This window comes from Serratia sp. AKBS12 (assembly GCF_024793895.1).
GTDB lineage: Bacteria > Pseudomonadota > Gammaproteobacteria > Enterobacterales > Enterobacteriaceae > Serratia_F.
This window is the reverse complement of sequence record NZ_JANUSB010000005.1, coordinates 1-111,023: the sequence shown is the minus strand read 5'-3', so window position 1 is coordinate 111,023 and position 111,023 is coordinate 1. Positions and strand designations below refer to the sequence as shown.

The 111,023-nt window shown below is 55.7% G+C and carries 123 protein-coding genes, 1 tRNA gene and 2 rRNA genes (1 of these 126 running past the window's edge); 91 read left to right on the top strand and 35 right to left on the bottom strand.

The annotated features are described in order from the left end of the window. From feoB to greB, 4 genes are all read right to left on the bottom strand, one after another. A protein-coding gene (gene feoB / locus NYE85_RS03550; RefSeq protein WP_259002974.1) for a Fe(2+) transporter permease subunit FeoB crosses the window boundary here: on the bottom strand, positions 1-334 show its 5' end (the start). The gene continues 1,982 nt to the left of window position 1, outside the view; 334 of the gene's 2,316 nt are visible here — the first part of the coding sequence; the start codon lies at positions 332-334; the stop codon falls past the left edge of the window. A gap of 78 nt (positions 335-412) precedes the next feature. Beyond that, a complete protein-coding gene (gene feoA, locus NYE85_RS03545; RefSeq protein WP_259002973.1) occupies positions 413-637 on the bottom strand; it encodes a ferrous iron transporter A in 225 nt (74 codons plus the stop codon). A 567-nt stretch (positions 638-1,204) separates the two neighbouring features. Next, a complete protein-coding gene (locus tag NYE85_RS03540) occupies positions 1,205-3,529 on the bottom strand; it encodes a Tex family protein (protein ID WP_259002972.1) in 2,325 nt (774 codons plus the stop codon). 155 nt (positions 3,530-3,684) lie between these two features. Next, the gene (gene greB / locus NYE85_RS03535) at positions 3,685-4,158 is read right to left on the bottom strand and encodes a transcription elongation factor GreB (protein ID WP_259002971.1); all 474 of its coding nucleotides are present in this window, start codon (positions 4,156-4,158) and stop codon (positions 3,685-3,687) included. 254 nt (positions 4,159-4,412) lie between these two features. On the opposite strand from greB, the gene cbpA reads away from it, so the two are divergent. From cbpA to envZ, 4 genes are all read left to right on the top strand, one after another. Then, entirely contained in the window at positions 4,413-5,360 is a 948-nt protein-coding gene (cbpA, locus tag NYE85_RS03530) for a curved DNA-binding protein (protein ID WP_259002970.1), read from the top strand. A 5-nt stretch (positions 5,361-5,365) separates the two neighbouring features. Beyond that, a complete protein-coding gene (locus tag NYE85_RS03525) occupies positions 5,366-5,671 on the top strand; it encodes a chaperone modulator CbpM (protein WP_259002969.1) in 306 nt (101 codons plus the stop codon). A 257-nt stretch (positions 5,672-5,928) separates the two neighbouring features. Further along, positions 5,929-6,648 carry a two-component system response regulator OmpR gene (ompR, locus tag NYE85_RS03520; protein ID WP_004709363.1) on the top strand — a complete coding sequence of 240 codons (720 nt, stop codon included), beginning with the start codon at positions 5,929-5,931 and terminating at the stop codon, positions 6,646-6,648. Beyond that, positions 6,645-8,015 (top strand): two-component system sensor histidine kinase EnvZ, encoded by a 1,371-nt coding sequence (gene envZ / locus NYE85_RS03515; RefSeq protein WP_259002967.1) that lies wholly within the window; start codon positions 6,645-6,647, stop codon positions 8,013-8,015. Before ompR ends, envZ begins: the two co-directional genes overlap by 4 nt. Positions 8,016-8,080: 65 nt before the next feature. Here envZ and NYE85_RS03510 read toward each other — a convergent pair whose 3' ends face one another. From NYE85_RS03510 to NYE85_RS03480, 7 genes are all read right to left on the bottom strand, one after another. Beyond that, the gene (locus NYE85_RS03510) at positions 8,081-8,560 is read right to left on the bottom strand and encodes a type II toxin-antitoxin system VapC family toxin (RefSeq protein ID WP_259002966.1); all 480 of its coding nucleotides are present in this window, start codon (positions 8,558-8,560) and stop codon (positions 8,081-8,083) included. Beyond that, positions 8,557-8,817: a FitA-like ribbon-helix-helix domain-containing protein gene (locus tag NYE85_RS03505; protein ID WP_259002965.1), complete on the bottom strand. Its 261-nt coding sequence runs from the start codon at positions 8,815-8,817 to the stop codon at positions 8,557-8,559. The genes NYE85_RS03510 and NYE85_RS03505 overlap by 4 nt, the downstream gene beginning before the upstream one ends. Before the next feature lie 125 nt (positions 8,818-8,942). After that, positions 8,943-10,562, bottom strand: a complete 1,620-nt coding sequence (gene pckA / locus NYE85_RS03500; protein WP_259002964.1) for a phosphoenolpyruvate carboxykinase (ATP) — start codon at positions 10,560-10,562, stop codon at positions 8,943-8,945. A 197-nt stretch (positions 10,563-10,759) separates the two neighbouring features. After that, positions 10,760-11,641 (bottom strand): Hsp33 family molecular chaperone HslO, encoded by an 882-nt coding sequence (gene hslO, locus NYE85_RS03495; RefSeq protein ID WP_259002963.1) that lies wholly within the window; start codon positions 11,639-11,641, stop codon positions 10,760-10,762. A gap of 25 nt (positions 11,642-11,666) precedes the next feature. Beyond that, entirely contained in the window at positions 11,667-12,074 is a 408-nt protein-coding gene (gene hslR, locus NYE85_RS03490; RefSeq protein ID WP_259002961.1) for a ribosome-associated heat shock protein Hsp15, read from the bottom strand. After that, the gene (yrfG, locus tag NYE85_RS03485; RefSeq protein ID WP_259002960.1) at positions 12,071-12,751 is read right to left on the bottom strand and encodes a GMP/IMP nucleotidase; all 681 of its coding nucleotides are present in this window, start codon (positions 12,749-12,751) and stop codon (positions 12,071-12,073) included. The genes hslR and yrfG overlap by 4 nt, the downstream gene beginning before the upstream one ends. A 121-nt stretch (positions 12,752-12,872) precedes the next feature. Continuing rightward, positions 12,873-15,005 (bottom strand): intracellular growth attenuator family protein, encoded by a 2,133-nt coding sequence (locus NYE85_RS03480; RefSeq protein WP_259002959.1) that lies wholly within the window; start codon positions 15,003-15,005, stop codon positions 12,873-12,875. Between the two features lie 427 nt (positions 15,006-15,432). On the opposite strand from NYE85_RS03480, the gene nudE reads away from it, so the two are divergent. Beyond that, positions 15,433-15,987, top strand: coding sequence for an ADP compounds hydrolase NudE (gene nudE, locus NYE85_RS03475; protein WP_259002958.1), 555 nt, complete (start codon positions 15,433-15,435; stop codon positions 15,985-15,987). 75 nt (positions 15,988-16,062) lie between these two features. On the opposite strand, the gene mrcA is transcribed toward nudE, so the two are convergent. Continuing rightward, on the bottom strand, positions 16,063-18,621 hold the full coding sequence (gene mrcA / locus NYE85_RS03470) for a peptidoglycan glycosyltransferase/peptidoglycan DD-transpeptidase MrcA (RefSeq protein ID WP_259002957.1): 2,559 nt from the start codon (positions 18,619-18,621) through the stop codon (positions 16,063-16,065). 122 nt (positions 18,622-18,743) lie between these two features. On the opposite strand from mrcA, the gene pilM reads away from it, so the two are divergent. The 12 genes from pilM (at position 18,744) to trpS (ending at position 29,071) form a co-directional block, all read left to right on the top strand. Beyond that, the gene (gene pilM / locus NYE85_RS03465; RefSeq protein WP_259002956.1) at positions 18,744-19,586 is read left to right on the top strand and encodes a type IV pilus biogenesis protein PilM; all 843 of its coding nucleotides are present in this window, start codon (positions 18,744-18,746) and stop codon (positions 19,584-19,586) included. Further along, entirely contained in the window at positions 19,586-20,122 is a 537-nt protein-coding gene (locus tag NYE85_RS03460; protein ID WP_259002955.1) for a PilN domain-containing protein, read from the top strand. The genes pilM and NYE85_RS03460 overlap by 1 nt, the downstream gene beginning before the upstream one ends. Then, positions 20,115-20,621 (top strand): hypothetical protein, encoded by a 507-nt coding sequence (locus tag NYE85_RS03455; RefSeq protein WP_259002954.1) that lies wholly within the window; start codon positions 20,115-20,117, stop codon positions 20,619-20,621. The genes NYE85_RS03460 and NYE85_RS03455 overlap by 8 nt, the downstream gene beginning before the upstream one ends. Continuing rightward, entirely contained in the window at positions 20,605-20,970 is a 366-nt protein-coding gene (locus tag NYE85_RS03450) for a DUF2531 family protein (protein ID WP_259002953.1), read from the top strand. Before NYE85_RS03455 ends, NYE85_RS03450 begins: the two co-directional genes overlap by 17 nt. Next, positions 20,967-22,202 (top strand): DNA uptake porin HofQ, encoded by a 1,236-nt coding sequence (hofQ, locus tag NYE85_RS03445; protein WP_259002952.1) that lies wholly within the window; start codon positions 20,967-20,969, stop codon positions 22,200-22,202. The genes NYE85_RS03450 and hofQ overlap by 4 nt, the downstream gene beginning before the upstream one ends. 457 nt (positions 22,203-22,659) lie before the next feature. Continuing rightward, complete coding sequence (aroK, locus tag NYE85_RS03440) at positions 22,660-23,181, top strand: shikimate kinase AroK (RefSeq protein ID WP_004391482.1); 522 nt, start codon at positions 22,660-22,662, stop codon at positions 23,179-23,181. A 99-nt stretch (positions 23,182-23,280) separates the two neighbouring features. Further along, the gene (aroB, locus tag NYE85_RS03435) at positions 23,281-24,369 is read left to right on the top strand and encodes a 3-dehydroquinate synthase (RefSeq protein WP_259002949.1); all 1,089 of its coding nucleotides are present in this window, start codon (positions 23,281-23,283) and stop codon (positions 24,367-24,369) included. A gap of 139 nt (positions 24,370-24,508) precedes the next feature. Next, positions 24,509-25,507 carry an SPOR domain-containing protein gene (locus NYE85_RS03430; protein ID WP_259002948.1) on the top strand — a complete coding sequence of 333 codons (999 nt, stop codon included), beginning with the start codon at positions 24,509-24,511 and terminating at the stop codon, positions 25,505-25,507. Between the two features lie 317 nt (positions 25,508-25,824). Further along, complete coding sequence (dam, locus tag NYE85_RS03425; protein ID WP_004956327.1) at positions 25,825-26,637, top strand: adenine-specific DNA-methyltransferase; 813 nt, start codon at positions 25,825-25,827, stop codon at positions 26,635-26,637. A 58-nt stretch (positions 26,638-26,695) separates the two neighbouring features. Continuing rightward, the gene (rpe, locus tag NYE85_RS03420) at positions 26,696-27,373 is read left to right on the top strand and encodes a ribulose-phosphate 3-epimerase (RefSeq protein ID WP_259002946.1); all 678 of its coding nucleotides are present in this window, start codon (positions 26,696-26,698) and stop codon (positions 27,371-27,373) included. Beyond that, complete coding sequence (locus NYE85_RS03415) at positions 27,366-28,064, top strand: phosphoglycolate phosphatase (RefSeq protein ID WP_259002945.1); 699 nt, start codon at positions 27,366-27,368, stop codon at positions 28,062-28,064. Before rpe ends, NYE85_RS03415 begins: the two co-directional genes overlap by 8 nt. Before the next feature lie 2 nt (positions 28,065-28,066). Continuing rightward, complete coding sequence (gene trpS / locus NYE85_RS03410) at positions 28,067-29,071, top strand: tryptophan--tRNA ligase (protein ID WP_259002944.1); 1,005 nt, start codon at positions 28,067-28,069, stop codon at positions 29,069-29,071. 69 nt (positions 29,072-29,140) lie between these two features. On the opposite strand, the gene cysG is transcribed toward trpS, so the two are convergent. From cysG to nirB, 4 genes are read right to left on the bottom strand one after another with little or no spacing between them, the layout of a single operon-like run. After that, positions 29,141-30,544 (bottom strand): siroheme synthase CysG, encoded by a 1,404-nt coding sequence (gene cysG / locus NYE85_RS03405; RefSeq protein ID WP_259002942.1) that lies wholly within the window; start codon positions 30,542-30,544, stop codon positions 29,141-29,143. Between the two features lie 49 nt (positions 30,545-30,593). Continuing rightward, positions 30,594-31,394 (bottom strand): nitrite transporter NirC, encoded by an 801-nt coding sequence (nirC, locus tag NYE85_RS03400; RefSeq protein ID WP_259002940.1) that lies wholly within the window; start codon positions 31,392-31,394, stop codon positions 30,594-30,596. A gap of 42 nt (positions 31,395-31,436) precedes the next feature. Continuing rightward, positions 31,437-31,772 (bottom strand): nitrite reductase small subunit NirD, encoded by a 336-nt coding sequence (gene nirD / locus NYE85_RS03395; RefSeq protein ID WP_259002938.1) that lies wholly within the window; start codon positions 31,770-31,772, stop codon positions 31,437-31,439. Beyond that, complete coding sequence (gene nirB / locus NYE85_RS03390) at positions 31,769-34,318, bottom strand: nitrite reductase large subunit NirB (RefSeq protein ID WP_259002936.1); 2,550 nt, start codon at positions 34,316-34,318, stop codon at positions 31,769-31,771. Before nirB ends, nirD begins: the two co-directional genes overlap by 4 nt. Before the next feature lie 324 nt (positions 34,319-34,642). On the opposite strand from nirB, the gene codB reads away from it, so the two are divergent. Further along, complete coding sequence (gene codB, locus NYE85_RS03385; RefSeq protein WP_259002935.1) at positions 34,643-35,896, top strand: cytosine permease; 1,254 nt, start codon at positions 34,643-34,645, stop codon at positions 35,894-35,896. After that, on the top strand, positions 35,883-37,166 hold the full coding sequence (locus NYE85_RS03380) for a cytosine deaminase (RefSeq protein ID WP_259002928.1): 1,284 nt from the start codon (positions 35,883-35,885) through the stop codon (positions 37,164-37,166). Before codB ends, NYE85_RS03380 begins: the two co-directional genes overlap by 14 nt. A gap of 118 nt (positions 37,167-37,284) precedes the next feature. Here NYE85_RS03380 and tsgA read toward each other — a convergent pair whose 3' ends face one another. The 6 genes from tsgA to NYE85_RS03350 all read right to left on the bottom strand — a co-directional run bounded on the left by tsgA (position 37,285) and on the right by NYE85_RS03350 (position 43,450). Next, on the bottom strand, positions 37,285-38,469 hold the full coding sequence (tsgA, locus tag NYE85_RS03375; RefSeq protein WP_259002927.1) for an MFS transporter TsgA: 1,185 nt from the start codon (positions 38,467-38,469) through the stop codon (positions 37,285-37,287). A gap of 186 nt (positions 38,470-38,655) precedes the next feature. After that, the gene (locus NYE85_RS03370) at positions 38,656-39,636 is read right to left on the bottom strand and encodes a LacI family DNA-binding transcriptional regulator (RefSeq protein ID WP_259003090.1); all 981 of its coding nucleotides are present in this window, start codon (positions 39,634-39,636) and stop codon (positions 38,656-38,658) included. Between the two features lie 493 nt (positions 39,637-40,129). Continuing rightward, positions 40,130-41,440: a 6-phospho-beta-glucosidase gene (locus tag NYE85_RS03365; RefSeq protein WP_259002926.1), complete on the bottom strand. Its 1,311-nt coding sequence runs from the start codon at positions 41,438-41,440 to the stop codon at positions 40,130-40,132. After that, entirely contained in the window at positions 41,437-41,775 is a 339-nt protein-coding gene (locus NYE85_RS03360; protein WP_259003089.1) for a PTS lactose/cellobiose transporter subunit IIA, read from the bottom strand. Before NYE85_RS03360 ends, NYE85_RS03365 begins: the two co-directional genes overlap by 4 nt. A gap of 24 nt (positions 41,776-41,799) precedes the next feature. Next, the gene (locus NYE85_RS03355; protein WP_259002925.1) at positions 41,800-43,125 is read right to left on the bottom strand and encodes a PTS sugar transporter subunit IIC; all 1,326 of its coding nucleotides are present in this window, start codon (positions 43,123-43,125) and stop codon (positions 41,800-41,802) included. 19 nt (positions 43,126-43,144) lie between these two features. Then, a complete protein-coding gene (locus NYE85_RS03350) occupies positions 43,145-43,450 on the bottom strand; it encodes a PTS sugar transporter subunit IIB (RefSeq protein ID WP_259003088.1) in 306 nt (101 codons plus the stop codon). 321 nt (positions 43,451-43,771) lie between these two features. Between NYE85_RS03350 and ppiA the strand changes: the two genes are divergently transcribed. The 6 genes from ppiA to NYE85_RS03320 all read left to right on the top strand — a co-directional run bounded on the left by ppiA (position 43,772) and on the right by NYE85_RS03320 (position 50,562). Then, positions 43,772-44,341 (top strand): peptidylprolyl isomerase A, encoded by a 570-nt coding sequence (gene ppiA / locus NYE85_RS03345; RefSeq protein ID WP_259002924.1) that lies wholly within the window; start codon positions 43,772-43,774, stop codon positions 44,339-44,341. A gap of 168 nt (positions 44,342-44,509) precedes the next feature. Beyond that, complete coding sequence (locus NYE85_RS03340) at positions 44,510-46,195, top strand: sensor histidine kinase (RefSeq protein WP_259002922.1); 1,686 nt, start codon at positions 44,510-44,512, stop codon at positions 46,193-46,195. Continuing rightward, entirely contained in the window at positions 46,195-46,920 is a 726-nt protein-coding gene (btsR, locus tag NYE85_RS03335; RefSeq protein ID WP_259002921.1) for a two-component system response regulator BtsR, read from the top strand. Before NYE85_RS03340 ends, btsR begins: the two co-directional genes overlap by 1 nt. Positions 46,921-47,050: 130 nt before the next feature. Further along, on the top strand, positions 47,051-48,574 hold the full coding sequence (locus tag NYE85_RS03330) for a DUF853 domain-containing protein (RefSeq protein ID WP_259002920.1): 1,524 nt from the start codon (positions 47,051-47,053) through the stop codon (positions 48,572-48,574). A gap of 58 nt (positions 48,575-48,632) precedes the next feature. Continuing rightward, positions 48,633-49,208, top strand: coding sequence for an aminodeoxychorismate synthase component II (locus NYE85_RS03325; protein ID WP_259002919.1), 576 nt, complete (start codon positions 48,633-48,635; stop codon positions 49,206-49,208). 133 nt (positions 49,209-49,341) lie between these two features. Then, positions 49,342-50,562, top strand: coding sequence for an aspartate aminotransferase family protein (locus NYE85_RS03320; RefSeq protein ID WP_259002918.1), 1,221 nt, complete (start codon positions 49,342-49,344; stop codon positions 50,560-50,562). Positions 50,563-50,648: 86 nt separating this feature from the next. Here NYE85_RS03320 and crp read toward each other — a convergent pair whose 3' ends face one another. Beyond that, complete coding sequence (gene crp / locus NYE85_RS03315) at positions 50,649-51,281, bottom strand: cAMP-activated global transcriptional regulator CRP (RefSeq protein WP_004090925.1); 633 nt, start codon at positions 51,279-51,281, stop codon at positions 50,649-50,651. A 374-nt stretch (positions 51,282-51,655) separates the two neighbouring features. Between crp and NYE85_RS03310 the strand changes: the two genes are divergently transcribed. Then, on the top strand, positions 51,656-52,063 hold the full coding sequence (locus NYE85_RS03310) for an OsmC family protein (RefSeq protein WP_259002905.1): 408 nt from the start codon (positions 51,656-51,658) through the stop codon (positions 52,061-52,063). A gap of 52 nt (positions 52,064-52,115) precedes the next feature. On the opposite strand, the gene NYE85_RS03305 is transcribed toward NYE85_RS03310, so the two are convergent. From NYE85_RS03305 to NYE85_RS03295, 3 genes are all read right to left on the bottom strand, one after another. Beyond that, positions 52,116-52,985, bottom strand: a complete 870-nt coding sequence (locus tag NYE85_RS03305; RefSeq protein WP_259002904.1) for a phosphoribulokinase — start codon at positions 52,983-52,985, stop codon at positions 52,116-52,118. A gap of 143 nt (positions 52,986-53,128) precedes the next feature. Then, positions 53,129-53,362: a YheU family protein gene (locus NYE85_RS03300; protein ID WP_259002903.1), complete on the bottom strand. Its 234-nt coding sequence runs from the start codon at positions 53,360-53,362 to the stop codon at positions 53,129-53,131. Next, a complete protein-coding gene (locus tag NYE85_RS03295; RefSeq protein ID WP_259002901.1) occupies positions 53,359-54,339 on the bottom strand; it encodes a hydrolase in 981 nt (326 codons plus the stop codon). The genes NYE85_RS03300 and NYE85_RS03295 overlap by 4 nt, the downstream gene beginning before the upstream one ends. Before the next feature lie 325 nt (positions 54,340-54,664). Here NYE85_RS03295 and NYE85_RS03290 point away from each other — a divergent pair, with 325 nt between their 5' ends. Together NYE85_RS03290 and NYE85_RS03285 are read left to right on the top strand one after the other, a co-directional pair. Next, on the top strand, positions 54,665-55,267 hold the full coding sequence (locus tag NYE85_RS03290; RefSeq protein WP_259002900.1) for a LysE family translocator: 603 nt from the start codon (positions 54,665-54,667) through the stop codon (positions 55,265-55,267). A gap of 10 nt (positions 55,268-55,277) precedes the next feature. Then, the gene (locus NYE85_RS03285; protein ID WP_259002899.1) at positions 55,278-56,060 is read left to right on the top strand and encodes a PhzF family phenazine biosynthesis protein; all 783 of its coding nucleotides are present in this window, start codon (positions 55,278-55,280) and stop codon (positions 56,058-56,060) included. On the opposite strand, the gene NYE85_RS03280 is transcribed toward NYE85_RS03285, so the two are convergent. Then, positions 56,061-57,041: a LacI family DNA-binding transcriptional regulator gene (locus NYE85_RS03280; RefSeq protein ID WP_259002898.1), complete on the bottom strand. Its 981-nt coding sequence runs from the start codon at positions 57,039-57,041 to the stop codon at positions 56,061-56,063. Positions 57,042-57,283: 242 nt separating this feature from the next. Here NYE85_RS03280 and NYE85_RS03275 point away from each other — a divergent pair, with 242 nt between their 5' ends. The 9 genes from NYE85_RS03275 to tauD all read left to right on the top strand — a co-directional run bounded on the left by NYE85_RS03275 (position 57,284) and on the right by tauD (position 66,309). After that, positions 57,284-58,201 carry a GNAT family N-acetyltransferase gene (locus NYE85_RS03275; RefSeq protein ID WP_259002897.1) on the top strand — a complete coding sequence of 306 codons (918 nt, stop codon included), beginning with the start codon at positions 57,284-57,286 and terminating at the stop codon, positions 58,199-58,201. 44 nt (positions 58,202-58,245) lie between these two features. After that, positions 58,246-59,505, top strand: coding sequence for an MFS transporter (locus tag NYE85_RS03270; protein WP_259002896.1), 1,260 nt, complete (start codon positions 58,246-58,248; stop codon positions 59,503-59,505). Next, complete coding sequence (locus NYE85_RS03265; RefSeq protein ID WP_259002895.1) at positions 59,498-60,580, top strand: Gfo/Idh/MocA family protein; 1,083 nt, start codon at positions 59,498-59,500, stop codon at positions 60,578-60,580. Before NYE85_RS03270 ends, NYE85_RS03265 begins: the two co-directional genes overlap by 8 nt. Beyond that, the gene (locus tag NYE85_RS03260) at positions 60,577-61,641 is read left to right on the top strand and encodes a sugar phosphate isomerase/epimerase (protein WP_259002893.1); all 1,065 of its coding nucleotides are present in this window, start codon (positions 60,577-60,579) and stop codon (positions 61,639-61,641) included. Before NYE85_RS03265 ends, NYE85_RS03260 begins: the two co-directional genes overlap by 4 nt. Beyond that, on the top strand, positions 61,638-62,765 hold the full coding sequence (locus tag NYE85_RS03255; RefSeq protein ID WP_259002891.1) for a Gfo/Idh/MocA family protein: 1,128 nt from the start codon (positions 61,638-61,640) through the stop codon (positions 62,763-62,765). Before NYE85_RS03260 ends, NYE85_RS03255 begins: the two co-directional genes overlap by 4 nt. A gap of 92 nt (positions 62,766-62,857) precedes the next feature. Continuing rightward, positions 62,858-63,853: a taurine ABC transporter substrate-binding protein gene (tauA, locus tag NYE85_RS03250; protein ID WP_259002890.1), complete on the top strand. Its 996-nt coding sequence runs from the start codon at positions 62,858-62,860 to the stop codon at positions 63,851-63,853. Positions 63,854-63,863: 10 nt separating this feature from the next. Next, positions 63,864-64,628 carry a taurine ABC transporter ATP-binding subunit gene (gene tauB, locus NYE85_RS03245; protein WP_259002888.1) on the top strand — a complete coding sequence of 255 codons (765 nt, stop codon included), beginning with the start codon at positions 63,864-63,866 and terminating at the stop codon, positions 64,626-64,628. Further along, positions 64,625-65,464, top strand: coding sequence for a taurine ABC transporter permease TauC (gene tauC / locus NYE85_RS03240; protein WP_259002887.1), 840 nt, complete (start codon positions 64,625-64,627; stop codon positions 65,462-65,464). Before tauB ends, tauC begins: the two co-directional genes overlap by 4 nt. Further along, positions 65,461-66,309 (top strand): taurine dioxygenase, encoded by an 849-nt coding sequence (gene tauD, locus NYE85_RS03235; RefSeq protein WP_259002886.1) that lies wholly within the window; start codon positions 65,461-65,463, stop codon positions 66,307-66,309. Before tauC ends, tauD begins: the two co-directional genes overlap by 4 nt. A gap of 370 nt (positions 66,310-66,679) precedes the next feature. Here tauD and NYE85_RS03230 read toward each other — a convergent pair whose 3' ends face one another. Then, positions 66,680-68,599, bottom strand: a complete 1,920-nt coding sequence (locus NYE85_RS03230; RefSeq protein WP_259002884.1) for an ABC transporter ATP-binding protein — start codon at positions 68,597-68,599, stop codon at positions 66,680-66,682. 129 nt (positions 68,600-68,728) lie between these two features. Between NYE85_RS03230 and kefG the strand changes: the two genes are divergently transcribed. From kefG to slyD, 4 genes are all read left to right on the top strand, one after another. Next, the gene (gene kefG / locus NYE85_RS03225) at positions 68,729-69,280 is read left to right on the top strand and encodes a glutathione-regulated potassium-efflux system ancillary protein KefG (protein WP_259002882.1); all 552 of its coding nucleotides are present in this window, start codon (positions 68,729-68,731) and stop codon (positions 69,278-69,280) included. Positions 69,281-69,282: 2 nt separating this feature from the next. Beyond that, positions 69,283-71,091, top strand: coding sequence for a glutathione-regulated potassium-efflux system protein KefB (kefB, locus tag NYE85_RS03220; protein ID WP_259002880.1), 1,809 nt, complete (start codon positions 69,283-69,285; stop codon positions 71,089-71,091). Positions 71,092-71,101: 10 nt separating this feature from the next. Next, the gene (locus NYE85_RS03215) at positions 71,102-71,305 is read left to right on the top strand and encodes a YheV family putative zinc ribbon protein (protein WP_037376686.1); all 204 of its coding nucleotides are present in this window, start codon (positions 71,102-71,104) and stop codon (positions 71,303-71,305) included. Between the two features lie 139 nt (positions 71,306-71,444). Beyond that, entirely contained in the window at positions 71,445-72,041 is a 597-nt protein-coding gene (slyD, locus tag NYE85_RS03210) for a peptidylprolyl isomerase (RefSeq protein WP_259002878.1), read from the top strand. A 71-nt stretch (positions 72,042-72,112) separates the two neighbouring features. Here slyD and NYE85_RS03205 read toward each other — a convergent pair whose 3' ends face one another. Then, positions 72,113-72,340 carry a protein SlyX gene (locus NYE85_RS03205; protein ID WP_004956223.1) on the bottom strand — a complete coding sequence of 76 codons (228 nt, stop codon included), beginning with the start codon at positions 72,338-72,340 and terminating at the stop codon, positions 72,113-72,115. Positions 72,341-72,710: 370 nt separating this feature from the next. Between NYE85_RS03205 and fkpA the strand changes: the two genes are divergently transcribed. From fkpA to NYE85_RS02995, 42 genes are all read left to right on the top strand, one after another. Next, the gene (gene fkpA, locus NYE85_RS03200) at positions 72,711-73,547 is read left to right on the top strand and encodes an FKBP-type peptidyl-prolyl cis-trans isomerase (RefSeq protein ID WP_259002877.1); all 837 of its coding nucleotides are present in this window, start codon (positions 72,711-72,713) and stop codon (positions 73,545-73,547) included. Between the two features lie 306 nt (positions 73,548-73,853). Continuing rightward, complete coding sequence (locus NYE85_RS03195; protein WP_259002876.1) at positions 73,854-74,576, top strand: transcriptional regulator; 723 nt, start codon at positions 73,854-73,856, stop codon at positions 74,574-74,576. Then, positions 74,573-74,965: a sulfurtransferase complex subunit TusD gene (tusD, locus tag NYE85_RS03190; protein WP_259002875.1), complete on the top strand. Its 393-nt coding sequence runs from the start codon at positions 74,573-74,575 to the stop codon at positions 74,963-74,965. Before NYE85_RS03195 ends, tusD begins: the two co-directional genes overlap by 4 nt. Before the next feature lie 9 nt (positions 74,966-74,974). Next, entirely contained in the window at positions 74,975-75,334 is a 360-nt protein-coding gene (gene tusC, locus NYE85_RS03185; protein ID WP_259003087.1) for a sulfurtransferase complex subunit TusC, read from the top strand. Positions 75,335-75,342: 8 nt separating this feature from the next. Beyond that, positions 75,343-75,630: a sulfurtransferase complex subunit TusB gene (tusB, locus tag NYE85_RS03180; RefSeq protein ID WP_259002874.1), complete on the top strand. Its 288-nt coding sequence runs from the start codon at positions 75,343-75,345 to the stop codon at positions 75,628-75,630. A gap of 144 nt (positions 75,631-75,774) precedes the next feature. After that, entirely contained in the window at positions 75,775-76,149 is a 375-nt protein-coding gene (gene rpsL, locus NYE85_RS03175) for a 30S ribosomal protein S12 (RefSeq protein ID WP_004930426.1), read from the top strand. A gap of 96 nt (positions 76,150-76,245) precedes the next feature. Beyond that, positions 76,246-76,716 carry a 30S ribosomal protein S7 gene (gene rpsG / locus NYE85_RS03170; RefSeq protein ID WP_004956203.1) on the top strand — a complete coding sequence of 157 codons (471 nt, stop codon included), beginning with the start codon at positions 76,246-76,248 and terminating at the stop codon, positions 76,714-76,716. Between the two features lie 94 nt (positions 76,717-76,810). Continuing rightward, entirely contained in the window at positions 76,811-78,925 is a 2,115-nt protein-coding gene (gene fusA, locus NYE85_RS03165) for an elongation factor G (protein WP_259002869.1), read from the top strand. 70 nt (positions 78,926-78,995) lie between these two features. Continuing rightward, positions 78,996-80,180 carry an elongation factor Tu gene (gene tuf, locus NYE85_RS03160; protein ID WP_259002868.1) on the top strand — a complete coding sequence of 395 codons (1,185 nt, stop codon included), beginning with the start codon at positions 78,996-78,998 and terminating at the stop codon, positions 80,178-80,180. 133 nt (positions 80,181-80,313) lie between these two features. Next, on the top strand, positions 80,314-80,508 hold the full coding sequence (gene bfd, locus NYE85_RS03155) for a bacterioferritin-associated ferredoxin (protein WP_004956197.1): 195 nt from the start codon (positions 80,314-80,316) through the stop codon (positions 80,506-80,508). A 74-nt stretch (positions 80,509-80,582) separates the two neighbouring features. After that, on the top strand, positions 80,583-81,062 hold the full coding sequence (bfr, locus tag NYE85_RS03150; protein WP_259002867.1) for a bacterioferritin: 480 nt from the start codon (positions 80,583-80,585) through the stop codon (positions 81,060-81,062). Between the two features lie 376 nt (positions 81,063-81,438). Next, a complete protein-coding gene (rpsJ, locus tag NYE85_RS03145; protein WP_001181005.1) occupies positions 81,439-81,750 on the top strand; it encodes a 30S ribosomal protein S10 in 312 nt (103 codons plus the stop codon). A gap of 32 nt (positions 81,751-81,782) precedes the next feature. Next, positions 81,783-82,412: a 50S ribosomal protein L3 gene (gene rplC / locus NYE85_RS03140; protein ID WP_004956193.1), complete on the top strand. Its 630-nt coding sequence runs from the start codon at positions 81,783-81,785 to the stop codon at positions 82,410-82,412. 10 nt (positions 82,413-82,422) lie between these two features. Next, entirely contained in the window at positions 82,423-83,028 is a 606-nt protein-coding gene (gene rplD / locus NYE85_RS03135) for a 50S ribosomal protein L4 (protein WP_004956192.1), read from the top strand. Next, complete coding sequence (rplW, locus tag NYE85_RS03130; protein ID WP_004929776.1) at positions 83,025-83,327, top strand: 50S ribosomal protein L23; 303 nt, start codon at positions 83,025-83,027, stop codon at positions 83,325-83,327. The genes rplD and rplW overlap by 4 nt, the downstream gene beginning before the upstream one ends. An 18-nt stretch (positions 83,328-83,345) precedes the next feature. After that, positions 83,346-84,170: a 50S ribosomal protein L2 gene (gene rplB, locus NYE85_RS03125; protein WP_039991329.1), complete on the top strand. Its 825-nt coding sequence runs from the start codon at positions 83,346-83,348 to the stop codon at positions 84,168-84,170. A gap of 14 nt (positions 84,171-84,184) precedes the next feature. Next, positions 84,185-84,463 (top strand): 30S ribosomal protein S19, encoded by a 279-nt coding sequence (rpsS, locus tag NYE85_RS03120; RefSeq protein ID WP_004929772.1) that lies wholly within the window; start codon positions 84,185-84,187, stop codon positions 84,461-84,463. Positions 84,464-84,477: 14 nt separating this feature from the next. Next, positions 84,478-84,810 carry a 50S ribosomal protein L22 gene (gene rplV / locus NYE85_RS03115; protein ID WP_002223844.1) on the top strand — a complete coding sequence of 111 codons (333 nt, stop codon included), beginning with the start codon at positions 84,478-84,480 and terminating at the stop codon, positions 84,808-84,810. 17 nt (positions 84,811-84,827) lie between these two features. Further along, a complete protein-coding gene (gene rpsC, locus NYE85_RS03110) occupies positions 84,828-85,526 on the top strand; it encodes a 30S ribosomal protein S3 (protein ID WP_004956187.1) in 699 nt (232 codons plus the stop codon). 12 nt (positions 85,527-85,538) lie between these two features. Continuing rightward, a complete protein-coding gene (rplP, locus tag NYE85_RS03105; RefSeq protein ID WP_004956184.1) occupies positions 85,539-85,949 on the top strand; it encodes a 50S ribosomal protein L16 in 411 nt (136 codons plus the stop codon). Beyond that, positions 85,949-86,140 carry a 50S ribosomal protein L29 gene (gene rpmC, locus NYE85_RS03100; protein ID WP_004956182.1) on the top strand — a complete coding sequence of 64 codons (192 nt, stop codon included), beginning with the start codon at positions 85,949-85,951 and terminating at the stop codon, positions 86,138-86,140. The genes rplP and rpmC overlap by 1 nt, the downstream gene beginning before the upstream one ends. After that, positions 86,141-86,395 carry a 30S ribosomal protein S17 gene (gene rpsQ, locus NYE85_RS03095; RefSeq protein WP_004956179.1) on the top strand — a complete coding sequence of 85 codons (255 nt, stop codon included), beginning with the start codon at positions 86,141-86,143 and terminating at the stop codon, positions 86,393-86,395. A gap of 171 nt (positions 86,396-86,566) precedes the next feature. Further along, complete coding sequence (gene rplN, locus NYE85_RS03090; RefSeq protein ID WP_000613954.1) at positions 86,567-86,938, top strand: 50S ribosomal protein L14; 372 nt, start codon at positions 86,567-86,569, stop codon at positions 86,936-86,938. A gap of 10 nt (positions 86,939-86,948) precedes the next feature. After that, entirely contained in the window at positions 86,949-87,263 is a 315-nt protein-coding gene (gene rplX, locus NYE85_RS03085) for a 50S ribosomal protein L24 (protein ID WP_004956177.1), read from the top strand. 14 nt (positions 87,264-87,277) lie between these two features. Beyond that, on the top strand, positions 87,278-87,817 hold the full coding sequence (rplE, locus tag NYE85_RS03080) for a 50S ribosomal protein L5 (RefSeq protein ID WP_004956175.1): 540 nt from the start codon (positions 87,278-87,280) through the stop codon (positions 87,815-87,817). Positions 87,818-87,830: 13 nt separating this feature from the next. Further along, positions 87,831-88,136: a 30S ribosomal protein S14 gene (rpsN, locus tag NYE85_RS03075; RefSeq protein ID WP_004956173.1), complete on the top strand. Its 306-nt coding sequence runs from the start codon at positions 87,831-87,833 to the stop codon at positions 88,134-88,136. Positions 88,137-88,169: 33 nt separating this feature from the next. Continuing rightward, positions 88,170-88,562 (top strand): 30S ribosomal protein S8, encoded by a 393-nt coding sequence (rpsH, locus tag NYE85_RS03070; RefSeq protein ID WP_004956170.1) that lies wholly within the window; start codon positions 88,170-88,172, stop codon positions 88,560-88,562. A gap of 14 nt (positions 88,563-88,576) precedes the next feature. Beyond that, positions 88,577-89,110 (top strand): 50S ribosomal protein L6, encoded by a 534-nt coding sequence (gene rplF / locus NYE85_RS03065; RefSeq protein ID WP_259002864.1) that lies wholly within the window; start codon positions 88,577-88,579, stop codon positions 89,108-89,110. A gap of 9 nt (positions 89,111-89,119) precedes the next feature. After that, positions 89,120-89,473: a 50S ribosomal protein L18 gene (gene rplR, locus NYE85_RS03060; RefSeq protein WP_004956165.1), complete on the top strand. Its 354-nt coding sequence runs from the start codon at positions 89,120-89,122 to the stop codon at positions 89,471-89,473. 14 nt (positions 89,474-89,487) lie between these two features. After that, entirely contained in the window at positions 89,488-89,988 is a 501-nt protein-coding gene (rpsE, locus tag NYE85_RS03055; protein ID WP_004956164.1) for a 30S ribosomal protein S5, read from the top strand. A 6-nt stretch (positions 89,989-89,994) separates the two neighbouring features. Next, complete coding sequence (rpmD, locus tag NYE85_RS03050; protein ID WP_004956161.1) at positions 89,995-90,174, top strand: 50S ribosomal protein L30; 180 nt, start codon at positions 89,995-89,997, stop codon at positions 90,172-90,174. 3 nt (positions 90,175-90,177) lie between these two features. Further along, the gene (gene rplO / locus NYE85_RS03045; protein ID WP_039991315.1) at positions 90,178-90,612 is read left to right on the top strand and encodes a 50S ribosomal protein L15; all 435 of its coding nucleotides are present in this window, start codon (positions 90,178-90,180) and stop codon (positions 90,610-90,612) included. A 7-nt stretch (positions 90,613-90,619) separates the two neighbouring features. Then, positions 90,620-91,951: a preprotein translocase subunit SecY gene (gene secY / locus NYE85_RS03040; protein WP_004956156.1), complete on the top strand. Its 1,332-nt coding sequence runs from the start codon at positions 90,620-90,622 to the stop codon at positions 91,949-91,951. 34 nt (positions 91,952-91,985) lie between these two features. Continuing rightward, entirely contained in the window at positions 91,986-92,102 is a 117-nt protein-coding gene (gene rpmJ, locus NYE85_RS03035; RefSeq protein WP_002227352.1) for a 50S ribosomal protein L36, read from the top strand. 146 nt (positions 92,103-92,248) lie between these two features. Further along, positions 92,249-92,605 carry a 30S ribosomal protein S13 gene (gene rpsM, locus NYE85_RS03030; protein ID WP_039991313.1) on the top strand — a complete coding sequence of 119 codons (357 nt, stop codon included), beginning with the start codon at positions 92,249-92,251 and terminating at the stop codon, positions 92,603-92,605. A 16-nt stretch (positions 92,606-92,621) separates the two neighbouring features. Continuing rightward, positions 92,622-93,011 (top strand): 30S ribosomal protein S11, encoded by a 390-nt coding sequence (rpsK, locus tag NYE85_RS03025; protein ID WP_004956154.1) that lies wholly within the window; start codon positions 92,622-92,624, stop codon positions 93,009-93,011. 30 nt (positions 93,012-93,041) lie between these two features. Then, entirely contained in the window at positions 93,042-93,662 is a 621-nt protein-coding gene (rpsD, locus tag NYE85_RS03020; protein ID WP_004956152.1) for a 30S ribosomal protein S4, read from the top strand. Positions 93,663-93,687: 25 nt separating this feature from the next. Beyond that, on the top strand, positions 93,688-94,677 hold the full coding sequence (locus tag NYE85_RS03015) for a DNA-directed RNA polymerase subunit alpha (RefSeq protein WP_002919219.1): 990 nt from the start codon (positions 93,688-93,690) through the stop codon (positions 94,675-94,677). 40 nt (positions 94,678-94,717) lie between these two features. Beyond that, positions 94,718-95,107 carry a 50S ribosomal protein L17 gene (rplQ, locus tag NYE85_RS03010; protein ID WP_004929726.1) on the top strand — a complete coding sequence of 130 codons (390 nt, stop codon included), beginning with the start codon at positions 94,718-94,720 and terminating at the stop codon, positions 95,105-95,107. A 147-nt stretch (positions 95,108-95,254) separates the two neighbouring features. Beyond that, on the top strand, positions 95,255-95,629 hold the full coding sequence (locus NYE85_RS03005; protein WP_259002857.1) for a DUF1992 domain-containing protein: 375 nt from the start codon (positions 95,255-95,257) through the stop codon (positions 95,627-95,629). Next, the gene (gene zntR / locus NYE85_RS03000; RefSeq protein ID WP_259002855.1) at positions 95,629-96,069 is read left to right on the top strand and encodes a Zn(2+)-responsive transcriptional regulator; all 441 of its coding nucleotides are present in this window, start codon (positions 95,629-95,631) and stop codon (positions 96,067-96,069) included. Before NYE85_RS03005 ends, zntR begins: the two co-directional genes overlap by 1 nt. A gap of 73 nt (positions 96,070-96,142) precedes the next feature. Next, positions 96,143-96,349: an alternative ribosome-rescue factor A gene (locus NYE85_RS02995; RefSeq protein ID WP_259002853.1), complete on the top strand. Its 207-nt coding sequence runs from the start codon at positions 96,143-96,145 to the stop codon at positions 96,347-96,349. A gap of 53 nt (positions 96,350-96,402) precedes the next feature. Here the strand turns inward: NYE85_RS02995 and mscL are convergent, their stop codons facing one another. The 5 genes from mscL to def form a co-directional block, all read right to left on the bottom strand. Continuing rightward, positions 96,403-96,819 carry a large-conductance mechanosensitive channel protein MscL gene (gene mscL / locus NYE85_RS02990; RefSeq protein WP_004956137.1) on the bottom strand — a complete coding sequence of 139 codons (417 nt, stop codon included), beginning with the start codon at positions 96,817-96,819 and terminating at the stop codon, positions 96,403-96,405. Positions 96,820-96,960: 141 nt separating this feature from the next. Next, complete coding sequence (gene trkA / locus NYE85_RS02985) at positions 96,961-98,337, bottom strand: Trk system potassium transporter TrkA (protein ID WP_004956135.1); 1,377 nt, start codon at positions 98,335-98,337, stop codon at positions 96,961-96,963. A gap of 55 nt (positions 98,338-98,392) precedes the next feature. Continuing rightward, positions 98,393-99,682, bottom strand: coding sequence for a 16S rRNA (cytosine(967)-C(5))-methyltransferase RsmB (gene rsmB / locus NYE85_RS02980; RefSeq protein WP_259002852.1), 1,290 nt, complete (start codon positions 99,680-99,682; stop codon positions 98,393-98,395). Between the two features lie 74 nt (positions 99,683-99,756). Then, complete coding sequence (fmt, locus tag NYE85_RS02975; RefSeq protein ID WP_259002850.1) at positions 99,757-100,701, bottom strand: methionyl-tRNA formyltransferase; 945 nt, start codon at positions 100,699-100,701, stop codon at positions 99,757-99,759. 17 nt (positions 100,702-100,718) lie between these two features. Beyond that, positions 100,719-101,228 (bottom strand): peptide deformylase, encoded by a 510-nt coding sequence (gene def / locus NYE85_RS02970; protein ID WP_259002848.1) that lies wholly within the window; start codon positions 101,226-101,228, stop codon positions 100,719-100,721. Between the two features lie 132 nt (positions 101,229-101,360). Between def and dprA the strand changes: the two genes are divergently transcribed. The 5 genes from dprA to aroE all read left to right on the top strand — a co-directional run bounded on the left by dprA (position 101,361) and on the right by aroE (position 105,016). After that, entirely contained in the window at positions 101,361-102,482 is a 1,122-nt protein-coding gene (dprA, locus tag NYE85_RS02965; RefSeq protein WP_259002847.1) for a DNA-protecting protein DprA, read from the top strand. Further along, entirely contained in the window at positions 102,454-102,927 is a 474-nt protein-coding gene (gene smg, locus NYE85_RS02960; protein ID WP_198774136.1) for a DUF494 family protein Smg, read from the top strand. Before dprA ends, smg begins: the two co-directional genes overlap by 29 nt. Before the next feature lie 148 nt (positions 102,928-103,075). Continuing rightward, positions 103,076-103,621: a type I DNA topoisomerase gene (locus NYE85_RS02955; protein ID WP_259002845.1), complete on the top strand. Its 546-nt coding sequence runs from the start codon at positions 103,076-103,078 to the stop codon at positions 103,619-103,621. A 7-nt stretch (positions 103,622-103,628) separates the two neighbouring features. Continuing rightward, positions 103,629-104,186 carry an L-threonylcarbamoyladenylate synthase type 1 TsaC gene (tsaC, locus tag NYE85_RS02950; RefSeq protein WP_259002844.1) on the top strand — a complete coding sequence of 186 codons (558 nt, stop codon included), beginning with the start codon at positions 103,629-103,631 and terminating at the stop codon, positions 104,184-104,186. Between the two features lie 11 nt (positions 104,187-104,197). Continuing rightward, positions 104,198-105,016, top strand: coding sequence for a shikimate dehydrogenase (aroE, locus tag NYE85_RS02945; protein WP_259002843.1), 819 nt, complete (start codon positions 104,198-104,200; stop codon positions 105,014-105,016). 35 nt (positions 105,017-105,051) lie between these two features. On the opposite strand, the gene NYE85_RS02940 is transcribed toward aroE, so the two are convergent. Continuing rightward, a complete protein-coding gene (locus tag NYE85_RS02940; RefSeq protein WP_259002842.1) occupies positions 105,052-105,594 on the bottom strand; it encodes a gamma carbonic anhydrase family protein in 543 nt (180 codons plus the stop codon). Between the two features lie 509 nt (positions 105,595-106,103). Here NYE85_RS02940 and NYE85_RS02935 point away from each other — a divergent pair. The 3 genes from NYE85_RS02935 to NYE85_RS02925 all read left to right on the top strand — a co-directional run bounded on the left by NYE85_RS02935 (position 106,104) and on the right by NYE85_RS02925 (position 110,877). Then, a 16S ribosomal RNA gene (locus tag NYE85_RS02935) occupies positions 106,104-107,644 on the top strand. An 85-nt stretch (positions 107,645-107,729) separates the two neighbouring features. After that, positions 107,730-107,805, top strand: a tRNA-Glu gene (locus NYE85_RS02930). Positions 107,806-108,048: 243 nt separating this feature from the next. Then, positions 108,049-110,877 (top strand): 23S ribosomal RNA (locus tag NYE85_RS02925). The 16S and 23S rRNA genes sit together here with 1 tRNA gene alongside, the layout of an rRNA operon. Positions 110,878-111,023: the final 146 nt, after the last annotated feature.

The window sequence follows — 111,023 nt, the reverse complement described above, 5'->3', positions numbered from 1 at the left end:
CGAGCTCGAGTAGCTGCAGCGTCAGGTAGAGGTTGCGTTCAAGGTTCGAAGCGTCGATCACGTTGATCAACATATCGGCATCGCCGCTGAGGATATAATGGCAGGCGATTTGTTCGTCTAGCGAGGTTTGTTCTGAAATGGTGGTCAAGGAATAGGTGCCGGGCAGATCCACCAGCGTGACCTGCGCCTGCGGCGTAGTGAAATGCCCCTCTTTACGTTCAACCGTGACGCCTGCCCAGTTGCCGACGCGCTGACGTGCCCCGGTGAGCTGATTGAACAGGGTGGTTTTCCCCGAATTTGGATTACCTATTAAGCCAATCGTTAATTTTTTCATAATTCAACATGAGTTCAATAGAGTACATCGGCACCACGCAACGCAGCGCGGCAAAGGCCCTGGGTGGACGGCGCAGGTTTACGGCTGGCCTTCCAACGCGATCAGGGCGATATCTTTTTTACGCAGCACCAGACTGACGCGCTGGGTTTTTATTTCTATCGGGTCGCCGAATGGAGCTATGCGTATGACTTCAAACGACGCTCCCGGCAGCATGCCAAGCGACAGCAGTTTCTGGCGATAGGCAGGGCTGATATCTCTGGCGAAGCCGGTAATTTTATAAGACTGTTTAGGCAGAAGATGCATATTACCTTCCTAGAGCCCATCCCATCAGGCTATTGACGTGCGTTGCCCCCATTGCGGCAGGCGATGATTCCGTTGAATACGTAAGGGAATAATAGTGAGAATAATTATCGTATTCAATACAAAAAATAGGGGTATTGGTAACTATTGGTAAATATCGACACATATTCCTACGGAAATAGCGCTGGTATTATTATTACCACTTAGCCCGTTGCGCTGCAAATGCGTGATTTAGGTTAAATGGGTTAATGGATTGTGGCCATTTTTTTGTTTAGAAATCATTTAATAAAATTGTTCGCCTTAATTTTCCATGCTGTTAACAATAGATATTTTCAGCTAACAAACTCTGCGTAAAATAACGCTGCCAACCAATTGTGTTGACTGCCAAAAAATAGTCATGGGCATTAAATGTTAACGAATATGTTAACGCGGTAATTTAATTAATATATCTAATGATAAGATCGTGAGGGGTATTTATAAACGCAGGCTGAAATAAAAATGGCAAATAATTGCGATAAATCAAAAAACGCCGGTGAAAAACGGGCGAAGCCGATGCCTCGCCCGCAGAAATTAACGTTTTTTGCCGAACGCTGCGGCCAACGCATCGCCCATGGCGCTGTTGCCAGCCGGCGCACTGGTGCGTGCCTTCGGCTTGCCGGCGGCTGGACGGGCTGCGTTATCTCGGGCAGGAGGGGGGCCACTGCGGCGCGCCGATCCTTCGCCCGGTTGCTCGTCAAGACGCATGGTCAATGCAATGCGCTTGCGCTGCAGATCCACTTCCATCACTTTCACTTTAACGATATCACCGGCTTTCACCACGCTGTGCGGATCTTCAACGAATTTATCCGCCAGTGAGGAGATGTGCACCAGACCGTCCTGGTGGACGCCGATGTCAACGAACGCCCCGAAATTGGTGACGTTGGTGACGGCGCCTTCCAGAATCATGCCCGGTTGCAGGTCGTTGAGCGTTTCCACCCCGTCGGCGAAGGTAGCGGTCTTGAATTCCGGACGTGGATCGCGGCCCGGCTTTTCCAGTTCCTTAAGGATGTCGGTAACCGTCGGTATGCCGAATTGCTGGTCGGTGAAATCGCTGGCCTTCAGGCTGCGTACCATGCTCGGGTTGCCCATCAGATCCTGCAATGCCTGCCGGGTGGCGGCCAGAATACGCTCCACCACCGGGTAGGTTTCCGGGTGAACGGTTGAGGCATCCAGCGGGTTATCGCCATGGTTGATGCGCAGGAAGCCGGCGCACTGTTCAAAGGCTTTCGGTCCCAGGCGGCTGACCTTCAACAACTGTTCGCGGTTGCTGAAACGGCCGTTTTCGTCGCGCCAGTTCACGATGTTTTGCGCCATCATGCGCGTCAGGCCGGCTACGCGGGTCAGCAACGGTACCGATGCGGTGTTCAGATCGACGCCGACGGCGTTCACACAGTCTTCGACTACCGAATCCAGTTTCTTCGCCAGTTGGCTCTGGCTGACGTCATGCTGATACTGGCCGACGCCGATGGATTTGGGATCAATCTTCACCAATTCGGCCAGCGGATCCTGCAGACGACGTGCGATCGACACCGCGCCACGCAGTGAAACGTCAAGGTTCGGGAACTCTTGCGCCGCCAGTTCCGAGGCAGAATACACCGAAGCGCCGGCTTCGCTGACGATCACTTTCTGCGCCTTGACCTCCGGGAACTGCTTTTGCAGATCGATAAAGAAGCGTTCGGTTTCGCGGGATGCGGTCCCGTTGCCGATCGCCACCAGTTCCACGTTGTGCCTGATGCACAGCGCGGCGACCAGGGCGGCGGCCTTGGCGGCCTGTCCGGTGTGTGGATACACGGTGTCGGTCGCTACCAGTTTGCCGGTAGCGTCTACCACCGCCACTTTTACCCCGGTGCGCAGACCCGGATCGAGACCCATGGTAGCGCGCATGCCGGCCGGTGCAGCCATCAGCAGATCGTGCAGATTGCGGGCGAATACGTTGATCGCTTCATCTTCGGCGCGCTCGCGCACCGTGCCCATTAGTTCGGTTTCCAGATGCAGCAGTACCTTGATGCGCCAGGTCCAGTTGACTACCGCTTTACGCCAGGCGTCCGCCGGCGCGTTGTTCAGCCGCAGCCCGAGGTGATGGATAATAATCTGTTCGCCCTGGCTTTCGCGAGGTGCTTCCTCAAATTGCGGGTCGGGGTTCAGGGCCAGTTGCAGTACCCCTTCGTTGCGGCCGCGGAACATCGCCAGCGCGCGATGTGAAGGAACCTGGGAAATCGGCTCGTGGTGATCGAAGTAATCGCGGAACTTGGCGCCTTCCTGCTCTTTGCCTTCCACGACTTTGGACACCAGATGCGCATGTTTCCATAAATAGTCACGCACTTTGGCCAGCAGGCCGGCATCTTCGGCAAAACGTTCCATCAGGATATAGCGCGCGCCGTCCAGCGCTGCCTTGACGTCCGCCACGCCCTTGTCGGCATTAACAAAGCGTTCGGCCAGCGACTCGGGCTGCTGCTGCGGATCGGTCCACAGGGTGTCGGCCAGCGGTTCCAGACCGGCTTCGATAGCTATCTGACCACGGGTGCGGCGTTTGGGTTTGTAAGGGAGATACAGGTCTTCGAGTTCGGTCTTGCTGAGAGTGCCGTTGATGGCGCCGGCCAATTGCTCGGTGAGTTTTCCCTGTTCCTCAATCGACTTGAGGATGGTCTGACGACGGTCTTCCAGTTCACGCAGATAACCCAGGCGGGTTTCCAGCTGGCGCAGTTGGGTATCGTCCAGGCCCCCGGTGACTTCCTTGCGATAGCGTGCGATAAACGGCACGGTATTACCTTCATCCAGCAGGCGGATGGCGGAGTCAACTTGCTCCGGCCGGGCCTGCAATTCTGTTGCAATAATGCGGCTCAGTGGGTCATTCATATGTCTGGTATCTGTTAGGAACGGTAAATAATCAGGGGAACAGTTATACGTATTGCCCCGGGAAATTGCCAGTACGGCTGGCCAGGGTTGTGCGGGGCAAACGCCGCAAGCGCCGTGTTGCCCGGGAATCCTCGCCGTTCGGAATAAGCTGAAACTTATTTAACGTATTCAATCTGGTTGACGTACCACAGCGCTTCGCCTGACGGTGTGTTGACAATGGCGGTATCGCCGACCTGCTTTTTCAGCAGGGCACGGGCCATCGGCGAGTCGATGGAGATGTAATCCCTGCGGCCAAAGATCTCGTCGTAGCCAACAATGCGAAAACGCTTGAGATCGCCATCGTCATTTTCTACCTCGACCCAGGCACCGAAGAATACCTTGCCTTCCTGCTGGGGCGAATAATCGACGATTTTCAGCTGTTCCAGGCACTTGGTGAGGTAGCGAACCCGACGATCGATTTCGCGCAGACGCTTTTTATTATACTGGTAGTCGGCATTTTCACTGCGATCGCCGAGGCTGGCGGCCCAGGTGACTTTCTTGGTGACCTCCGGGCGTTCTTCGCGCCACAGGTAATCCAGTTCCTGCTTGAGCTTGTCATACCCTTCACGGGTTATCAGTTGAGTTCTCATGGTGATTTATCTTGTAGGGAGCCACCGGCACAGTGTACGTGAATGCAAGGGGCTTTAAAAATGGCCGCCCGCCTGCGTGTTGTCTCAGCGTTTTTATCAGCCTGCGCAGCTTTTAACAATCGGGAGTATGCTTAGCATAGCGGTACGCCGCTAACCTCAATACCGGAGACGGAAGGTGACGAAAAGGAGGGATTATCTGGCAACTGAAAGAAGGATTTTTGGCGCACAACCCATCACATTGAAGGTATTACCGCATGGAATTTAAAGATTATTACGCGACGATGGGCGTCGAGCCCAGCGCCGATCTGAAAACCATCAAAACCGCTTATCGCCGGCTGGCGCGTAAATATCACCCTGACGTCAGCAGTGAAGCCGACGCCGAGAGCAGGTTCAAGGCGCTGGCCGAAGCCTATGAAGTGCTGAAAGACGAACAGCGCCGTGCCGAGTACGATCGGATCCGACTGCATCGCAATGACCCGAACTTTGGCCAGCGTGCGCGTGGCGGAGCTGGCGAGCGTCAGCAGAACGCGGCATGGCAGGACGGAGCACAAGACTTTTCCGAGTTTTTCGAGAGCATGTTCGGCGGGCGAACCGCCGCGGGGCAGCGTTCCTCGTCGCGTGGTGGCCATGGCTTGCGTGGTCAGGATCTCGAAATGGAGGTACCGCTGTTCCTTGAAGAGACGTTGCACGATCAGAGCCGAGAGATTTCCTATACGTTGCCGGTCTACGACGAACTGGGACGTCAGGTCAGTGAAGCTGGCAAAACGTTGAACGTGAAAATTCCGGCGGGCATGAGCGACGGCGAACGTATTCGTCTCAAGGGGCAGGGGGTTGCCGGCGTCGGCGGCGGCCAGAACGGCGATCTGTATCTGATTATCCGCCTCGCGCCGCATCCGCTGTTTGAGGTTGACGGTCATAACCTGCACATCGTGGCGCCGTTGGCCCCCTGGGAAGCTGCGTTGGGCGCCAGTATCGAAGTGCCAACGTTAACCGGTAAAATCGCGCTGACCGTTCCCGCCGGCAGCCAGAGTGGCAAACGGCTGCGGGTTAAAGGCAAGGGGTTGGTCGGCAAGAAACAGACTGGCGATCTGTATGTCATTCTCAAGGTAGTGATGCCGCCGAAACCGAATGACCGGGCCAGCGCCCTGTGGCGTGAACTGGCCGAGCAGGCGGCGTTCAACCCTCGCACGGAATGGGAGTAAGTACCATGATGAGACAAGAAATTACGTTTACCGTGGTAGAACTGTGCCAGCAGGTGGATATTTCTCAGGATGAGCTGATCGAGATCGTCGAACTTGGCGTGATAGTCCCCCTGGAGTCGGCGCAGTCGAGCTGGCTGTTTGATTACCCGGCGCTGAGTCATCTGCAGCGAGCGCGGCGACTGCGAGCAGAGCTGGATCTGGACTGGCCGGGGATAGCCATGGCGCTGACGCTGCTGGACCGGGTCGACGCACTGCAAAAAGAGAACCAGCGGCTGCGCCGCCAGTTGGCGCGTTTCCTGCAGACCTCATAGCTGGCACTACACTGCCACCGTGCGGCATCGCCGGTGGCGGAAGGACACAAAATTGGGCCATTGCCGCCCCTGACGCCGAGAAACGACGAAATATCGACGAGTTGCCATCGACATTCGCTGAAAATTATTGATAAATGGGCAAAAGCATAAGCTTTGTAACAATTTCGTCTAGAATATATACCAATAATCGCTGTCCGAAATGACAGGGTTTTTTAACAATATTGGCGTCAGGCAATACAGCCTTTGGGAGTAATACAATGCAAGAGAATCATAAGATTCTGGTCGTCGATGACGATATGCGTCTGCGTGCGCTATTAGAACGCTATTTAACCGAACAGGGTTTTCAAGTTCGCAGCGTGGCCAACGCTGAGCAAATGGATCGCTTGCTGACACGGGAATCCTTCCATTTAATGGTGCTGGACCTGATGCTGCCTGGCGAAGACGGCCTGTCGATCTGCCGCCGCCTGCGCAGCCAGAGCAATCCGATGCCAATTATCATGGTGACCGCCAAAGGTGAAGAGGTCGATCGTATCGTCGGGCTGGAAATTGGCGCCGATGACTACATCCCCAAACCGTTTAACCCGCGTGAGCTGTTAGCGCGTATCCGTGCGGTACTGCGCCGTCAGGCAAACGAGCTACCGGGCGCACCTTCGCAGGAAGAAGCGGTGATCGCCTTCGGCAAGTTCAAGCTCAATCTCGGTACGCGCGAAATGTTCCGTGAAGATGAGCCAATGCCATTGACCAGCGGCGAGTTTGCGGTGCTGAAAGCACTGGTGAGCCACCCGCGTGAGCCGCTGTCGCGCGATAAGCTGATGAATCTGGCGCGCGGGCGGGAATATAGCGCGATGGAGCGCTCTATCGACGTGCAGATATCCCGCTTGCGGCGCATGGTCGAAGAAGATCCGGCGCATCCCCGTTATATTCAGACCGTTTGGGGTCTGGGCTACGTCTTTGTGCCGGACGGCAGTAAGGCATGAGGCGATTGCGCTTTTCACCGCGTAGCTCGTTTGCCCGAACCCTGTTGTTGATCGTCACCTTGCTGTTTGTCAGCCTGGTGACCACCTATCTGGTGGTGCTCAACTTCGCCATCTTGCCCAGTTTGCAGCAGTTTAATAAGGTGTTGGCGTACGAAGTGCGTATGCTGATGACGGACCGGCTGCAATTGGAAGATGGTACGTTGCTGGAAGTACCGCCGGCGTTTCGGCGGGAAATCTATCGCGAACTGGGCATTTCGCTGTATACCAATGCGGCGGCGGAAGAGAGTGGTCTGCGCTGGGCGCAGCACTACGAGTTTCTGAGTCAGCAGATGGCGCAACAGTTGGGCGGCCCGACCGACGTGCGTGTAGAAGTGAACAAGAATTCTCCGGTGGTGTGGCTGAAAACGTGGCTGTCACCGGATATCTGGGTGCGGGTACCGCTGACCGAAATCCATCAGGGCGATTTTTCGCCGCTGTTCCGCTATACGCTGGCGATTATGCTATTGGCAATAGGCGGCGCCTGGCTGTTCATTCGCATTCAGAACCGCCCGTTGGTGGAGCTGGAACACGCTGCACTGCAGGTGGGCAAGGGCAATATCCCACCGCCGCTGCGTGAGTATGGCGCTTCTGAGGTGCGTTCGGTAACGCGGGCGTTTAACCAGATGGCGTCCGGCGTCAAGCAGTTGGCTGACGATCGTACGCTGCTGATGGCCGGCGTGAGCCATGATTTGCGTACCCCGCTGACGCGCATTCGACTGGCAACGGAAATGATGAATGCCGAAGATGGCTATCTGGCGGAATCGATCAATAAAGATATCGAGGAATGTAACGCCATCATCGAACAGTTTATTGATTATTTGCGTACCGGGCAGGAAATGCAGACCGAATTTTGCGATCTGAATTCCATTCTGGGTGAGGTAGTGGCGGCGGAAAGTGGCTACGAACGCGTGATTGATTCAGAACTGCTGGCGGGTGAATTGATGATGAACGTCAACCCATTGTCGATCAAACGCGCGGCAGTGAATATGGTGATCAACGCGGCTCGCTATGGTAACGGCTGGATCAAGGTTAGCAGCGGGCGCGAACTGCAACGCGGCTGGTTCCAGGTCGAGGACGACGGTCCTGGCATCAAGCCGGAAGAGCTGAAGCATCTGCTGCAACCGTTTGTCCGTGGCGACAGCGCACGCAGCACCAGTGGCACTGGCCTGGGCCTGGCTATCGTGCAGCGCATTATCGATGGACATGCCGGGGCGCTGGAGTTCGGCTCAAGCGAACGCGGTGGTTTGCGTATCCGTGCTTATATTCCATTGCCGATCGAAAAGCGCGAAACCGCCAACGGCCATACCGCGACGAAAGAAAAAGCCTGACTGCGACGGCCGCAGTAGCGCAGCTTTGCGGACTGCGGCGCCGTTTCCTCCAGCGTTACTCCTGCTCAGGTTTTGCGGCTCATGACGTAGTATTCCGCCGCCTCTTCATGCAGGCGGCGGCCGGTTGTAGCCTGCCAGGGATCGATCAATTCGATGCCGCAATGGGCAAAGACTTTGGTATTGCGCGTGGCCAGAGTGGCGCCATACTGCAGGCAGATGGCGGCAATCTGGCTGTCCGCCATGCTCATCGCCTTGCCCTGTTGGCGGTTGTTCGCGGTCAGTTGCGCGTACTGCATCGCACACAGCGCATCAAACGGCAAAATTTGCCCATCAAATCTTATCTGCAACGCCTCGGCCAATTTAAGCTGTAAGGCGCGCTGGCGTTTGCCGTCAGGCTGGCAGGCGACGCCGCTGAACAGCTCGGCCAGGACAATGGCGCATAAGTAGAGCTCATCATTGTCTTTTTCATTTAGCCAATTGATCACGTTATAGTGCGGATTAGGGCGCAGCGTCTCTGAAATGACGTTGATATCGAGAATAATCATGCTTTGCCGTCTTCATCGCCAAAGATAGCTATGCGCGGCGGCTCGGCAGCGCGCGGCGTGTCCAGCTCAACGCCACCGAATTCGGCAAATTGCTGGTGCATCCAGGTGCCCAACCCATAGCGCGGCTGATTTTTCACCAGCGCCTGCTTCAGGATCATGCGTGCTTCTTCTTCCATGGAATGGCCGTTTTTGGCCGCGGAGATACGTAGCAGCTCTTTGACTTCATCATCCAGATTCCTGACGGTGATCGTTGCCATTGAAACCTCCTTTGCTAGCAATGATTGCATTGCCGCATTGTCTCGCCTCGACGGTTAAAGAGCAAATAACTCCAATAAAAAAGGCGCGGGATCCGCGCCTTGATTGAAGAGGTAATGTGAGAGAATTACAGCTTGGGACCGGCGCCAATCAGCGCTTCACCGGCTGGGGTATCGGTATATTTGTCGAAATTGGTGATAAAGCGCTGCGCCAGATCTTTGGCTTTGTCTTCCCATTGCGCTTCGCTCTGATAGGTGGCGCGTGGGTCGAGGATGGCCGGGTTGACGCCTGGCAGTGCGGTCGGTACTGCCAAATCAAAGATCGGCAAGGTAATGGTTTCGGCGTTATCGATTTCGCCGCTAAGAATGGCGTCGATAATGCCGCGCGTGTCCTTGATCGAAATACGCTTGCCGCTGCCGTTCCAGCCAGTGTTGACCAGATAGGCCTGGGCGCCGGCGGCCTGCATGCGCTTGACCAGAACCTCGGCGTACTGGGTTGGGTGCAGCGACAGGAACGCCGCGCCGAAACAGGCAGAGAAGGTCGGCGTTGGTTCGGTTACGCCGCGTTCGGTGCCCGCCAGCTTGGCGGTGAAGCCGGACAGGAAGTGATACTGCGTCTGGTCGGCGGTCAGGCGTGATACCGGCGGCAGTACGCCGAAGGCGTCAGCGGTCAGGAAGATCACCTTGGTGGCATGACCGGCTTTGGATACCGGCTTGACGATGTTCTGAATGTGGTAGATCGGATAGGAAACGCGGGTGTTTTCGGTTTTCGAACCGTCGTTGAAATCCACGCTGCCGTCGGCCAGCACGGTGACGTTTTCCAGCAGCGCATCGCGTTTGATGGCGCGGTAAATGTCCGGCTCCGCCTCTTCAGACAGTTTGATGGTCTTGGCGTAGCAGCCGCCTTCGAAGTTGAACACCCCGTCGTCATCCCAACCGTGTTCGTCATCGCCGATCAACTGGCGTTTCGGATCGGTAGACAGCGTGGTCTTGCCGGTGCCGGACAGCCCGAAGAAGATCGCCACGTCGCCTTGCTCGCCGACGTTGGCCGAGCAGTGCATCGAGGCGATGCCCTTCAGCGGCAGCAGGTAGTTCATGATCGAGAACATGCCTTTCTTCATTTCGCCGCCGTACCAGGTGCCGCCGATCAGCTGCATGCGTTCGGTCAGGTTGAACGCCACGAAGTTTTCCGAGTTCAGTCCCTGCTGCTGCCAGTCGGGGTTGGTGCATTTGGCGCCATTCATCACCACAAAGTCCGGTTCAAATTCTGCCAGCTCGTCGTCGCTTGGGCGAATGAACATGTTTTTGACGAAATGTGCCTGCCAGGCGACTTCGGTAATGAAACGGACTTTCAGGCGGGAATCTGCGTTGGCGCCACAGAAGGTATCTACCACAAACAGGCGTTTACCGGAAAGCTGTTCGGTAACGAGGGTTTTCAGCGAAGCCCACACTTCCGGGCTCATCGGTTTGTTGTCGTTTTTGCCTTTGCCCTGATCGGCCCACCACACGGTGTCACGGGTGGTGTCGTCACGAACAATGTATTTATCCTTCGGGGAACGGCCGGTAAAAATCCCGGTGTCGACGGCTACCGCGCCCAGTTTGGTCACGACCCCACGCTCATAGCCTGTCAGGGAAGGATCGGTTTCTTCCTCGAACAGCAGGTCATAACTGGGGTTGTGGATAATTTCGCCGATGTCATGAATTCCATAAGCGGCGAGATCCTGGTGGGTGATACCTTTAGCACGCATGTCACTACTCCTTGGTCACAGAATTTCTGGGCGCCAATTGTAGGGATTCGCAGCGCGTTAACCGCGATAGGTATCAAATATTTAACGATTTACGCTGATTTTCGTTACGAACTGAGATATAGCACACGGAAAAAAGCAAGCGTGCAAACGGCGCGGCTTGGCGGGCACCGGACGGGCCCGCCAGTCAGGGGTGCAACTTAGTGCAACCGATCGCCTTCATCGGTATTGCCTGTATAGAGCGCGGCAACGTCCGTAGGCGTGAACAGGTAGTGGCTACCGCAGTAATCGCAGTGCATGTCGATGTTGCCATCCTGTTCCAGCATCTCGGCCACTTCCTCTGCCGGCAGGGTCAGCAGCGCGTCGGCGCAGCGTTGGCGCGAGCAGGTGCAGCGGAACATCACCGGCTGTGGCTCATACAGCGTCACCTCTTCCTGATGGTACAGGCGATACAGCACCTCGTTGGCCGGCAGGGTGAACAACTCTTCGCTCTTGATGGTGTGAGTCAATTGCACCAGATGGTCGAAGTCGTCCGCATTTTTATCGTCCTGCGCCGGCAGAACCTGCAGTAACATACCGCCCGCTGCCGGTTGGCCCGCGGCTTCGCCGGTGCGGATGAACAGGCGGGTTGGCAGCTGTTCGGACTGCTGGAAATAGTTTTCCAGGCAGGCGGCCAGCGTTGCGCCTTCCAGCGCTACAATGCCCTGATAGCGTTCGCCTTCGGCCGGCGTAATGGTAATCACCATCACCCCGTTGCCGATCATCTGATGCAGCGTGCTGTCGTCGGCTATTTCGCCCTGCAGGCGCGCAACGCCGCGCATTTCCTGCTGGTTGTTACCGTTGATCACTGCCAGCTTCAGCGGACCGTCACCCTGCAGTTGCACGGTGATGTCGCCATCGAACTTCAGCGTGGCGGTCAGCAGACTGGTGGCCACCAGCATTTCGCCCAGCAGGGTTTGCACCGGTACCGGGTAGTCATGATTGGCCAGGATTTGCCGATAGGTTTCGCTGATCGTAACCAGCTCACCGCGCACCGCGTAGTTTTCGAACAGGTAACGGTGTAATTGGTCATGGTTGGACATAATTTTCTCTCATCGAGGCGAGGGATTATTCCGGCTCGCCAAATTTAAATTTAATCAGATCGCGCCGCTCTTTTTTGTCCGGGCGGCGATCCGGATGCGGCATGGTCAGGGCATTCATTTTGCGCGCCTGCGCCATTTTTTCACGGTTGGCGATGCTGGCTTCGGTTTCCTGATACAGCTGCTGCGCTTCGCTGGCGCCGCGGCGTTGGCTGGTTACCGCCAGTACCGTCACCGTGCGCTCTTCATTGCCCTGTCGCAGTTTAATCTCCGCATTGACCTCGACGATTTTGCTGGGCTTGCTGCGCTGACCGTTATAGTGCACCTTGCCGCCGTCGATCATTTCGCGTGCCAGTGCGCGGGTTTTGTAAAAGCGTGCGGCCCACAGCCATTTGTCTAGCCGGACCGCGTCGTCTGCGGTGTCTTTTGCCTTCATGAAAGCTCCCGTTCCAGCGCCGGTAGCAAATGACGGTAATCGCGCATCGACGGATGGCGCTGGAAGGTTTTCTCCGCCGTGCTGGAATCCGGATTCTGCACGCCCAGGCAATAGCGGATGCCAAAGCGGCTGGCGGCATCAAGGATCGGCTCGCCGTCATCAACGAACAGCGTACGCTGCGCGTCGAAGCCGGTCTGTTGTTGAACCGCCTGCCACAGACGCTGATCTTCCTTCGGATAACCAAATGTGTGGGTGGAAAGTAATAAATCAAGGTGCCGATCCAACCCGGTGTGAGCTATTTTTACCGCCAGACTGTGAGGGTGCGCATTGGTCAACAGAATGGTTTGGCGGCCGCTGCTGCGCAGCGCCTGCAAAAACGGCTCGGTATCGTCGCGCAGGCGGGCACGATAGCCTACCTCGCTGGTCATGGCATAAATATCCAGATCCAGTCGTTCGCTCCAGTAATCAAAGCAGTACCAGTTCATGGTGTGCTGCACCGCGAGATACTCCGCTTCAATCAGCTGGCGCGCCCGTTCAAGGGGGATTGCGCGTTGTGCGCTTAACGCCTGCGGCACCAGCGTTAGCCAGAAATGGCTGTCGAACTCCAGATCGAGCAGGGTGCCGTCCATATCCAGCAGAACGGTATCAATATTGCGCCAGTCAATGTCCGGGCTCATCGGTTCTCCAGGGGCAAGCCGTCACGGCTCGCTGAGGGTAAACAGGGTATAGGCTTAGGGTAGCATAACCGGATGGCAGGAGGTGATAACGGGCCGTGCTCTGCCGGCCCGTTGCTGTGCGTTACGCTATCGGATGCAATGACATTGGCGTCAATTGCGGGTTGAAGCAGCTTTCGTAATAACGCTGGATATCGACCAGGCGGCGCCGGTTCATGCGCTGGCGTTGCACGGCCCGCCAGGCGTTATACCCAAGGCTGACCACCACGCCAATCAACAGCAGGCTAGTGCCCAGGTAGCGCCATAGGGTTATCATGTCGGGTTCGCTGTGCAGCGCAATATGCCGGGTACCGTTGGCGTCCACGCTGATATTGGTGATTACGCCATGGGCCTGAAAAGGCGTATGCAGCAGGATGCTGGCCAGGCGCTGCAGTTCGTTCCACTGCTCCAGGGCGTTAAAGTCATTCAGCGGCGTGGTCGGCAGCGGGTGGTTGACCAGCTGTTTGCCTTCGTCGCTGGTAATCAGGAAACCGCCCGGCGGCGGGCTGTTGAGTGCCGCAGCGGCCTGGCGTGTTTCCTGATAGACGAATGACGAGGTTGCCGATTTGGTCAGGTTTTCCAGCGATTCGGCGCTGACCGGCCGCAGCAGGACGTTAACGCCGTTCAGCGTGCCGGAGCGTGCGCGTTTCACCAGACTGTTCCAGTTCTTGGCGTTGCCCAGGTTTACCAGCGCGTTCTTCAAGCGGCCACATTCGTTGCTTCCTGAGCATAAGTCCTGAGTTTTCAAAACAATATCAGAAAAATCATCCAATAGAATCATGCCGGACTTTTCGATGGCGCTGGCCAGTTGCGGGTTGATTTTCTGGTCGGTACCGCTCGGGTGTAGCTGGCTATTGACCGTTGCCAGCAGCGCCGAGGCTTTATCGATAATGTCAGATTCCGGCTGAGGCAGGGGGGCCGCGGTGTTCCAGTAAATGCCCGAGCAGTCGAACGGCATAAAGCCGGTGGACGGTGTGTTGATCGGCGTGGGGGGGACATAGCACATGCCGTTGCCCTGAATACGCAGGGTATCGCCGATGTGCAACGGTATGGCCTCCAAGGCCTGGACGGTGCTGACATCGGTTTTCTGCGCGCCTTGCAGCCACGCCACGCTCAGTTTCAGCGGCAGGCTGAGCGGAACATAAGTGATCAGCAGCAGCAATACCAGCAGCGAACTGGCCATCAGCATGGCGTTCTTGCCCCATTGTTGCAGCGGGAAGTGTTTTACTTCATCGTGCAGCGACAGGTAACGTCCCTGGCGTACCACCTGACGGTTCAAATAAATGTCGACGTCAGTGGTCTTGCCCAGATCGGCACTAATGAACGGCTGCCAGTGCGGCGGATAAATCAGGTCAATGATGCCGAGAGAAATATTGCTGATCTGGCCCTGATTGGATTCACCAAACAACCCCCAACGCTTTGGCGTGCCGCGCAGGCTGTGCACTTCGTTCAGCTCGTGATCGGCGGGGCGTCGTAACAGGTTCCAGCATCCCCAGGCAATCATCAGCGCCGCGACAAAAACCATCCACGGGATCACCAGTACCGGGCTTATCAGGCTAAAGAACAGCAGCAGCAGGGCGGCAGAAATGATACCGGCTTCCTTGATGCCGTTCGGTCGGTGCAGCATGTGCTCTTCGGGCGTTTCCTTGCGGATGTTGAGCAGTTCGACGTGTTCGCTTTCTTCCTTGCGGATCGAAGCGTTACGTGCCGGCGCCGCGCCCACCGTCGGCGGCTGTGGCCGATCGTGGATATGGTCAAGCAGCGAATGGCCGTTGAGTGAGATTATCAGCGGCAGGGTTTGCGTCTTGATGATTTCAACATGGTTGTCGGCGCTGATGTACTGTTCCCAGAACGGCGGCAAATGCACCTCTTCGGAATCCAGGTAATAACGCCACTTGTTCGGTTCATCGCTGGCGAGACCATAGCGGGTAATGGCATGGGTGATCGGGTAAACGTTATCGCTTTGCGGCGTCAGCGCCAGCTTGGCGGAGGACAACGCCGGACTGCTGGGCAATAATTTATTGCCCAGGCGATTTTGCTGGCTGAGATAGTGTTCGACTGCCGCGCGCTCTTCCGCCGTCAGTTTACGGTGCGTGGGCTTGATAAATGGCAGTGAACGCGCCAATACCGGACGGTTGCGTGCTCTGAACCAAAAATACAGGCCGGCGGCAATCAGGCAGGCAAGCACTAAGGCCAATATCAACACTATTGTGCTCATGCTATCCCCATTTTACGCCGTGAACCTCACCAACCAGACTAAAAGTTGCATATTATAGGCAATAATTATCCGCGAAGCAGCCAATACATCGGCAGGCGTTGAAATCGCGATGAAAAAAATACCAGCCTCCCATAATGCTAGCAATCGGCATGCAGGGCTAATATCGGGATTATCCTATTTTATCATGCTTTGTTTACTGAATTAGCCCAAAAAAACGGCTGGCGCTGGCGGCGCTTGTTAAAAAAAAGTAAATTACAGACGGTGCGCGTTGCGGCCAAGGTTCTCATTAACGCACAATGCGATCAAGAGCGAATCGGGTGAGCGTTTAAACCGGCCGAAGCGGCCCGCGGCGCCCATCATTATCCTGGTTGACTACGGGTTGTGCCAAGGTAATTGGGCTAGCCGTGTTAACCAATTTGAGGCCATCATGGATAAACACCTGCAAAAACCCAACATCCTGAAAGTAGAAACGGTCGCGCGTTCGCGTTTATTTCACGTAGAGTCGGTCGATCTGGAGTTCAGTAACGGTGTGCGGCGGGTGTATGAGCGCATGCGGCCCTCCGATCGCGAAGCGGTGATGATTGTACCGGTCATTGGCGACGATCTGTTGCTGATCCGTGAATACGCCGTGGGCACCGAATCTTACGAACTGGGATTTCCGAAGGGGCTTATCGACCCGGGTGAGGGCGTGTTGGCAGCAGCCAACCGAGAACTGATGGAAGAGGTGGGCTATGGCGCCGAACGCTTTGATTTTCTCAGCAAACTGACGATGGCGCCGTCGTACTTTTCCAGCAAAATGAACATCGTGCTGGCGCACGATCTTTACCCGCAAAGTCTGGAAGGCGACGAGCCGGAGCCATTGCCGCAGGTGCGCTGGCCGATTGCCAATATGATGGCGCTGCTGGCGGAGCCTGATTTCCGCGAGGCGCGTAATGTCAGTGCGCTGTTCCTGACAGAGGCGTTTTTGCGCAGCTCACGCTGAGGCGGGTATTCAGCGCGCGGGCACCACGTCCGCCGAGGCAAAGAAAAAGGGCCAGATGATTCTGGCCCTTTTGATTTAGAACAGTTCGTGGCTCTCGCCGCCGGCATCCATTAGCGTGGTGCCTGCGTCGTATGTTGGATACTCGGTCGGCTGGGTACCTTCAATGAAGTACTCGGACCGGCTGCCGCCACCGCCTTTCGACAATTTGCCGGTGGCCTTGTCGATGGTGACGCTGATAATGCCCGGCGGCGGAGTAACTTTCTGCTCCGGGATGCCGTCCAGCGCCACTTTCATAAACTCGTCCCAGGCCGGCTGTGCGCTTTTCGCGCCGCCTTCGCCGCCGGAGACCTGATCCTCAATCGCGCCAGACGCCGTGGAACGGCCAAGATCGCGGCGATGATCGTCAAAGCCAATCCATACGGTGGTCACGGTGTCCGGGCCGTAGCCGGAGAACCAGGCGTCTTTCGAGCTGTTGGTAGTACCTGTTTTGCCGCCGATATCATGGCGTTTCAGATCGCGGCCGGCACGCCAGCCGGTGCCCATCCAGCCCGGTTCGCCATAGATGTTGCTGTTCAGCGCATCGTGGATCAGGAACGCCAGCGGGGTGCTGATGACGTGTGGCGCATACTGCTGGTCGCCGTCCTGCAATACCTGCGCCGGGGTCACCTGCTCCAGTTTCGGCATTGGTACGCCGGCATTGTTGCCTTCCTGCGATACCGCCACGTTCTCGACGTTATCGTCTGACAATACCGCCGAACGATGGGTATCGCCATAAATTACCGGTAGATTGCAACTGTTGCACACCACCTTCGGTTTGGTTTCGAAGATGGTATTGCCGGTTTCGTCGTCAATGCGCGTGATAAAATACGGGTCCACCAGATAACCGCCGTTGGCCAGTACCGCATAGCCGCGAACCAGCTGCATTGGGGTGAACGACGCCGAACCGAGCGCCAGCGATTCCGAATGCACGATATTCTGCGCCGGGAAGCCGAAGCGTTGCAGATATTCCGCGGCGTAATCGACGCCCATGGCACGCATGGCGCGTACCATGACCACGTTCTTCGATTGCCCCAGGCCTTGGCGCAGGCGGATTGGCCCGGCGTAGGTCGGCGGTGAGTTCTTCGGACGCCATTCGGTACCGGAACCGGCGTCCCAACGGGTGACCGGCAGATCGTTAAGAATGGTGGCCAGCGTCAGGCCTTTGTCCATCGCCGCGGTATACAGGAACGGCTTGATATTGGAGCCTACCTGACGCAGCGCCTGGGTGGCTCGGTTGAACTTGCTCTGATTGAAGTCAAAACCGCCTACCAGTGCTTTCACTGCGCCGTCATGCGGATTGAGCGAAACCAGTGACGAGTTGACGTCTGGTACCTGCGACAGCCACCAGGCATCGTCCACTTTACGCACCCACACTTGCTGGCCGGCCTGAACCACATCGGTAACGCGTTTCGGCGTCGGTCCCTGCTGCGTGTCGGACTTGTACGGGCGTGCCCAGCGCATACCGGCCATCGGCAAGGCGATACTGCTGCCGTCGGCCAGCATGGCGGTCGCCTGCTCGGCATCGGCCTGGGTGATCACCGCCGGTGCCAGCGGGCCATAGTTCGGCAGGTTCTTCAGCGAATCAACGATCTGCTTTTGCTCCCAGGCGGCTTCGCCCACTTTCCACAGCACGTTGGACGGGCCGCGATAACCGTGGCGCATATCGTAAGCCAGCACGTTGTCGCGTACCGATTTCTGCGCGGCCAACTGCAATTTTTTGGTAATGGTGGTGTAAACCTTATAGCCGTCGGTATAGGCGTTTTCACCGTAACGCTTGATCATCTCCTGACGTACCATTTCGGCCAGATACGGCGCGGAGAAGCTGATCTGCGGCGCATGGTAATTGGCAACCAGCGTTTCGCTGCGCGCCTGATCGTATTGCGCCTGGGTGATGTAATGCTCGTCCAGCATGCGTGACAGCACGACATTACGGCGCGCGACGGCGCGATCGTGCGAATACAGTGGATTAAAGGTAGACGGCGCCTTGGGCAGGCCGGCAATGGTGGCCATTTCACTTAGGCTGAGCTGGCTGACGTCTTTGCCAAAATAGACCTGTGCGGCGGCGCCCACGCCATAGGCACGATAACCCAGATAAATCTTGTTCAGATACAACTCAAGAATTTCATCTTTCGACAGCATCTGCTCGATGCGCACCGCCAGGAAGGCTTCCTTGATTTTGCGCGTCAGGGTGCGCTCCGGGCTCAAGAAAAAGTTTCTCGCCAACTGCTGGGTGATGGTACTCGCACCCTGTGAAGCATGGCCGGAAACCAGAGCAATGGAGGCCGCTCGGAAGATGCCCACCGGATCGACGCCATGGTGCTCATAGAAGCGGCTGTCTTCGGTGGCGATAAACGCATGCACCATCACCGGCGGGATTTGCGCCAGTTTAAGCGGGATACGGCGTTTTTCACCGTATTGGGCGATCAGTTCGCCATCGGCACTGTAAACCTGCATCGGGATTTGCAGCCGAACATCTTTCAGCGTTGCTACGTCGGGCAGCTGTGGCTCGACATATTTGTACAAGCCAAAAATCGAGGCTGCTCCCAGCACGATGCAACACACTGCAAGGATTAAAAAATACTTTACGAACTTCACCTGAGATTTCCCATTTTCATGTCATTTGGGCAGTTTATAAACAACCGCGCGGTAGTATAAAGGCAAGCCTGCGACATGGATATGTTCTTTTATCATCTTGCTCTATGGAGGCTGGTCAAAATATGTTCTCACAAGCATGGACGGTGGGGCTAGATATACAAAGCAACAGCGTGCGCGCACTGGCGGCACAGCGGCGTCGGGGCGGTTGGCAACTGCGTCATTGGTGGCAACAAAGCTTGCCATGTCCGATCTTGCGCGACGGTTATCTGGATCAATCCGAAAGTTTGATTCCGCTGCTGCGGCAATGGCGAACGCGTTTGCCGAGACATATTTCCTTACGCATTGCCTTGCCTGTGCAACGTGTTTTGCAACAGCACATCCCCATCCCCGATCGCCGTTTACATGAGCCGGCACGCAGCGGTTATATCACCAGTCAGGGACTGAAGCAGTTCCCGCTCGACAGCCAGACGCTGGTGCTCGACTACCGTGCGCCGTTGGCACAGTCGGCAACGTTGCTGTTGACCGCCGCGCGTCAACAGGAGCTGCAGCAGTGGTTGCACTGTCTGCAACAGGCCGATCTGCATCCCCAGGTGGTGGACATTACTCCCTGCGCCCTGTTATCGATGGCGGCACACGCCGGGCTGGCACCGGAAGGCGCGTTGCTGCATCGACTGGAGGATCAATGGCTATGGGCGGCGCCACGCAGCGAGGAGTTTGCCTGCGGTTCGCTGCCGGCGGAGGGCATGACCGACGTGGCGCAGGCGTTGCGAGCAGTGCGCACCGCCTGTCCGTCGCTCGGTGACAAGGAAATCTATTACAGCAGCGTGTTGGAAGAGCCATTGCCGGACGGCGCTCTGTGGTGGTCGCCGCTGAGCGCCTTCAGCCACTTGCAGCCGCCGCTGCCAGCCTGGCCACAGGCTTTTGTCCTGGCCGGCGGGCTCGCGTTACGTGCGGAGGACGGCTGATGTATCAAGTGAATCTGTTGCCCTGGCGTGAGCGAGCGCTGCGGCGGCGCGGCATGTTCTGGTTGCGCCTGTTGGTGCTTCAACTGATGGTGGCATTGATCATCCCGGCGCTGATGTTGGGGGGGCTGCGTTATCAGCAGCAGCAACTGCGCGACACGCTGCAAGGTCGGGAGCGACAGCATGACGAGCTGGCGCAGCGCTACCGGCAAACCCAGGCGGCGCTTGCGCAATGGGTACGGTTGACCACGCAGGATGCACTGCGTCGGCGCAATCAAACGCATAACCAACGCTATCCCCGGCTGTTACGGCAGTTGGCGGAGGCGTTGCCGCAACCGCTGTGGCTGGTGGCGTTGGAGGAACAGCGCCAGCGTGTGACCTTGCGCGGCCTTAGCCCACATTACCCGGCGATAGTCGAACTGACGCGCAATTTAACGGCGCAGGGGGTATTGCCGGGTCATCGGCTGGCTGAAGTAAACCAGCGGCAGGACGGCCTGCTGACCTTTGTCCTGACGGCACCGTGGGGGGAGGATGAATAAATCCCTGCCAACCTGGCTGACGCCGTGGCTGAGTCGTCCGTCCTGGCAACTGCTGGTCGGACAGTGGCTGTTGCTGATGGGGTTGACTGCGTTGCCAAGCGCGCTGTGGGTGAACGCCGAATGGCAACAGCACGTACGGCTGCAGGCCGAGATGCGGCAGCAGGCGGTACGCATCGGCCAACTGCAACAGCAGTTATCGCAGCAGCCTGCGCTGTATGAACTGCAACGGCGGCTAGCAGTACGGGCGGCGCAACCAGTCGATACCGATCTGTCCTCCAGCCTGCAACAGGCCGGGGTTGTGCTACTGCGTTGGCAGCAGCAGGAAGCGTCATTGCGGCAGACGCTGAACATGCGGGTGGATTACGCTGGCCTGCTGCGCGTATTAAACGCATTGCCCACGACGTTGCGCATTGAACGCCTGGGGATAGACGCGCGGGCGGAGGGGCTGATCGCCGAGTTGGTACTGCGAGCGGGAGGTGGCGATGAGGACGCGAACTGACTGGCTGTGGTTGTTGCTGTCGCTGTCGCCTGCGTTATCGGCTGAACCGGCACGTAATCCCTTTCAGCCGTTGCTGCTTGCGCCGTGCAGCGCGTCCTCGGTATCGCCGGCCGGCTGGCAGTTGAAGGGCATCGTTGGGCAGCCGGCGCGTCGCCATGGCTGGGTATTAACGGCGAACGGGCAGTGGCTGCGGCTGATTGCACAGCAAACGGTGCTGGCTGACGGTTGGCGGGTGGTGCAGATTGCGCCGTACTCGCTGGAACTGCGCGCCATTGCCAACGACCCGCTTTGCCCTCCGGCAGCCGACAGCTTCAGGCTGATGCTGGATAACCATAAGGAAGGGAAATGAACGCAAGCAAAGCTACGGCGCTGCTGCTGTGGGCCATTGCTACAGCGGCGAGCGCCACAACACAGGATGACAAACCGGTTTCACTGGTGTTCCACGATACGCCCGCCACGGTGGTATTGCAGGCGCTGGCAGATTATCAGGGGTTGAACCTGGTTGCGGCGGCGGGCATTGGCGGCAATGTAACGCTGCAGTTGGACAACGTGCCCTGGCGGCAGGCGCTGGCAGTGGTCTTGCGTATCGGCAAACTGTCGATGACTCAGGACGGTTCGGTGATGATGGTGGTTGCACAGCCGGATGAACAGCAACGGCAGGCATTGGCGCGTCAACAACCGTTGCAGGCGTTGACGCTGGCATTGCAGCATGCGGATGCCGACACCATCGCTCAAAGTCTGCTGGCCCAGCGCGGCACCTTGTTGAGCGAGCGTGGCAGCGTCGTAGTGGATAAACGTACCAATACATTGATGATCCGCGATACTGCACCGGCGCTGTCGGTGCTGCAAGGCTGGGTGCAGGAACTGGATAAGCCGCTGGAACAGGTGCAGCTGGCGGCCCATATCGTCACCATCGGTCGTGAAGACTTACGCGAGCTTGGTGTTCGCTGGGGGTTGGCGGCGGATGAAAAGGCGGCCAAAAGCCTGCGTATCGACAATTTTAGCGTCGGTCTGCCACTGGAGCGCAGTGCGATGAGCGTCGGTTTTCACCTGGCACGGGTCAGTGGGCGTCTGCTGGATTTGGAGCTGATGGCATTGGAACAGGAAAACGCGGTGGATATCATTGCCAGTCCGCGTTTGCTGACGGCCAATCAGCAGACTGCCAGCATCAAGCAGGGGACGGAAATTCCGTATGAAGTATCCAGTGGCGCCAATGGGGCGACGTCGGTGGAATTTAGAGAGGCGGTGCTGGGCATGGAGGTGACCCCCAGAATTTTGCCCAACGGCCGTATCACGCTGACGTTACACATCAGTCAGAACACGCCTGGCCGCGCCATTCAACAGGGCAGTGGTGAAGCGCTGGCGATCGACAAGCAGGAAATTAAAACCCAGGTAACGGTGAAAAACGGCGAAACTGTCGTGCTGGGCGGGATATTCCAGCAACAACGCGGTTACGGAGCCGGAAAGGTGCCGGGGTTGGGGGATGTGCCGCTGTTGGGATCGTTATTCAAACAAAGCAGCAAACAGCACAAAAAGCGTGAGTTAGTGATATTCATCACACCAACCCTGATTAAGGTCTGAACAGGCGGACGCTAGCCGGACGAAAATCTGCTGAAGTTGATGAGCAGATGCACTTTTTTGTCATCTTGAGGGCATCTGCGTTTGACGCTGCGGCCGATTTAGCTTACAAGGGTTACCGAATTGAGCTCCGAGGTTTTTTTGTTAACGCCAAGACGCCGCTAAAAACGTATGGTTTCCCTCCTGCGGCGTAGATATACCCAATAGATTTCAAGTTGCATCACGGCGGCAACTGAACGAATCCCGCGTAAACCGGGGTGAGTAAGGCAGTCAACGGCAGGCTTGTTTGAAAGATACGGGGTAGGGCGATTTATTCGGTTGCCAAACTACCAAGAGTGTTGAGATAATTTTTTGTCTGATCTCGCACTATCGCTCATGAGGTTTCAGTTTAGGTCCCGCCGCTGATTTGATTGGCGGGGCGGGTTAACATTAACGAATAGTCTTAGTAATACCGAAAAACATGGCAGAGAAACGCAATATCTTTCTGGTTGGGCCTATGGGTGCCGGCAAAAGCACTATTGGCCGTCAGTTAGCTCAGCAACTCAATATGGAGTTTTTCGACTCCGATCAAGAAATTGAGCGACGTACCGGAGCTGACGTGGGCTGGGTATTCGACGTGGAAGGCGAAGAAGGTTTCCGCGATCGTGAAGAAAAAGTCATTAATGAACTGACGGAAAAGCAAGGGATCGTGCTGGCTACCGGCGGTGGATCGGTGAAATCGCGTGAAACGCGTAACCGTCTGTCGGCGCGTGGCGTCGTTGTCTACTTGGAAACTACCATCGAGAAGCAATTGGCCCGTACCCAGCGTGATAAAAAGCGTCCGCTGCTACAGGTTGATTCGCCTCCGCGCGAAGTGCTGGAAGCACTGGCCAAAGAACGTAACCCGTTGTACGAAGAAATTGCCGATGTGACTATCCGCACCGACGATCAAAGCGCTAAAGTAGTTGCCAACCAGATCATCAACATGCTGGAAAGCAACTGATTGCGGTTTCCGTGTTCGGCTTTGGGCAGAGGCGGAAGACTGATTGTGTTCCCCCTAACGTGGGGATAAACCACCACCACAATGAGAACTGAGCGCGACATGGAGAGAATTACTGTAACGCTTGGGGAGCGAAGCTACCCGATTACCATTGCTGCCGGATTGTTTGACGATCCGGCTTCTTTTATGCCGCTGAAGGCGGGTGAACAGGTGATGCTGGTCACCAACCAAACGCTGGCACCGCTGTATCTGGACGCCGTTCGGAAGGTGCTGGAGCAAGGCGGCGTGATGGTGGATCAGGTGATTTTGCCTGATGGCGAACAGTATAAATCTCTGGCGGTGCTGGATCAGGTGTTCTCGGCGCTGCTCGAAAAGCCACACGGCCGTGATACTACGCTGATCGCCCTGGGCGGCGGCGTGATCGGTGACCTGACTGGATTTGCTGCCGCGTGCTACCAACGCGGCGTGCGGTTCATTCAGGTGCCTACCACCCTGCTTTCGCAGGTGGATTCTTCCGTTGGCGGCAAAACCGCCGTCAATCATCCGCTCGGCAAAAACATGATCGGCGCATTCTATCAACCCGCTTCGGTGGTGATTGATCTGGACTGCCTGAAGACGCTGCCGGCGCGTGAGCTCTCCTCCGGTCTGGCCGAAGTAATCAAATACGGCATTATTCTCGACGCGGATTTCTTTGCCTGGCTGGAAAACAACATCGACAAGCTGGTGGCGCTGGATATGCAGGCGCTGGCGTACTGCATCCGTCGCTGCTGTGAGCTGAAAGCCGAGGTGGTCGCCGCTGATGAACGGGAAAGCGGGCTGCGCGCTTTGCTGAATCTGGGCCATACTTACGGCCATGCCATTGAGGCTGAAATGGGCTATGGCGTCTGGCTGCATGGCGAAGCCGTTGCCGCCGGCATGATGATGGCGGCGCATACCGCACATCGTCTCGGCCAGTTTTCCGCCGACGATATCGCACGCGTTCGCCAACTGCTGCTGCGCGCCGGCCTGCCGGTGAACGGGCCGCAGGAAATGGCGTCGGCCGCCTATTTACCGCATATGATGCGTGATAAAAAAGTACTGGCCGGCGAACTGCGACTGGTATTGCCGACGGCGATCGGCGCAGCGGAAGTTCGCAGCGGCGTGTCGCACGAGCAGGTACTGGCGTCGATCGCCGACTGCCTGCCTGGCTAACCGGCGAGGCAGTCGCCAGGTAACGGCTATATTAATAACGAGCGAACGGGGTCGCCCCGTGAGTCATGATTTGGGTTAATCGGTTTGCCTCACCGCAGATGACGGTGGCAGGCCTTTGCCTCTAGTGGGAGGGTTTCAGATGGATGAGTTTAAACCGGAAGACGATCTCAGACCTGACAGCAGCGATCGTCGTCCTGCACGTTCGCGCAAGCCAGCTCCGGGGCCGCGTTTTGCCGTTTCACGTCAGCACATGATGATCGGCATCGGCATTTTGGTGCTGCTGTTATTGATCATCGGTATTGGTTCGGCGCTGAAGGCGCCCACCAAGCATGAGGCTGCCCAGCAGGGCGCCCAGCCGGGAGCGGCACGTGATATCAATCTGGCGGGCTCTTCGTCACTGACGGCGAATAACCAGGGCGTGCCGGGTGGCACCAATGACGCCAACGATGCCAACGGCGTCAGCCTGTCAACGCCGCCGCAGCAAACGCAGCAGCCGCAAAATATCAGCGTTCCGCCGATTTCCGCTACGCCGACCGAAGCACAGCAGCAACCACCGCAGGGGGGTGCCCAGCAGCGTGTAGAGCTACCGGGCAACATGGCTGATGCCCTGTCCTCGCAGCAAGGTCAGGTCGATGCTGCCACCCAGGGGGCCAACGGTGCGGTTTCCAGCTTGCCTACGGCGCCGGCAACGGTGATGGGTGGCGCAGCGCCGGGTGAAACCACCCGTCCGGTACAAGGCCACGCGCCGGCACCAACGCATAAAGCGCCGGCGAAAACCGCCAGCAAACCGGCAACCGTCAGCCAGCACAAAACAACGCCACCGACCTCGAGCAAACCTGCTGCGACCAGCGGCAACGGTGGTGCCATCGCCTCTGCGCCGGGCAGTCACTATACGCTGCAACTGAGCAGTGCTTCCCGCTCCGATACGTTGAACGCCTATGCCAAGCAGCAAAAACTGCCGCATTATTTCGTCTACGAAACCACGCGTAACGGCAAGCAGTGGTTTGTGTTGGTCAGCGGCAACTATGCGTCTTCCGCTGAGGCAAAACGGGCGATAGCCACGCTGCCGGCAGACGTGCAGGCGAAAAAACCCTGGGTCCGCTCGGTTCGCCAGGTACAGCAGGATCTGAAAAAGTAACCCGGGATTTCAAGTGACGGCTAGGCAGCCGGACGAGAGCGATAGGGGCGTGGCGTGCTGCGCCCCTGACGACTCGCCGCGCCAGCCGCTTGAAATCGGCGGGGTGTAGGCCCTGAATGACTGGCCATGGCATCAAGACGGCAGCTAAACGCATTCCGATGAGCTTACGCGCTAAAGGATTCGAGCAGTGTGTGCAGCCAGCCCAGATGCGGCTTCAGGTATGACGGGCATAAATCATTTTAATTTGTGCGCTGATGTGCTGTCTGAAACAGAGTACAATCCGCCGCTCTGAATTGTATAAGTAGCTAACTGACGGCATGAAGAAAAACCGCGCTTTTTTAAAATGGGCTGGTGGAAAATACCCGCTGGTTGACGAGATCCGTCGTCATCTGCCGGCGGGCGACTGCTTAATCGAGCCCTTCGTGGGTGCGGGTTCAGTCTTTCTGAACACGGAATACGACGCCTATATTCTCGCCGACATCAACAGCGATCTTATCAACCTGTATAATATCGTTAAACTGCGTACGGATGACTTCGTGCGCGATGCCCGCACTCTGTTCACCGATGAATTCAATAACTCAGACCAGTTTTACCTACTGCGCGAAGAGTTCAATACTAGCCAGGACGCTTACCGTCGGGCGCTGCTGTTTCTTTATCTGAATCGCCACTGTTACAACGGCCTGTGCCGTTACAATCTGCGTGGTGAGTTCAATGTGCCGTTTGGCCGTTACAAAAAGCCTTACTTCCCAGAGGAAGAGCTGTACTGGTTCGCTGAAAAATCACGCAATGCCACTTTTGTCTGTGAGCATTACCGCGATACCATGTTGAAAGCGTCCAGCGGCGCGGTGGTGTACTGCGATCCGCCGTATGCGCCGCTGTCGGCTACGGCGAACTTTACCGCCTATCACACCAACAGTTTCAGCCTTGCCGATCAGCAGGGACTGGCGCAGATTGCGCATCAGCTGTCGGTGGAAAGCCGGGTGCCGGTATTGATCTCCAATCACGACACTGAATTGACCCGTGACTGGTATCAGCATGCCTCACTGTATGTGGTGAAGGCGCGTCGTACCATCAGCCGCAATATTTTGGGCCGCAGCAAGGTCAACGAGCTTTTGGCGCTGTATCGCTAAGCCGGGAACAGGCAGGCACCCCGGCGTATAATAATTACCCCTACGTTTGGAGAAGCGGATGAAAAAGTTTTTGATTGCCCCGTCCATTCTGTCGGCAGATTTTGCCCGGTTAGGCGAGGACACGGCCAACGTGCTGGCAGCAGGAGCCGACGTGGTGCATTTTGACGTGATGGACAACCATTACGTGCCCAACCTGACCATCGGCCCGATGGTGTGCCAGGCGCTGCGCAATTACGGTATCACCGCGCCGATTGACGTACACCTGATGGTGAAGCCGGTTGACCGTATCATCCCGGACTTTGCCAACGCAGGCGCCAGTTATATCTCTTTCCATCCTGAAGCCTCCGAACATGTCGATCGCACCATTCAATTGATCAAAGAGCACGGCTGCAAGGCCGGGCTGGTCTTCAACCCGGCCACTCCGTTGAGCTATCTGGATTACGTGATGGATAAAATTGACGTGATCCTGCTGATGTCGGTCAATCCTGGCTTCGGCGGCCAATCGTTCATTCACGGCACGCTCGACAAGCTGCGACAGGTACGTAAGCTGATCGACGACAGCGGTCGTGATATCCGTCTGGAAGTCGACGGCGGGGTCAAGGTGGACAATATCGCGGAAATCGCCGCCGCAGGGGCTGACATGTTTGTCGCCGGTTCGGCGATTTTCGGCAAGCCCGATTACCGCACGGTGATCGACGAGATGCGCAGTGAATTGGCGAAGGTGACGCATGGCTGATTTTTCGGCCATTCGCGGTCTGGCCTTTGATCTCGATGGTACGCTGGTGGATAGCGCACCGGGCCTGGCAGCCGCCATTGACATGGCGTTGATGGAACTGGGCTGTTCACCGGCCGGCGAGGCTCGCGTGGGGACCTGGATCGGCAACGGCGCCGATGTGCTGGTGCAACGCGCCCTGCGCTGGGCCGAACGTGACGCCAACCCGGAGCTCGGTCAACAAATGCGCGCCCGCTTCGATCACTTTTATGCACAAACCGTCAGCAGCGGCAGTCGCCTGTTCCCGCAGGTGCGGTCCACGCTAGCGCAGTTGGCGGCCGCAGGTTACCCGATGGCGTTGGTGACCAACAAGCCGACGCCGTTTGTTGCCCCGCTGTTGCAGACACTGGGGATCTTCGACTATTTCTCGCTGATCATCGGTGGCGATGATGTCATCGAGAAAAAACCGCACCCGGCGCCGCTGTATCTGGTGCTCGGCAAGCTAGGCCTGCATGCCAGTCAACTGCTGTTCGTCGGCGATTCGCGCAATGATATCCAGGCGGCGCAGGCGGCAGGTTGCCCGAGCGTTGGCCTGACATATGGTTATAACTACGGTGAAGCGATTGCTCTGAGTCATCCGGATCGGGTGCTGGAACGCTTTGCCGATTTGCTGCCCGCCCTTGGGCTGTCATCTTTAGAGAATCAGGAAATGTAAACATGAGTAAGCCCATCGTATTTAGCGGCGCACAGCCGTCCGGCGAACTGACCATTGGCAACTACATGGGTGCACTGCGTCAGTGGGTACATTTGCAGGACGATTACGACTGCATCTACTGCATCGTTGATTTACATGCGATTACCGTGCGTCAGGACGCGGAAACCCTGCGCAAGGCCACGCTGGATACGCTGGCGCTGTATCTGGCCTGCGGTATCGATCCGAACAAGAGCACCATCTTCGTGCAGTCGCACGTGCCGGAACACACCCAGTTGAGCTGGGCGCTGAACTGCTACACCTATTTCGGCGAACTGAGCCGCATGACCCAGTTCAAGGACAAGTCCAGCCGTTATGCAGAGAACATCAACGCCGGCCTGTTCAGCTATCCGGTACTGATGGCGGCGGACATTCTGCTGTATCAAACCAATCAGGTTCCGGTGGGTGAGGATCAGAAACAGCATCTGGAGCTGAGCCGCGACGTGGCCTCCCGCTTCAACGCACTGTACGGCGAGATCTTTAAAGTACCTGAGCCGTTTATTCCCAAGTCCGGCGCGCGCGTGATGTCGTTGCAGGAACCAACCAAGAAAATGTCCAAGTCGGACGATAACCGTAACAACGTGATCGGCCTGCTGGAAGATCCGAAAGCGGTGACCAAAAAGATCAAACGTGCGATGACCGACTCCGACGAACCACCGGTTATTCGTTATGATGTGGCGAACAAGGCCGGGGTGTCCAACCTGCTGGATATTCTGTCGGGCGTCACTGGCAAGCCTATCGCGGAGCTGGAAGCCGAATTTGAAGGGCAAATGTACGGCCACCTGAAAGGTGCGGTTGCCGATGCGGTCTCCGGCATGCTGAGCGAGTTGCAGGTGCGTTACCATCAGTTCCGTAACGACGAAGCCTATTTGCAGCAGGTGATGCGTGAGGGTGCGGCCAAAGCCCGTGCTCGCGCGCAGGAAACGCTGAGCAAGGTCTATCAGGCCATCGGGTTTGTGACACAGCCGTAAGTGTGACGCTAGCCACAGGGCGCGACATATCTCGCCCCGTGTATCAGGCCGGGCTTGCCCGGCCTTTTGCTAGGCCATTTTTGCCAAATCCGGCACGGCGCTGTGGCTGGCAAACCAGTTCAATTTGCTGCGCAGGCTCACCACGCTGCCGACGATAATCAGGCTTGGACTGGCGGCCTGCTTTGCCAATGATGCCAACTGGGCCAGTTCCCCTTCGATAACCCGCTGGCGGCAAGACGTGCCGTTTTCCACCAGCGCCACCGGCGTAGTACCGGCCATGCCGTGCGCCTGCAATTGTCGTTGGATTTCAGCCGCCTGCGTCAGTCCCATGTAGAACACCAGCGTCTGCCGGTCTGCGGCCAGCGTTGCCCAGTCCAGGTCGCCATCGGCCTTGGCGTGGCCGGTAACCAGCCGGACGCTCTGCGCATGATCGCGGTGGGTGAGGGGGATCCCGCTATAGGCCGAACAGCCCGATGCAGCGGTAATGCCGGGCACCACCGAGAACGGAATATCGCCATCGGCCAAGGTTTCCAACTCCTCGCCGCCGCGGCCGAAGATAAACGGATCGCCGCCTTTCAGCCGGACCACGCGTTTGCCTTGCTGCGCCTGTTCGAGCAGGATGTGGTTGATCTGCTCCTGCGGTACGCAATGCTGTCCGGCGCGCTTGCCAACAAAAATGCGTTCGGCGTCGCGCCGTACCAATGCCATCACCTCGTCGGACACCAGTCGGTCGTACATCACTACATCGGCCTGCTGCATCTGTTGCAGGCCTTTTAGCGTCAGCAGGCCGGCATCACCAGGCCCGGCACCCACCAGCACCACTTCCCCGCGCGTTTGCCGCGGCGTGTCGAATAGTTCTTCGGTCTGGCGTGCCGCCAGTGCGGCATCGTTATTGGCCAGCGATTGTGCCAGGCGATGGTGGCTGAACAGTTTTTCCCAAAAGCGACGGCGATCGGCCGGATTGGCGAAGTGCTGTTTCACACGCTGGCGCAGGGTTCCGCCCCAATGGGCCAGGCGACCGAGATGCTGTGGCAGCATCGCCTCCAGCTTTTCTCGCAGCAGGCGTGCCAGCACCGGCGCTTTACCGCCGGAAGAAACGGCTACCATGATTGGTGAGCGGTCGATAATCGACGGCATAATGAAACTGGCGCGTTTCGGATCGTCCACCACATTGCAGAATACCCGTTGCTGATTGGCGCACTGATAGACCAGGGCGTTGACTTCCACGCGGTCAGTGGCGGCGATCGCCAGCCATTTTTCCGCCAGCAAATCAGCGCTGAATTCACCGGCCACCAGCGTCAGTCGGCCTTCGGTGGCCCATTGCTGAAATTGCAGATTGAATTCGCAGGCGTTGACGGTCAGTGCCGCCCCGGCATCCAGCAACAGACGCGCTTTGCGTTCGGCGACTTCCCCGCCGCCCACCAGCAGGCAAGCCTTGTGTTGCAGTTGGCAAAATATAGGTAGGTAATCCATCAGCAATCCTCAGGGAAGGCGGCAAAAGGGGGCGTCAAGCCCCCCGATATTACGCGGTTTGACGTGTATTGGCGCGCTCGGCCTGCGGACGCTGGGCGCGCGGCGTGGCGTACCAATAGCCGAGGCCCATGAACACGGCGCCGGAAACCATATTGCCCAGTGTTACCCACAGCAGGTTATGGCCGATGCCACCCAGCGTATAGGCATCGCCGTGCTGACCGAACCAGGAAAGGGCGAACAGCGTCATGTTGGCGACCGAGTGCTCATAGCCGGAGGCGATGAAGGCCAGCAGGCACCACCAGATTGCGATGAATTTTGCGGCGCCTTCAACGCGCAGCGCCATCCAGATCGCCAGGCAGACCAGCCAGTTACACAGCACGCCCTTGAAGAACAGCACGCTCGCAGGCGCGGTGGTTTTCGCCAGCGCTACGCCATGAACCAGGCTGGTATCTACCGGCAGCAGGCTGCCGCCGCCGTAATAATACATCAATGCCACCAGCACCGAGCCAATCAGATTACCCAGCCAGGTCTGCGGTAGCACTGCCCACATTTGGCTATGGCTGATGGTGCCGGCCTTGACGCCGAGCGTCAGAAACATGGTGTGGCCGGTGAACAGCTCTGAACCGGCAATGATCACCAGCGTCAGCGCGATGCCGAAGGTAGCACCCATCACCAGCGGCCGAATCGACGGATCCACCAGATTGCCCAGGGTAAAAATCAGAATGATACCAAGGCCGACGTAGGCGCCGGCCATTGCCGAACCGATCCAGAATCCGAGCGGGCTCTCTTTCGCCAGTTTGACGATGCGCGCCGCGTTGGCGGCACATTTATTGATGGTGTCGGTAAACATGGTTTTTCCCTAAAGTTTAAATGATTCTTGCCTGGCCGGCGCTTACCGGCCTGCGCTGGCTACCTGTACCACGCCGTCGACTACGCGGCAGGCGAACGGCATTACCGAGCGGCTTTCATCTTCCATGCAGAAGCCGTCGTGCAGGCGGAAGTGCTGTTTTTTCAGCGGGCTGGCCACCCATAACTCACCCTGATGTTCGGCGATCAGGCCGCGCGACAGCACGCTCGACTGGGCAAAGGGGTCGATGTTGCTGATGGCGAACACCTGCTCGTCGGCGTAGGGGCGGAACACCGCCACCTGCTGTTCGCCAATCAGGGCGCACACGCCGGTAGCGGGCAGGATATCGGCGATTGGGCAAACGTTAATCCACTGGCTCATGCAATCTTCTCCTCGGTTTCAAGCAGCGTGACAGGGATGCGTTCGTCAGGGCGTGCCGGACGGTGCTGTTCGCGCTCGGCGACCATTTGTACGTTCGGGTCGCGCTGGCTGCTGTTGATAAAGTGGGCAAAACGTACCTGTGATTCAGGGTGCTGTACGGTTTCGTTCCACTCGCAGATCACCGCTTCGCGCAGGCGGGCAATTTCCGCTTCCAGTTGTGCGTTGATACCCAGCTTGTCGTCGACGATCACCTTGCGCAGATAATCGATGCCGCCGTCGAGGCTTTCCAGCCATACCGAAGTACGTTGCAGCTTATCGGCGGTGCGAATATAGAACATCATGAAACGGTCGAGGTAACGCACCAGCGTTTCGCGATCGAGATCGGCCGCCAGCAAATCGGCATGGCGTGGTTTCATGCCGCCGTTGCCGCAGACGTACAGGTTCCAGCCGTTTTCGGTGGCGATGATGCCGACGTCCTTACCCTGCGCTTCAGCGCACTCGCGGGTACAGCCGGAAACGCCGAACTTCATTTTGTGCGGGGTACGAATACCTTTGTAGCGGTGTTCAAGCGTTACGCCAAAGCCGACGCTGTCGCCGACGCCGTAGCGGCACCAGGTGCTGCCAACGCAGGTTTTCGCCATCCGCAGCGCTTTGGCATAGGCGTGGCCGGTTTCAAAGCCGGCGTCAATCAGCTTGGCCCAGATGGCCGGCAGATCGTTTTTCTGTGCGCCGAACATGCCGATGCGCTGCGAGCCGGTCATTTTGGTGTAGAGGTTGTACTCCTTGGCAATCTTGCCAATGGCCACCAGGCCATCCGGCGTGATCTCGCCACCGGCGGAGCGTGGGATCACCGAATAGGTGCCGTCCTTCTGAATATTGCCGAGGAAGTTGTCGTTGGTATCCTGTAGCGGCGTATGCTGCGGTTTGAGAATGTACTCGTTCCAGCAGGAGGCCAGCAGCGAGCCGATGGTCGGCTTGCAGACTTCACAACCGTAGCCTTTGCCGTATTTTGCCAGCAATGCGTCGTAGGACTTGATGCCCTCGACGCGGATCAGGTGGTACAGCTCCTGGCGCGAATAGGCGAAGTGTTCGCACAGGTGGTTGTTGACCTCAATGCCCTGCTTGCTCAGCTCGGCATTCAGCACTTGGGTAATCAACGGGATACAGCCGCCACAGCCGGTACCGGCCTTGGTTTCGGCCTTGATGGCTGCCACGGTATGACAGCCCATGGCCACAGCGTTGATGATGTCACCTTTGCTGACGTCGAAACAGGAGCAAATTTGCGCGCTTTCCGGCAATGAGTCGACGCCGATGGCCGGTTTGCTGCCAGCGTGCGCAGGCAGGATCAGGCTGTCAGGGTTTTCCGGCAGTTCGATGCGATTCAACGCCAGTTGCAGCAGATTGCCGTAGTCGCTGGTGTCGCCAACCAGTACCGCGCCGATCAGCGTTTTGTTATCGGCGCTGACCACGATACGTTTGTAGACTTCTTGGTTTTCATCCAGATAGACGTAGCTGTGTGCGCCTTCGGTGCGGCCATGTGCGTCGCCGATGCCGCCGACGTCGACGCCCAGTAGCTTCAGCTTGGCACTCATGTCGGCGCCACTGAAGGTATTTTCACGGTTCAGCAGGTGATCGGCCGCCACCTGGGCCATTTTGTAACCTGGTGCCACCAGGCCAAAAGTGCGTTCCTGCCATGAGGCGCATTCGCCGATGGCGTACACGTCGGGATCGGACGTCTGACAACTGTCGTTGATAACGATGCCGCCGCGGCGCGCGGTCGCCAACCCGCACTGGTGCGCCAGCTTGTCCTGGGCGCGGATGCCGGTGGAGAACACGATAAAATCGACTTCCAGCGAGCTGCCGTCGGCGAACTGCATGGTTTTGCGTGCGTTCTGGCCGCTGTGGACGATCTCCTGAGTGTTTTTGCCAGTGTGGACTTTGACCCCCATGCGTTCAATCTTGCGACGCAGTTGATCGCCACCCATCGGATCGAGCTGTTCGGCCATCAGCACTGGAGCGAACTCGATCACGTGGGTTTCGACGCCCAGGCTTTTCAGCGCGCCGGCGGCCTCCAGACCGAGCAACCCACCACCGACTACGGCCCCGCGCTTGCTGCGGCGCGCGCAGGCTTCGATGGCGTTGAGATCTTCAATAGTGCGGTAAACGAAACAGTCCTGGCCTTCAGCGCCTTTGATTGGCGGGATCCAGGGGTAGGAGCCGGTGGCCATGATCAGTTTGTCATAGTACACCGTGCGACCGGTATTGGAATGGATCACCTTTTCGCCACGGTTGATGGTGATGGCGCGTTCGCCCACCAGCACGCTGACGTTATGCTTTTCGTAAAATCCCTCGCGCACCAGTGAAAGCTCTTCGGCGGTATGGTGAGAGAAATAGGACGACAGGTGTACGCGATCGTAAGCGATGCGCGGTTCTTCGCAAAAAACGGTGATGTCGAAGTGGTCAGGGCCTGCTTTATCCAGCAGATCTTCGATGAATCGGTGGCCGACCATGCCATTCCCGATGACAGCAAGTTTGACTCTGCTCATTATTGCCTCAAAATTCTGATTTCCTAGCGTTACCTTATTCCTCCCGGTCGGCGACTTATTGATGTAAATCAAGAGTAGTTTCATATACCTCTAAGGTGTTATATCAATGATTTTTATCGATAATTGATAAGTTGCGGTTTTTATTCAACTTTGGCTGAATCGTGACAGTTAAAGATAATTCTACTTATTCTGGAGTAACGCTGAAGTATTTCCCTCTAACGCCGAAGCTGGCACAGCCATTGCTTGACGAAAACGATTGCTTTCGACGCGTCGCGTTATAAACTGCGGCGGTTTTTTTATCAGCACAGGGGAGGAACACCACGCATGACACCGGATAACAATTTCAGTCAGCAGCAAGTGCCGGCAACGGCGCGTAAAGGGGCAATGGCATTGACGTTTGTGATGCTGGGGCTGACTTTTTTCTCTGCCAGTATGTGGACCGGTGGTGCGCTGGGCACCGGGCTGAACTATCACGATTTCTTTTTGGCGGTGCTGATCGGCAACCTGCTGCTGGGCGTCTACACTGCCTGTCTGGGCTATATTGGTGCAAAAACCGGGCTGACCACCCATCTGTTGGCGCGTTTTTCTTTTGGCGTGCGTGGTTCGTGGCTGCCTTCGCTGTTACTGGGTGGGACGCAGGTCGGCTGGTTTGGCGTTGGCGTGGCGATGTTTGCCATCCCGGTTGGCAAGGCCACCGGCTGGGATGTCAACTGGCTGATTGCGCTGTCCGGCGTGCTGATGACCATCACGGTGCTGTTCGGCATTTCCGCGTTGACCCTTCTTTCTGCCATTGCGGTGCCGGCTATTGCGTTGCTCGGCAGTTATTCGGTGTGGCTGGCGGTGCAGCACGCTGGCGGTATGGATGCGGTGCGCCACATCATACCGGCACAGCCGCTGGATTTTAACGCTGCGCTGGCGATGGTGATCGGTTCGTTTATCAGCGCTGGCACTTTGACCGCAGACTTCGTGCGTTTTGGCCGCAGCGCCAAAATGGCGGTATTGGTGGCGTTGGTGGCCTTCTTCCTCGGTAATTCGCTGATGTTCATTTTTGGTGCAGCCGGCGCCGCGACGCTCGGTATGGCCGATATTTCCGATGTGATGTTTGCGCAGGGCTTATTGTTGCCGGCGATCGTGGTGCTGGGGCTGAATATCTGGACCACCAACGACAACGCGCTGTACGCTTCCGGTTTGGGATTCGCCAATATTACCGGCTGGTCGAGCAAAACCCTGTCGATGATCAACGGTGCCATCGGCACACTCAGCGCGCTGTGGCTGTATAATAACTTCGTTGGCTGGCTGACGTTTCTGTCGGCGGCCATTCCACCGATCGGCGGGGTGATCATTGTCGACTATCTGGCTAACCGGCAGCGTTATCTGGCGTTTGCGCAGGCGCAGATGATGAACGTTAACTGGGTGGCGATTCTGGCGGTGGCGATTGGCGTTGCGGCAGGGCACTGGTTGCCGGGCATCGTGCCGATCAATGCAGTGCTGGGCGCGGCGTTGAGCTATGCCGTACTGAACCCGCTGGCAAACCGCCAGTTCATACAACATATCAAGGAGCAGCATGCCGGTGAATAAATTGAAATATATCGATAACCTGCGCCTCGGCGGGCACGAAGGGCTGTGGCAGCTGGCGATCGAGCAGGGGCGCATCGCCCATATCATTCCGCAGCCGGAAGGGCAGGAGTGGCGCAGCGATACGCTGGATGCCGAAGGCGGGCTGGCGTTGCCGGCATTTGTCGAGCCGCATATCCATCTGGACACCACCCAGACCGCCGGGCAGCCGGCCTGGAACCAGTCCGGCACGCTGTTTGAAGGTATTGAGCGTTGGGCGGAGCGCAAGGCGTTGCTGAGTCATGAAGACGTCAAACAGCGCGCCTGGCAAACGCTGAAATGGCAAATCGCCAATGGCATCCAGTATGTGCGCACCCACGTCGACGTGTCGGATCCTACGCTGACCGCGTTGCGAGCCATGCTGGAAGTGAAACAGGAGGTCGCGCCGTGGGTCACGCTGCAAATCGTTGCCTTCCCGCAGGAAGGCATTCTTTCCTATCCCAACGGCGAAGCGTTGCTGGAAGAGGCGTTACGCCTCGGCGCGGACGTGGTTGGCGCCATCCCGCACTTTGAATTCACTCGCGAATACGGCGTTGAGTCGCTGCATAAAGCCTTCGCACTGGCGCAAAAATACGATCGGCTGGTGGATGTGCACTGCGACGAAATTGACGACGAGCAGTCACGCTTTGTGGAAACCGTTGCGGCGCTGGCGCTGAAGCTGGATATGGGCGACAAGGTCACCGCCAGCCATACCACGGCGATGCACTCTTACAACGGTGCCTATACCTCGCGGTTGTTTCGCCTGCTGAAGCTGTCTGGCATCAACTTCGTTGCCAACCCGCTGGTTAATATTCATCTGCAGGGGCGTTTCGACAGTTATCCCAAACGTCGCGGTATCACGCGGGTAAAAGAGATGCTGGAAGCAGATATTAATGTCTGCTTCGGCCACGATGACGTATTCGATCCGTGGTATCCGCTGGGCACCGCCAATATGTTGCAGGTGCTGCATATGGGGCTGCACGTGTGTCAATTGATGGGCTACGGGCAGATTGATGACGGGCTGAAGCTGATTACCAGCCACAGCGCCCGTACGCTGCACCTGCAGGATTACGGTCTGACGGCGGGTAACAGTGCCAACCTGGTGATTTTGCCGGCGGAAAGCGGCTTTGACGCGGTACGTCGCCAGACACCGGTACGCTATTCCGTTCGTCAGGGCGCGGTGATAGCCGAAACGCGTCCAGCAGAAACCACACTCTATCTGGCCTGCGAAGAGAAGGTTGATTTCCGTCGCTAACCGGTGATTACCGGTCCAAAAGGGCGCGGTAAGCGCCCTTTTGGCTGGTGATAATGGCAGGGCATGGGCAGAGCCTGCCGGTGGAGCGGTTTTCTGTCCCACCGGCTTTACGGGGTTATCAGTGGGTGACGTGGCCGTGGCTGCGGTGTTTGGTCACAAAGCCCAACAGCAGACACATCACGAACACTGCCAGATACAGACCGTTGGCGGTCGTCAGTGCGGCATGCGCGCCGCCCTTGGCCACGATTGGACCGGTGACGACAAAGGTCAGCATGGTGCCGATGGTGCCGCAGGTCAGGATAAAGTTGACCAGTTTCGGCGAAGATACCTTGGTCTGCAGTGAACCGAGGGTGATAAGCGTGGTGTAGATTGCGCTGGAAACGAAGCCCAGAGCCATGATGTAGTATGCCAGATGCTGCGGGTTATCGCTGCTGACAAACAGGTACATGGCACCGGTGGCCAATGCCGCCAGCACGGTGACGATGCGTTGCAGGTCAAAGAAGCGCAGCACAAAGCTGAACACCCACATGCCAATCATGTAAGACGTCCAGAAGTCGCTGACCAATTTACCGGCCTGGTTGATGTCCATGCCGAAAGATTTGGTGGCATATTCCGGCACCCATTGAATGAAGCCCAGTTGGCCGAGGATATAGCACAGCGCGGCGACCGACAGAAACAGCACGCCAATTCCCCACTTTTCTTTGGTGGCCGGGGCGCCGCTCTTGTCACCCTTATGGCCCAGAACCGGGAAGTCAGAGCACAGGGTCAGCACGAAAATTGCCACGTACAGCAGGCCGATGCAGGCATATACCCAATACCAACCGATGTGACGCGCCAACAGCATGGCGGCAACAATGGGGAAAATCATCCCGGCCATGCTGAAGAAGGAGTCGGTAAACAGCAGGCGTGAGCCGCGCTGGCGACCGGAGTAAATATGGGTGATCAGGAAGGTACCGATCGACATGGTGATGCCGCTGACCACGCCAAGAATGAACATGCAGATGGAAAACATGGTCAGGCTTTTGCCGACCATCAGGCCGATTACCGCCAGTACCATCAGCAGAAAACCAAAGATCAACTGACGCTTGAGCGGGATGATTTCCATTAGCCAGGCGTTAAGGAAAATAGAGATCAAAATGCCTGCGTTCAGGAAGGTGAAGGTATTGCTCATGCTGGAAACCGGCAGGTTAAAATATTCTGCAATGTTTCCCATCACCATCCCTGTGACGATCACTAAAGCACCGGTCAGCGCATAGGAAAAAAAGCTGATCCAGGTAAGCCGGATACGGTTGCTGTCATTCATTGAATAAGCCTGATTGGTATGTGGATTGGTCTGTGGGCAGCGGAATGCCGCTTTTTCTGGGTAGACGCAGTAAACGTGTCGATCCGGCTGCCAAGTGGCGGATCCTAGCATAGCTCAGGCCGTTTTATGTGATGCTCGTTATATTTTCTATGCAATGCGTGTAATCGCTACCGATAATTTCGTGACTTATACCGTCGGTGGTTCAACCGAGTCACGTGGAATCACGATGGGGGTGAATGTCACCGCCGGCGTTTCCGGCGCGATCAGCAAACGGGTGGCGAACTGCGCCATTTCGGCAATCGGGAAGTGCACGCTGGTCAACGCCGGACGCATAAATTGCGCCCGTTCGCCGCTGTCATAGCTGATCAGCGCAATATCCTGTGGCACGCTCAGGCGATGCTCGTTAATCGCCAGCAGCGCGCCAATGGCCATTTCTTCGTTGCAGCAATATATCGCCGTTGGCAGGGTGGTACCGCATAACAGCCGATCGGCACAACGATAGCCGCTTTCCAGGTCGTACGCGCCCTCCAGACAGGCCAACGGCGTCAGCATCGCCGCTTGCATTGCCTGCTCAAATCCCAGTATGCGCAACCGGCTGGAGGCACGCTGGCGCGGCCCACTGATGCAGGCGATGCGCCGGTGTCCTGCATCAATCAACTGCTGAGTCGCCATGCGACTGGCACGCATATGGTCAAAGGTCACACAGCGGTCCTCCAGGCCGGGCACGAGACGGTCGAGCAATACAAAGCGATGCCGCTCCTCCGCCAACTGGCGTAAGCGCCGATCGCTGAGGTAACGCACGTGCAAAATCACCCCGTCGCAGCGCAGACTGAATAAGCGCTGGATGGCGTGCAGCTCGTTTTCCGCACTGTTGCGCCCCTGTGTCACCAATAGCTGTTTGCCGTGGGTTTCTGCTTCTCCCTGCACAAAATCCATCAGCATGCCAAAGAAACCGCCACGATAAGAGGTGGTCACCAAGCCCAGCGTATTGCTGTGGCTGGACGCCAGCGCGCGCGCGGCGGGATTGGGGGTATACCCCAGTTGCGCGATCGCCTGTTCAACTTTTTCGCGCGTTGGCGCCTTGACGTTGCTGTCGCCATTGACCACGCGCGATACCGTGGCGCGGGATACGCCCGCCAGAGCGGCTACATCTTCCAGTGTCACCATATACCCTTCGTCTTTCGAGCTGCCTCGTTGTTGGCTGCGCACGCGAACCCCGGTCACTTGGTATGGCCAAGCTCCCGGGGCTTCTTATGCTTGCCGCCTAGACGCAACTCGAAATCCATTGGGTATCCTCCGGTTTTCCTCGAGCTGCCTCGTTGTTGGTTGCGTACGTGAAACCCGGTCGCTGGGTACGGCCAAGCTCCCGGGGCTTCTTATGCTTGCCGCCTAGACGCAACTCGAAATTCATTGGGTATCCTCCGGTTTTCTTCGAGCTGCCTCGTTGTTGGTTGCGTACGTGAACCCCGGTCACTGGATACGGCCAAGCTCCCGGGGCTTCTTATGCTTGCCGCCTAGACGCAACTCGAAATCCATTGGGTATCCTCCGGTTTTCCTCGAGCTGCCTCGTTGTTGGCTGCGCACGCGAACTCGTTGTTGGTTGCGCACGCGAACCCCGGTCACTGGGTATGGCCAGGCCTTGTGCCATTATGATGACCATTTAACCATCAAACTGCGGCAAATACGCCTTATTGGCGGCCAATACGTCGTCCAGCAGCGGCTGTGCGATCCTGGCGCTGGCAATCAGCGGGTGTGTCACCAGTGCCAGCAGCCCGCTACGGCGATCGCCATGCACCGCGGCCTCGATGGTCAGTCGCTCGTAGGACTTCACCTGCTGGGTTAGCGCCTGCATGGTATCCGGCAGCGGGCCGAAGGCCAGCGGATGGGCGCCTTGCGCATCAATCACGCAGTTGGTTTCTATCACGGCGTCGTCCGGCAAACCGCGAATGGCGCCACGGTTTGCGGTATTGACCACCAATTGCGTGCCAAGATTATTGTGGATCGCACGAATCAGTTCCAGCGCCACTTCGGAATAAAAGGCGCCACCGCGGAAGCTGAGCTGCTCCGGTTTACTATCGAGATGCGGATCGGCATACAGCTCAAACAGCTCTTTTTCCACCTGCATCACCTGTTCGGCGCGGGTGCCGCGGTCGGCGGCGGCGGCGATCTCTTCATCCAGCATCTCCTGCGTCTGGTAGAAATAGCGGTGATACGGACAGGGAATTGCCTGGAGGGCCCGCAGGAACTCTGGCGGCCAGGGTTCCTCCTTGATGTTGTTCATGGTCAGCGCCGCGCCGTCGCACAGCATATCAATCACTTTGCCGGTCATGTCGCGACCGTTTTGCAGCACCTGATGCACCCAGACCATATGATTCAACCCGGCGAAGCGCAGGTGAAGATCTTGAGACGGCGCCTGCAGCATGTTGGCAATCATGTGGTGCATGCTGATGGGCACATTGCACAAGCCAATGATTTTTGCCTTGGTATAACGGGAAACGGCTTCGGTTACCATGCCTGCCGGATTGGTAAAATTGATGATCCAGGCATCCGGTGCCAATTGTTCGACCTTGCGTGCAATGTCCAGCATCACTGGAATTGTACGCAGCGCCTTGGCGAAGCCGCCAACGCCGGTGGTTTCCTGGCCGATCAGGTGATATTTAAGCCCCAGGCGTTCATCGGCGGCGCGTGCGGGCAACTGGCCAACGCGGAACTGGGTCAGTACGAACCGTGCGCCGCGAATCGCCTCGTCCAGCGAAAAATGCACGCTGACTTTCACCTGTTCCAAGCCGTGGCGCGCCAGCATGCGTTTGGTCAATGCGGCGATGATTGCCACTTTTTCACGACCCGGCTCGACGTCAACCAGCGCCAGTTCGCTGACCGGCAGTTGATCAATACGCTGGATCAGGCCTTCAACCAGCTCCGGCGTGTAACTGCTACCGCCACCGATAATGGCGATTTTCAGCGAATTCATAAAGCAGTCTCCCGTTGCGCCTGACGGCGATAGAGTTCAATCATGTCGTCGGCCAGATCCTGAATCACCATGGCATTCATCAGGTGGTCCTGGGCGTGGACGGTTATCAGATTTATCGCCAGCTTGCCGCAGCCCTCATCCAGGCCAATAAGCCGGGTCTGAATGCGATGAGCTTGTTTTACCGCCTCTTTCGAGTCGGCCATGTGTGCGGCGCAAGCGTTGAATTCACCGGCCCGCGCCTGTTGCAGCGCCATCAGTGCGCTACTGCGTGCGCTACCGGCGAACACCAGCAGCTCCATAATCGTGCTTTCAAAATCAGGGCTGTCTATGGTCATGGCTCCACTCACACTATTCTCCTGTTATTGTGCGGACGCCGCATCGGACGCGGTGCGCTCGGTTTCGATCTGTTGCCGTTCCTGCGCCAGCAACTGCTTTTCATAGACTTTGAAGAATGGCAGCCAAATGGCGAAATCGATCGTCATCAGCAGTACGACCAGCAGCGCGGCGCGGATATCCCATGATGCGGAGATCATGGCACCGAGCGGTGCAGGCGCAGTCCACGGCGCCATGGCGACCATTTTTTCCACCAAATCCCAGTGCAGGGCAAAATAGGCCAGCGTGGCGTTGATCATCGGGACTACGATCAGCGGGATAAACAGCGTTGGGTTCATCACCACCGGCGAACCAAACAGCAGCGGTTCGTTGATGTTGAACACCGCCGGTACCACGCTCAGTTTGCCGATGGTGCGTAAATGGATGGAGCGGCTGCGGAGATACAGTAAGGCCAGCACCAGCGTGGATCCCGAGCCGCCGATGCAAACGTAAAACGACCAGAAGGGGGCGGTCAGCGTCTGAGTGGTGGCGGCACCGTGCGCCACCAGCGCGGCGTTGGTGGCCAGGTTGGCCATAAAAATCGGGTTGAGCAGGCCGGTGACGATATTGTCGCCATGTATGCCGGCGAACCACAGCAGATTGGCGATCAACACCGCCAGCAGAATGGCTGGCAGCGTATCGCCGACGGCGATCAGCGGCTGGAACAGTTGCATGATTGCCGCTGGCAGTAACAACTGGAATTCGCTCTGCATCAGAATGCTTAGCGGGTATACCGTCAATAAAATGCCGACCACCGGATACAGCAGCTCAAACGAACGGGCAATTGCGGGTGGCACCTGTTCCGGCATACGCAGGGTGATATTGTATTTCTTCAACAAACGGATCAATTCCACCGACCAGATGGCGCACAGCAGGGCGGTGAACACCCCCTGGCCGCCCAGAAAGTCGAGCGACATCTTGTTGTCGACCTGCGGCGCCGCGGCCAGCAGGAACGCCATCAGCGACAGCAGGCCTGCGGTCAGCGCGTCCAGACCATAGTGCTTTGCCAGACTGTAGGCGGTGCCAACGGCAACAAACACGCTCATCAGGCCCATGGTCATAAAGAACGGTAAGGTGATGGTGTTCCAGTGGTTTTTGGCAAAGCCGAGCCAGGCGCGGCCGAAGCTGGAGGAGGTATTGGCGTCAAACGGCGGGTTGGCGACGATCAGCATGATGCTGCCGACAATCAGAAACGGCATGGCGCAGATAAAACCGTCGCGAATGGCAATGATATGGCGCTGGCTGCCGATCCTGCCGGCCAGCGGCGCGATATGGCTTTCCACCACGCGCATAAGGGAAGCATACAGGCTCATGATGTTCTCCGCCGCCGCGTCAGGCGATCAGGTTGAGGGCGTGATCCAGCACCTTGTCGCCGCGCATGGTGCCGTAATCCATCATGTCGATCACCGCGACGGGCAAACCGTACGGTTCGGCGATTTTGTTAAAACGCGCCAGTTCATATTTTACCTGCGGCCCCAGCAACACCACGTCGGCATTGGGCAGTTCAGCCTCAAATTCGGCAGCGGGCACCGCTTTGATCTCAATGACCAGTTGCCGTTTCGCCGCTTCGTCCTGCATGCGTTTGACCAGCATGCTGGTGGACATTCCCGCCGCGCAGCACAGCACTATTCTTTTCATCATTACTCTCCGTTGAAATCGTTATTTTTATTGGCATTTGCCAAATGAGAGCGCTCTCATTTCTGCTAAGGGTAGCGGGAATGTAAAATCAAAACGGGAGATGGCTCGCAAAAATCACCGAAGCTGCCAATCAGGCAAATAATGCGTGACCGGCTTGGCAAAAACGGATGAGACGATCATACTTTTGGCAAGAAAAACGGGACGGTGTCAGAAAGGTCCCACATTTGAGTAAATATAAGTAAATGGCTGGCACTCACCGGTACAGCTCTTTAGAATCAATGCGCTTTTCCGTTGTTTGTCTCTCAGAGAAAGGACCCGTTCATGTTCAAACGTACTTTAGTGACCTTCGTTGCGCTGTGTTCCCTGACAGCAATGGCACCGGCCGCCTTCGCCGCTGGTGAAACCCACGTCATGCTGACCACCTCGGCCGGGAATATAGAATTGGCGCTCGACAGTCAGAAAGCACCGGTATCAACCCAGAACTTCGTTGATTACGTGAACAGCGGTTTTTACAACAACACCGTTTTCCACCGTGTCATCCCTGGTTTTATGGTGCAGGGTGGCGGCTTCACGGCGGATATGCAGCAGAAAACGCCAAAGGCACCGATCAAGAATGAGGCGGATAACGGCCTTCGCAACCTGCGTGGCACTATCTCCATGGCGCGTACTGCAGATAAAGACAGCGCCACCAGCCAGTTCTTCCTCAACGTGGCGGATAACGCTTTCCTCGATCACGGCCAGCGTGATTTTGGCTACGCGGTATTTGGCAAAGTGGTGAAGGGCATGGAAGTGGTGGACAAGATTTCCCAGGTGCCTACGGGCAACGTCGGCCCTTATCAGAATGTACCTACCAAACCGGTAGTGATTTTGTCGGCCAAAGTACTGCCTTAAGCTTTTTGTGCCGGTTCCCGCCTGGGAACCGGCGTGCGTTGCCCTTCCCGTTCGAAGCTTTGCCTGCATCACTGTTTTATTCATTCGTACATGCTTTAATCGCCATCCTATAACCAGACCGGATACCCGGCGTCTATCTGCTGTTCTTGTTCAGGATGAGCCGTTGTTATGTTTGAATTCAACCAGGTTCTGCTGCTATTGCAGCAAATGTGCGTCTACCTCGTTATTGCCTATTTGTTAAGCAAGACCCCGCTGTTTATCCCGTTGATGCAGGTGACGATCCGCTTGCCGCACAAGCTGCTGTGCTACGTCATCTTTTCGGTATTTTGCATCATGGGCACCTATTTCGGTTTGCATATCCAAGACTCGATCGCCAACACGCGAGCCATTGGCGCGGTGCTGGGCGGTTTGTTGGGCGGGCCTTCGGTCGGTTTTCTGGTGGGATTGACCGGTGGGCTGCACCGTTACACGCTGGGAGGCATGACCGATGTTGCCTGCGCGGTATCCACCATTGCCGAAGGCCTGGTGGGAGGGCTGGTGCATAGTGCGGCAATGCGACGCGGCCGGATCGATTTACTGTTCAACCCGCTGTTTGTCGCCGGCGTCACCTTTGCCACCGAAGTGCTGCAAATGGCGATTATTCTGGCCATCGCCCGGCCATTTGGCGAAGCGCTGCGGTTGGTGGAGCACATTGCCTTGCCGATGTTGATCGCCAATACCGTGGGGGCGGCGATGTTCATGCAAATTCTGCTGGATCGGCGCGCCATGTTCGAAAAATACACCAGCGCCTTTTCCTCCAAGGCGCTGAAGCTGGCTGAACGTACCGAGGGCATTCTGCGCCAGGGCTTTGATCGGGAAAACAGCATGAAAGTGGCGCGAATTATCTACCAGGAACTGGGCATCGGCGCAGTGGCGATTACCGATCGTGACCAGTTGCTGGCGTTCATCGGCATTGGCGACGATCACCATCTGCCAGGGACGCCGATCTCTTCCGCGCATTCTCACCGCGCCATCGACAATAACGAAGTGGTGTATGCCGATGGCAACGAGCTGTCGTACAGTTGTTCGATCAGCAACAATTGCAAACTGGGCTCTACGCTGGTGATCCCGCTGCGCGGCGAAAATCAGCGGGTAATCGGCACCATCAAGCTGTATGAGCCGAAAAGCAGGTTATTCAGCACCATCAACCGGACGCTGGGTGAAGGCATCGCCAGCCTGCTCTCGGCGCAGATCATGGCCGGCCAGTACGAGCGCCACAAGCAGCTGCTGGCGCAGTCGGAAATCAAGCTGCTGCATGCGCAGGTGAACCCGCACTTTTTGTTTAACGCGCTCAATACGCTGGTAGCGGTGATTCGCCGTGACGGCGATCGCGCCTGTGAACTGGTACAGTACCTCTCTACGTTTTTCCGCAAGAATCTCAAGCGCTCGGACGACGAGGTGACGTTGGCGGATGAAATTGAACATGTGAATGCCTATCTGCAAATTGAAAAGGCGCGTTTTGCCGATCGGCTGGAAATAGCCGTGTCGTTGCCGGAACAGTTGCTGGCGGTGCGTCTGCCGGCCTTTTCGTTGCAGCCGATCGTGGAAAACGCCATCAAACATGGCACATCGCAACTGCTGGGGGTCGGCAGGATCGACATCGGCGCCCGTTGTGAGGGAGAGCAGCTGTTATTGCAGATCACCGATAACGCCGGTTTGTTTCAGGCGAAAACGCCCGGTAACGGCCTGGGGATGAATCTGGTGGATAAACGCATTCGCGTGCGTTATGGCGAGGGTTATGGCGTACAGGTGTGTTGCGAGCCGGAAGCCTATACCTGCATCACGCTTAACCTACCGATGGCGAGGGTGGCCTGATGCTGAATGTATTGATTGTCGACGATGAACCCTCGGCCCGTGACAACTTGCGCCATTTGCTGGAGGCGGAGGAGGGCGTGGCCATCGTCGGCGAAAGCGCCAACGCGATAGAAGCCATCAGCCAGATCCACCGCCTGCAACCGGACGTGGTGTTCCTGGATATTCAGATGCCGCGTATCAGCGGGCTGGAGTTGGTCGGTATGCTCGACCCTAACCGGATGCCGTACATCGTGTTTCTCACCGCCTATGATGAATACGCGCTGCAGGCGTTTGAACAGCATGCCTTTGACTACCTGCTAAAACCGGCCGAGCCGCAACGCTTGAACAAAACCCTGCAACGGCTGCAACAGCGCCGTGTACCGCAGGATATTGCAGCACTGCCGGAAAGCGAGGGTTATCTGAAATACATCCCCTGCACCGGCCATAGCCGCATTTACCTGCTGCGTTTCGAGGAGGTGGTCGCCATCCGTTCGCGCTCAAGCGGCGTCTACGTGGTGCGCAATGACGGCATGGAGTGCTTTACCGAACTGACGCTGCGCACGCTGGAGAACCGCACGCCGCTGGTGCGTTGCCATCGGCAGTATCTGGTCAATCTGGAGCTGGTGCGGGAAATCCGCTTTGACGACAGCGGCGCGGCAGAAATGATAATGCCGGTCGGCGATCCGGTGCCGGTCAGCCGCCGCTATCTTAAATCTCTGAAAGAGGAGCTGGGGCTGCGGGGATAGGCGTGGGCAGGCGTCACGCCGCGCTTGGTGACACATCGTTTCGTTTGCCCTTGACGCGATCGGGCCGCGCTTATAGCTTTATGGCATCCACAGGTGCGTTTGCGCCGCGTCAGCGTCAAAGGAAAAGAAAATGAGTGAAGCACGGATTATCGCCAAAGCGATGAAAGACGGAAAACCAGTGCAGGATCTGGTGATTTTACCGGCCTTGGCCAATCGCCACGGCCTGATCACCGGCGCCACCGGCACAGGTAAAACCGTGACGCTGCAAAAAATGGCCGAGCAGTTCTCCCGCCTTGGCGTGCCGGTCTTTTTATCGGACGTTAAAGGCGACCTGTCGGGCATCGGCACCGAGGCGGTGCCAAATGAAAAACTGCAGGCGCGGCTGGCGGCGATCGGCGTGACCGATTGGCAACCGCAAGCCTGCACGATTATTCCGTGGGACATATACGGTGAGAAAGGCCACCCGATCCGCGCCACCGTGTCCGATCTTGGCCCACTGTTGCTGGCGCGTCTGCTGGATCTGAACGAGGTGCAAAGCGGTGTGCTGCAGTTGGTGTTCAAGATCGCCGACGACAACGCCTTGCTGCTGCTGGATATGAAAGACCTGCGCGCCATGGTGCAGTACGTCGGCGACAACGCCAAGCAGTTCCAGACCCAATACGGCAATATTTCTGCCGCCTCGGTCGGTGCCATTCAGCGCGGGCTGTTGACGCTGGAAGAGCAGGGTGCCAATCAGTTCTTTGGCGAACCGATGCTCGACATCAACGATCTGATGAAAACCGATGCCAAAGGCCACGGTAATATCAACCTGCTGGCGGCAGACAAGCTGATTAACCAGCCAAAACTCTACTCGGTCTTTCTGCTGTGGCTGCTGGCCGAGCTGTTTGAACATTTGCCGGAAGTGGGCGATCCGCAACAGCCGAAACTGGTCTTTTTCTTTGATGAAGCGCATCTGTTGTTCAACGACGCGCCGCCGGCGCTGCTGACCAAGATTGAGCAGGTGGTACGCCTGATCCGCTCAAAAGGCGTCGGCATCTATTTTGTTACGCAAAACCCGCTGGATATTCCCGACAGCGTGCTGGGCCAGTTGGGCAACCGTGTGCAACACGCGCTGCGTGCCTTTACGCCACGCGATCAGAAAGCGGTAAAAGCGGCGGCGCAGACCATGCGCGCCAACCCCGATTTTGATGCGGAAACGGCGATTACCGAACTTGGGGTTGGTGAAGCGCTGGTATCGTTCCTGGATGAAAAAGGGCGACCCAACGTGGTGGAGCGGGCAATGGTGATCGCGCCGGAGTCGAAAATGGGCATGCTGGGCGCCGACGGGTTGAACAGCGCGATCAATAAATCGCCGCTGTATGGTCGCTATGAAGATATGGTCGATCGCGAGTCTGCCTATGAAAAACTGTCCTCGGAAGGGTTTGCCACCATAGGCACGCCGCAACCGGGGCAACCGGCGCAGAAACCGGCACCGGATGCGGCCGGTGGTGGCCTGATGGGCGGTTTGAACGATCTTCTGTTCGGCTCTACCGGTCCGCGTGGCGGCAAGCGCGACGGTATTGTCCAGACGGCGGCCAAGAGTATGGCACGCGACCTCGGCAGGCAGATTTTGCGTGGCGTGTTGGGGTCGATTATGGGTGGCCGTAAAAAGTAAGCGGAAAATTTCGTCAGCAGCAGTAAACTAGCGCAGCTTTTTTTTGCCTGGACATGTCATGCTGCTGCTGATCGATAACTACGACTCTTTCACCTACAACCTGTACCAATACTTCTGCCAGTTGGGCGCCGAAGTGTTGGTCAGACGCAACGATGAATTGCAACTGGCCGATATTGAACGGCTTGCGCCACAGCGGCTGGTGATTTCACCCGGCCCGTGCACGCCGAATGAGGCGGGCATTTCTCTCGCCGCCATTCGCCACTTTGCCGGGAGGCTGCCAATTCTGGGCGTGTGCCTCGGCCATCAGGCATTAGGACAGGCTTTTGGTGCCACGGTGGTACGCGCCCGTCAGGTAATGCATGGCAAGACCTCAGCCATTCGACACGGCAACAGCGGCGTTTTCGCTGGGCTGAACAATCCGTTGACCGTGACCCGTTATCACTCGCTGGTGCTGGAAGCCGCCACGTTGCCGGACTGTTTTGAGGTGACCGCCTGGAGTGAGCGCGGCGGCGAACGTGACGAAATCATGGGGATTCGCCATCGTCAACTGGCGCTGGAAGGGGTGCAGTTCCACCCGGAAAGCATTCTCAGCGAACAGGGGCACCAATTGCTGGATAATTTCCTTAAAAGTTAGCAGGTTATGATTTTTTTCCCTTTTCTGGTGATTTAGGTTTGCCCTTGTTTGGTTTTTTATGCATATTTTGTGATTATATTTTCACTTAATGGCAACATTAAAAAATCCGACTACGTTCAGGGTGGACCCAATAATGACCGAAAAATACCCAGTCAGCCGCAATACGTTCGATCAGGTTATTCTGCCTGTTTATGCACCCGCTCAGTTTGTTCCCGTCAAGGGTAAGGGCAGCCGGGTATGGGACAGCAACGGCAAGGAGTATATTGATTTCTCCGGGGGTATTGCGGTGACTGCCCTGGGGCATTGCCACCCGGCATTGGTGGCGGCGCTGAAGCAGCAGGGTGAAACCCTGTGGCACACCAGCAATGTATTTACCAACGAGCCGGCGCTGCGCCTGGCCAGCAAGCTGATCGATGCGACTTTCGCCGATCGGGTGTTCTTCGCCAATTCCGGCGCCGAAGCCAACGAAGCGGCATTCAAGCTGGCGCGCCACTATGCCATCACTCGCCGCAGCCCGTATAAAACCAAAATCATCGCGTTTTATAACGCCTTCCATGGCCGCACGCTGTTTACCGTCTCGGTTGGCGGCCAGGCGAAGTATTCCGACGGCTTCGGGCCAAAGCCGGCCGACATCGTGCATGTGCCGTTCAACGATCTGGCGGCGGTCAAGGCGGTGATGGACGATCACACCTGTGCGGTGGTAATGGAGCCGATTCAGGGCGAAGGCGGTATCACGCCGGTGGACGCGCAGTTCCTGCAAGGCGTGCGTGAACTGTGCGATCGCCATCAGGCGCTGTTGGTATTTGATGAAGTGCAAAGCGGCATGGGGCGCAGCGGCAAGCTGTTTGCCTATATGCACTACGGTGTGACGCCGGATATTCTGACCACGGCCAAGGCGCTGGGGGGCGGTTTCCCGATCAGCGCCATGCTGACCAGCGAGGAGGTTGCTTCGGTGATGCAGGTGGGCACCCATGGCACCACCTATGGTGGCAATCCGTTGGCCTGTGCGGTGGCGGAGGCGGCGTTGGACGTGATCAATACGCCTGAGGTGCTGAACGGCGTCGAACAGCGTCGTGCGCTGTATGTCGCCGCGTTGCAGGCAATTGGCGAAAAATACCGTATTTTCAGCGATATTCGCGGCATGGGGCTATTGATCGGCGCCGAGCTGACAGCACCCTACCACGGCAAGGCGCGTGATTTTCTCTCCGCGGCCGCCGCGCGCGGCCTGATGATTTTAAATGCCGGGCCGAACGTAATCCGCTTTGCACCGTCGCTGGTGGTTGAGCCACAAGATATTGCCGACGGTATGGCGCTGTTTGAGCAGGCCGTCCAGGACGTGATTAACGCCGCGTAGTGGCCGGCCCTGCGGTAAACGGCGCATAAAAATGCCGGTCAGCGTTCACTGACCGGCATTTTTTGAAACGTGCCGTTTTTAAGGGATTAACGGGTACCGTAGACGACAATGGTTTTGCCGTGTGCGGAAATCAGGTTTTGATCTTCGAGCATTTTCAGAATACGGCCAACCGTTTCGCGTGAACAACCGACGATTTGACCGATTTCCTGACGGGTAATTTTAATCTGCATGCCGTCCGGGTGAGTCATGGCATCCGGCTGCTTGGCCAGGTTGAGCAGGGTTTGCGCAATGCGGCCGGTAACGTCTAGGAAGGCGAGGTTACCCACTTTCTCTGAGGTGACCTGCAGGCGGCTTGCCATCTGCGCCGACAGGCGCATCAGAATATCAGGGTTCACCTGGATCAACTGACGGAATTTCTTATAGGAAATTTCAGCCACTTCACAGGCGGTTTTAGCCCTAACCCAGGCGCTGCGTTCCTGGCCTTCTTCAAATAATCCAAGTTCGCCGATGAAGTCGCCCTGATTGAGATAGGACAGGATCATCTCTTTACCTTCTTCATCCTTAATCAGCACCGCAACGGAGCCTTTCACGATGTAGTAAAGCGTTTCGGCCTTTTCACCTTGGTGAATCAGCGTACTTTTCGATGGATATTTGTGGATATGGCAATGAGACAGGAACCATTCGAGAGTAGGGTCTGTTTGCGGTTTGCCGAGAACCATTCGCTGTTATCCTCTGTTGTAATCTGCCTGTATCACAGGGGTCAGAGTTCCCTGTCAAACGTGTTATGGCGGTCCATGAGTGGCGGCCATTAACCGTTTTTGAGGCGTGACGTAAAAATACGCTATTGCCCTAGCATATTAACTTGCAGTGAGAGCTGCAAGCTACATTCTGTTAACATACACATTAAGGTGCCTTTCCGTGGGCATTTCCCTGAAAGCGCTGTCCAGAAAGCGTTATTGCGGCTCTGTTTGTAGCACAGAGTGACGCGGGTGTCTTGTGTTGTCTCGCTCACACATGACCAGTATCAGGTTCCGTTGCCAGTTTTGCTGCGAACGCGTAGTCTGGTGACAAAGAATCAATCGGAGTCATTGGAATGCAGGCAAGAGTCAAATGGGTTGAAGGGTTAACGTTTCTTGGCGAATCGGCGTCTGGCCATCAGGTTTTGATGGACGGCAATGCCGGTGACAAGGCGCCGAGCCCGATGGAAATGGTGTTGATGTCGGTGGGAGGGTGCAGCGCGATTGACGTGGTGTCGATTTTGCAAAAAGGCCGTCACGACGTGCGCGACTGTGAGGTAAAACTGACCTCCGAACGTCGCGAAGAGGCGCCACGGGTATTTACCCATATCAACCTGCATTTTATCGTCAGCGGTAAAGGTCTTGGCGACAAGGCGGTAGAGCGCGCGGTGAATCTATCGGCCGACAAATACTGTTCGGTAGCGCTGATGCTTGGCAAGGCCGCCAGCGTTACCCACAGCTTCGAAGTCCGAGAAGTGGCCTAAGGCATGTGGCGCGGCGGTTTAATGCTCCCCGCGCACATCCCGTACCGCCTGGCTACTCAATCTTTTTGCCTTCCAGCAGCCGCTGTACCAGCGGTGCCATGATCAACTCCATCGCCAGCCCCATTTTGCCGCCCGGCACCACCAGCGTATTGATGTGTGAAATAAACGAGCCTTGCAGCATCGCCAGCAGATAAGGGAAGTCAATTTGATCCAACCCACGGAAGTGGATCACCACAAAGCTTTCGTCCAGTGACGGAATGGCCTTGGCGGCAAACGGGTTGGAGGTATCCACCGTCGGCACGCGCTGGAAGTTGATGTGGGTGCGTGAAAACTGCGGCGTGATGTAGTTGATGTAGTCTTCCATCGAACGTACTACCGAATCCATCACCGCCTCGCGAGAGTGACCGCGTTCGCCAGTATCGCGGATCAGCTTCTGGATCCACTCCAGGTTGACAATCGGCACCACGCCGACCAGCAAGTCGACCTGTTGCGCCACGTCATGCTGATCGGTGACGACGCCGCCGTGCAGCCCTTCGTAGAATAGTACGTCGGTGGGTTCCGGCAGGGCTTCCCAAGGCGTAAAGGTGCCAGGGACCTGGTTATACGGCACGGCTTCGTCATAGGTGTGCAGATATTTACGTGAACGGCCGCTGCCGCTGTTACCGTATTCGCGAAAGCTCTGTTCCAGCAGGCCGAAGTCGTTGGCTTCGGGGCCAAAATAGCTGATGTGGCGGCCAAGATCGCGCGCCTTGCGGATCGCCGCGTCCATTTCCGGCCGGGTATAGCGGTGGAAGCTGTCGCCTTCCAACTGTGCGGCGCGAATATTCAACTGCTGGAATATTTTGCGGAACGCCACGCTGGTAGTGGTGGTGCCGGCTCCGCTGGAGCCGGTTACCGCGATAACGGGATGTTTGGCAGACATACGATATGTTACTCCGTCTAAAATGCGTGTTTTTTTATCCGTCTTACCTCAAGCAGCTTCGCTGTAGGCCGCCTCGATGCAACTCGAATGCTGTAGGGTATGGCTCATTGATACCTGATTTTTCCCGTCAGTCATAGGGCGGATTACATTTCTTCCTGACCGGCACGGAACTGGCCGCGTGGCATGATATTGACGGTTTCATGCAGTTCCGACCACACCAGCAGCACTTCGCCGCTTTGCAATTGGCGGCGAACGTCCTCCACTTTCTGCGCCAGCGAACGTTCATGCTCGCCGTAGTCGGTGCCTTCGCGCAGCACGAAGGATTCGATCAGATTATTCAGCGTTTCGCTGTCCAGTTCTTTCCAGGGGATTATCACGGGTTCTGTTCCAGATAAGGGGTAAGCCAGGAGGGAATACGGTATTCCAGCCACATATACGGTTTTTTTAGCGAGCCGCCGACGAAGCCGACGTGACCACCGCATTCCGTCAGTTGATATTCGATATTGTGCGGCAGGCTGGCTAGATCCGGGATCACCTCGTCGGTCATGAACGGGTCGTCCTTGGCATGGATGATCAGCAACGGTGTCTGGATCTTTGGCAGCAGCGGCAGGGCGCTGCAACGGCGGTAATAATCTGTGGCATCACTGAAGCCGTGAATGCGTGAGGTAATCAGATCGTCGAAGTCGCGTATGCGGCGCAAGCCCTGCAACTGCGGCAATTTCAGCGGCAGGGTGCCCGGATAATGCAGCAGTTTTCGCGTGGCATTCTGCTTCAACTGACCCAGCAGGTAACGCTGATAGACGCGAGAGAAGCCCTGGTCCATACGCCACGAGCAGGGTTCGAGCATTAACGGTGCCGAGACTACCACCGCCGCGTCCAGCAGGCTATTGTCTTCCTGCTGCGCCAGATAGCAGGCGAGCATATTGCCGCCGAGCGATACGCCGACCGCCGCGGTCGGCGCTACGCCATAGCTGTCGCGCAGCCATTGCAGGAAGAAACGGGCGTCTTCGGTTTCACCGGAATGGTAAATGCGTTGCTGGCGGTTTGGCACGCCGCTGCAACCGCGAAAATGCATCACCACCCCGAGCCAGCCCTTTTGCTGCCAGGCATGCAGCAGGCCGTGGGCATACGGGCTGTAGAAGTTGCCTTCCAGCCCGTGAAACAGCACCACCCGCGGTTTGTCGCGCGCCAGGCGCGGGTCTTCACTCCAGGCGAGATCGACAAAATCGCCGTCAGGCAGGTTCAACCGTTGCCAATGCGGTTTCAGCCGTACGCGACGACGCACCAGGCGTGGCAGCAGCGTTTGCAGGTGCGGATTACTGGCCCCGGTAAGAGGGCGGAAGGTTTCATACATAACGTGAATAAAATTCTTATTGGCGGCTATTGTCTGATCGGTAGAGCACTGTTAGCTTCATTACCACTATTTCCTTATTCGTTGTAGCGGCAGCGCCGGTCAATGCCTGGTATGTCCACGCGTGCTGGCTGACTGCCATATCAACGATGCGGGATATGATTAATAATATACCCCAAATAATTCGAGTTGCATCGAGGCGGCAAGTGAATGCATCCCGATGCGCCTACGCAACCTGCTGCTTCGGCTCAGGATGCCTGGCCAGCCAGCAGCTTGCAGCATGACGGGTATAGTGCAAATACGCATTTGGGTGGGGAGCACCCGTTTCATGGAATCAAGTTTATTTCTTTCAATGCTCGGCTTCCTGTTTGTTGCCGCTATTACGCCTGGTCCGAATAACCTGTTGTTAACCACCTCCGGCGCCAACTTTGGCTTTATGCGTTCGCTGTGGCTGATGCTGGGCATTATACTCGGTATGCAAAGCATTTTATTGCTGGTGGCGTTCGGCGTCGGCAGCCTGATCGTGGTGTATCCCTCGCTGCATCTGGCGCTGAAAATCCTTGGCAGTCTGTATCTGCTGTGGCTGGCGTGGAAGGTGGCGACCGCCCGCTATGAAAAGCTGGACACCGATACCGCGCCGCCCCGGCCGATTCGTCTGTATCAGGGCTGGCTGTTGCAGTTTCTCAACCCCAAGGCCTGGCTGATGGCGCTGGGCGCTGTGGCCAGCTTCAGCCTGAATGGAGCAGGATATAATCACTCGATTCTGGCGATCTCGGCAGGGCTTTCCGGCATGAATCTGGCCACCGGCATCGTCTGGCTCGGTTTCGGCAGCGTGATTGGCCGTTTGCTGCGCAGCAGGAAAGCCTGGGTTATCTTTAACGTTTCTATGGGGTTGCTGACCGCGGCCTGCGTGTTGTTGATTTGGCACTAAGGGATTGCAGATGACCGAAGATTATTTCCACGTTGACGCCTTTGTTGGCCAGGGACTGCGCGGCAATCCGGCGGGCGTGTGTTTGTTGAAAGCGCCAGCGGACGCCGTGCAGATGCAGGCGATCGCCAATGAACTGAACCTGCCGGAAACCAGTTTTGTCTGGCAGGACGGCGATATGGCCGCCATCCGCTGGTTCACGCCGTACCGCGAAGTGGACTTGTGCGGCCACGGCACACTGGCGGCGGCGCATGTGATGCTCAACGTGGTCAACCCGGGGCTGAACGATGTGCGCCTGCGTTCCGCCAGCGGAGAACTGTATGTCAAACGTGACGCGGCGGACGGCCAGCGCCTGATTCTGGATTTCCCGACACGCGCCCCGCAGCCGGTCGCCGAACCGGCAGGCTTGGCCGCGCTGTTGGGCGCGCAGCCGCAGGCGGTGTGGCAAGCCAACGCGCTATTGGTGGTGTTGGACAACGAGGCGCAGGTCAGGGCGTTGCAACCGGCGATACCGGCGCTAATCGCGGCGGTAGGCCGTGGCGTGATTGTCACCGCACCGGGTGACGAGGTGGATTTCGTCTCTCGTTACTTTACGCTGGACGGCGGAGAGGATCCGGTGACCGGTTCGGCCCACTGCAGCTTGATGCCGTACTGGAGCGCCAGGCTGGGCCGTAGCGCATTGCATGCCCGGCAGATCTCGCCACGCGGTGGCGAGCTGTTTTGTCAATTGCAGGACGATCGTACGTTGCTCGGCGGCTATGCCAACATATTCCTGCGCGGAACAATTACTGCCTAATCAGGTGGTGCCGCGCTCTACCAGCCGCCAGTTCAGCACTTCATTGCTGGGTGCCAGCTGCGGATCCTTGATTTTTGCCAACAGCAGTTGCACGCTGCGGATACCGAACTGGTGCATCGGCTGCTCGATGGTCGACAGCGGAGGGGTGGTGATGGCGCCGAACGGCACGCCGTCAAAGCCGATGATCGCCACGTCCTGCGGAATACGCAACCCGCGCTGATGCAGGGTACTCATCGCTCCACCGGCAACCACGTCGGAAATGGCAAATACCGCATCCGGCGGCTGTTCGTCAGTCAGCAGGCGGGCCATCGCCTGCGCACCGGCGGCATACTCCAACCCGTCAACGTATTCCACCCGGTGGTAGCCCAGGCCAAAATCCGCCAGCGCCCGGTGATAGCCCTGCTCACGCTGTTGCGAATAAAGATAGCGCATGTCGCTATTAATCAAGGCGATGCGTCGGCGCCCCTTGTCTGCCAGCAGCCGTACGCCGGCAAACGCCGCCTGGTGGTTGTCGATAGTCACCGACGAGGCGCGAAACTCCGGGTCGCCTTCGCCACACTGTACCCACGGAAAGTCACCGATCATTGCCGTCAGACCCGGCAGACAGCTGACGGCATCCATGGTGATCACCCCATCGACCACTTTTCCGCTCAATAGCTTGAGATAGGCCGATTCGCGCGTCGGATTGGATTCGGAATTGCACAGCAGAATATGGTAGCCGTGGCGTTCGGCCTCTTCCTCGATACCGCGCACCACCAGGGAGCAGAACGGGTTGGTAATGTTGGATACCAGCACCAGCAGCATGCGGCTGCGTGCGGTGCGCAACTGACGCGCCAGCAGGTTGGGCTGGTAATCGCATTCGCGGATGGCCGCCAGCACCTTATCGCGCGTTGCGGGCTTGACGATCTGCTGGCCGTTCAGCACCCGCGATACCGTCGCAGGCGACACACCGGCGATTTTCGCCACTTTTTCTATCGACATGAATCGCTGTTCCTTGTGCAGATTTGCCACCGCCAGTATGCGATAACGCGGTTAAAAAAGCGTATTTACCGCCGGCATTGTGATGTCGCTTGCAAATTTCGCTCGCCATCACCTATCACCAGCTTAATCAGGTTGCCGAAAAAAAGAAATCGATTACATTTTGCTCATGGCTGAAATGAAATCGATTTCATTGTGCGGTTTCGCAGTATTTCGCCCGGTTCCTGACGGTATCGAGGTGGCCAATGCAAATTCAATTACGACGGGCGCAGACCAGCGATCGCCTGGCGATTGCCCAACTGATTCACCATTCAACCAATGCCTGGTACCAGCGGCACGGTATGGCGGCGATTTTCCCCGACGAAGCGGAAAGCTGCGGGCTGTTTGTCGACCTGTATCAGCAACTGGACGCTGGCTACCACTGGGTTGCGCAGGATCAACGCGGTGTGCTGTGCGGTTCCTGCTTCTTTCATCCGCGTGAAACGCACCTTGGGTTGGGGATCATGAACGTTCATCCCGACTATTTTGGCCATGGCGTTGCGGTGCAGCTGTTGCACAAGGCCGATGAGCTGGCGGGCAGACTGCCGCAGCGGCTGTTGTCCAGCGCGCTGAATCTGGATTCTTATGCGCTTTACCATCGCGCCGGCTTTGCGCCGTATGCGGTTTATCAGGATATGGCGATCGCGGTGCCGCCACAGGGCTTCGACGTTTCGCCGTGCACGCATGCGCGGGTACGTCAGGCTCGAGCGGCGGATTTGCCCGCCATTATGCAGTTGGAGCGCCAGCTGCTAGGCATCGCCCGGCGGCGGGATATCGAATTCTTGCTTAGCGACGCCAGTGGACATTGGCGTACGGCCGTGTGGGAGCAGGACGGTATTATCGGCGGCTACCTGGCGTCGGTTGCCCACCCGGCGTCACGCATGCTGGGGCCGGGATGCTGCCTGCACGAAGAGATGGCGCTGGAGCTGCTGAACTGGATGCTTGACCGTCATCATCGCGGGAGTACGGCCGTGGTATTGGTGCCGGCGCAGCCCTCGGCGCTTAGTCGAGAGCTGTTGCGCTGGGGTGGACGGATTTGTGAATTGCATCTGGCGCAGGCGAAAGGCGATGTACAACTTCCCGGCGGTGTGGTTATGCCGTCCTTTCTGCCGGAAAGCGGGTAAATACGCAGCAGTTAACCACAACAACACAGAAGCATGGGGGAGTTATGCAAACCGACAGCGTGGCCCTGGGGGCCAAAAGTGTCACATTCAAATGGGTGGTGCCTCGGTTGGCGCTGATGATGTTCCTGCAATTCTTCGTCTGGGGCGCGTGGTACGTCACCCTCGGGGTGGTGATGGGCAAATACGGTATGGCGGCGATCATCGGCGATGCCTATTCCACCGGACCGATTGCCTCGATCCTGTCGCCGTTCGTTCTGGGCATGGTGGTGGATCGCTTCTTTGCCTCGCAAAAGGTGCTGGGATTGCTGCATCTGGTAGGGGCGGCGTTGCTGTGGTGGATGCCGGGCTTTTTTGCCGACCAGCAGAGCGGTCTGCTGTGGGTAATCTTCGGATATATGCTGTGTTATATGCCGACCATCGCGCTGAGTAATAACGTGGCGTTTTACAGCCTGAGCAACAGTGAAAAGGCCTTCCCGGTGGTACGGGCGTTCGGCACGCTGGGGTGGATTGTTGCCGGACTGATCGTCGGCGCCAGCGGTTTGTCTGACAGTACCGGCATTTTCACCCTGGCGGCGGTAGCTTCGCTGGTATTGGCTATCTACAGCTTCACCTTGCCGCATACCCCGGCACCTGAGCGTGGAAAACCGGTGCAGATGCGCGATTTGCTGTGTGCTGACGCCTTTGCGATGCTCAAGCAGCGCCATTTTCTGGTGTTCATCATCTGCGCCACGCTGATCTCGATTCCTCTGGCGGCATATTACGCCTATGCTGCGCCGTTCGTGGCGGCTACCGGCTTTAGCAACGTCGGCGGTGTGATGTCGCTGGGGCAAATGTCCGAACTGTTTTTCATGCTGCTGATCCCGTTGCTGTTCGTTCGGTTGGGCATCAAGGTGATGCTGTTGATCGGCATGCTGTCATGGTGCCTGCGCTACGTGATGTTTGCGCTTGGCATTACCGAAGAACTGCGCTGGATGATTTACCTCGGCATTATCCTGCATGGCATGTGTTATGACTTTTTCTTCGTCATCGGTTTTATCTATACCGACAAAGTGGCGGGCGACAAGGTTAAGGGGCAGGCGCAAAGCCTGCTGGTGCTGTTTACCTACGGCCTTGGCATGTTGATCGGTTCACAGCTCAGCGGCGCGTTGTTTAACCGTATGGTGACGGCGCAGGGGGCGGCAGCGCTGCCGCAATGGCAAAGTTTCTGGTGGTATCCGGCGATTGGCGCGCTGGTGATTGCGCTGCTGTTCTTCTTCACCTTCAATTACCGCGAAACGCCAAAAGGGGGCAGTAACGATGGCTGATCTGCGCGTATTGGTGGTGGGCTGCGGCAACATGGGGGCGTCGCACGCGGCGGCCTACCAGGCGATGGACGGCGTGACGATCTGCGGACTGGTGGCGCGCGGCGATTCACGCCATGCGCTCGATCGGCAATTGGGCGGCGGCTATGCGCTATTTGCCGATTTTGCCAGCGCGCTGGCGCAAACCCGGCCGGACGCGGTCTGTCTGACGACCTACCCCGACACCCATGAAGCCTATGCGCTGCAGGCGTTGGCGGCCGGCTGCCATCTGTTTATCGAAAAACCGCTGGCCACCAGCGTGGCGGGAGCCGAACGGGTCATTGCCGCCGCTCGCGCTGCTCGGCGACAGGTGGTGGTGGGGTATATTCTGCGCCACCACCCGTCATGGCAGCGGTTTGTCACGCTGGCGCGTGGTCTGGGCAAACCGTTGGTGATGCGCATGAATCTTAACCAGCAGAGCCATGGTCAAATGTGGAACGTGCATCGTAATCTGATGCAGTCGCTGTCGCCGATCGTCGATTGCGGGGTGCATTACCTTGACGTGATGTGCCAAATGACCCAGGCGGAGCCGGTTAGCGTCAGCGCTATCGGCGCTCGGCTCAGCGATGCGCTGCCGGCAGGTATGTACAATTACGGTCAGTTGCAGGTGCGCTTTGCCGACGGTTCGGTCGGCTGGTACGAGGCAGGCTGGGGGCCGATGATCAGCGAAACGGCGTTCTTTATCAAGGATGTGATCGGCCCGCGTGGCGCGGTGTCGATCGTGGCGCGACAGGCCGCTGCGGTGGGGGAGTCGGACAATGTCGATGCCCATACCCGCACCGAATCGCTTCGGGTGCATCACGCGACGCTCGACGCCGATAACCAGTTCACCGAAGCGGACGAATGGATTGATTGTCGGGACGAACCCGATCATCTGGCGCTGTGTCGCAGCGAACAGCAGTTTTTCCTGCAGGCGATCCAGCAGGGTGACGATCTCAACGATCATTGGCGCGATGCGATTAACAGCCTGCGGGTGGTACTGGCGGCGGACCAGGCGGTACGCAGTCAGAACACGGTAATGTTAGGGGGTGAGCAATGAAAACCATCAACGGGCCGGGAGTGTTTCTGGCGCAATTTATCGGCCCGCAGGCGCCGTTCAATTCGCTGGACGGGCTGGCGCAATGGGCGGCCGAGCTGGGGTTTCGCAGCCTGCAGCTGCCGACCGGCGATGCGGCGATTTTTGATTTGGCGCAGGCGGCGCGTAGCCAGAGTTACTGCGACGATGTGCGTGAACGGTTGGCGCAGCACGGGCTGAACATCAGCGAGCTGTCGACTCACCTGCAAGGCCAACTGGTGGCGGTGCACCCGGCCTATGATGCGGCGTTCGAGGGTTTTGCGCCCGAAGCGTTGCGCGGCAATCCGAGTGCGCGGCAGGCGTGGGCCTGCGATCAACTGATGCTGGCGGCGCAGGCATCGCAACGCTTGGGCCTGAAGGCGCACGTGACGTTTTCCGGCGCGCTGGCCTGGCCCTATTTTTATCCGTGGCCGCCGCATAATGCGCTGTTGCTGGAGGAGGCGTTTGGCCAACTGGCGCAGCGCTGGCGCCCGATCCTCGATGCGTTTGACGAGGCCGGCGTCGACCTCTGTTATGAACTGCACCCGGGGGAGGACCTGCACGACGGCGTGACCTTCGAGCGTTTTTTGCGGTTGGTCGGCAACCATCCGCGCTGCCATATTCTTTACGATCCGAGCCATCTGCATCTGCAGCAGATGGACTACCTTGGCTTTATCGATCGTTACCACCACCGTATCCGCGCCTTCCACGTCAAGGATGCCGAGTTCCGGCCGAGCGCGTGTAGCGGCGTTTACGGCGGCTATCAGCCGTGGCTGGAGCGGCCGGGGCGTTTCCGCTCGCTGGGGGACGGCCAGATTGATTTCGCCGCCATTTTCAGCAAATTGGCACAGTACGATTTCCCCGGTACCGCGACGCTGGAATGGGAATGCTGCCTGAAGGCACCGGAAGTGGGTGCACGCGAGGGGGCGGCATTTATTGCCCGACATATTATTCCGGTAGCTGAACGGGCGTTTGACGATTTTGCCGCCGGCAGCAGCGATCGCGCCGCGGTCAGAGCAATGCTCGGATTGGAGGGCAAGGCATGAGGTTACGTTTAGGTATGGTCGGCGGTGGCGAGGGGGCATTCATTGGCGCGGTGCATCGTTTGGCAGCACGCATGGATGATGAATTTACCCTGGTGGCTGGGGCGTTTTCCTCGGACTGGGACAATTGCCGACGCACCGGGGCGTCGCTGCAGCTGGCAGCGGAGCGCTGCTATAGTGATTTCCAACAGATGGCGCAACAGGAAGCCGCGCGTGAGGATGGCATTCAGGTCGTGGCGATCGTCACGCCGAACCACCTGCATGCGCCGGCGGCGACGGCGTTTCTCAACGTCGGTATCGATGTGATCTGCGACAAGCCATTGTGCACCTCGTACCAGGATGCGCTGCAACTGGCTGAAACCGTGCAGCGCAGCGGACGACAGCTGATCCTGACCCATAACTACAGCGCCTATCCACTGATACGCGAAGCGCGCAGCCGGGTGCTGGCCGGGGAACTGGGGGAACTGCGCTTCGTCGAGGTAGAGTATTTGCAGGAATGGCTGGCACAGCCGCTGGAACATGGCGGCAACAAACAGGCGGGCTGGCGTGCCGAGCCGGCAAAGGCGGGGGCGGGCTGCATTGGTGACGTAGGCACTCACGCCTGGCAACTGGCGCAGTTCGTTTGCGGCCAACTGCCCGTCACCATCAGCGCCGAGCTCAATAGTATTATTCCTGGCCGTCGGCTGGATGATGACGTGCGGGTGCAGATGCGTTATGCCAATGGCGCGCGCGGCCGCTTATGGGCCAGCCAGGTGGCCTGTGGCCATGAGAACGGCTTGCGGTTGCGGGTTTACGGCAGCGCAGGCAGTCTGGAGTTCAATCAGGAAAACCCCAATCAGCTGTGGATCCGTCCCCATGCGGCACCGGCGTATTGCCTGACCCGTGGCGCAGCGGCGCAATATGCGGAAAACCGCGCTCTGGCGCGAGTACCAGCGGGACACCCGGAAGGATATCTAGAAGGGTTTGGCCAGATTTATCGTGAGGCGGCGCAGCGTTTGCGCCGTGGGCCTGGTGCTGCGCCGCTGTTGCCGGGAATTGAAACCGGGTTGCAAGGGATGGCGTTTATCGAAACCGCCCGGCGCAGCCATGACGCCGGCGGCCAATGGACGGCGCTTATAGTTCCATAAGTAATAAAGAATATTTTTTTATTCCTTCAATGCCTGCCGACGCTCGGATAAAACTACGATAACTGAACAGCAGCTTATCAACGGAGCGGAACATGGCAGGCAAACTCTCTTCTTTACGCGGCGCAGCGCTGCTGATGCTGTCGCTGGCGGCGGCCAGTGCGCAGGCGGTGGACGTAACCGTGGCGTATCAAACCTCGGCGGAGCCTGCCAAGGTCGCGCAGGCGGAAAACAGCTTTGCCAAACGCTCTGGCGCCCAGGTCGACTGGCGCAAGTTTGACAGCGGTTCCAGCGTATTGCGTGCTCTGGCCTCTGGAGACGTGCAGATTGGTAATATCGGCTCCAGCCCGTTAGCGGTTGCCGCGAGTCAGAAACTGCCGATTGAAGTATTCCTGATCGCCTCGCAACTGGGGAGCTCTGAAGCGCTGGTGGTCAAGAACGACATCCAGTCGCCGAAAGATCTGATTGGCAAGCGCATCGCGGTGCCGTTTATTTCCACTACCCATTACAGCCTGCTGGCTGCGCTCAGGCAGTGGGACATCAAGCCCGAACAGGTGAAAATCCTTAATCTGCAACCGCCGGCGATCGCCGCCGCCTGGCAGCGTGGCGACATTGACGGCGCTTACGTCTGGGCGCCGGTAGTCAGCGAACTGGCCAAGCAGGGCAAGGTGCTGGCCGATTCCGAGCAGGTGGGCCAATGGGGATCGCCAACGCTGGACGTGTGGGTGGTGCGCAAGGATTTTGCCGAACGGCATCCCGAAGTGGTCACCGCCTTCGCCGCCAGCGCGCTCAGCGCACAGCAGGCCTATCTGGCGTCGCCTGATACCTGGCTGCAAGACCAGCACAACCTCAATATCCTGTCGCGTCTGAGCGGCGTACCGACAGCGCAGATCCCGGAACTGGTGAAGGGGAATCGCTATCTGCCGGTGGCCGAACAAATCACTCAGCTTGGGCAGCCGGTGGAAAAGGCCATCCATGATACCGCGCTCTTCCTCAAGCAGCAGGGCAAGATCCCACAGGTCGACAACGATTATAGCGCCTACGTGACCGACCGTTTCGTCAAGCAGGTGCAGACGGCACCGCAATCTTAAGGAGGCCGGTATGTTAAGCGTCAGTGGTCTTTCAGCCGAATATCAGGGGCGTTCCGCGCTGCGCGACGTGTCATTCCAGATTGCCAGTGGGGAACTGGTGGTGGTGCTCGGGCCGTCAGGCTGCGGCAAGACTACGCTGTTGAATCTGATCGCCGGATTTATCGCGCCTTCGGCTGGCAGCATCACGCTTGATGGCAAGCCCGTTAATGGCCCGGCTGCCGAACGGGGCGTGGTGTTCCAGCATGAGGGGTTACTGCCATGGCGCAACGTGGTGGACAACGTCGAGTTCGGCTTGCAGCTGGCCGGCGTCGGCAAAGCGCCGCGCCGCGCGGTAGCGCAGCAGATGCTGCAACGCGTGGGGCTGGCCGGCTATGAGCAGCATTTCATTTGGCAACTGTCCGGCGGCATGCGCCAACGGGTCGGTATTGCCCGCGCGCTGGCAGCCGACCCGCGCCTGTTACTGCTGGACGAGCCGTTTGGCGCGCTGGATGCCTTTACCCGTGAGCAGATGCAGGAACTGTTGCTGACCATCTGGCGCGATACCGGCAAGCAGGTGCTGCTGATTACTCATGACATCGAAGAGGCGGTGTTTCTGGCCAGCGAGCTGTTGCTGCTATCGCCGGGGCCGGGCCAGGTGGTAGAACGGTTGTCGCTGGATTTTGGCCGCCGCTACGCCGCCGGCGAAGCCTGCCGCGCCATCAAATCCGACCCGGAATTTATCGCCCGACGCGAATACGTGCTCGGCAAGGTCTTTGAACGCGAGGCGCTGTCATGAGTCTGCATTCCATTTTGAAATCCAGCGTTGGGCAGCCGGTGCGTGCGCCTGCCCGTCGCTTCCAACTGCCACGCAACGTCTGGCTAAGCGCGAGCACCTTGCTGGTAACGCTGGCGGTCTGGTGGGGAATCACCGCATTGGGGTTGATCAGCCCGCTGTTTCTGCCGGCACCGCAGCAGGTGCTGCAGCAATTGGTGACCATCGCCAGTCCGCAAGGGTTTATGGACGCCACGCTGTGGCAGCATCTGGCGGCCAGTCTGGGGCGTATTCTTCTGGCGCTGCTGGCGGCGGTGATGATCGGTATTCCGGTTGGAATTGCCATGGGGCTGAACGACACGGTACGCGGCATTCTCGACCCGCTGATAGAAATTTATCGTCCGGTGCCGCCGTTAGCCTACTTGCCGCTGATGGTGATCTGGTTCGGCATCGGTGAAACGTCGAAAATCCTGCTGATTTATCTGGCAATTTTCGCGCCGGTGACGTTGTCTACCGTGGCCGGGGTGCGCAGTGTGGCACAGGTTCGGGTACGCGCCGCCCGCGCGTTGGGAGCCAATCGTTGGCAGGTACTGCGTTTCGTGGTGCTGCCGAATGCGTTGCCGGAGATCCTGACCGGTCTGCGCATCGGGCTCGGCGTGGGCTGGTCTACGCTGGTGGCCGCCGAGTTGATCGCCGCCACGCGCGGGTTGGGTTTTATGGTGCAGTCTGCCGGTGAATTTTTGGCGACCGATGTAGTGATCGCCGGCATCAGCGTGATTGCGATTATTGCATTTGGGCTGGAGCTGGGGCTACGTGCCTTGCAGCGCCGATTAACCCCGTGGCATGGAGTACAACAATGAACGAACGTTTGGTGATTACCCCGTTGGGGCCGCATATCGGTGCTTTGGTAGAAAACGTTACGTTGGCGCGACCGCTTGGCGACGGCCAGTTCGAACAGCTTTATCATGCGTTGCTGAAACATCAGGTGCTGTTCTTCCGCAATCAGCCGATCACGCCGCTGCAACAGCGTGACTTGGCCGGGCGCTTTGGCGATCTGCACATTCACCCGGTCTATCCGCACGCCAGCGATGTGGAGGAGATCATCGTGCTGGACACCGATGACAACAATCCGCCGGACAATGACAACTGGCATACCGACGTGACGTTTATCGACAATCCTCCGCTGGGGGCGATTCTGGCGGCCAAGCGGCTGCCGAGCACCGGCGGTGATACGCTGTGGGCCAGCGGTATTGCCGCCTTTGACGCGTTGTCAACGCCGTTCAAACGGTTATTGAGCGGGTTGCAGGCCGAGCATGACTTCAGCAAATCCTTCCCGGAGTACAAACATCGGGGCAGTGAAGAACAGCATCAGCGCTGGCGGCAGGCGGTGCAGAAGAATCCACCGCTGCTGCACCCGGTGGTGCGTACCCATCCGGTCAGCGGCAAGCAGGCGCTGTTCGTCAATGAAGGGTTTACCACGCGCATCGTTAACGTGTCGCCAAAGGAAAGCGATGCGTTACTCGGCTTTTTATTTGCCCATATTACCAAACCGGATTTCCAGGTGCGCTGGCGCTGGCAGGAGAACGACATCGCTATTTGGGATAATCGCGTGACGCAGCACTATGCCAACGCCGACTATTTGCCGCAGCGACGCATCATGCACCGCGCGACGATACTGGGCGATAAGCCGTTTTATAAAGGGTAGAACCGCCGTTGTGCGACTGCGGTGCGGTTGCTGGCTTTATGCCTCGCAACCGCCACAGCTCAGCTCTCTGCTTCAAACGCTTGGGGCAGATATTCCAATCTGCTTTGGGCTTTCAGTCAGCTCAGCTCTCTGATTCAAACGCTTGGGGCGGCTGTTCCAATTACCCCTGGGCTTCCAGTCAGCTCAGCTCTCTGCTTCAAACGCTTGGGGCGGCTGTTCCAACTACCCCTGGGCTTCCAGTCAGCTCAGCTCTCTGCTTCAAACTCTTGGGGCAGATTTTCCAATCTGCTTTTGGGCTTTCAGTCAGCTCAGCTCTCTGATTCAAACTCTTGGGGCGGCTGTTCCAACTGCCCCTGGGCTTCCAGCCAGCTCAGCTCTCTGATTCAAACTCTTGAGTCAGCTGTTCCAACTGCTCCTGGGCTTCCAGCCAGGTCAGTTCGGTTGCTTCCAGCGCGCTTTTGGCCTGGCTTTGCTGTTGCAGGCACTCGGTCAGTTCGGCCTTGCGGCTAATGTCGTACAACGCGGAATCTGCCAGCTTTTCCTCTGTTGCTGCCAGTTCGGCCCCCAGCTTGTCCATCTGCTGTTCCAGTTTGGCGATTTGTTTGCGCAGTGGTTGAGTCTGGTTGCGGAACTCGGCTTCACGACGTTTTTGATCTTTACGTGCTTGCGCGCTGTTGCCGCTGTCCTGTTTCGGTGCCGCATCTTGCTGCGCCTGCTGTTTTTGCAAGTCGCTCAGCCATTGTTGGTAATCGTCCAGATCGCCTGCGAACGGTTCGACCTGGCCGTCATGTACCAGATACAGATCGTCGGTGGTGGAGCGAAGCAGGTGGCGGTCGTGCGACACCACCACCAGCGCACCTTCGAAATCGATCAGCGCTTCGGTCAGTGCCTGGCGCATGTCCAGATCCAGGTGGTTGGTCGGTTCATCGAGCAGCAACAGGTTAGGGCGTTGCCAGACGATCAGCGCCAGCACCAGGCGTGCCTTTTCACCGCCCGAGAAGCGTTCGGTTTGTTCGGCGACCTTATCGCCCTGGAAGCCGAAGCCGCCCAGGTAGTCACGCAGCTGTTGTTCCAGCACCCGCGGCGCGATGCGGCTCAGGTGTTGCAACGGCGATTCGTCGGCGCGTAAAAATTCCAACTGATGCTGTGCGAAGTAACCGAGCTTGATGCCCTTCGCCAGACCGATTTCACCGCTCAGCGGATCCAGCGTGCCCGCCAGCAGTTTGATCAGCGTCGACTTGCCGGCGCCGTTGCGCCCCAGCAGACCGATGCGCGAACCGGGTACCAGATTCAGCTTGATGGATTGCAGAATGATGTTATCGCCGTAACCGGCGCTGACCTTTTCCATGCGCAGCAGCGGATTCGGCAGGCTTTCCGGTTCACGGAAGCTGAAGCTGAACGGGTTGTCGACGTGCGCCGGGGCGATCAGCTCCATCCGTTCCAGCATCTTGATGCGGCTTTGTGCCTGTTTGGCCTTGGACGCCTTGGCTTTAAACCGGTCGATAAAGCTCTGCAAGTGCGCCACTTTCTCCTGCTGATGCTGATACATCGACTGCTGCTGCGCCAGCTTGGTCGAACGCTGACGTTCGAACGAAGAGTAGTTGCCGGTATATTCGTTGATGGTCTGCTGTTCGATATGCAGGATCTTGTCAACGATCGGATCGAGGAAGTCGCGGTCATGCGAAATCAGCACCAACGTACCCGCATAGCCTTTCAGCCAGCGCTCCAGCCAGATCACCGCATCCAGATCCAGGTGGTTGGTGGGTTCGTCGAGCAGCAGCAGGTCGGAACGGCAGATCAGCGCCTGCGCCAGGTTGAGACGCATCCGCCAGCCGCCGGAAAAGGCGCGCACCGGCTTTTGCAACTGTTCATTGGAAAAGCCCAACCCATGCAACAGGCTGGAGGCGCGGGCGCGCACCGTCCAGGCGTCGATGGCGTCCAGCTTGCCGTGCAGCGTGGCGATGGCGTTGCCGTCATTGCGGTCGTTGGCCTGTTGCAGCTCGGCTTCGAGCTGGCGGAACTCGCGATCGCCGTCAATGACATACTCCAGTGCCGGCACGTCGAGCGCCGGCGTTTCCTGGTTGACCCAGGCCAGCGCCCAGTTGCTCGGAAAGCTGTAACTGCCGCCGTCTGCGGCGATTTCGCCCTTCAGCAGCGCCAGCAGCGTGGACTTGCCGCAGCCGTTTTTGCCCACCAGGCCGACCTTTTGACCTGGATTAACCGTCGCCGTGGCGTTGTCCAGCAAGACGCGGGTACCGCGTCGAATTTGTAGCGAGGAGAATACAATCATAAAGCGCCGTTTGTTCAGAGTATGTTAAATTATCTTTAATGTAACAGACCGCAGTACGCGTGCTGTTTTAAACTTTGCGCTGCATGGTAACGGAAAACCGCTACCCTGACGACGCTTTGGAGGGGAATGATGTCGCAGCCGCCCAAGGTTTTGCTGCTGTATACCCATCCGGAATCCCATGACTCGGTCGCCAACCGGGTTTTGCTCAAGCCGGCACAGCAGATGGACCATGTCACCGTGCACGATTTATACGCGCACTATCCTGATTTTTTTATTGATATTCACCATGAGCAACAGTTGCTGCGCGAGCATCAGATCATCGTCTTCCAACATCCTTTATATACCTACAGCTGCCCGGCACTGCTGAAAGAGTGGCTGGACCGCGTGCTGTCGCGCGGTTTTGCCAGCGGCGTCGGCGGTAATGCGCTGGCGGGCAAGTATTGGCGTTCGGTGATCACAACCGGTGAACCGGAAGGTGCGTACCGCACCGGTGGTTACAACCGTTATCCGATGGAAGACATTCTGCGCCCGTTTGAGCTGACCGCCGGCATGTGTCATATGCATTGGCTGTCGCCGATTATCGTTTACTGGGCGCGTCGCCAAAAGCCGGAGGTGCTGGCCGGTCACGCCGACGCCTATGGCGACTGGCTGCAAAACCCGCTGCCGCAGCGAGGGCGTTAAACATGGAAAGTTCAACCTTACTGACTGCCGTGCTGCTGTTCCTGTTCTCGGCCGTGGTGACGGTGCCGATCGCTCGGCGCCTGGGGATCGGCGCGGTGCTGGGTTACCTGTTCGCCGGTATCGCCATCGGCCCGTGGGGGCTGGGTTTTATCCGCGACGTAGAAGAGATTCTGCACTTTTCCGAACTGGGCGTGGTGTTTCTGATGTTCATCATTGGCCTGGAGCTGAACCCCTCCAAGCTGTGGGAGTTGCGCCGCTCGATCTTTGGTGTTGGTGCTGGTCAGGTGGTGCTCACCGCCGCAGTACTGGGCGTGCTGCTGTATCTGACCCAGTTTGCCTGGCAGGCGGCGGTAATTGGCGGCATTGGGTTGGCGATGTCATCCACCGCCATGGCGCTGCAACTGATGCGCGAAAAGGGCATGAACCGCAACGAAGGGGGCCAGCTCGGCTTCTCGGTGTTGCTGTTCCAGGATATGGCGGTGATCCCGGCATTGGCGCTGATCCCGATTTTGGCCGGCGGCGCCGGCACCAGCGACGACTGGGCGGAGATTGGCTATAAGGTAGCGGCGTTCGGCGGCATGCTGATTGGCGGCCGCTTCCTGCTGCGACCACTGTTCCGCTATATCGCCGCCTCCGGCGTGCGTGAAATCTTCACCGCAGCCGCGTTATTGGTGGTGCTGGGGGCGGCGCTGTTTATGGATGCGCTTGGTCTGTCGATGGCGTTGGGCACCTTTATCGCCGGCGTATTGCTGGCGGAAAGCGAGTATCGCCACGAGCTGGAAATCGCCATCGAGCCGTTCAAGGGGTTGCTGCTGGGGCTGTTCTTTATCTCGGTGGGCATGGCGCTGAATATCGGCGTGCTGTACACCCATCTGGCGGAAGTGCTGATCGGCGTGCTGCTGCTGGTGACTATCAAATCCGGTGTGTTGTATACGCTGGCGCGCATTTTCGGCCTGCGGCGTTCGGTGCGTCTGCAATTCGCCGGCGTGTTGAGCCAGGGCGGCGAATTTGCCTTCGTGCTGTTTTCGGCGGCGGCATCGCAAAAACTGTTGAAAAGCGACCAGTTGGCCTTGCTATTGGTTATCGTGACGCTGTCGATGATGACCACGCCGCTGCTGATGCAGATCATCGATCGCATGCTGGCGCGCCGCTACAACGCCAAAGACGAAGACGAAGAAACACCGTACGTCGAAGATGACGATCCGCAGGTGATTATCGTCGGCTTTGGCCGCTTCGGGCAGGTGATTGGCCGTCTGCTGATGGCCAACAAGATGCGTATCACGGTGCTGGAGCGTGACGTCAGCGCGGTCGGCGTGTTGCGTCGCTACGGCTACAAGGTGTATTACGGTGATGCCACCGAGCTGGAACTGTTGCGCGCCGCCGGTGCCGAAAAAGCCAAGTCGATTGTCATTACCTGCAACGAGCCGGAAGATACCCTGGCGATCGTTCACCTGTGCCAGCAGCATTTTCCCAACCTGGCAATTTTGGCGCGGGCGCGGGGCAGGGTGGAGGCACACGAGTTGCTACAGGCCGGGGTACAGTATTTCAGCCGCGAGACGTTTTCCAGCGCGCTGGAGCTGGGGCGCAAGGCGCTGATGACGCTCGGTATGCATCCGCATCAGGCGTTTCGCGCTCAGCAGCACTTCCGTCGGCTGGATATGCGCATGCTGCGTGAGCTGATGCCGCCGCATCAGGGCGACGTGGCGCAAATTTCACGCGTCAAAGAGGCGCGGCGCGAGCTGGAAGAGCTGTTTCATCGCGAAATGCAAAAAGAAAGTCGCCAGTTCGACGGCTGGGATGAATATGAATAGGAGCAAGAGCATGTCTGCAACACGTAAGCGGTTTATCGCCGGGGCGGTCTGCCCTAGCTGTAACGCGATGGATACGCTGGCCGTTTGGCGCGAAGATCAGGTTGAAGTGGTGGAGTGCGTCAAGTGTGGCCACCACCAGCGCCAGACCGAACAGCAGGTGGAAAAGCACGTGCGTCCGCAAGAGCAGGTCATCGGTATTTTCCACCCGGAGTAGCGTTATTTGCCGCGATTTTTTATGCTGAAGGGTACAGCGATGCAGATTTCCGTTACAATCTGCACGGTATAGGTTGTGTCCGTACGGTACTAAGGTGCCACAAGGGGGCAGCTTAAAGTATCCAACGGTAGGAGATATCATGAAAGTAGCAAAAGACTCGGTGGTCAGCCTGGCTTACCAAGTACGTACAGAAGACGGTGTTTTGGTTGATGAGTCTCCGGTGAGTGCACCGCTGGACTATCTGCACGGGCATGGTTCTCTGATCTCAGGTCTGGAAAAAGCGCTCGAAGGCCACGCCGTGGGCGATCGTTTCGACGTTCACGTTGGCGCTAACGACGCTTACGGCAACTATGACGAAAACCTGGTTCAGCGCGTACCAAAAGACGTATTCATGGGCGTTGACGAACTGCAGGTTGGCATGCGTTTCCTGGCTGACACCGATCAGGGGCCGGTACCGGTGGAAATCACCGAAGTGGACGGCGACCACGTGGTGGTTGACGGTAACCACATGCTGGCTGGCCAGAATCTGAACTTCAACGTCGAAGTGGTGGCCATTCGTGAAGCAACCGCTGAAGAACTGGCTCATGGCCACGTTCACGGCGAGCACGATCATCATCATGAACACGGTGACGGTTGCTGCGGCGGCCATGGCCACGATCATGACCATGCTCACGACCACGATCATGACCACGGCAAGAAAGGCGGTTGCGGCAACGGCGGTTGCGGTTGCCACTAAGCGCAGTCCATTGCCAGAAAAAGGTCGCCTCGGCGGCCTTTTTTATTGGCGTGGTGCAGCGCGTTGGCCGATCAATAATGCGGTGGCGGTGTCTCTTCCGATTGCGAGGCGATCATCGAGGTTTGCGTGGCACGCAGTTTGTCGGTCAACATATGCAGATGTTCCCGCAATTTTAATAATTCAAGCTGATGTTGGACAACAGTTTGATTCAGCTCTTCAATTGTCAATTCCTGGAAGGCCTGACGGCTTTCCAGTTCCTCCAGCCGCTGTAGCAGGCCCTGGTTGTCGACGTTGTGCATAATACTACCTCTGACACTGTTAAATCCCGATTGCTGGCGTTATGGTAACAGGTGGCGCGGGCTTTGCGCTGCGCTATTTCGACGCATTCAGCCTAGGGTATAGCCGAAAAGATCGGAACCCGGTGTAAAAGTCGGTAAAAAAGCGCGCAAAGGGCGACTTTTTTACGTCAATATGACGTTATTGGCACAGAAAAGTCTGATTTATCATACGGGTAATAAATCAGAGGAAACTTCTCTCGGGATACGGAGTCACACTTTGACTCGATTGGTTACCTGTGCGACTGTTTTGTTTTGTTTCAGCCAGCTATAGTAGCCCGGTTATCTTACTTAATGATTGTTTGGGGCAACGCTTCAGACACTGGAGAAATGGATGAAATCTTTGTTTAAAGTCACGCTTCTGGCAACCACCATGGCTTTTGCTCTGAATACGACTCAGGTTATGGCTGCCGATGCAGCGAAACCGGCCGAAGCCGCCAAGCCTGCTGATGCAGCGGCAGCGCCAAGCACTGGCAAGTTCAAGAACGATGACGAACAAGCGGCTTATGCACTGGGTGCGTCTCTGGGCCGTTATATGGACAACTCGCTGAAAGAGCAAGAGAAACTGGGCATAAAGCTGGACAAGGACCAGTTGATTGCCGGTGTGCAGGACGCTTTTGCCAACAAGAGCAAACTGAACGATGCCGATATCGAAAAGACCCTGCAGAGCTTCGAAGCACGCGTGAAGTCTTCCGCTCAGGCGAAGATGGAGCAGGATGCCAAAGACAACGAAGCGAAAGGCGCCAAATATCGTGATACCTTCGCCAAAGAAAAAGGCGTGAAGAAAACCGAATCAGGCCTGCTGTACCAGGTAGAAAAACCAGGTGCCGGTGCAGCGCCGAAGGACAGCGACACCGTGGTAGTGAACTACAAGGGTACCCTGACCGACGGCACCGAGTTTGACAACTCCTATACTCGCGGTGAACCACTGTCGTTCCGTCTGGACGGCGTGATCCCGGGCTGGACCGAAGGCCTGAAACACATCAAGAAGGGCGGCAAGATCAAGCTGGTTATCCCACCGGCGCTGGCCTACGGTAAAACCGGCGTTCCTGGCATCCCGGCCAACTCCACCCTGGTGTTTGACGTTGAGCTGCTGGACGTGAAAGCAGCGCCAAAAGCTGATGCCAAAGCTGAAAAACCAGCGGAAGCGGCAGGCAGCAAAGCAAAATAAGCCGTGTCGATGCATCACCGCCGCGTTTATCGCGGCGGTTTTTATTTCAGTCCGCTCAGCCTGACCCACAACGCAACTTTTCTCCCCTCTCCTTACGGATTACTTGACGCCTGCCGGGCATCGGCTTAACGTCAATACCACGCGTAAATGCCAGGGCTTGGTTTTGGCCATATCGCCAAACCTGGGTTCTGACTGATGAGTCATACGCCTGCCCCTTAGGGCGTGTATCTAAAACCGTTCCCGGCCGCCAAGAGCCGTTTTAGCTGCGCCCCCTGGCACAGGCGATCTATGAGGGTGGTATCTTCGATGTCTAATTCGCTTTTATCCAGCGAAGCCAGCGAACTTGATTTGCTGAATGAACGTCCGTTTAGCCAAACGGACCATGAAATCCTTAAGTCTTATGAAGCCGTGGTTGACGGACTGGCGATGCTGATCGGCGGCCATTGTGAAATCGTGCTGCACTCGCTGGAGGATCTGAAATGCTCCGCGGTGCGGATTGCCAACGGTGAACATACCGGGCGACAGATAGGCTCGCCGATTACCGATCTCGCACTGCGCATGCTGCACGATATGGCCGGCGACGACAGCAGCGTGTCCAGAGCGTACTTTACCCGCGCCAAAAGCGGCGTGCTGATGAAGTCGGTGACCATCGCCATTCGTAATCGTGAACAGCGGGTCATCGGGCTGTTGTGCATCAACATGAACCTGGATGTGCCGTTCTCGCAGATCATGCAGACCTTTATGCCACCGGAAACGCAGGAAGTGCCTTCTTCGGTTAACTTTGCCTCGTCCGTTGACGATTTGGTGGCGCAAACGCTGGAATTCACCATTGAAGAGGTGAATGCTGACCGTAACGTATCCAACAACGCCAAAAATCGTCAGGTCGTGCTGAACCTGTATGAAAAAGGGATTTTCGATATCAAGGACGCCATCAATCAGGTCGCTGAGCGGTTGAACATCTCCAAGCACACCGTCTATCTGTATATCCGCCAGTTCAAAAGCGGCGACCTGCTGGGAAATGAACGTTGAGCCTAAGTTATTGCCTGGTAGTCACCGGCCCGGCGTACGGTACGCAGCAGGCCAGCAGCGCGTATCGGTTCGCGCAGGCGCTATTGGCGTCGGGGCATCGGCTGACCAGCGTGTTCTTTTATCGCGAAGGCGTGCTGAATGCCAATCAGCTGACGTCGCCGGCCAGCGACGAGTTCGATCTGGTGCGTGCGTGGGCGGCGCTGGCGCAGCAACACGGCGTGGCGCTGAACGTTTGCGTGGCGGCTGCGCTGCGTCGAGGCGTCACCGACCAACAGGAAGCACAGCAGTTGGGGCTGCCGGCCGCCAACTTGCAGCCGGGATTCACCCTCAGCGGGTTGGGTGCGCTGGCGGAAGCGACGCTTAGCTGCGATCGCACCGTGCAGTTTTAAGAGATTATGATGAAAAAAGTCGCGTTTGTTTTCACCCAGGGACCACACGGCAGTGCCGCCGGCCGCGAAGGACTGGATGCCTTACTGGCGACCTCTGCGCTGAGCGAGGAGCTGGGCGTGTTCTTTATCGGCGACGGGGTGCTGCAACTGTTGCCTGGCCAACAGCCGGAAAAGATCCTCGCGCGAAATTACATTGCCACCTTCGGTGTATTGCCCCTGTACGATGTCGATCGCTGCTATCTGTGCGCCGCGTCACTGCAACAGCGCGGTTTGACGCAGATTGACGGCGGCGTGCTGGCCGCCGAGGTGTTGGCGCCGGACGCGCTGCGCCAGCGGCTCGCCGACTACGATGTTGTACTGACATTCTAGGAATTGCCATGCTGTTTACCCTGAGCCGCTCCCCGCTACAATGCGATCTGCCCGCGCTACTGCGTCTGACCTCCTCGGGCGATGCGCTGCTGCTGCTGCAGGACGGCGTGTTGGCTGCGCTGGCCGGTAGTGCGCCGCTTGATTTACTGCTGAATGCCCCCATATCCCTTTATGCGCTGGAAGATGATCTGAGCGCTCGTGGTCTGTCTGGTTATATTTCACACAATGTCACCGTCATCGGCTATAATCAATTCGTTGAATTAACCGAAAAACACCGTAGCCAAATGGCGTGGTGATAATACTGATGTTGTATATTTCTTGACACCTTAATCACTCAGCCATAAAATTCTGCGTCCTCGTATTTTGCCAGTAGTGCATGCGGGGGGATTTATCACATGTTTACGAAGCAAGAAACGAAGCACAAACCAGGAGCTTTTTGAATGGCAACGATTAACCAGCTGGTACGCAAACCACGCTCTGTGAAGGCTGCTAAAAGCAACGTTCCAGCGCTGGAAGCCTGCCCGCAAAAACGTGGTGTATGTACCCGCGTATATACCACCACCCCGAAAAAACCAAACTCCGCACTGCGTAAAGTATGCCGTGTGCGTTTGACTAACGGTTTCGAAGTGACTTCCTACATCGGTGGTGAAGGTCACAACCTGCAGGAACACTCCGTGATCCTGATCCGTGGCGGTCGTGTAAAAGACCTGCCAGGTGTGCGTTACCACACCGTTCGCGGCGCACTTGACTGCTCCGGTGTTAAAGACCGTAAGCAAGCTCGTTCCAAGTACGGCGTGAAGAAGCCAAAGGCTTAATGGTTCTCCGTTAAGTAAGGCCAAACATTTTCACTTTAATGTCAAAATAAACTCGTAGAGTTTTGGACAATCCTGAATTAACAACGGAGTATTTCCATGCCACGTCGTCGCGTCATTGGTCAACGTAAAATTTTGCCGGATCCTAAGTTCGGATCCGAGCTGCTGGCCAAATTTGTAAATATCCTGATGGTAGATGGTAAAAAATCTACTGCTGAAGCAATCGTCTATACCGCGCTGGAGACCCTGGCTCAGCGTTCTGGTAAAGATCACCTGGAAGCTTTCGAAGTAGCTCTGGACAACGTGCGCCCGACTGTCGAAGTCAAGTCTCGCCGCGTTGGTGGTTCTACTTATCAGGTACCAGTTGAAGTTCGTCCGGTTCGTCGTAATGCCCTGGCAATGCGCTGGATCGTTGATGCTGCTCGTAAACGCGGTGATAAATCCATGGCTCTGCGCCTGGCGAACGAGCTGTCTGACGCAGCAGAGAACAAAGGTTCTGCTGTTAAGAAGCGTGAAGACGTTCACCGTATGGCCGAAGCCAACAAGGCGTTCGCCCACTACCGCTGGTAATTACCACGCAGTAGTTATGCTAACCAAGCGGGCGCTTCAAGAAGCCAGCCCGCTTGGGTTAACTGAATGAACGCCCTAGGAATAGAGGAATCAAATGGCTCGTACAACACCCATTGAGCGCTACCGTAATATCGGTATCAGCGCACACATCGACGCCGGTAAAACCACCACTACCGAACGTATTCTGTTCTACACCGGTGTAAACCACAAAATCGGTGAAGTTCATGACGGCGCAGCTACCATGGACTGGATGGAGCAGGAGCAGGAGCGTGGTATTACCATTACCTCCGCTGCAACTACTGCATTCTGGTCAGGCATGGCCAAGCAGTATGAACCGCATCGCGTAAACATCATCGACACCCCAGGGCACGTTGACTTCACCATCGAAGTTGAACGTTCCATGCGTGTGCTTGATGGCGCGGTAATGGTTTACTGTGCTGTTGGTGGTGTTCAGCCACAGTCTGAGACCGTATGGCGTCAGGCTAACAAATACAAAGTTCCACGCATCGCGTTCGTTAACAAAATGGACCGTATGGGCGCGAACTTCCTGAAAGTTGTAGGCCAGATCAAATCTCGCCTGGGTGCAAACCCGGTTCCTCTGCAGCTGGCTATTGGCGCAGAAGAGAAATTCACCGGTGTTGTTGACCTGGTGAAAATGAAAGCCATCAACTGGAACGAAGCCGATGCAGGCGTGACCTTCGAATACGAAGATATCCCGGCTGACATGCAGGAACTGGCTGAAGAATGGCACCAGAATCTGGTTGAATCTGCTGCCGAAGCTTCAGAAGAGCTGATGGAAAAATACCTGGGCGGCGAAGAGCTGACCGAGGAAGAAATCAAGAAAGCTCTGCGTCAGCGCGTGCTGAACAACGAAATCATTCTGGTTACCTGTGGTTCTGCGTTCAAGAACAAAGGCGTACAGGCGATGCTGGATGCGGTAATCGATTACCTGCCAGCGCCAACAGACGTACCGGCAATCAACGGTATGCTGGACGACGGTAAAGATACTCCGGCCGAGCGTCACGCAGACGATAACGAGCCGTTCGCTGCACTGGCGTTCAAAATCGCTACCGACCCGTTCGTAGGTAACCTGACCTTCTTCCGCGTGTACTCTGGCGTAGTTAACTCCGGTGATACCGTAGTGAACTCCGTGAAGGCTGCGCGTGAGCGTTTTGGTCGTATCGTTCAGATGCACGCTAACAAGCGTGAAGAGATCAAAGAAGTTCGCGCGGGCGACATCGCTGCGGCAATCGGTCTGAAAGACGTGACTACCGGTGACACCCTGTGTGATCCAGACCACGTGATCATTCTGGAGCGTATGGAATTCCCTGAGCCGGTAATCTCCATCGCCGTTGAGCCGAAAACCAAAGCTGACCAAGAAAAAATGGGTCTGGCTCTGGGCCGTCTGGCTAAAGAAGACCCGTCATTCCGCGTATGGACTGACGAAGAATCTAACCAGACCATCATCGCTGGTATGGGTGAATTGCACCTCGATATCATCGTTGACCGTATGAAGCGTGAGTTCAACGTGGAAGCGAACGTCGGTAAACCGCAGGTTGCTTACCGTGAAGCGATTCGCTCCAAGGTTACCGATATCGAAGGTAAACACGCCAAGCAGTCTGGTGGTCGTGGTCAGTATGGTCACGTTGTGATCGACATGTACCCACTGGAGCCGGGCTCGAATCCGAAAGGCTACGAGTTCGTCAACGACATCAAAGGCGGTGTGATTCCAACGGAATACATCCCTGCCGTTGACAAAGGTCTCCAGGAGCAGCTGAAAGCAGGTCCGCTGGCAGGCTATCCGGTTGTTGATCTCGGTGTGCGTCTGCACTTCGGTTCTTACCATGACGTTGACTCCTCCGAGCTGGCGTTTAAACTGGCGGCTTCTATCGCCTTTAAAGATGGCTTCAAGAAAGCGAAACCCGTTCTGCTTGAGCCAATCATGAAGGTTGAAGTTGAAACGCCAGAAGAGAACACGGGTGACGTTATCGGTGACCTTAGCCGTCGTCGCGGTATGCTGAAAGGGCAGGAATCCAACGTGACTGGCGTTGTGATTCACGCTGAAGTTCCGTTGTCCGAAATGTTCGGCTACGCGACTCAACTGCGTTCTCTGACCAAAGGCCGTGCTTCTTACTCCATGGAGTTCCTGAAGTACGATGATGCGCCGAACAACGTCGCTCAGGCCGTTATTGAAGCCCGTGGTAAATAAGCTTTCGGGTTTAACACATTGATCAGTGCTCTCTCCATGAGGGGGGAGCATAAGAGTAAGGAATATAGCCGTGTCTAAAGAAAAATTTGAACGTTCCAAACCGCACGTTAACGTTGGTACTATCGGCCACGTTGACCACGGTAAAACTACCCTGACTGCAGCGATCACCACCGTTCTGGCTAAAACCTACGGCGGTTCTGCACGTGCTTTCGATCAGATCGATAACGCGCCAGAAGAAAAAGCTCGTGGTATCACCATCAACACTTCACACGTTGAGTATGACACCCCGTCTCGCCACTACGCGCACGTTGACTGCCCAGGGCACGCCGACTACGTGAAAAACATGATCACCGGTGCTGCGCAGATGGACGGCGCAATCCTGGTTGTTGCTGCGACTGACGGCCCTATGCCTCAGACCCGTGAGCACATCCTGCTGGGTCGTCAGGTTGGCGTTCCTTTCATCATCGTGTTCATGAACAAATGTGACATGGTTGATGACGAAGAGCTGCTGGAACTGGTAGAAATGGAAGTTCGCGAGCTGCTGTCTGCTTACGATTTCCCTGGTGATGACCTGCCGGTAATCCGCGGTTCTGCGCTGAAAGCGCTGGAAGGCGAAGCCGAGTGGGAAGCTAAGATTGTAGAACTGGCTGAAGCGCTGGATTCTTACATCCCAGAACCAGAGCGTGCAATCGACAAGCCGTTCCTGCTGCCAATCGAAGACGTATTCTCCATCTCCGGTCGTGGTACCGTTGTTACCGGTCGTGTTGAGCGCGGTATCATCAAAGTTGGCGAAGAAGTTGAAATCGTTGGTATCAAAGACACCGTTAAGTCTACCTGTACTGGCGTTGAGATGTTCCGCAAACTGCTGGACGAAGGCCGTGCTGGTGAGAACGTTGGTGTTCTGCTGCGTGGTATCAAGCGTGAAGACATCGAACGTGGTCAGGTTCTGGCTAAACCAGGCTCCATCAAGCCACACACCAAATTCGACTCAGAAGTTTATATCCTGAGCAAAGAAGAAGGTGGTCGTCACACGCCATTCTTCAAAGGCTACCGTCCACAGTTCTACTTCCGTACTACTGACGTGACCGGTACCATCGAACTGCCAGAAGGCGTAGAGATGGTAATGCCAGGCGATAACGTGAACATGGTTGTTACCCTGATTCACCCAATCGCAATGGACGACGGTTTGCGTTTCGCAATCCGCGAAGGCGGCCGTACCGTAGGCGCGGGTGTTGTTGCTAAAGTTCTCGCTTAATCGCTGATAACTTTTCGACTCTGATAAAAAGGGCACTTCGGTGCCCTTTTTTTATGCAAATTGGTTAAATCTTAATTGAAATAAAAAGCATTCCCATTTAGACTTGATGCATTGGTTAAGAAGTGAGTCTCCTATGTACGTATGTCTGTGTAATGCCGTGACTGATAAAGCCATTCGCAAGGTGGTTCGCCAGCACAATCCTCATACCATGAAGCAACTGCGTGATTTAGTGCCAATTGGTACCGATTGTGGGAAATGCATTCGTCAGGCAAGACAAATTATGGTGGAGGAACGCGCGACCATTATTCATATGCATGAAGTTGCCTAACAAAAGGTAAGGTTATTTTTTGACTCTTGGCCTACAGGTTCTACACTTTTAGAACTGGTCAGGAGGATTACCTTATGAAAGGCGATAAAAAGATCATTGCGCACCTCAACAAACTGCTTGGCAACGAGCTGGTTGCCATCAATCAATATTTCCTGCACGCCCGTATGTTCAAAAATTGGGGTTTAATGCGCCTCAATGATAAGGAATATCACGAGTCGATCGACGAGATGAAACATGCCGATCGCTACATCGAGCGCATTTTGTTCCTTGAAGGGCTACCCAATCTGCAAGACCTCGGCAAACTGAATATTGGCGAAGACATTGAAGAAATGCTGCGTTCCGATCTCGATCTGGAATTGCAAGGCGCCAGAGATTTGCGCGAAGGTATCGCCTATGCTGATTCTATCCATGACTACGTCAGCCGCGATTTGATGATTGAAATTCTGGCCGACGAAGAAGAGCACATCGATTGGCTGGAGACCGAGCTGGATCTTATTCAGCGGCTGGGCATCCAGAACTACGCTCAGGCGCAGGTACTGGAGCGCAAAGACTGATTTCCGCATTTCCTCTCTGCCGGTAGCTGATTACTGCCGGCAGGGCAGGGGACAGCGCTTGCTGAATCTCCCCGCGATCCCTCGTCATTTTCACCTGAAGCCAGCATCGGATACCCCCTGTCGATTAAATTTGTCGATATCCTGAGCATAATTTCATCTACGCCTTGCTTATGTGCGCATTTTGCGTATAATGCGCGGGCTTACCTAATCTTGGTAAGCCTGATTTTAGCGAATCAGTCGATAGGCAAGCTCTTTCTGCCCTTCGAACAATACTCCCGATATGGGGGTTATATGTTGACGATTACACTCCCCCATCAATCGAAATGGGTGTGAGGAGTAATTATTTACGTTTATAAATAATTGGAGCTCTGGTCTCATGCAGAACCAAAGAATCCGTATCCGCCTGAAAGCGTTTGATCATCGTCTGATCGATCAATCAACCGCGGAAATCGTCGAGACTGCTAAGCGCACTGGTGCGCAAGTCCGTGGTCCGATCCCGCTGCCAACTCGCAAAGAGCGCTTTACCGTTCTGATCTCTCCGCACGTCAACAAAGATGCGCGTGATCAGTACGAGATTCGCACTCACAAGCGTCTGGTTGACATCGTTGAGCCAACCGAGAAAACCGTTGATGCTCTGATGCGTCTGGATCTGGCTGCCGGTGTAGACGTGCAGATCAGCCTGGGTTAATCAGGTCATTGAGCGATTGAGAGGTTGAAACAATGATTGGTTTAGTCGGTAAAAAAGTGGGTATGACCCGTATCTTCACTGAAGATGGCGTTTCTATCCCAGTAACCGTAATCGAAATTGAAGCGAACCGCGTTACTCAGGTCAAAGACCTGGACAACGACGGGTACCGTGCCATCCAGGTCACTACCGGTAGCAAAAAAGCGAACCGTGTGACCAAACCGGAAGCGGGCCATTTCGCTAAAGCTGGCGTTGAAGCTGGCCGTGGTCTGTGGGAATTCCGCCTTGAAGAAGGCCAAGAGTTCGCTGCAGGTCAGGAAATCAGCGTAGAAATCTTCGCTGACGTTAAAAAAGTCGACGTTACCGGTACTTCTAAAGGTAAAGGTTTTGCTGGCACTGTAAAGCGCTGGAACTTCCGTACCCAAGACGCTACCCACGGTAACTCCTTGTCTCACCGCGTTCCGGGTTCTATCGGTCAGAACCAGACTCCGGGCAAAGTGTTCAAAGGCAAGAAAATGGCTGGCCACCTGGGTGACGAGCGTGTAACCGTTCAAAGCCTGGACGTAGTACGTGTTGACGCTGAGCGCAACCTGCTGCTGGTTAAGGGTGCTGTACCGGGCGCAACCGGTGGCAACCTGATCGTTAAACCAGCTGTGAAGGCGTAAGGGGATAGCAATGGAATTAGTATTGAAAGACGCGCAAAGCGCGCTGACTGTTTCCGAAACTACCTTCGGTCGTGATTTCAACGAAGCGCTGGTACACCAGGTTGTTGTTGCTTATGCAGCAGGTGCCCGTCAAGGTACCCGTGCTCAGAAGACCCGTGCTGAAGTAACTGGTTCCGGTAAAAAACCGTGGCGCCAGAAAGGTACCGGCCGTGCGCGTTCAGGTTCTGTAAAGAGCCCGATCTGGCGTTCCGGTGGTGTAACCTTCGCTGCCAAGCCACAAGACCACAGTCAGAAAGTTAACAAAAAGATGTACCGCGGCGCGCTGAAAAGCATCCTGTCCGAACTGGTACGTCAAGATCGTCTGATCGTTGTCGAGAAGTTCTCTGTAGAAGCGCCTAAAACCAAGCTGCTGGCACAGAAACTGAAAGATATGGCCCTGGAAGACGTGCTGATTGTAACCGGCGAAGTCGACGAGAATCTGTTCCTGGCCGCTCGCAACCTGTACAAGGTTGACGTGCGCGACGTAGCAGGTATCGATCCAGTTAGCCTGATCGCCTTCGACAAAGTGGTTATGACTGCTGATGCTGTGAAGCAAGTTGAGGAGATGCTGGCATGATCCGTGAAGAACGTTTGCTGAAAGTGCTGCGTGCACCGCACGTATCTGAAAAAGCATCCGCTGCGATGGAAAAAAGCAACACCATCGTTCTCAAAGTTGCCAAAGACGCGACCAAAGCAGAAATCAAAGCTGCAGTGCAGAAACTGTTTGAAGTCGAAGTCAAGGACGTTAACACCCTGGTAGTTAAAGGGAAAGTGAAGCGTCACGGTCAGCGTGTTGGTCGTCGTAGCGACTGGAAAAAAGCTTACGTCACCCTGAAAGAAGGCCAGAATCTGGACTTCATCGGCGGCGCAGAGTAAGTCGGAGGAGTAAGAACAATGGCAATTGTTAAATGTAAACCTACATCTCCGGGTCGTCGCCACGTTGTTAAAGTGGTTAACCCTGAGCTGCACAAGGGTAAACCTTATGCCCCGCTGCTTGAAAAAATGAGCAAAAGCGGTGGTCGTAACAACAATGGCCGTATCACCACCCGTCATATCGGTGGTGGCCACAAGCAACATTATCGTCTGGTTGACTTCAAACGCAACAAAGACGGTGTGCCTGCAGTGGTTGAGCGTCTGGAGTACGATCCGAACCGTTCCGCGAACATCGCGCTGGTTCTGTACAAAGACGGCGAACGCCGTTACATCCTTGCGCCGAAAGGCCTGAAAGCTGGTGACCAGATTCAATCTGGCGTTGATGCTGCAATCAAAACGGGTAACACCCTGCCGATGCGCAACATTCCAGTTGGTTCAACGGTTCACAACGTAGAAATGAAACCAGGTAAAGGCGGCCAGATGGCTCGTTCAGCCGGTGCCTACGTTCAGATCGTTGCACGTGATGGTTCCTACGTAACTCTGCGTCTGCGCTCCGGCGAAATGCGTAAAGTTCCAGTTGATTGCCGCGCCACCCTGGGTGAAGTCGGTAACGCTGAACATATGCTTCGCGTTCTGGGTAAAGCAGGTGCTGCACGTTGGCGTGGTGTTCGTCCTACCGTTCGCGGTACGGCGATGAACCCGGTAGATCACCCGCACGGTGGTGGTGAAGGTCGTAACTTTGGTAAGCACCCGGTAACCCCGTGGGGCGTTCAGACCAAAGGTAAGAAGACCCGTAGCAACAAGCGTACTGATAAGTTCATCGTACGTCGCCGTAGCAAAAAATAATTAGAGGATAAGCCATGCCACGTTCTCTCAAGAAAGGTCCTTTTATTGACCTGCACTTGCTGAAGAAGGTAGAGAAAGCGGTGGAAAGCGGTGACAAGAAGCCTTTGCGCACTTGGTCCCGTCGTTCAACGATCTTTCCTAACATGATCGGTTTGACCATCGCTGTCCATAATGGTCGTCAGCACGTACCAGTGTTCGTTTCCGATGAAATGGTCGGTCACAAACTGGGTGAATTCGCGCCGACTCGTACTTATCGCGGCCATGCGGCTGATAAAAAAGCTAAAAAGCGCTAAGGTAGGAGGAAGAGATGGAAACTATCGCTAAACATCGCCACGCTCGTTCTTCTGCTCAGAAGGTTCGCCTTGTTGCTGACCTGATCCGCGGTAAGAAAGTGTCGCAAGCTCTGGAAACTCTGACCTACACCAACAAGAAAGCTGCTGGTCTGGTTAAGAAAGTGCTGGAGTCTGCCATTGCTAACGCAGAACACAACGATGGCGCTGACATCGATGATCTGAAAGTCACGAAAATCTTCGTCGACGAAGGCCCAAGCATGAAGCGCATTATGCCGCGTGCGAAAGGTCGTGCAGATCGCATCCTGAAGCGCACCAGCCACATTACTGTGGTTGTGTCCGATCGCTGAGACTCTGGAGACTAGCAATGGGTCAGAAAGTACATCCTAACGGTATTCGCCTGGGTATTGTCAAACCTTGGAACTCTACTTGGTATGCGAATACCAAAGAATTCGCTGACAACCTGGACAGCGACTTTAAAGTTCGTCAATTCCTGACTAAGGAACTGGCGAAAGCTTCCGTTTCTCGCATCGTTATCGAACGTCCTGCGAAGAGCATCCGTGTGACTATTCACACCGCTCGTCCAGGCATCGTTATCGGCAAGAAAGGTGAAGATGTCGAAAAACTGCGTAAGGTCGTAGCGGATATCGCTGGCGTTCCTGCACAGATTAACATCGCCGAAGTCCGTAAACCGGAACTTGACGCTAAATTGGTTGCTGACAGCATCACTTCCCAGCTGGAACGTCGCGTTATGTTCCGTCGTGCTATGAAGCGTGCAGTACAGAACGCAATGCGTCTTGGCGCTAAAGGTATCAAAGTTGAAGTAAGCGGCCGCCTTGGCGGTGCTGAAATCGCGCGTACCGAATGGTACCGTGAAGGTCGTGTTCCGTTGCACACTCTGCGTGCGGATATCGATTACAACACATCTGAAGCGCACACCACTTATGGTGTAATCGGCGTTAAGGTATGGATCTTCAAAGGTGAGATCCTGGGTGGTATGGCTGCAGTTGAACAACCGGAACCGGCTGCTCAACCTAAAAAGCAGCAGCGTAAAGGCCGCAAGTAAGGAGAGTCGCTGATGTTACAACCAAAGCGTACAAAATTCCGTAAGATGCACAAGGGCCGTAACCGTGGCCTGGCGCAGGGTACGGATGTTAGCTTCGGCACTTTCGGTCTGAAAGCTGTTGGCCGTGGCCGTCTGACTGCTCGTCAAATCGAAGCAGCTCGTCGTGCAATGACTCGTGCAGTTAAGCGTCAAGGTAAGATCTGGATCCGTGTATTCCCGGACAAACCGATCACCGAGAAGCCGCTCGAAGTGCGTATGGGTAAAGGTAAAGGTAACGTGGAGTATTGGGTTGCCCTTATCCAGCCTGGTAAAGTCCTGTACGAAATGGACGGTGTGCCGGAAGAGCTGGCCCGTGAGGCATTCAAGCTGGCTGCAGCTAAATTGCCGATCAAAACCACCTTTGTAACTAAGACGGTGATGTAATGAAAGCACAAGAGCTGCGTGAAAAAAGCGTTGAAGAGCTGAACACTGAGCTGCTCAACCTGCTGCGTGAGCAATTCAACTTGCGCATGCAGGCGGCGAGTGGCCAGCTGCAACAAACTCACCTGTTGAAACAAGTGCGTCGTGATGTCGCACGCGTTAAGACTTTACTGACTGAAAAGGCGGGTGTGTAAATGAGTGACAATATCCGTACTCTGCAAGGTCGCGTGATCAGCGACAAAATGGAGAAATCCATTGTTGTTGCTATCGAGCGTTTCGTGAAGCACCCGATCTACGGGAAATTCATCAAGCGTACGACCAAGCTGCACGTACACGACGAGAGCAACGAATGTGGTATCGGTGACGTGGTTGAAATCCGCGAATGCCGCCCACTGTCCAAGACTAAGTCCTGGACGTTGGTTCGCGTTGTAGAGAAAGCGATTCTGTAATAGAGTAGCTGGCTCTAACTTAATGAACGGCTCAGGAAATGAGCCGTTCATTTTTTCTACCCATACTCTGGAAGCGGTGTTATAATGCTGCGCCCTCGGTTATGGGGCTTTTCAACGACCTAATATTTCTTGGGTCTTTAAAGTAGTAGTTGACATTAGCGGAGCACTAAAATGATCCAAGAACAGACTATGCTGAACGTCGCCGACAACTCCGGTGCACGTCGCGTAATGTGTATCAAGGTTCTAGGTGGCTCGCACCGTCGCTACGCAGGCGTCGGCGACATCATCAAGATTACCATCAAGGAAGCAATTCCACGTGGTAAGGTGAAGAAAGGCGATGTGCTGAAGGCGGTAGTGGTGCGCACCAAGAAGGGTGTACGTCGCCCGGACGGTTCTGTCATTCGCTTCGATGGTAATGCATGCGTTATTCTTAACAATAACAGCGAGCAGCCAATCGGTACGCGTATTTTTGGGCCGGTAACTCGTGAACTGCGTAATGAGAAGTTCATGAAAATTATCTCTCTGGCCCCAGAAGTACTCTAAGGAGCGAACCATGGCAGCGAAAATCCGTCGTGATGACGAAGTTATCGTGATTACCGGGAAAGACAAAGGTAAGCGCGGTAAAGTAAAAAATGTCCTGTCTGCTGGTAAGGTCATTGTTGAAGGTATCAACCTGGTTAAGAAACATCAGAAGCCGGTTCCGGCTCTGAACCAACCAGGTGGCATCGTTGAAAAAGAAGCTGCAATTCAGGTTTCTAACGTTGCTCTCTTCAACGCGGCTACCGGTAAGGCTGACCGTGTAGGCTTTAGATTCGAAGACGGCAAAAAAGTCCGTTTCTTCAAATCTAACAGCGAAACTATCAAGTAATTTGGAGTAATACGATGGCGAAACTGCATGATTACTACAAAGACGAGGTAGTTAAACAACTGATGTCTCAGTTTAACTACAATTCTGTCATGCAAGTCCCTCGGGTCGAGAAGATCACCCTGAACATGGGTGTTGGTGAAGCGATCGCTGACAAGAAACTGCTGGATAACGCAGCAGCTGACTTGGCAGCAATCTCCGGTCAAAAACCGTTGATCACCAAAGCACGCAAATCTGTTGCAGGCTTCAAAATCCGCCAGGGCTATCCGATCGGCTGTAAAGTAACTCTGCGTGGCGAACGCATGTGGGAGTTCTTTGAGCGTCTGATTTCCATTGCTGTTCCACGTATCCGTGACTTCCGTGGCTTGTCCGCCAAGTCATTCGACGGCCGTGGCAACTACAGCATGGGCGTGCGTGAGCAAATCATCTTCCCAGAAATCGACTACGACAAAGTCGATCGCGTTCGTGGTTTGGATATTACCATTACCACTACTGCGAACTCTGATGATGAAGGCCGCGCACTGTTGGCTGCTTTTAACTTCCCGTTCCGCAAGTAAGGCAGGGTTACTGATGGCTAAGCAATCAATGAAAGCACGCGAAGTAAAGCGCGTGAAATTAGCTGACAAGTTCTTTGCAAAACGCGCTGAACTGAAAGCTATTATCTCTGATGTGAACGCTTCCGATGAAGATCGTTGGAATGCCGTTCTCAAGCTGCAAACTCTGCCGCGTGATTCCAGCCCGTCCCGTCAGCGTAATCGCTGCCGCCAAACTGGCCGTCCACATGGTTATGTGGGCAAATTCGGGCTGAGCCGTATCAAACTGCGTGAAGCCGCCATGCGCGGTGAAGTACCAGGCTTGAAAAAGGCTAGCTGGTAATTGTCACCAATTGAATCACGGGAGTAAAGACAGATGAGCATGCAAGATCCGATCGCGGATATGCTGACCCGTATCCGTAACGGTCAAGCCGCGAACAAAGTTGCGGTCACCATGCCTTCCTCCAAGCTGAAAGTGGCAATTGCCAACGTGCTGAAGGAAGAAGGTTTTATTGAAGATTTCAAAATCGAAGGCGACGCCAAGCCTGTTCTGGAACTGGTACTGAAGTACTTCCAGGGCAAAGCTGTGGTAGAAAGCATTCAGCGTATCAGCCGTCCAGGTCTGCGTATCTATAAGAAAAAAGATGCGTTGCCAAAAGTTATGGCCGGTTTGGGGATCGCTGTTGTTTCTACCTCTAAAGGTGTTATGACCGATCGTGCAGCTCGCCAGGCTGGTCTTGGTGGCGAGATTATCTGCTACGTAGCTTAATTCGGGAGGAAAGAATGTCTCGTGTTGCAAAAGCACCCGTCGTCATTCCTGCCGGCGTAGAGGTAAAACTCAACGGTCAGGTTATTTCGATTAAGGGTAAGAACGGCGAGCTGACTCGTACAGTCCACGAAGCCGTTGAAGTGAAGCAAGAAGCTAACGCACTGACTTTCGCACCACGCGAAGGCTTTGTGAACGCATGGGCCCAAGCGGGTACTACGCGCGCTCTGCTGAACGCAATGGTTATCGGTGTTACCGAAGGCTTCACCAAGAAGCTTCAACTGGTAGGCGTTGGTTATCGTGCTGCTGTTAAAGGCAATGTGGTGAATTTAGCCCTGGGCTTCTCTCACCCTGTCGATCACCAGCTGCCAGCAGGTGTTACTGCTGAATGTCCTAGCCAAACTGAAATCGTGCTGAAAGGCGCTGATAAGCAGGTTATTGGCCAGGTTGCTGCAGATCTGCGTGCCTACCGTCGTCCTGAGCCTTACAAAGGCAAGGGTGTTCGTTACGCCGACGAAGTCGTGCGTATCAAAGAGGCTAAGAAGAAGTAAGGTAACACTATGGATAAGAAATCTGCTCGTATCCGTCGTGCGACCCGCGCACGCCGCAAGCTCAAAGAACTGGGTGCAACCCGCCTGGTGGTACATCGTACCCCGCGTCACATTTACGCACAGGTAATTGCTCCGAACGGTTCTGAAGTATTGGTAGCTGCTTCTACTTTAGAAAAAGCTATCACTGAGCAACTGAAGTTTTCCGGTAACAAAGACGCAGCAGCAGCAGTAGGTAAAGCTATCGCTGAGCGCGCGTTGGAAAAAGGCATCAAAGATGTTTCCTTTGACCGTTCCGGTTTCCAATATCATGGTCGAGTCCAGGCACTGGCAGATGCTGCCCGTGAAGCTGGCCTTCAGTTCTAAGGAAGAGGTTTAAGATGGCTCACATCGAAAAACAAGCTGGCGAACTGCAGGAAAAGCTGATCGCGGTAAACCGCGTATCTAAAACCGTAAAAGGTGGCCGTATTTTCAGCTTTACCGCACTGACTGTCGTTGGTGATGGTAACGGTCGCGTTGGTTTTGGCTACGGCAAAGCACGCGAAGTTCCGGCAGCGATCCAGAAAGCGATGGAAAAAGCCCGTCGCAACATGATGAATGTCGCGCTGAACAGCGGCACCCTGCAGCACCCTGTTAAAGGTGCTCACACGGGTTCTCGTGTGTTCATGCAGCCGGCTTCCGAAGGTACCGGTATTATCGCCGGTGGTGCAATGCGCGCCGTCCTGGAAGTCGCTGGGGTTCACAACGTATTGGCTAAGGCTTATGGTTCCACCAACCCGATCAACGTGGTTCGTGCAACTATTGATGCCTTGGCAAATATGAAGTCCCCTGAAATGGTCGCTGCCAAGCGTGGTAAATCCGTTGCAGACATTCTGGGGTAATTGACCATGGCTAAGACTATTAAAGTAACACAAGTTCGCAGTTCCATTGGCCGTCTGCCGAAGCATAAAGCTACTCTGCTCGGTCTGGGTCTGCGTCGTATTGGTCACACCGTAGAGCGCGAGGATACTCCTGCTGTACGCGGTATGATCAACCTGGTTTCCTACATGGTTAAAGTTGAGGAGTAACAGATGCGTTTAAATACTCTGTCTCCGGCTGAAGGTGCCAAGCATGCGCCGAAGCGTGTAGGTCGTGGTATTGGTTCTGGCCTGGGTAAAACCGGCGGCCGTGGTCACAAAGGTCAGAAGTCTCGTTCTGGCGGTGGCGTACGTCGCGGGTTTGAAGGTGGTCAGATGCCTTTATACCGTCGTTTGCCGAAATTCGGCTTCACCTCTCGCAAAGCGATGATCACGGCAGAAGTTCGTCTGTCTGAGCTGGCTTTGATTGAAGGCGACGTAATCGACCTGAACACGCTGAAAGCCGCTAACGTTGTTGGTACCCAGATTGAGTTCGCGAAAGTTATGCTTTCTGGCGAAATCACTCGTCCGGTTACCCTGCGTGGTCTGCGTGTCACCAAAGGCGCTCGTGCTGCTATCGAAGCTGCTGGCGGTAAAATTGAGGAATAAGTAGCAGATGGCTAAGCAACCAGGATTAGATTTTCAAAGTGCTAAAGGTGGGCTCGGCGAGCTGAAGCGCAGACTTTTGTTTGTTATCGGCGCGCTGATTGTCTTCCGTATCGGCTCTTTTATTCCGATTCCTGGTATCGATGCCACTGTGCTTGCCAAATTGCTCGAGCAGCAGAGAGGCACTATCATTGAAATGTTCAACATGTTCTCTGGTGGTGCCCTCAGCCGTGCTTCTATCTTTGCTCTGGGGATCATGCCGTATATTTCGGCCTCGATCATTATCCAGCTGTTAACGGTGGTTCATCCGGCGTTGGCGGAAATCAAGAAAGAAGGGGAGGCTGGCCGTCGCAAGATAAGTCAGTACACCCGATACGGTACGCTGGTATTGGCCATATTCCAGTCGATCGGTATTGCTACCGGTCTGCCGAATATGCCTGGTATGCAGGGCCTGGTGTTAAATCCAGGCTTTGCATTCTACTTTACTGCGGTTGTGAGTCTGGTTACCGGGACAATGTTCCTGATGTGGCTGGGTGAGCAGATAACCGAACGAGGTATCGGCAACGGTATTTCAATCATTATCTTCGCGGGTATTGTGGCGGGGTTACCGCCGGCAATCGGTCATACTATTGAGCAAGCCCGGCAAGGCGACCTGCACTTCCTCCTGTTGCTGTTGGTTGCAGTATTGGTGTTTGCAGTAACCTTCTTCGTTGTTTTCATCGAACGTGGTCAACGTCGTATCGTCGTTAACTATGCGAAACGTCAACAAGGTCGTCGTGTTTACGCAGCACAGAGCACACACTTACCGTTGAAAGTGAACATGGCAGGCGTAATTCCTGCAATCTTTGCTTCCAGCATTATCCTGTTCCCAGCCACGATTGCATCCTGGTTTGGGGGCGGTACCGGTTGGAACTGGCTGACAACGATTTCGATGTATTTGCAGCCTGGACAGCCGCTTTATGTGTTACTCTATGCGTCTGCAATCATCTTCTTCTGTTTCTTCTACACGGCGTTGGTTTTCAACCCGCGTGAGACAGCAGATAACCTGAAGAAGTCCGGTGCCTTCGTACCAGGAATTCGTCCGGGAGAGCAAACGGCGAAGTACATCGATAAAGTAATGACGCGTTTAACCCTGGTGGGCGCGATGTACATTACTTTCATCTGCCTGATCCCGGAGTTCATGCGTGATGCAATGAAAGTACCATTCTACTTTGGTGGTACCTCGCTACTGATCGTGGTTGTCGTCATCATGGACTTTATGGCTCAAGTGCAAACTCTGATGATGTCAAGTCAGTACGAGTCTGCATTGAAGAAAGCAAACCTGAAAGGCTATAACCGCTAGTCGGGTTTTGTTTGAGAAGTTACGGAGAGTAAAAATGAAAGTTCGTGCTTCCGTCAAGAAATTATGTCGTAACTGCAAAATCGTTAAGCGTAACGGTGTCGTTCGTGTGATTTGCAGCGCCGAGCCGAAGCATAAACAGCGTCAAGGCTGATTATCTCGCATATTTTTCTTGCAAAGTTGGGTTGAGCTGGCTAGATTAGCCAGCCAATCTTTTGTATGTAGCTGCAACATTATTTGAGTATCCTGAAAACGGGCTTTTCAGAATGGTGTTGCTGTATAAAATAGTAGGAGTGCATAGTGGCCCGTATAGCAGGCATTAACATTCCTGATCATAAACATACCGTAATCGCCTTAACGTCGATCTTCGGAATCGGTAAAACCCGCTCACAGTCTATCTGTGCGGCTACGGGTATTCCTGAAAATGTTAAGATCAGTGAGCTGTCTGAAGAGCAAATTGAACAGCTGCGTGAAGCAGTCGCCAAATTCACTGTAGAAGGTGATTTGCGTCGTGAAGTTACCCTGAGCATCAAGCGTCTGATGGATCTTGGTACATATCGTGGTTTGCGCCATCGTCGTGGTCTGCCAGTTCGCGGTCAGCGTACTAAGACCAACGCACGTACCCGTAAGGGTCCGCGTAAACCGATCAAGAAATAATCGGGGTGATTGAATAATGGCAAAGGCACCTGTTCGTACACGCAAGCGTGTAAGAAAGCAAGTCTCTGACGGCGTGGCTCATATCCATGCTTCTTTCAACAACACCATTGTAACTATTACCGATCGTCAGGGTAATGCTTTGGGTTGGGCAACTGCCGGTGGTTCCGGTTTCCGTGGTTCTCGTAAGTCAACTCCGTTTGCAGCTCAGGTTGCAGCCGAACGTTGTGCTGAAGCAGTAAAAGAATACGGTATCAAGAACCTGGAAGTTATGGTTAAAGGACCTGGTCCTGGTCGTGAGTCTACTATCCGCGCTCTGAACGCGGCTGGTTTCCGCATCACTAACATTACTGATGTGACTCCGATCCCTCATAACGGTTGTCGTCCGCCGAAAAAGCGCCGCGTATAACGCTGCTTTTAGGATTGTTGGAGAAAGAAAATGGCAAGATATTTGGGTCCTAAGCTCAAGCTTAGCCGCCGTGAGGGCACAGACCTGTTCCTGAAGTCTGGCGTTCGCGCGATCGATTCAAAATGCAAAATTGAGCAACCGCCTGGTCAACACGGTGCGCGTAAACCGCGTCTGTCTGACTACGGTGTACAGTTACGTGAGAAGCAAAAAGTTCGCCGTATGTACGGTGTTCTGGAGCGTCAATTCCGTAACTATTATAAAGAAGCAGCACGTCTGAAAGGCAACACTGGTGCAAACCTGTTGCAACTGCTGGAAGGCCGTCTGGACAACGTCGTTTACCGTATGGGCTTTGGCGCCACTCGTGCAGAAGCACGTCAGTTGGTTAGCCATAAAGGCATCATGGTAAATGGTCGCGTTGTTAACATCGCTTCTTATCAGGTATCTCCGAATGACGTAGTCAGCATCCGCGAGAAAGCGAAAAAGCAGTCTCGTGTTAAGGCCGCTTTGGAGCTGGCTGAGCAGCGTGAAAAGCCAACTTGGCTGGAAGTTGATGCTGCTAAGATGGAAGGTGTGTTCAAACGTATTCCTGAACGTACCGATCTGTCTGCGGACATTAACGAACACCTGATCGTCGAGCTTTACTCCAAGTAAAGCTTAGTACCAAAGAGAGGACACAATGCAGGGTTCTGTGACAGAGTTTCTAAAACCGCGCCTGGTAGATATCGAGCAAGTCAGTTCGACGCACGCCAAGGTGACCCTTGAGCCTTTAGAGCGTGGCTTTGGCCATACTCTTGGCAACGCACTGCGCCGTATTCTGCTTTCATCTATGCCGGGTTGCGCGGTGACCGAGGTTGAGATTGATGGTGTACTGCATGAGTACAGCACCAAAGAAGGCGTACAGGAAGATATCCTGGAGATCCTGCTCAACCTGAAAGGGCTGGCGGTGAGAGTTCAAGGCAAAGATGAAGTTATTCTTACCCTGAATAAATCTGGCATTGGCCCTGTGACCGCTGCCGACATTACCCATGATGGTGATGTCGAAATCGTCAAGCCGCAGCACGTTATCTGCCACCTGACCGATGAAAACGCTGCTATCAGCATGCGTATCAAAGTTCAGCGCGGTCGTGGTTATGTGCCGGCTTCTGCCCGAATTCATTCGGAAGAAGATGAGCGCCCGATTGGTCGTCTGTTGGTGGACGCCTGCTATAGCCCTGTAGAGCGTATTGCCTACAATGTTGAAGCAGCGCGTGTAGAACAGCGTACTGACCTGGACAAGCTGGTAATCGAAATGGAAACCAATGGCACGATCGATCCTGAAGAGGCGATCCGCCGTGCGGCTACCATTCTGGCTGAACAACTTGAAGCTTTCGTTGACTTGCGTGATGTACGTCAACCGGAAGTGAAAGAAGAGAAACCAGAGTTCGATCCAATCCTGCTGCGCCCTGTTGACGATCTGGAATTGACTGTCCGCTCTGCTAACTGCCTTAAGGCAGAAGCTATCCACTACATCGGTGATCTGGTACAGCGTACCGAGGTTGAGTTGCTGAAAACGCCGAACCTGGGTAAAAAATCTCTTACCGAGATTAAAGATGTGCTGGCCTCACGTGGTCTGTCTCTGGGCATGCGCCTGGAAAACTGGCCGCCGGCAAGCATTGCTGACGAGTAACCGGATCACAGGTTAAGGTTTTACTGAGAAGGATAAGGTCATGCGCCATCGTAAGAGTGGTCGTCAACTGAACCGTAACAGCAGCCATCGCCAGGCTATGTTCCGTAACATGGCCGGCTCTTTGGTTCGTCATGAGATCATCAAGACGACCCTGCCAAAAGCGAAAGAGCTGCGTCGCGTTGTTGAGCCGCTGATTACTCTTGCCAAGACCGACAGCGTAGCTAATCGTCGTCTGGCATTCGCCCGTACTCGTGATAACGAGATCGTGGCAAAACTGTTTAACGAGCTGGGCCCGCGTTTCGCGAGCCGTGCCGGTGGTTACACTCGCATTCTGAAGTGTGGCTTCCGCGCAGGCGACAACGCGCCGATGGCATACATCGAGCTGGTTGATCGTGCTGAGTCTCAAGCAGAAGTAGCAACTGCAGAGTAATCTGTAGACGCGTAAAAAAACCGGGCTTGCCCGGTTTTTTTACGTCTATCGTTTACCGCAGTTCGATCCCCTGAGTTAATAGCTTAAGATCTCCCTTCCTATCCGCTATGCTAACATTCTCTGTTTTAGCATCGGAGAAATCTCCTCATGTGGTTGCTCGATAAATGGGCTGAACGCCATATAGCGGATGCCCAGCAGAAAGGTGAACTAGACAATCTACCCGGCATGGGGGCGCCGCTGCAACTCGATGATGATAGCGCGGTACCTGCCGAGCTGCGATCGGGGTTTCGGCTGTTAAAAAACGCCGGTTATCTGCCGCCGGAACTTGAAACGCGCAAAGAAGCGTTGACGCTTGCCCGCTTACTGTATGGTATCAATAGCGAACATCCTGACTTTGACGAGTTGAATAAACGCATGGTGCTGTTGGAGTTTCGCCTGCGCCAGGCGGGGATGAGCACCGACTTTCTACACGGTGAATACCAGACTGCACTGAGCGGGAAATTCAGCACGGAGGATGAGTAATGTTTAAAATTGGCCAGTTGGCAAAGCTCGCCGATGTGACGCCCGATACGGTGCGTTACTACGAAAAGCAGGGCATGATGGCTCACGGCATCAGAACCGAGGGAGGGTTCCGGTTGTACAGCGAGCAGGACTTGCAGCGGCTGCGCTTTATTCGCTATGCCAAGCAATTGGGATTTACCCTGGACACCATCGCCGAACTGTTATCGATCCGTGTCGATCCAGAGCACCATACCTGCCAGGAATCAAAATCGATCGTGGAAGCGCGTCTGCAGGACGTTGAGAATAAATTGCAGGAATTGTCGCGTATGCGTGAATCACTGAAACGGCTCAGCGATGCCTGCTGTGGCACCGCCCATACCAGTAGCTCTTGCTCGATCCTTGAGGCTTTGGAGCAGGGCGCACGTGAAGAAAAAGCGGCAAGCGGTAGGCAACGACGATAATGACTTTGATTTTGATCTCGGCCGCAGTATTATCACAATGCTTTATAACCACATAATTAATCGGAGTAATACCATGACAAAATATCGACATAACAAAGGCCAAATTCAGGACAATGCCTTGGAGGCCTTGTTACACGACCCGCTGTTTCGCCAACGAGTAGAAAAGAATATTAAAGGTAAAGGCAGTTATCGGCGTAAAGAAAAACATGCGAAAGGCGGGCGCTGGGAGGCCAGTGGTAAAGTATCAGCCGATAATTTACCACTGGCCTTTTGGTTTTAAGACATTAAAAAAGCCCTCTGTTAACGAGGGCTTTTTATTTATACAAGGATGACTTACAGTTTTGGCTGTTGTTGCTGAGCCAGCAGATCGCGTATTTCAGTCAGCAGTTTTTCTTCAGTGGTAGGTGCTGGCGGAGCTGCGGGTGCTTCTTCCTGCTTACGACGAACTTTATTCATCAGCTTAATTGCCAGGAAGATGGCAAATGCAACAATGATAAAATCAAAAACGGTCTGAATGAACGAACCATAATTCATTACTACCGCTGGAACGGCGCCTTGTGCTTCACGCAAAACCAAATGGAACTGTTTAAAATCGACGCCGCCAATCAGCAAACCCAATGGCGGCATGATGATGTCAGCAACGAATGACGATACGATTTTCCCGAAGGCGGCACCGATAATTACACCCACTGCCAAATCGACCACGTTGCCACGCATGGCAAACTCGCGGAACTCTTTCATCATACTCATAGAACACCCCTCGCAAAATTAATAACACAAGTTTAACAAAGCAATTTCCCTTTGCCACAATAAGTATAAAAAACTTTCCGTCATTTCCTGTGACAACCAATTTTAACGTAAAGCGGCCGTTTTTCGCCTAACGTATTTCTATTAAAGGAAGAACGGACTCGGTTGGAACAGTCGTTCAACATCCGGGACAAACTTTTTGTCGGTAATAAACATAATCACATGATCGCCTTGCTCAATTTTGCTATTGCCGTTGGCGATAATCACGTCATCACCGCGCACAATCGCGCCAATGGTGGTGCCTGGTGGCAATTTGATCTCTTCCACGATACGGCCGACCACTTTGGAAGTACTTTCATCGCCATGGGCGATCGCTTCGATGGCTTCGGCCACGCCGCGGCGCAGGGAGGAAACGCTGACGATATCTGCCTTGCGCACGTGTCCCAATAGTGCAGAGATGGTAGCTTGTTGAGGTGAGATGGCAATATCAATCACGCTGCCCTGAACCAAATCGACGTAGGCGCGGCGCTGGATCAGCACCATGACTTTTTTGGCGCCCATGCGCTTGGCCAGCATGGCGGACATGATATTGGCTTCGTCATCGTTGGTAATGGCAATGAACACATCCACCTGCTCAACGTGTTCTTCGGCCAATAGTTCCTGATCGGAAGCATCGCCGTAAAACACGATGGTGTCATGGAGCTGTTCTGCCAATTCGGCGGCGCGTTGCTGGTTACGTTCAATCAGCTTGACGTTGTAGTCTTTTTCCAGCTTGGCAGCCAAACCGGCGCCGACGTTGCCACCGCCGACTATCATGATGCGTTTATAGGGTTTCTCCAGGCGTTGCAGCTCACTCATCACCGCGCGGATATGCTGGGATGCAGCGACAAAGAACACTTCGTCGCCAGCTTCAATGATGGTGGAACCCTGCGGGCGAATCGGACGATCCTGACGGAAAATAGCGGCCACGCGGGTATCTATATGCGGCATGTGCTCGCGCATGGCCGACAACGCGTTGCCCACCAACGGGCCGCCGTAATAGGCTTTAACCGCCGCGATGCTGACTTTCCCTTCCGCAAAGTTGACAACCTGCAAGGCACCGGGATATTCAATCAGTTTGTAGATGTAATCGATAACCAGCTGTTCGGGAGAGATCAGGTGGTCGATAGGTACCGCTTCAGGTAGAAACAGCTTGTCGGATTCACGGATGTATTCTGGCGCACGTATACGTGCGATGCGGTTTGGCGTATTGAACAATGAATAGGCAATCTGGCAGGCGATCATATTGGTTTCGTCAGAATTGGTGACGGCAACCAGCATATCGGCATCTTCTGCACCGGCCTCACGCAGGACACGCGGGTGTGAGCCATGTCCCTGCACGACGCGCAGATCGAATTTGTCCTGCAACTGACGAAGGCGGTTGGTATCGGTATCCACCACGGTGATATCGTTATTTTCGCCAACCAGGTTTTCCGCCAGAGTTCCGCCGACCTGACCTGCGCCAAGAATAATTATTTTCATCGTGTTCTCTGCTTCACACTGAAAGAGCAGGGCGCGAAGGCACACCCTGTGAGGGTTACATTTTAATCAGCTTAGCGTAAAAGAAGCCATCGCCATCTTCAGGATGAGGAAGGTTCTGTCGACCAGGTTGATGTTCGTTACCGGTTTCTACGCGTTGTGCGTCGGCATTGCGCTGCAAAAAGGCCAATACCTGCTCATTGTTTTCCTGTGGCAGGATAGAGCAGGTAGCATACACCATCACCCCACCGGGCTTCAGATGAGGCCAAATGGCATCCATGATCTCTGCCTGCAGGCTGGCCAGTTCGGCAATGTCGCGATCGCGGCGCAGCCATTTGATATCAGGATGACGGCGAATAACCCCGGTGGCAGAGCATGGCGCATCCAACAGAATGCGATCAAATTGCTTGTCGCCGCACCATTGCTGCGGTGTCCGGCCATCACCCTGCTTGACCTCGGCGCTGAATTGTAGCCGCTGGAGATTTTCATTCACGCGACTCAGTCGCTGTTCGTCGATGTCGACCGCCATCACGTGGGCTTTTGGCGCCGCTTCGAGGATATGCGTAGTTTTGCCGCCAGGGGCTGCGCACAAATCGAGGATCTGCTCGCCATCCTGCGGATCCAGCAGATCGACGCAGCCTTGGGCGGAGGCATCCTGCACGGTGAGCCACCCTTCGGCAAAACCTGGCAGTTGGTCGACCGCACATGGTGACAATAGACGCAGAGCATCACGATATTCCGGGTGTGGCGCGGCGGCGATGCCGGCTTGTTCCAGCAGTTTGAGATATTCATCGCGCGTGTGATGCAGCCGGTTTACCCGCAGCCACATTGGCGGCTTTTGGTTATTGGCCTCGACGATCTGTTCCCACTGTTCAGGATAGGCCTGCTGGATGCGTTTCAATAGCCAGCTTGGGTGCAAATAGCGGCTGTCGTTGTTCGCTGCGCGTTGCAGTAACTGATCCTGCTGGCGTTGAAACTGGCGCAAAACGCCGTTAATCAGTCCCTTTAGCTGTGGGCGCTTCAGTGCAACGGCGCCGTTTACCGTTTCCGCCAGCGCCGCATGCGCAGGAATCCGGGTATACAGTAATTGGTACATGCCTACCATCAGCAGATAGTGCAGCGTGCGTTGTTTACCGACCATCGGTTTGGCCATCAACTGCTGAATGCACCATTCCAGTTGCGGCAAGACGCGTAAGGTGCCAAAACACAGCTCCTGCAACAGTGAGCGATCTTTGTCCGAGATGTTTTTTTGCAATGACGGCAGGATGGTGCTGAGTGACTGCCCCTGATCCAATACCTGGCCGATGGCTTGAGCAGCAATGCTGCGGAGATTGTAATTGTTTTTCATAGGCTAGAGCTGTTGACGATCGGCATAGAATAAAATAAGCAGCCCGGCAGGATCCACCGGGCAATGAAGGCGGCTTATAACCGGTTACCCGGTTTAAACCATTCGCGACGTGAATTCAACAAATCTTGAGCTGACATCGGCTTTTTGCCAGCGGGCTGTAATTGTGTCAGGCATAACACGCCGTCGGCAGTTGCTACCTGAATGCCATTTTTGTCGGCATGGATGATGGTACCCGGCTGTGCATTGCTGCTCTCATCGCTAACCTGAGCCTGCCAGACCTTCACCGGTTGGTCGTCAACGGTGAAGTAACTGACTGGCCACGGATTGAAAGCGCGAATGCAGCGTTCAAGCTGTGCGGCAGAAAGTTGCCAATCGAGGCGCGCTTCGTCTTTGCTCAGTTTTTCCGCGTAGGTCACCAGCGCTTCGTCTTGCACTTCACGTTCGACGGAGCCGTCGGCCAGCTGTTGCAATGTGGTCAGCAAACCCTTGGGTCCCAGTTCGGCGAGTTTGTCGTACAGACTGGCACTGGTATCCGTGGCTTCAATGGGGCAACTGATTTTATGCATCATGTCACCAGTATCAAGACCGACATCCATTTGCATGATGGTCACGCCGGTTTCGCGATCGCCGGCCCACAGGGAGCGCTGGATCGGCGCGGCACCACGCCAGCGCGGCAGTAGCGAACCGTGTACGTTGATACAGCCGAGGCGCGGCATATCCAGCACCGCTTTTGGCAAAATCAGACCGTATGCCACCACCACCATCACGTCAGCCGCAAGCGTTGCAACCAGTTGCTGGTTTTCTTCTGGGCGCAGTGACTTGGGTTGGAAGACCGGCAGATGATGCTGTTCAGCCAGCACCTTGACCGGGCTTGGCGTCAGTTTATTGCCACGGCCGGCAGGGCGATCGGGCTGGGTAAACACGCCGACTACCTGATGCCCAGATGACAACAGCGCGTCAAGATGACGCGCTGCGAAGTCGGGTGTGCCGGCAAAAATAATGCGTAAAGAGTCAGACACGTTGATTCCCTGAGTGGTTAGGCGCGCGCTTGCAGCTTGGCCATTTTTTCCAGTTTCTGACGAATACGCTGGCGTTTTAGTGGCGACAGATAATCGACAAACAGTTTGCCGACCAGGTGATCCATTTCATGCTGGATACAGATGGCCAACAGATCGTCGGCAGCCAGCTCGAATGGGTTGCCGTTGTAATCCAGCGCGCGGATTTTTACCTTTTCGGCACGCGGCACCAAGGCACGCTGTTCAGGGATGGACAGACATCCTTCTTCAATGCCGGTTTCGCCGCTTTGTTCCAACAGTTCCGGGTTAATCAGCACCAGACGCTGATCGCGAGTTTCGGAAACGTCAATGACGATAATGCGCTGATGGATATCCACCTGAGTCGCGGCCAGACCAATGCCTTCCTCTGCGTACATGGTTTCAAACATATCATCCACGATGCGCTGGATATCAGCATTGACTTCTTGTACCGGGGCTGCAACTTTGCGCAACCGCTCGTCTGGGAAATGTAATACCTGCAAGACTGACATATATCTTTAGATCTATATCCGAGTAATAAAGAGAGTTTAATGTCTATTCTAGACATTTCCCGCCCTGATTGACAGCATCGTCTAACAATTGCACAGATAGGTAATACCAACGCTAACGGCGAGGAACGCGCGATGATTCCAGAGGAGATGGGATTACGACTGCATGCGGTATCGGGGCTCGGCGCGGGGGCGGCAAGCGAGGTCTTGCGGCAGTTGGTCGCGACTGGGGAACCACCTTGCCGCATGCTGCGTGCACTGGGCCTGAACGTCCGCCAGTGTGAACAGTTTGAGCGTCTGGACTCGCGCTATCTGACCGCGACGCTGGCTTGGTTGGAACGTCCCGGGCACAGGATGCTGACTTTCGGTTCGGCGGGATATCCAGAGCGGCTTTCGCATATCGTCGATGCGCCCTTTGTACTGCTGGTGGACGGTTGCGTTGAGGCGTTGCAGTTGCCGCAAATCGCCATGGTGGGCAGCCGTCAATACAGCCATTACGGTGAACGTTGGGCGGCATACTTTGCCAGCGAGTTGGCGCATTGCGGCTATGCCATCACCAGTGGTCTGGCACTTGGCATCGACGGTATCTGCCATCGTGCTGCACTTGACGCACAGGGTGTCACGATTGGCGTATTGGGGAGCGGACTGGCCAACATTTCGCCGCGCTGTCATCGTCGGTTGGCCAGGCGCATCGTCGAGCAAGGTGGCGCGCTGTTGTCCGAGCATCTGGTCACCGACTTGCCGTTACCGGCACATTTCCCTCGGCGTAATCGCATCATCAGTGGCTTGAGCCTTGGCGTGCTGGTGGTGGAGGCCGCTTTACGCAGTGGTTCGCTAATTACTGCCCGCCTGGCGCTTGAGCAGGGGCGCGACGTTTTTGCCTTGCCAGGCGCCTTGGGTAATCCAATGAGCGCGGGAACACACTGGTTGATCCAGCAGGGCGGTTATCTGGTCACCGAGCCAAAAGACATAGCAGAGCAGCTCGGCAGCGGCCTGCATTGGTTGGCAATGGAGGAAAAAACAACTATTTCTGCTTCAGAAGCGGAAGTTGAATTGCCATTTGCCGATGTGTTGGCTAACGTAGGAGATGAGGTGACACCTGTTGACGTCGTCGCTGAACGTGCCGGCCAACCTGTGCCAGAGGTGGTAATCCAATTACTCGATCTGGAGTTAGCAGGATGGATCGCAGCTGTACCCGGCGGCTATGTCCGAATAAGGAGGGCAAGCCATGTTCGACGTACTCATGTACTTATTTGAAACGTATATCCACAATGAACCAGAAATACGCGTCGATCAGGATAAACTGACCGATGATCTCGCCGAGGCGGGGTTTCATCGAGAGGATATCTACAACGCGTTGAATTGGCTTGAAAAACTCGCAGACTTGCAAGAAGGTGAGAACGCGCCGTATTTTATGGGCGCCGATCCGCTGGCGATGCGATTCTATACCGAAGAAGAAAGCGTGCGTCTGGATGCCAGCTGCCGTGGTTTTCTTCTGTTCCTTGAACAGATCCAGGTATTAAACCTCGAAACCCGTGAAATGGTTATCGATCGCGTTATGGCGTTGGATAACGAGGAATTCGATCTCGAAGACTTGAAATGGGTGGTGTTGATGGTGCTATTCAATATCCCAGGTTACGAAAGTGCCTATCAGCAAATGGAAGAACTGTTGTTTGAAGTAAACGAAGGCTATTTGCACTGAGCCGATAACACGCATATACCCGTATACTTCAAGATACAGGTGCGTTGGCTTCCCTTGCTGCCCCTGGTGACGCAGCCTCTGTACGCCTCGGGGATTTGCTGCGTCGCCGCCTTCCTGTAACTCGAATCATGTAGGGTATAAAGTAGTTATGACAAAAACAGCGATTTTTGCCGCCAGGCAAAATGAACCCTGCCCGGAATGTGGGGCCGAGCTGGTGATCCGTAGCGGACGTCACGGCCCTTTCCTAGGCTGTTCTCATTATCCAGACTGCGAATATATACGTCCGCTGAAAGCCCAGGCGGACGGTCATATTGTTAAAGTACTGGAAGGGCAATATTGTCCAAAATGCCAGGCGACGTTGGTGTTACGCCAAGGGCGCTATGGCATGTTCATTGGTTGTAACAACTACCCTGAATGCGATCATACTGAAGTAATCGACAAACCGGACGAAACCAGCATTGCCTGCCCGCAATGCGGCCAGGGCAAATTGCTGCAGCGCAAATCACGCTATGGCAAAGTGTTTCATTCCTGCGATCGCTACCCGGAATGCCAGTTTGCCCTCAATCTTAAACCCGTCGCCGGCGAATGCGCGTATTGCCATTATCCGTTGCTGATGGAAAAGCGTACGGCCAAGGGGATAATCCTCTGCTGTGCCAGTAAACTCTGCGGAAAAGCGGTCACAACGACAGAATAACGACATCATGAGCTTAGAATTCACCTCAATTATTACAGCATTAAACAACCAGCAGGTTATTGCCTACCCAACCGAAGCCGTGTTTGGCCTGGGTTGTGATCCTGATAGCGAACGGGCGTTGCACGAACTACTGGCCTTAAAGCAACGGCCTTGGGAAAAGGGACTGATCCTGATTGCTGCCGAATACGACCAGTTGCTACCCTATATTGATGACAGCCAGCTCAGCGAGTCGCAGCGCACGGCGATATTCGCCAGTTGGCCGGGACCGGTCACCTGGGTGATCCCGGCGAAACCGACCACCTCAACGTTGCTCACCGGACGTTTCAATTCGTTGGCGGTACGCGTTAGCGATCATCCTTTGGTACAGCAGCTGTGCCGTGAATTCGGTAAGCCATTGGTATCGACCAGCGCCAACCTCAGTGGGCAAGAGCCCTGTCGGAGCGCCGGTGAGGTGCAGCAACAGTTTGGCGCCGCTTTCCCGGTGTTAGCCGGCAACGTTGGTGGCCGCCTTAACCCTTCAGAAATCAGAGATGCATTGACCGGCGAGCAGATCCGTCAGGGCTAGAGGAGCGGTGCATGGACAAGTTTGCGGTATTTGGCAACCCGATTGCTCATAGCAAGTCGCCGCGCATTCATGCGCTGTTTGCTCAGCAAACCGGGATTGCGCATCCCTACGGCACGGTACTGGCTCCGGTCGATGATTTTGCCGGTAGTTTGCAGGCGTTCATTGGTGCCGGCGGAGAGGGCGCCAATATTACCGTACCGTTTAAGGAACAGGCATATCAACTGGCAGATGAGTTGACCGAACGTGCAGCAATGGCCGGCGCGGTGAACACCCTTAAACGGCAGCATGATGGGCTGCTATTGGGAGACAACACCGACGGCATTGGTCTGTTGAGCGATCTGGAGCGTCAGGGATTGATCAATCCCGGCGATTGCATCCTGCTGGTGGGGGCCGGAGGTGCCGCTCGCGGCGTTATACTGCCGTTGCTTTCCTTCGGCTGCAAGGTGGTGATAACCAACCGCACCTTCAGTCGGGCACAAGACCTGGCGCAGGCCTTCCGCCACCTCGGAGAGATTGTGGCGTTGCCGATGGATCAACTCGATCAACAGAAATTTGATTTGCTGATCAACGCCACCGCATCAGGTATCAGCGGAGAAGTACCTACGCTGCCTGTTAGTATTATGGGAGCGCAGATCCGTTGTTACGACATGTTTTACCAACGCGGTTTGACGCCGTTTCTGGCGTGGGCACAACGGCAGGGCGTAACGCAATCTGCCGATGGCTTGGGTATGCTGGTGGCGCAGGCGGCACATGCCTTTTTGCTGTGGCATGGAGTTATGCCGCAGGTTGAACCGGTGCTGCAGCAATTGCGCAAGGAACTGGCAGGCTGAAAGAAACCCGTTCCCGCACAGGAACGGGTGTCTGATCAAATATCCTCAGACAGGTAATCATCTTTCCAGCGGACGTAGTTATTGGACGAGTAGCGCAGCCCTTCCAACTCGGCCGACGTCAGCGGTCGTACCTGCCGCGCAGGGCTGCCCATATATAAGTAACCGCTTGTCAGGCGTTTCCCTGGCGCCACCAGGCTGCCAGCGCCAATCATGACGTCGTCTTCTATTATTGCGCCATCCAGTAAAATCGATCCCATTCCCACCAATACCCGGTTGCCGATCGCGCAGCCATGCAGCATGGCTTTATGTCCCACCGTCACGTCTTCGCCAATTAATAGCGGGTATCCCTGCGGGTTATGTTCCGATTGATGGGTTACATGCAACACGCTACCGTCCTGAATGTTGCTGCGTGCACCGATCTTGACGGCGTTAACGTCGCCGCGGATGGCCACCAAGGGCCAGATGCTGACGTCGTCGGCCAGTTCCACGTTGCCGATCACCACGCTGGAAGGATCGACCATCACGCGTTGGCCGATCTGTGGGGTGTAATGAAGGTAAGAACGAATTGCATCAGACATGGTAAGCCTCACGTCGGGATCATAATTACCGGCAATACTAGACGCTGGCGATGGAATTACAACCAATCAGCGGCGCAGATCCTACGTAAAATAGCCCCGATCGTGCAAGATCCGGTCGAAAGGGCGGAAAAGTGTGCAAACGATAAGAAAAGATCAAAAAAGGGGTTGTGCAAAAAACTCGGATCCCTATAATGCGCCTCCATCGACCGGGCACAACGGCAAGTGATTCACTTCACAAAGCGGCCGGGACGAAAGAGAAAAAATCCTGAAAAAACGGGTTGACTCTGAAAGAGGAAAGCGTAATATACGCCACCTCGAGTTAACAAGCTTCGGCGCGTAACTCACTGCTCTTTAACAATTTATCAGACAATCTGTGTGGGCACTCACAAGACGATATCCAGCTGCTTTGGCAGCAAAAAAATATCAAGTCTTGAAGAGTGACTACTGAAGTAAAATTCATTTAGTGAATCTTTGAGCACCGCTTCACGAGTTGAAGCAAATCAAGCTTTTAATTGAAGAGTTTGATCATGGCTCAGATTGAACGCTGGCGGCAGGCCTAACACATGCAAGTCGAGCGGTAGCACAGGAGAGCTTGCTCTCTGGGTGACGAGCGGCGGACGGGTGAGTAATGTCTGGGAAACTGCCCGATGGAGGGGGATAACCACTGGAAACGGTGGCTAATACCGCATAACGTCTACGGACCAAAGAGGGGGACCTTCGGGCCTCTTGCCATCGGATGTGCCCAGATGGGATTAGCTAGTAGGTGGGGTAACGGCTCACCTAGGCGACGATCCCTAGCTGGTCTGAGAGGATGACCAGCCACACTGGAACTGAGACACGGTCCAGACTCCTACGGGAGGCAGCAGTGGGGAATATTGCACAATGGGCGCAAGCCTGATGCAGCCATGCCGCGTGTGTGAAGAAGGCCTTCGGGTTGTAAAGCACTTTCAGCGAGGAGGAAGGCCAATAGCTTAATACGCTGTTGGATTGACGTTACTCGCAGAAGAAGCACCGGCTAACTCCGTGCCAGCAGCCGCGGTAATACGGAGGGTGCAAGCGTTAATCGGAATTACTGGGCGTAAAGCGCACGCAGGCGGTTTGTTAAGTCAGATGTGAAATCCCCGCGCTTAACGTGGGAACTGCATTTGAAACTGGCAAGCTAGAGTCTCGTAGAGGGGGGTAGAATTCCAGGTGTAGCGGTGAAATGCGTAGAGATCTGGAGGAATACCGGTGGCGAAGGCGGCCCCCTGGACGAAGACTGACGCTCAGGTGCGAAAGCGTGGGGAGCAAACAGGATTAGATACCCTGGTAGTCCACGCTGTAAACGATGTCGATTTGGAGGTTGTGCCCTTGAGGCGTGGCTTCCGGAGCTAACGCGTTAAATCGACCGCCTGGGGAGTACGGCCGCAAGGTTAAAACTCAAATGAATTGACGGGGGCCCGCACAAGCGGTGGAGCATGTGGTTTAATTCGATGCAACGCGAAGAACCTTACCTACTCTTGACATCCACGGAACTTGCCAGAGATGGCTTGGTGCCTTCGGGAACCGTGAGACAGGTGCTGCATGGCTGTCGTCAGCTCGTGTTGTGAAATGTTGGGTTAAGTCCCGCAACGAGCGCAACCCTTATCCTTTGTTGCCAGCGGTTCGGCCGGGAACTCAAAGGAGACTGCCAGTGATAAACTGGAGGAAGGTGGGGATGACGTCAAGTCATCATGGCCCTTACGAGTAGGGCTACACACGTGCTACAATGGCGTATACAAAGAGAAGCGAACTTGCGAGAGTAAGCGGACCTCATAAAGTACGCGTAGTCCGGATCGCAGTCTGCAACTCGACTGCGTGAAGTCGGAATCGCTAGTAATCGCGAATCAGAATGTCGCGGTGAATACGTTCCCGGGCCTTGTACACACCGCCCGTCACACCATGGGAGTGGGTTGCACCAGAAGTAGCTAGTCTAACCTTCGGGAGGACGGTTACCACGGTGTGATTCATGACTGGGGTGAAGTCGTAACAAGGTAGCCGTAGGGGAACCTGCGGCTGGATCACCTCCTTACCTAATGATATTCGATTGTGCAGTGTCCACACAGATTGTCTGATGAAAAGTAACGAGCAAAAGCGTCATAAAAGTACGGTGTCGTGTCCCCTTCGTCTAGAGGCCTAGGACACCGCCCTTTCACGGCGGTAACAGGGGTTCGAATCCCCTAGGGGACGCCAACTGCTTAGACCCTCCCGGTGAAAGCGGCGGTCCTGGTATCCTGTGACGATACCCCCATATCTCAAAACTGACTTTCGAGTCATGTTTGAGATATTGCTCTTTAACAATCTGGAACAAGCTGAAAATTGAAACATGACGGCTGAAACTTGTCCCCCGTGCAGTACCGGGATGAGGAGTAACCTGTCATAGAGTCTCTCAAATGTAGCAATGCGACGATGTCGAAAGACACCTTCGGGTTGTGAGGTTAAGTGACTAAGCGTACACGGTGGATGCCTAGGCAGTCAGAGGCGATGAAGGGCGTGCTAATCTGCGATAAGCGTCGGTAAGGTGATATGAACCGCAATAACCGGCGATACCCGAATGGGGAAACCCAGTGTGTTTCGACACACTATCATGTCATGAATACATAGTGGCATGAGGCGAACCGGGGGAACTGAAACATCTAAGTACCCCGAGGAAAAGAAATCAACCGAGATTCCCCCAGTAGCGGCGAGCGAACGGGGAGGAGCCCAGAATTAACTGTGAGTTCGATGAGTAGGACGGGACACGTGACATCCTGTCTGAATATGGGGGGACCATCCTCCAAGGCTAAATACTCCTGACTGACCGATAGTGAACCAGTACCGTGAGGGAAAGGCGAAAAGAACCCCGGCGAGGGGAGTGAAATAGAACCTGAAACCGTGTACGTACAAGCAGTGGGAGCACCTTCGTGGTGTGACTGCGTACCTTTTGTATAATGGGTCAGCGACTTATATTTTGTAGCAAGGTTAACCGAATAGGGGAGCCGTAGGGAAACCGAGTCTTAACTGGGCGTCTAGTTGCAAGGTATAGACCCGAAACCCGGTGATCTAGCCATGGGCAGGTTGAAGGTTGGGTAACACTAACTGGAGGACCGAACCGACTAATGTTGAAAAATTAGCGGATGACTTGTGGCTGGGGGTGAAAGGCCAATCAAACCGGGAGATAGCTGGTTCTCCCCGAAAGCTATTTAGGTAGCGCCTCGTGAACTCATCTTCGGGGGTAGAGCACTGTTTCGGCTAGGGGGCCATCCCGGCTTACCAAACCGATGCAAACTCCGAATACCGAAGAATGTTATCACGGGAGACACACGGCGGGTGCTAACGTCCGTCGTGAAGAGGGAAACAACCCAGACCGCCAGCTAAGGTCCCAAAGTCATGGTTAAGTGGGAAACGATGTGGGAAGGCACAGACAGCCAGGATGTTGGCTTAGAAGCAGCCATCATTTAAAGAAAGCGTAATAGCTCACTGGTCGAGTCGGCCTGCGCGGAAGATGTAACGGGGCTAAACCATGCACCGAAGCTGCGGCAGCGACGCTTAGGCGTTGTTGGGTAGGGGAGCGTTCTGTAAGCCTGTGAAGGTGGCCTGTGAGGGTTGCTGGAGGTATCAGAAGTGCGAATGCTGACATAAGTAACGATAAAGCGGGTGAAAAGCCCGCTCGCCGGAAGACCAAGGGTTCCTGTCCAACGTTAATCGGGGCAGGGTGAGTCGACCCCTAAGGCGAGGCTGAAAAGCGTAGTCGATGGGAAACAGGTTAATATTCCTGTACTTGGTGTTACTGCGAAGGGGGGACGGAGAAGGCTAGGCTAGCCGGGCGACGGTTGTCCCGGTTTAAGCGTGTAGGAGGGTGTTCCTGGTAAATCCGGAACGCCGTTAACTCTGAGGCGTGATGACGATGCACTACGGTGCAGAAGTGGTTGATGCCAAGCTTCCAGGAAAAGCCTCTAAGCATCAGGTAACACGAAATCGTACCCCAAACCGACACAGGTGGTCAGGTAGAGAATACCAAGGCGCTTGAGAGAACTCGGGTGAAGGAACTAGGCAAAATGGTGCCGTAACTTCGGGAGAAGGCACGCTGGCGCGTAGGTGAAGTCCCTTGCGGATGGAGCTGAAGCCAGTCGCAGATACCAGCTGGCTGCAACTGTTTAATAAAAACACAGCACTGTGCAAACACGAAAGTGGACGTATACGGTGTGACGCCTGCCCGGTGCCGGAAGGTTAATTGATGGGGTCAGCCGCAAGGCGAAGCTCTTGATCGAAGCCCCGGTAAACGGCGGCCGTAACTATAACGGTCCTAAGGTAGCGAAATTCCTTGTCGGGTAAGTTCCGACCTGCACGAATGGCGTAATGATGGCCAGGCTGTCTCCACCCGAGACTCAGTGAAATTGAACTCGCTGTGAAGATGCAGTGTACCCGCGGCAAGACGGAAAGACCCCGTGAACCTTTACTATAGCTTGACACTGAACATTGAGCCTTGATGTGTAGGATAGGTGGGAGGCTTTGAAGCGTGGACGCCAGTCTGCGTGGAGCCAACCTTGAAATACCACCCTTTAATGTTTGATGTTCTAACTCGGCCCCATAATCTGGGGTGAGGACAGTGTCTGGTGGGTAGTTTGACTGGGGCGGTCTCCTCCCAAAGAGTAACGGAGGAGCACGAAGGTTAGCTAATCACGGTCGGACATCGTGAGGTTAGTGCAAAGGCATAAGCTAGCTTGACTGCGAGAGTGACGGCTCGAGCAGGTGCGAAAGCAGGTCTTAGTGATCCGGTGGTTCTGAATGGAAGGGCCATCGCTCAACGGATAAAAGGTACTCCGGGGATAACAGGCTGATACCGCCCAAGAGTTCATATCGACGGCGGTGTTTGGCACCTCGATGTCGGCTCATCACATCCTGGGGCTGAAGTAGGTCCCAAGGGTATGGCTGTTCGCCATTTAAAGTGGTACGCGAGCTGGGTTTAGAACGTCGTGAGACAGTTCGGTCCCTATCTGCCGTGGGCGTTGGAAGATTGAGAGGGGTTGCTCCTAGTACGAGAGGACCGGAGTGAACGCACCACTGGTGTTCGGGTTGTCATGCCAATGGCACTGCCCGGTAGCTAAGTGCGGAAAAGATAAGCGCTGAAAGCATCTAAGCGCGAAACTTGCCTCGAGATGAGTCTTCCCTGGGCCTTTAAGGCCCCTGAAGGAACGTTTAAGACTAAGACGTTGATAGGCTGGGTGTGTAAGTGCAGCGATGCATTGAGCTAACCAGTACTAATGATCCGTGAGGCTTAACCTTACAACACCGAAGGTGTTTTAGAGCGAATGATTTTCAGCAAAGTTCCGAGATTGGTTCGGGTGGTTACGGGAGTAACGGCCGGAATGAAACAGAATTTGCCTGGCGGCAATAGCGCGGTGGTCCCACCTGACCCCATGCCGAACTCA

Excerpts from the sequence above, each read along its gene's own strand:
- rpsD (WP_004956152.1), top strand. The coding sequence starts at position 93,042 with ATGGCAAGATATTTGGGTCCTAAGCTCAAGCTTAGCCGCCGTGAGGGC.
- NYE85_RS03480 (WP_259002959.1), bottom strand. The coding sequence starts at position 15,005 with ATGAGCACAATAGTGTTGATATTGGCCTTAGTGCTTGCCTGCCTGATT.
- NYE85_RS03260 (WP_259002893.1), top strand. The coding sequence starts at position 60,577 with ATGAAAACCATCAACGGGCCGGGAGTGTTTCTGGCGCAATTTATCGGC.
- ppiA (WP_259002924.1), top strand. The coding sequence starts at position 43,772 with ATGTTCAAACGTACTTTAGTGACCTTCGTTGCGCTGTGTTCCCTGACA.
- rpsG (WP_004956203.1), top strand. The coding sequence starts at position 76,246 with ATGCCACGTCGTCGCGTCATTGGTCAACGTAAAATTTTGCCGGATCCT.
- NYE85_RS03215 (WP_037376686.1), top strand. The coding sequence starts at position 71,102 with ATGTCTGCAACACGTAAGCGGTTTATCGCCGGGGCGGTCTGCCCTAGC.
- aroK (WP_004391482.1), top strand. The coding sequence starts at position 22,660 with ATGGCAGAGAAACGCAATATCTTTCTGGTTGGGCCTATGGGTGCCGGC.
- ompR (WP_004709363.1), top strand. The coding sequence starts at position 5,929 with ATGCAAGAGAATCATAAGATTCTGGTCGTCGATGACGATATGCGTCTG.
- rpsC (WP_004956187.1), top strand. The coding sequence starts at position 84,828 with ATGGGTCAGAAAGTACATCCTAACGGTATTCGCCTGGGTATTGTCAAA.
- rplP (WP_004956184.1), top strand. The coding sequence starts at position 85,539 with ATGTTACAACCAAAGCGTACAAAATTCCGTAAGATGCACAAGGGCCGT.
- kefG (WP_259002882.1), top strand. The coding sequence starts at position 68,729 with ATGTCGCAGCCGCCCAAGGTTTTGCTGCTGTATACCCATCCGGAATCC.
- NYE85_RS03295 (WP_259002901.1), bottom strand. The coding sequence starts at position 54,339 with ATGTATGAAACCTTCCGCCCTCTTACCGGGGCCAGTAATCCGCACCTG.
- NYE85_RS03280 (WP_259002898.1), bottom strand. The coding sequence starts at position 57,041 with ATGTCGATAGAAAAAGTGGCGAAAATCGCCGGTGTGTCGCCTGCGACG.
- nirD (WP_259002938.1), bottom strand. The coding sequence starts at position 31,772 with ATGAGCCAGTGGATTAACGTTTGCCCAATCGCCGATATCCTGCCCGCT.
- bfr (WP_259002867.1), top strand. The coding sequence starts at position 80,583 with ATGAAAGGCGATAAAAAGATCATTGCGCACCTCAACAAACTGCTTGGC.
- rplW (WP_004929776.1), top strand. The coding sequence starts at position 83,025 with ATGATCCGTGAAGAACGTTTGCTGAAAGTGCTGCGTGCACCGCACGTA.
- rpsJ (WP_001181005.1), top strand. The coding sequence starts at position 81,439 with ATGCAGAACCAAAGAATCCGTATCCGCCTGAAAGCGTTTGATCATCGT.
- rplC (WP_004956193.1), top strand. The coding sequence starts at position 81,783 with ATGATTGGTTTAGTCGGTAAAAAAGTGGGTATGACCCGTATCTTCACT.
- NYE85_RS03355 (WP_259002925.1), bottom strand. The coding sequence starts at position 43,125 with ATGAGCCTGTATGCTTCCCTTATGCGCGTGGTGGAAAGCCATATCGCG.
- rpe (WP_259002946.1), top strand. The coding sequence starts at position 26,696 with ATGAAAAAGTTTTTGATTGCCCCGTCCATTCTGTCGGCAGATTTTGCC.
- rplR (WP_004956165.1), top strand. The coding sequence starts at position 89,120 with ATGGATAAGAAATCTGCTCGTATCCGTCGTGCGACCCGCGCACGCCGC.
- tauD (WP_259002886.1), top strand. The coding sequence starts at position 65,461 with ATGAACGAACGTTTGGTGATTACCCCGTTGGGGCCGCATATCGGTGCT.
- pckA (WP_259002964.1), bottom strand. The coding sequence starts at position 10,562 with ATGCGTGCTAAAGGTATCACCCACCAGGATCTCGCCGCTTATGGAATT.
- NYE85_RS03505 (WP_259002965.1), bottom strand. The coding sequence starts at position 8,817 with ATGGCAACGATCACCGTCAGGAATCTGGATGATGAAGTCAAAGAGCTG.
- NYE85_RS03255 (WP_259002891.1), top strand. The coding sequence starts at position 61,638 with ATGAGGTTACGTTTAGGTATGGTCGGCGGTGGCGAGGGGGCATTCATT.
- NYE85_RS03415 (WP_259002945.1), top strand. The coding sequence starts at position 27,366 with ATGGCTGATTTTTCGGCCATTCGCGGTCTGGCCTTTGATCTCGATGGT.
- feoA (WP_259002973.1), bottom strand. The coding sequence starts at position 637 with ATGCATCTTCTGCCTAAACAGTCTTATAAAATTACCGGCTTCGCCAGA.
- rpsK (WP_004956154.1), top strand. The coding sequence starts at position 92,622 with ATGGCAAAGGCACCTGTTCGTACACGCAAGCGTGTAAGAAAGCAAGTC.
- rplO (WP_039991315.1), top strand. The coding sequence starts at position 90,178 with ATGCGTTTAAATACTCTGTCTCCGGCTGAAGGTGCCAAGCATGCGCCG.
- rpsH (WP_004956170.1), top strand. The coding sequence starts at position 88,170 with ATGAGCATGCAAGATCCGATCGCGGATATGCTGACCCGTATCCGTAAC.
- trkA (WP_004956135.1), bottom strand. The coding sequence starts at position 98,337 with ATGAAAATAATTATTCTTGGCGCAGGTCAGGTCGGCGGAACTCTGGCG.
- zntR (WP_259002855.1), top strand. The coding sequence starts at position 95,629 with ATGTTTAAAATTGGCCAGTTGGCAAAGCTCGCCGATGTGACGCCCGAT.
- aroB (WP_259002949.1), top strand. The coding sequence starts at position 23,281 with ATGGAGAGAATTACTGTAACGCTTGGGGAGCGAAGCTACCCGATTACC.
- bfd (WP_004956197.1), top strand. The coding sequence starts at position 80,314 with ATGTACGTATGTCTGTGTAATGCCGTGACTGATAAAGCCATTCGCAAG.
- rpsN (WP_004956173.1), top strand. The coding sequence starts at position 87,831 with ATGGCTAAGCAATCAATGAAAGCACGCGAAGTAAAGCGCGTGAAATTA.
- def (WP_259002848.1), bottom strand. The coding sequence starts at position 101,228 with ATGTCAGTCTTGCAGGTATTACATTTCCCAGACGAGCGGTTGCGCAAA.
- rpsQ (WP_004956179.1), top strand. The coding sequence starts at position 86,141 with ATGAGTGACAATATCCGTACTCTGCAAGGTCGCGTGATCAGCGACAAA.
- NYE85_RS03305 (WP_259002904.1), bottom strand. The coding sequence starts at position 52,985 with ATGTCTGCCAAACATCCCGTTATCGCGGTAACCGGCTCCAGCGGAGCC.
- NYE85_RS03325 (WP_259002919.1), top strand. The coding sequence starts at position 48,633 with ATGCTGCTGCTGATCGATAACTACGACTCTTTCACCTACAACCTGTAC.
- rpsE (WP_004956164.1), top strand. The coding sequence starts at position 89,488 with ATGGCTCACATCGAAAAACAAGCTGGCGAACTGCAGGAAAAGCTGATC.
- NYE85_RS02995 (WP_259002853.1), top strand. The coding sequence starts at position 96,143 with ATGACAAAATATCGACATAACAAAGGCCAAATTCAGGACAATGCCTTG.
- kefB (WP_259002880.1), top strand. The coding sequence starts at position 69,283 with ATGGAAAGTTCAACCTTACTGACTGCCGTGCTGCTGTTCCTGTTCTCG.
- rplB (WP_039991329.1), top strand. The coding sequence starts at position 83,346 with ATGGCAATTGTTAAATGTAAACCTACATCTCCGGGTCGTCGCCACGTT.
- hofQ (WP_259002952.1), top strand. The coding sequence starts at position 20,967 with ATGAACGCAAGCAAAGCTACGGCGCTGCTGCTGTGGGCCATTGCTACA.
- NYE85_RS03360 (WP_259003089.1), bottom strand. The coding sequence starts at position 41,775 with ATGACCATAGACAGCCCTGATTTTGAAAGCACGATTATGGAGCTGCTG.
- NYE85_RS03285 (WP_259002899.1), top strand. The coding sequence starts at position 55,278 with ATGACCGAAGATTATTTCCACGTTGACGCCTTTGTTGGCCAGGGACTG.
- nirB (WP_259002936.1), bottom strand. The coding sequence starts at position 34,318 with ATGAGCAGAGTCAAACTTGCTGTCATCGGGAATGGCATGGTCGGCCAC.
- fusA (WP_259002869.1), top strand. The coding sequence starts at position 76,811 with ATGGCTCGTACAACACCCATTGAGCGCTACCGTAATATCGGTATCAGC.
- NYE85_RS03320 (WP_259002918.1), top strand. The coding sequence starts at position 49,342 with ATGACCGAAAAATACCCAGTCAGCCGCAATACGTTCGATCAGGTTATT.
- rpsS (WP_004929772.1), top strand. The coding sequence starts at position 84,185 with ATGCCACGTTCTCTCAAGAAAGGTCCTTTTATTGACCTGCACTTGCTG.
- envZ (WP_259002967.1), top strand. The coding sequence starts at position 6,645 with ATGAGGCGATTGCGCTTTTCACCGCGTAGCTCGTTTGCCCGAACCCTG.
- NYE85_RS03005 (WP_259002857.1), top strand. The coding sequence starts at position 95,255 with ATGTGGTTGCTCGATAAATGGGCTGAACGCCATATAGCGGATGCCCAG.
- crp (WP_004090925.1), bottom strand. The coding sequence starts at position 51,281 with ATGGTTCTCGGCAAACCGCAAACAGACCCTACTCTCGAATGGTTCCTG.
- fkpA (WP_259002877.1), top strand. The coding sequence starts at position 72,711 with ATGAAATCTTTGTTTAAAGTCACGCTTCTGGCAACCACCATGGCTTTT.
- tsaC (WP_259002844.1), top strand. The coding sequence starts at position 103,629 with ATGAGCTTAGAATTCACCTCAATTATTACAGCATTAAACAACCAGCAG.
- dprA (WP_259002847.1), top strand. The coding sequence starts at position 101,361 with ATGATTCCAGAGGAGATGGGATTACGACTGCATGCGGTATCGGGGCTC.
- NYE85_RS03195 (WP_259002876.1), top strand. The coding sequence starts at position 73,854 with ATGTCTAATTCGCTTTTATCCAGCGAAGCCAGCGAACTTGATTTGCTG.
- codB (WP_259002935.1), top strand. The coding sequence starts at position 34,643 with ATGACACCGGATAACAATTTCAGTCAGCAGCAAGTGCCGGCAACGGCG.
- aroE (WP_259002843.1), top strand. The coding sequence starts at position 104,198 with ATGGACAAGTTTGCGGTATTTGGCAACCCGATTGCTCATAGCAAGTCG.
- trpS (WP_259002944.1), top strand. The coding sequence starts at position 28,067 with ATGAGTAAGCCCATCGTATTTAGCGGCGCACAGCCGTCCGGCGAACTG.
- tsgA (WP_259002927.1), bottom strand. The coding sequence starts at position 38,469 with ATGAATGACAGCAACCGTATCCGGCTTACCTGGATCAGCTTTTTTTCC.
- NYE85_RS03350 (WP_259003088.1), bottom strand. The coding sequence starts at position 43,450 with ATGAAAAGAATAGTGCTGTGCTGCGCGGCGGGAATGTCCACCAGCATG.
- NYE85_RS03340 (WP_259002922.1), top strand. The coding sequence starts at position 44,510 with ATGTTTGAATTCAACCAGGTTCTGCTGCTATTGCAGCAAATGTGCGTC.
- pilM (WP_259002956.1), top strand. The coding sequence starts at position 18,744 with ATGTTCTCACAAGCATGGACGGTGGGGCTAGATATACAAAGCAACAGC.
- NYE85_RS03370 (WP_259003090.1), bottom strand. The coding sequence starts at position 39,636 with ATGGTGACACTGGAAGATGTAGCCGCTCTGGCGGGCGTATCCCGCGCC.
- dam (WP_004956327.1), top strand. The coding sequence starts at position 25,825 with ATGAAGAAAAACCGCGCTTTTTTAAAATGGGCTGGTGGAAAATACCCG.
- slyD (WP_259002878.1), top strand. The coding sequence starts at position 71,445 with ATGAAAGTAGCAAAAGACTCGGTGGTCAGCCTGGCTTACCAAGTACGT.
- nirC (WP_259002940.1), bottom strand. The coding sequence starts at position 31,394 with ATGTTTACCGACACCATCAATAAATGTGCCGCCAACGCGGCGCGCATC.
- smg (WP_198774136.1), top strand. The coding sequence starts at position 102,454 with ATGTTCGACGTACTCATGTACTTATTTGAAACGTATATCCACAATGAA.
- NYE85_RS03365 (WP_259002926.1), bottom strand. The coding sequence starts at position 41,440 with ATGAATTCGCTGAAAATCGCCATTATCGGTGGCGGTAGCAGTTACACG.
- greB (WP_259002971.1), bottom strand. The coding sequence starts at position 4,158 with ATGAGAACTCAACTGATAACCCGTGAAGGGTATGACAAGCTCAAGCAG.
- secY (WP_004956156.1), top strand. The coding sequence starts at position 90,620 with ATGGCTAAGCAACCAGGATTAGATTTTCAAAGTGCTAAAGGTGGGCTC.
- NYE85_RS03205 (WP_004956223.1), bottom strand. The coding sequence starts at position 72,340 with ATGCACAACGTCGACAACCAGGGCCTGCTACAGCGGCTGGAGGAACTG.
- rplE (WP_004956175.1), top strand. The coding sequence starts at position 87,278 with ATGGCGAAACTGCATGATTACTACAAAGACGAGGTAGTTAAACAACTG.
- hslO (WP_259002963.1), bottom strand. The coding sequence starts at position 11,641 with ATGTCCAACCATGACCAATTACACCGTTACCTGTTCGAAAACTACGCG.
- rpmC (WP_004956182.1), top strand. The coding sequence starts at position 85,949 with ATGAAAGCACAAGAGCTGCGTGAAAAAAGCGTTGAAGAGCTGAACACT.
- rplX (WP_004956177.1), top strand. The coding sequence starts at position 86,949 with ATGGCAGCGAAAATCCGTCGTGATGACGAAGTTATCGTGATTACCGGG.
- NYE85_RS03015 (WP_002919219.1), top strand. The coding sequence starts at position 93,688 with ATGCAGGGTTCTGTGACAGAGTTTCTAAAACCGCGCCTGGTAGATATC.
- rplD (WP_004956192.1), top strand. The coding sequence starts at position 82,423 with ATGGAATTAGTATTGAAAGACGCGCAAAGCGCGCTGACTGTTTCCGAA.
- NYE85_RS03510 (WP_259002966.1), bottom strand. The coding sequence starts at position 8,560 with ATGATTATTCTCGATATCAACGTCATTTCAGAGACGCTGCGCCCTAAT.
- btsR (WP_259002921.1), top strand. The coding sequence starts at position 46,195 with ATGCTGAATGTATTGATTGTCGACGATGAACCCTCGGCCCGTGACAAC.
- rpsL (WP_004930426.1), top strand. The coding sequence starts at position 75,775 with ATGGCAACGATTAACCAGCTGGTACGCAAACCACGCTCTGTGAAGGCT.
- nudE (WP_259002958.1), top strand. The coding sequence starts at position 15,433 with ATGGATAAACACCTGCAAAAACCCAACATCCTGAAAGTAGAAACGGTC.
- NYE85_RS03380 (WP_259002928.1), top strand. The coding sequence starts at position 35,883 with ATGCCGGTGAATAAATTGAAATATATCGATAACCTGCGCCTCGGCGGG.
- NYE85_RS03230 (WP_259002884.1), bottom strand. The coding sequence starts at position 68,599 with ATGATTGTATTCTCCTCGCTACAAATTCGACGCGGTACCCGCGTCTTG.
- NYE85_RS03310 (WP_259002905.1), top strand. The coding sequence starts at position 51,656 with ATGCAGGCAAGAGTCAAATGGGTTGAAGGGTTAACGTTTCTTGGCGAA.
- NYE85_RS02940 (WP_259002842.1), bottom strand. The coding sequence starts at position 105,594 with ATGTCTGATGCAATTCGTTCTTACCTTCATTACACCCCACAGATCGGC.
- cbpA (WP_259002970.1), top strand. The coding sequence starts at position 4,413 with ATGGAATTTAAAGATTATTACGCGACGATGGGCGTCGAGCCCAGCGCC.
- NYE85_RS03525 (WP_259002969.1), top strand. The coding sequence starts at position 5,366 with ATGATGAGACAAGAAATTACGTTTACCGTGGTAGAACTGTGCCAGCAG.
- NYE85_RS03290 (WP_259002900.1), top strand. The coding sequence starts at position 54,665 with ATGGAATCAAGTTTATTTCTTTCAATGCTCGGCTTCCTGTTTGTTGCC.
- NYE85_RS02955 (WP_259002845.1), top strand. The coding sequence starts at position 103,076 with ATGACAAAAACAGCGATTTTTGCCGCCAGGCAAAATGAACCCTGCCCG.
- rplN (WP_000613954.1), top strand. The coding sequence starts at position 86,567 with ATGATCCAAGAACAGACTATGCTGAACGTCGCCGACAACTCCGGTGCA.
- yrfG (WP_259002960.1), bottom strand. The coding sequence starts at position 12,751 with ATGAGCCCGGACATTGACTGGCGCAATATTGATACCGTTCTGCTGGAT.
- NYE85_RS03275 (WP_259002897.1), top strand. The coding sequence starts at position 57,284 with ATGCAAATTCAATTACGACGGGCGCAGACCAGCGATCGCCTGGCGATT.
- rplQ (WP_004929726.1), top strand. The coding sequence starts at position 94,718 with ATGCGCCATCGTAAGAGTGGTCGTCAACTGAACCGTAACAGCAGCCAT.
- NYE85_RS03455 (WP_259002954.1), top strand. The coding sequence starts at position 20,115 with ATGAATAAATCCCTGCCAACCTGGCTGACGCCGTGGCTGAGTCGTCCG.
- rplF (WP_259002864.1), top strand. The coding sequence starts at position 88,577 with ATGTCTCGTGTTGCAAAAGCACCCGTCGTCATTCCTGCCGGCGTAGAG.
- tusB (WP_259002874.1), top strand. The coding sequence starts at position 75,343 with ATGCTGTTTACCCTGAGCCGCTCCCCGCTACAATGCGATCTGCCCGCG.
- NYE85_RS03265 (WP_259002895.1), top strand. The coding sequence starts at position 59,498 with ATGGCTGATCTGCGCGTATTGGTGGTGGGCTGCGGCAACATGGGGGCG.
- rplV (WP_002223844.1), top strand. The coding sequence starts at position 84,478 with ATGGAAACTATCGCTAAACATCGCCACGCTCGTTCTTCTGCTCAGAAG.
- tauB (WP_259002888.1), top strand. The coding sequence starts at position 63,864 with ATGTTAAGCGTCAGTGGTCTTTCAGCCGAATATCAGGGGCGTTCCGCG.
- rsmB (WP_259002852.1), bottom strand. The coding sequence starts at position 99,682 with ATGAAAAACAATTACAATCTCCGCAGCATTGCTGCTCAAGCCATCGGC.
- NYE85_RS03270 (WP_259002896.1), top strand. The coding sequence starts at position 58,246 with ATGCAAACCGACAGCGTGGCCCTGGGGGCCAAAAGTGTCACATTCAAA.
- cysG (WP_259002942.1), bottom strand. The coding sequence starts at position 30,544 with ATGGATTACCTACCTATATTTTGCCAACTGCAACACAAGGCTTGCCTG.
- NYE85_RS03430 (WP_259002948.1), top strand. The coding sequence starts at position 24,509 with ATGGATGAGTTTAAACCGGAAGACGATCTCAGACCTGACAGCAGCGAT.
- mscL (WP_004956137.1), bottom strand. The coding sequence starts at position 96,819 with ATGAGTATGATGAAAGAGTTCCGCGAGTTTGCCATGCGTGGCAACGTG.
- tauA (WP_259002890.1), top strand. The coding sequence starts at position 62,858 with ATGGCAGGCAAACTCTCTTCTTTACGCGGCGCAGCGCTGCTGATGCTG.
- rpmJ (WP_002227352.1), top strand. The coding sequence starts at position 91,986 with ATGAAAGTTCGTGCTTCCGTCAAGAAATTATGTCGTAACTGCAAAATC.
- hslR (WP_259002961.1), bottom strand. The coding sequence starts at position 12,074 with ATGAAGGCAAAAGACACCGCAGACGACGCGGTCCGGCTAGACAAATGG.
- NYE85_RS03450 (WP_259002953.1), top strand. The coding sequence starts at position 20,605 with ATGAGGACGCGAACTGACTGGCTGTGGTTGTTGCTGTCGCTGTCGCCT.
- tauC (WP_259002887.1), top strand. The coding sequence starts at position 64,625 with ATGAGTCTGCATTCCATTTTGAAATCCAGCGTTGGGCAGCCGGTGCGT.
- NYE85_RS03460 (WP_259002955.1), top strand. The coding sequence starts at position 19,586 with ATGTATCAAGTGAATCTGTTGCCCTGGCGTGAGCGAGCGCTGCGGCGG.
- rpmD (WP_004956161.1), top strand. The coding sequence starts at position 89,995 with ATGGCTAAGACTATTAAAGTAACACAAGTTCGCAGTTCCATTGGCCGT.
- tusC (WP_259003087.1), top strand. The coding sequence starts at position 74,975 with ATGAAAAAAGTCGCGTTTGTTTTCACCCAGGGACCACACGGCAGTGCC.
- NYE85_RS03330 (WP_259002920.1), top strand. The coding sequence starts at position 47,051 with ATGAGTGAAGCACGGATTATCGCCAAAGCGATGAAAGACGGAAAACCA.
- NYE85_RS03540 (WP_259002972.1), bottom strand. The coding sequence starts at position 3,529 with ATGAATGACCCACTGAGCCGCATTATTGCAACAGAATTGCAGGCCCGG.